The sequence below is a fragment of the Duganella sp. S19_KUP01_CR8 genome, assembly GCF_036688705.1.
Classification (GTDB): domain Bacteria; phylum Pseudomonadota; class Gammaproteobacteria; order Burkholderiales; family Burkholderiaceae_D; genus Rugamonas.
This window is the reverse complement of record NZ_JAQQPR010000002.1, coordinates 286,827-402,169: the sequence shown is the minus strand read 5'-3', so window position 1 is coordinate 402,169 and position 115,343 is coordinate 286,827. Positions and strand designations below refer to the sequence as shown.

At 63.9% G+C, this 115,343-nt stretch carries 97 protein-coding genes (2 of these 97 cut by a window edge); 47 read left to right on the top strand and 50 right to left on the bottom strand.

From position 1 onward, the window contains the following. Positions 1 to 92, bottom strand: the beginning of a protein-coding gene (gcl, locus tag V6M89_RS03605; RefSeq protein WP_116989146.1) for a glyoxylate carboligase. It extends 1,684 nt beyond the left edge of the window; 92 of the gene's 1,776 nt are visible here — the first part of the coding sequence; the start codon lies at positions 90 to 92; its stop codon lies beyond the left edge, outside the window. A gap of 129 nt (positions 93 to 221) precedes the next feature. Here gcl and V6M89_RS03600 point away from each other — a divergent pair, with 129 nt between their 5' ends. Continuing rightward, positions 222 to 1,130, top strand: coding sequence for a LysR family transcriptional regulator (locus V6M89_RS03600; protein WP_332851869.1), 909 nt, complete (start codon positions 222 to 224; stop codon positions 1,128 to 1,130). On the opposite strand, the gene V6M89_RS03595 is transcribed toward V6M89_RS03600, so the two are convergent. After that, the gene (locus tag V6M89_RS03595) at positions 1,120 to 1,746 is read right to left on the bottom strand and encodes a PEP-CTERM sorting domain-containing protein (protein ID WP_332851868.1); all 627 of its coding nucleotides are present in this window, start codon (positions 1,744 to 1,746) and stop codon (positions 1,120 to 1,122) included. The genes V6M89_RS03600 and V6M89_RS03595 overlap by 11 nt on opposite strands. An 11-nt stretch (positions 1,747 to 1,757) precedes the next feature. Further along, the gene (locus tag V6M89_RS03590) at positions 1,758 to 2,147 is read right to left on the bottom strand and encodes a hypothetical protein (RefSeq protein WP_332851867.1); all 390 of its coding nucleotides are present in this window, start codon (positions 2,145 to 2,147) and stop codon (positions 1,758 to 1,760) included. A 126-nt stretch (positions 2,148 to 2,273) separates the two neighbouring features. Here V6M89_RS03590 and V6M89_RS03585 point away from each other — a divergent pair, with 126 nt between their 5' ends. After that, positions 2,274 to 3,014 (top strand): DUF481 domain-containing protein, encoded by a 741-nt coding sequence (locus V6M89_RS03585; protein ID WP_332851866.1) that lies wholly within the window; start codon positions 2,274 to 2,276, stop codon positions 3,012 to 3,014. 5 nt (positions 3,015 to 3,019) lie between these two features. Here the strand turns inward: V6M89_RS03585 and V6M89_RS03580 are convergent, their stop codons facing one another. From V6M89_RS03580 to V6M89_RS03570, 3 genes are read right to left on the bottom strand one after another with little or no spacing between them, the layout of a single operon-like run. Continuing rightward, positions 3,020 to 3,778 carry a LytR/AlgR family response regulator transcription factor gene (locus tag V6M89_RS03580; protein ID WP_332851865.1) on the bottom strand — a complete coding sequence of 253 codons (759 nt, stop codon included), beginning with the start codon at positions 3,776 to 3,778 and terminating at the stop codon, positions 3,020 to 3,022. Continuing rightward, on the bottom strand, positions 3,775 to 4,809 hold the full coding sequence (locus V6M89_RS03575; protein WP_332851864.1) for a sensor histidine kinase: 1,035 nt from the start codon (positions 4,807 to 4,809) through the stop codon (positions 3,775 to 3,777). Before V6M89_RS03575 ends, V6M89_RS03580 begins: the two co-directional genes overlap by 4 nt. Further along, complete coding sequence (locus V6M89_RS03570) at positions 4,806 to 5,378, bottom strand: transcriptional regulator (RefSeq protein ID WP_332851863.1); 573 nt, start codon at positions 5,376 to 5,378, stop codon at positions 4,806 to 4,808. The genes V6M89_RS03575 and V6M89_RS03570 overlap by 4 nt, the downstream gene beginning before the upstream one ends. A gap of 269 nt (positions 5,379 to 5,647) precedes the next feature. Between V6M89_RS03570 and purT the strand changes: the two genes are divergently transcribed. Further along, positions 5,648 to 6,859: a formate-dependent phosphoribosylglycinamide formyltransferase gene (purT, locus tag V6M89_RS03565; RefSeq protein ID WP_332851862.1), complete on the top strand. Its 1,212-nt coding sequence runs from the start codon at positions 5,648 to 5,650 to the stop codon at positions 6,857 to 6,859. Between the two features lie 15 nt (positions 6,860 to 6,874). Here the strand turns inward: purT and V6M89_RS03560 are convergent, their stop codons facing one another. The 5 genes from V6M89_RS03560 to V6M89_RS03540 all read right to left on the bottom strand — a co-directional run bounded on the left by V6M89_RS03560 (position 6,875) and on the right by V6M89_RS03540 (position 13,590). Further along, positions 6,875 to 7,627, bottom strand: a complete 753-nt coding sequence (locus V6M89_RS03560; RefSeq protein WP_332851902.1) for a LytR/AlgR family response regulator transcription factor — start codon at positions 7,625 to 7,627, stop codon at positions 6,875 to 6,877. A 20-nt stretch (positions 7,628 to 7,647) separates the two neighbouring features. Then, entirely contained in the window at positions 7,648 to 8,841 is a 1,194-nt protein-coding gene (locus V6M89_RS03555) for a sensor histidine kinase (protein ID WP_332851861.1), read from the bottom strand. Between the two features lie 17 nt (positions 8,842 to 8,858). Further along, positions 8,859 to 10,358: a carotenoid oxygenase family protein gene (locus tag V6M89_RS03550; protein ID WP_332851860.1), complete on the bottom strand. Its 1,500-nt coding sequence runs from the start codon at positions 10,356 to 10,358 to the stop codon at positions 8,859 to 8,861. A 14-nt stretch (positions 10,359 to 10,372) separates the two neighbouring features. After that, positions 10,373 to 10,798, bottom strand: coding sequence for a DUF2141 domain-containing protein (locus V6M89_RS03545; protein ID WP_332851859.1), 426 nt, complete (start codon positions 10,796 to 10,798; stop codon positions 10,373 to 10,375). Positions 10,799 to 10,920: 122 nt separating this feature from the next. After that, positions 10,921 to 13,590, bottom strand: coding sequence for an ATP-binding protein (locus V6M89_RS03540; protein WP_332851858.1), 2,670 nt, complete (start codon positions 13,588 to 13,590; stop codon positions 10,921 to 10,923). Positions 13,591 to 13,733: 143 nt separating this feature from the next. On the opposite strand from V6M89_RS03540, the gene V6M89_RS03535 reads away from it, so the two are divergent. The 4 genes from V6M89_RS03535 (at position 13,734) to V6M89_RS03520 (ending at position 19,770) form a co-directional block, all read left to right on the top strand. Further along, positions 13,734 to 17,336: a CHASE domain-containing protein gene (locus V6M89_RS03535; protein WP_332851857.1), complete on the top strand. Its 3,603-nt coding sequence runs from the start codon at positions 13,734 to 13,736 to the stop codon at positions 17,334 to 17,336. 94 nt (positions 17,337 to 17,430) lie between these two features. After that, positions 17,431 to 17,871: a carboxymuconolactone decarboxylase family protein gene (locus V6M89_RS03530; RefSeq protein WP_332851856.1), complete on the top strand. Its 441-nt coding sequence runs from the start codon at positions 17,431 to 17,433 to the stop codon at positions 17,869 to 17,871. Between the two features lie 352 nt (positions 17,872 to 18,223). Further along, positions 18,224 to 19,348 carry a hypothetical protein gene (locus V6M89_RS03525; protein ID WP_332851855.1) on the top strand — a complete coding sequence of 375 codons (1,125 nt, stop codon included), beginning with the start codon at positions 18,224 to 18,226 and terminating at the stop codon, positions 19,346 to 19,348. Between the two features lie 11 nt (positions 19,349 to 19,359). Continuing rightward, positions 19,360 to 19,770, top strand: a complete 411-nt coding sequence (locus V6M89_RS03520) for a hypothetical protein (RefSeq protein ID WP_332851854.1) — start codon at positions 19,360 to 19,362, stop codon at positions 19,768 to 19,770. Between the two features lie 47 nt (positions 19,771 to 19,817). On the opposite strand, the gene V6M89_RS03515 is transcribed toward V6M89_RS03520, so the two are convergent. Together V6M89_RS03515 and V6M89_RS03510 are read right to left on the bottom strand one after the other, a co-directional pair. Beyond that, the gene (locus V6M89_RS03515; protein WP_332851853.1) at positions 19,818 to 20,720 is read right to left on the bottom strand and encodes a carbohydrate kinase family protein; all 903 of its coding nucleotides are present in this window, start codon (positions 20,718 to 20,720) and stop codon (positions 19,818 to 19,820) included. Between the two features lie 117 nt (positions 20,721 to 20,837). Beyond that, entirely contained in the window at positions 20,838 to 21,581 is a 744-nt protein-coding gene (locus V6M89_RS03510; RefSeq protein WP_332851852.1) for an SDR family oxidoreductase, read from the bottom strand. A gap of 118 nt (positions 21,582 to 21,699) precedes the next feature. Here V6M89_RS03510 and V6M89_RS03505 point away from each other — a divergent pair, with 118 nt between their 5' ends. Continuing rightward, a complete protein-coding gene (locus V6M89_RS03505; protein ID WP_332851851.1) occupies positions 21,700 to 22,599 on the top strand; it encodes a LysR family transcriptional regulator in 900 nt (299 codons plus the stop codon). Here V6M89_RS03505 and V6M89_RS03500 read toward each other — a convergent pair. Further along, on the bottom strand, positions 22,596 to 23,978 hold the full coding sequence (locus V6M89_RS03500; RefSeq protein WP_332851850.1) for an MATE family efflux transporter: 1,383 nt from the start codon (positions 23,976 to 23,978) through the stop codon (positions 22,596 to 22,598). The two genes, V6M89_RS03505 and V6M89_RS03500, sit on opposite strands and share 4 nt — an antisense overlap. 146 nt (positions 23,979 to 24,124) lie before the next feature. Between V6M89_RS03500 and V6M89_RS03495 the strand changes: the two genes are divergently transcribed. The 4 genes from V6M89_RS03495 (at position 24,125) to V6M89_RS03480 (ending at position 32,611) form a co-directional block, all read left to right on the top strand. Then, a complete protein-coding gene (locus tag V6M89_RS03495) occupies positions 24,125 to 25,051 on the top strand; it encodes an ABC transporter substrate-binding protein (protein WP_332851849.1) in 927 nt (308 codons plus the stop codon). 115 nt (positions 25,052 to 25,166) lie between these two features. Next, the gene (locus V6M89_RS03490; RefSeq protein WP_332851848.1) at positions 25,167 to 26,303 is read left to right on the top strand and encodes an ABC transporter substrate-binding protein; all 1,137 of its coding nucleotides are present in this window, start codon (positions 25,167 to 25,169) and stop codon (positions 26,301 to 26,303) included. After that, positions 26,303 to 30,430 carry an EAL domain-containing protein gene (locus V6M89_RS03485; RefSeq protein WP_332851847.1) on the top strand — a complete coding sequence of 1,376 codons (4,128 nt, stop codon included), beginning with the start codon at positions 26,303 to 26,305 and terminating at the stop codon, positions 30,428 to 30,430. The genes V6M89_RS03490 and V6M89_RS03485 overlap by 1 nt, the downstream gene beginning before the upstream one ends. A gap of 69 nt (positions 30,431 to 30,499) precedes the next feature. Further along, complete coding sequence (locus V6M89_RS03480) at positions 30,500 to 32,611, top strand: TonB-dependent receptor plug domain-containing protein (RefSeq protein ID WP_332851901.1); 2,112 nt, start codon at positions 30,500 to 30,502, stop codon at positions 32,609 to 32,611. Positions 32,612 to 32,629: 18 nt separating this feature from the next. Here the strand turns inward: V6M89_RS03480 and V6M89_RS03475 are convergent, their stop codons facing one another. Both V6M89_RS03475 and V6M89_RS03470 read right to left on the bottom strand, forming a co-directional pair. Further along, positions 32,630 to 33,493, bottom strand: a complete 864-nt coding sequence (locus V6M89_RS03475) for a type 1 glutamine amidotransferase domain-containing protein (protein WP_332851846.1) — start codon at positions 33,491 to 33,493, stop codon at positions 32,630 to 32,632. Positions 33,494 to 33,629: 136 nt separating this feature from the next. Beyond that, positions 33,630 to 35,273, bottom strand: coding sequence for a methyl-accepting chemotaxis protein (locus V6M89_RS03470; protein WP_332851845.1), 1,644 nt, complete (start codon positions 35,271 to 35,273; stop codon positions 33,630 to 33,632). A gap of 187 nt (positions 35,274 to 35,460) precedes the next feature. On the opposite strand from V6M89_RS03470, the gene V6M89_RS03465 reads away from it, so the two are divergent. The 5 genes from V6M89_RS03465 (at position 35,461) to V6M89_RS03445 (ending at position 38,805) form a co-directional block, all read left to right on the top strand. Then, entirely contained in the window at positions 35,461 to 35,718 is a 258-nt protein-coding gene (locus V6M89_RS03465; RefSeq protein WP_332851844.1) for a hypothetical protein, read from the top strand. 113 nt (positions 35,719 to 35,831) lie between these two features. Continuing rightward, positions 35,832 to 37,046 carry a SpoIIE family protein phosphatase gene (locus V6M89_RS03460; RefSeq protein ID WP_332851843.1) on the top strand — a complete coding sequence of 405 codons (1,215 nt, stop codon included), beginning with the start codon at positions 35,832 to 35,834 and terminating at the stop codon, positions 37,044 to 37,046. Between the two features lie 11 nt (positions 37,047 to 37,057). Then, the gene (locus tag V6M89_RS03455; protein WP_332851842.1) at positions 37,058 to 37,615 is read left to right on the top strand and encodes a SiaB family protein kinase; all 558 of its coding nucleotides are present in this window, start codon (positions 37,058 to 37,060) and stop codon (positions 37,613 to 37,615) included. Positions 37,616 to 37,633: 18 nt separating this feature from the next. Then, a complete protein-coding gene (locus V6M89_RS03450; RefSeq protein WP_332851841.1) occupies positions 37,634 to 38,020 on the top strand; it encodes a DUF1987 domain-containing protein in 387 nt (128 codons plus the stop codon). Further along, positions 38,020 to 38,805 carry a GGDEF domain-containing protein gene (locus V6M89_RS03445; RefSeq protein ID WP_332851840.1) on the top strand — a complete coding sequence of 262 codons (786 nt, stop codon included), beginning with the start codon at positions 38,020 to 38,022 and terminating at the stop codon, positions 38,803 to 38,805. The genes V6M89_RS03450 and V6M89_RS03445 overlap by 1 nt, the downstream gene beginning before the upstream one ends. Here the strand turns inward: V6M89_RS03445 and yjjJ are convergent. Together yjjJ and V6M89_RS03435 are read right to left on the bottom strand one after the other, a co-directional pair. After that, positions 38,762 to 40,135 carry a type II toxin-antitoxin system HipA family toxin YjjJ gene (gene yjjJ, locus V6M89_RS03440; protein ID WP_332851839.1) on the bottom strand — a complete coding sequence of 458 codons (1,374 nt, stop codon included), beginning with the start codon at positions 40,133 to 40,135 and terminating at the stop codon, positions 38,762 to 38,764. The two genes, V6M89_RS03445 and yjjJ, sit on opposite strands and share 44 nt — an antisense overlap. A 115-nt stretch (positions 40,136 to 40,250) precedes the next feature. Then, a complete protein-coding gene (locus V6M89_RS03435) occupies positions 40,251 to 41,219 on the bottom strand; it encodes a 2-hydroxyacid dehydrogenase (protein ID WP_332851838.1) in 969 nt (322 codons plus the stop codon). A gap of 113 nt (positions 41,220 to 41,332) precedes the next feature. Here V6M89_RS03435 and V6M89_RS03430 point away from each other — a divergent pair, with 113 nt between their 5' ends. Continuing rightward, positions 41,333 to 46,360: a hybrid sensor histidine kinase/response regulator gene (locus tag V6M89_RS03430; protein ID WP_332851837.1), complete on the top strand. Its 5,028-nt coding sequence runs from the start codon at positions 41,333 to 41,335 to the stop codon at positions 46,358 to 46,360. A gap of 118 nt (positions 46,361 to 46,478) precedes the next feature. After that, positions 46,479 to 46,733 (top strand): NHLP-related RiPP peptide, encoded by a 255-nt coding sequence (locus V6M89_RS03425; protein ID WP_116989104.1) that lies wholly within the window; start codon positions 46,479 to 46,481, stop codon positions 46,731 to 46,733. Positions 46,734 to 46,751: 18 nt separating this feature from the next. Here the strand turns inward: V6M89_RS03425 and V6M89_RS03420 are convergent, their stop codons facing one another. The 9 genes from V6M89_RS03420 to cyoA form a co-directional block, all read right to left on the bottom strand. Continuing rightward, entirely contained in the window at positions 46,752 to 47,891 is a 1,140-nt protein-coding gene (locus V6M89_RS03420; RefSeq protein ID WP_332851836.1) for a putative peptide maturation dehydrogenase, read from the bottom strand. Between the two features lie 19 nt (positions 47,892 to 47,910). Then, the gene (locus V6M89_RS03415; protein ID WP_332851835.1) at positions 47,911 to 48,501 is read right to left on the bottom strand and encodes a 2'-5' RNA ligase family protein; all 591 of its coding nucleotides are present in this window, start codon (positions 48,499 to 48,501) and stop codon (positions 47,911 to 47,913) included. A 108-nt stretch (positions 48,502 to 48,609) separates the two neighbouring features. Continuing rightward, positions 48,610 to 49,152, bottom strand: a complete 543-nt coding sequence (locus tag V6M89_RS03410; RefSeq protein ID WP_332851834.1) for a response regulator transcription factor — start codon at positions 49,150 to 49,152, stop codon at positions 48,610 to 48,612. Further along, positions 49,142 to 50,518: an ATP-binding protein gene (locus V6M89_RS03405; RefSeq protein WP_332851833.1), complete on the bottom strand. Its 1,377-nt coding sequence runs from the start codon at positions 50,516 to 50,518 to the stop codon at positions 49,142 to 49,144. Before V6M89_RS03405 ends, V6M89_RS03410 begins: the two co-directional genes overlap by 11 nt. Next, complete coding sequence (locus V6M89_RS03400; RefSeq protein WP_332851832.1) at positions 50,519 to 51,292, bottom strand: SURF1 family protein; 774 nt, start codon at positions 51,290 to 51,292, stop codon at positions 50,519 to 50,521. Continuing rightward, on the bottom strand, positions 51,289 to 51,690 hold the full coding sequence (gene cyoD / locus V6M89_RS03395) for a cytochrome o ubiquinol oxidase subunit IV (RefSeq protein ID WP_332851831.1): 402 nt from the start codon (positions 51,688 to 51,690) through the stop codon (positions 51,289 to 51,291). The genes V6M89_RS03400 and cyoD overlap by 4 nt, the downstream gene beginning before the upstream one ends. Beyond that, complete coding sequence (cyoC, locus tag V6M89_RS03390; RefSeq protein ID WP_332851830.1) at positions 51,687 to 52,316, bottom strand: cytochrome o ubiquinol oxidase subunit III; 630 nt, start codon at positions 52,314 to 52,316, stop codon at positions 51,687 to 51,689. Before cyoC ends, cyoD begins: the two co-directional genes overlap by 4 nt. Then, positions 52,309 to 54,309 carry a cytochrome o ubiquinol oxidase subunit I gene (gene cyoB, locus V6M89_RS03385; protein WP_332851829.1) on the bottom strand — a complete coding sequence of 667 codons (2,001 nt, stop codon included), beginning with the start codon at positions 54,307 to 54,309 and terminating at the stop codon, positions 52,309 to 52,311. Before cyoB ends, cyoC begins: the two co-directional genes overlap by 8 nt. A gap of 2 nt (positions 54,310 to 54,311) precedes the next feature. Further along, positions 54,312 to 55,310 (bottom strand): ubiquinol oxidase subunit II, encoded by a 999-nt coding sequence (gene cyoA, locus V6M89_RS03380; protein ID WP_332851828.1) that lies wholly within the window; start codon positions 55,308 to 55,310, stop codon positions 54,312 to 54,314. A gap of 134 nt (positions 55,311 to 55,444) precedes the next feature. On the opposite strand from cyoA, the gene V6M89_RS03375 reads away from it, so the two are divergent. Continuing rightward, positions 55,445 to 56,797: an MFS transporter gene (locus V6M89_RS03375; RefSeq protein WP_332851827.1), complete on the top strand. Its 1,353-nt coding sequence runs from the start codon at positions 55,445 to 55,447 to the stop codon at positions 56,795 to 56,797. Between the two features lie 151 nt (positions 56,798 to 56,948). Next, positions 56,949 to 57,947, top strand: a complete 999-nt coding sequence (locus V6M89_RS03370) for a 2-dehydropantoate 2-reductase (protein WP_332851826.1) — start codon at positions 56,949 to 56,951, stop codon at positions 57,945 to 57,947. Between the two features lie 74 nt (positions 57,948 to 58,021). Here V6M89_RS03370 and V6M89_RS03365 read toward each other — a convergent pair whose 3' ends face one another. Beyond that, positions 58,022 to 58,216, bottom strand: coding sequence for a hypothetical protein (locus V6M89_RS03365; RefSeq protein ID WP_229224808.1), 195 nt, complete (start codon positions 58,214 to 58,216; stop codon positions 58,022 to 58,024). Positions 58,217 to 58,530: 314 nt separating this feature from the next. Here V6M89_RS03365 and V6M89_RS03360 point away from each other — a divergent pair, with 314 nt between their 5' ends. Together V6M89_RS03360 and V6M89_RS03355 are read left to right on the top strand one after the other, a co-directional pair. Continuing rightward, positions 58,531 to 60,081 carry a fatty acyl-CoA reductase gene (locus tag V6M89_RS03360; RefSeq protein WP_332851825.1) on the top strand — a complete coding sequence of 517 codons (1,551 nt, stop codon included), beginning with the start codon at positions 58,531 to 58,533 and terminating at the stop codon, positions 60,079 to 60,081. A gap of 46 nt (positions 60,082 to 60,127) precedes the next feature. Next, positions 60,128 to 61,504 carry a wax ester/triacylglycerol synthase family O-acyltransferase gene (locus tag V6M89_RS03355; protein ID WP_332851824.1) on the top strand — a complete coding sequence of 459 codons (1,377 nt, stop codon included), beginning with the start codon at positions 60,128 to 60,130 and terminating at the stop codon, positions 61,502 to 61,504. Between the two features lie 445 nt (positions 61,505 to 61,949). Here the strand turns inward: V6M89_RS03355 and V6M89_RS03350 are convergent, their stop codons facing one another. The 3 genes from V6M89_RS03350 to V6M89_RS03340 form a co-directional block, all read right to left on the bottom strand. Then, a complete protein-coding gene (locus V6M89_RS03350; RefSeq protein WP_332851823.1) occupies positions 61,950 to 62,603 on the bottom strand; it encodes a hypothetical protein in 654 nt (217 codons plus the stop codon). Between the two features lie 77 nt (positions 62,604 to 62,680). After that, complete coding sequence (locus tag V6M89_RS03345) at positions 62,681 to 63,013, bottom strand: low molecular weight protein tyrosine phosphatase family protein (protein ID WP_332851822.1); 333 nt, start codon at positions 63,011 to 63,013, stop codon at positions 62,681 to 62,683. Between the two features lie 81 nt (positions 63,014 to 63,094). After that, on the bottom strand, positions 63,095 to 63,997 hold the full coding sequence (locus tag V6M89_RS03340) for an energy transducer TonB (RefSeq protein ID WP_332851821.1): 903 nt from the start codon (positions 63,995 to 63,997) through the stop codon (positions 63,095 to 63,097). A 165-nt stretch (positions 63,998 to 64,162) separates the two neighbouring features. On the opposite strand from V6M89_RS03340, the gene V6M89_RS03335 reads away from it, so the two are divergent. The 6 genes from V6M89_RS03335 to V6M89_RS03310 are packed head-to-tail and all read left to right on the top strand — an operon-like array spanning position 64,163 to position 68,470. Beyond that, positions 64,163 to 65,761, top strand: coding sequence for an inorganic phosphate transporter (locus V6M89_RS03335; protein ID WP_332851820.1), 1,599 nt, complete (start codon positions 64,163 to 64,165; stop codon positions 65,759 to 65,761). A 14-nt stretch (positions 65,762 to 65,775) separates the two neighbouring features. Further along, complete coding sequence (ppk2, locus tag V6M89_RS03330) at positions 65,776 to 66,696, top strand: polyphosphate kinase 2 (RefSeq protein WP_199538412.1); 921 nt, start codon at positions 65,776 to 65,778, stop codon at positions 66,694 to 66,696. Positions 66,697 to 66,746: 50 nt separating this feature from the next. Further along, positions 66,747 to 67,118 (top strand): VOC family protein, encoded by a 372-nt coding sequence (locus V6M89_RS03325; protein WP_332851819.1) that lies wholly within the window; start codon positions 66,747 to 66,749, stop codon positions 67,116 to 67,118. A 7-nt stretch (positions 67,119 to 67,125) separates the two neighbouring features. After that, the gene (locus tag V6M89_RS03320; protein WP_332851818.1) at positions 67,126 to 67,752 is read left to right on the top strand and encodes a VOC family protein; all 627 of its coding nucleotides are present in this window, start codon (positions 67,126 to 67,128) and stop codon (positions 67,750 to 67,752) included. Further along, on the top strand, positions 67,749 to 68,120 hold the full coding sequence (locus V6M89_RS03315; protein WP_332851817.1) for a glyoxalase superfamily protein: 372 nt from the start codon (positions 67,749 to 67,751) through the stop codon (positions 68,118 to 68,120). Before V6M89_RS03320 ends, V6M89_RS03315 begins: the two co-directional genes overlap by 4 nt. Next, a complete protein-coding gene (locus V6M89_RS03310) occupies positions 68,120 to 68,470 on the top strand; it encodes a DUF3147 family protein (RefSeq protein WP_332851816.1) in 351 nt (116 codons plus the stop codon). The genes V6M89_RS03315 and V6M89_RS03310 overlap by 1 nt, the downstream gene beginning before the upstream one ends. A gap of 3 nt (positions 68,471 to 68,473) precedes the next feature. Here the strand turns inward: V6M89_RS03310 and V6M89_RS03305 are convergent, their stop codons facing one another. The 7 genes from V6M89_RS03305 to V6M89_RS03275 all read right to left on the bottom strand — a co-directional run bounded on the left by V6M89_RS03305 (position 68,474) and on the right by V6M89_RS03275 (position 79,103). After that, positions 68,474 to 69,538 carry a porin gene (locus V6M89_RS03305; protein WP_332851815.1) on the bottom strand — a complete coding sequence of 355 codons (1,065 nt, stop codon included), beginning with the start codon at positions 69,536 to 69,538 and terminating at the stop codon, positions 68,474 to 68,476. 16 nt (positions 69,539 to 69,554) lie between these two features. Beyond that, positions 69,555 to 70,850: an MFS transporter gene (locus V6M89_RS03300; RefSeq protein ID WP_332851814.1), complete on the bottom strand. Its 1,296-nt coding sequence runs from the start codon at positions 70,848 to 70,850 to the stop codon at positions 69,555 to 69,557. 42 nt (positions 70,851 to 70,892) lie between these two features. After that, on the bottom strand, positions 70,893 to 71,366 hold the full coding sequence (locus V6M89_RS03295; RefSeq protein WP_332851813.1) for a gluconokinase: 474 nt from the start codon (positions 71,364 to 71,366) through the stop codon (positions 70,893 to 70,895). Positions 71,367 to 71,582: 216 nt separating this feature from the next. Then, positions 71,583 to 73,916, bottom strand: a complete 2,334-nt coding sequence (locus V6M89_RS03290; RefSeq protein WP_332851812.1) for a GH92 family glycosyl hydrolase — start codon at positions 73,914 to 73,916, stop codon at positions 71,583 to 71,585. Positions 73,917 to 74,026: 110 nt separating this feature from the next. Then, positions 74,027 to 75,229: a cyanophycinase gene (locus V6M89_RS03285; protein WP_332851811.1), complete on the bottom strand. Its 1,203-nt coding sequence runs from the start codon at positions 75,227 to 75,229 to the stop codon at positions 74,027 to 74,029. A 56-nt stretch (positions 75,230 to 75,285) separates the two neighbouring features. Further along, positions 75,286 to 78,069, bottom strand: a complete 2,784-nt coding sequence (locus tag V6M89_RS03280; protein ID WP_332851810.1) for a TonB-dependent receptor — start codon at positions 78,067 to 78,069, stop codon at positions 75,286 to 75,288. Between the two features lie 29 nt (positions 78,070 to 78,098). Beyond that, positions 78,099 to 79,103, bottom strand: a complete 1,005-nt coding sequence (locus tag V6M89_RS03275; protein WP_332851809.1) for a MurR/RpiR family transcriptional regulator — start codon at positions 79,101 to 79,103, stop codon at positions 78,099 to 78,101. 209 nt (positions 79,104 to 79,312) lie between these two features. Here V6M89_RS03275 and V6M89_RS03270 point away from each other — a divergent pair, with 209 nt between their 5' ends. The 9 genes from V6M89_RS03270 to V6M89_RS03230 all read left to right on the top strand — a co-directional run bounded on the left by V6M89_RS03270 (position 79,313) and on the right by V6M89_RS03230 (position 88,880). Beyond that, a complete protein-coding gene (locus tag V6M89_RS03270; protein WP_332851808.1) occupies positions 79,313 to 80,431 on the top strand; it encodes a succinylglutamate desuccinylase/aspartoacylase family protein in 1,119 nt (372 codons plus the stop codon). 2 nt (positions 80,432 to 80,433) lie between these two features. Next, positions 80,434 to 81,825 (top strand): YfcC family protein, encoded by a 1,392-nt coding sequence (locus tag V6M89_RS03265; protein ID WP_332851807.1) that lies wholly within the window; start codon positions 80,434 to 80,436, stop codon positions 81,823 to 81,825. Positions 81,826 to 81,872: 47 nt separating this feature from the next. Then, entirely contained in the window at positions 81,873 to 82,205 is a 333-nt protein-coding gene (locus tag V6M89_RS03260; RefSeq protein WP_332851806.1) for a FlxA-like family protein, read from the top strand. A 63-nt stretch (positions 82,206 to 82,268) separates the two neighbouring features. After that, positions 82,269 to 84,335 carry a response regulator gene (locus V6M89_RS03255; protein WP_332851805.1) on the top strand — a complete coding sequence of 689 codons (2,067 nt, stop codon included), beginning with the start codon at positions 82,269 to 82,271 and terminating at the stop codon, positions 84,333 to 84,335. Between the two features lie 54 nt (positions 84,336 to 84,389). Continuing rightward, entirely contained in the window at positions 84,390 to 84,851 is a 462-nt protein-coding gene (locus V6M89_RS03250; protein WP_332851804.1) for a hypothetical protein, read from the top strand. Then, entirely contained in the window at positions 84,848 to 85,741 is an 894-nt protein-coding gene (locus V6M89_RS03245) for a tetratricopeptide repeat protein (RefSeq protein ID WP_332851803.1), read from the top strand. The genes V6M89_RS03250 and V6M89_RS03245 overlap by 4 nt, the downstream gene beginning before the upstream one ends. A 6-nt stretch (positions 85,742 to 85,747) precedes the next feature. Beyond that, complete coding sequence (locus V6M89_RS03240) at positions 85,748 to 86,974, top strand: ATP-binding protein (RefSeq protein ID WP_332851802.1); 1,227 nt, start codon at positions 85,748 to 85,750, stop codon at positions 86,972 to 86,974. Positions 86,975 to 87,010: 36 nt separating this feature from the next. Beyond that, positions 87,011 to 87,451 (top strand): RidA family protein, encoded by a 441-nt coding sequence (locus tag V6M89_RS03235; RefSeq protein WP_332851801.1) that lies wholly within the window; start codon positions 87,011 to 87,013, stop codon positions 87,449 to 87,451. A 73-nt stretch (positions 87,452 to 87,524) separates the two neighbouring features. Beyond that, the gene (locus tag V6M89_RS03230; RefSeq protein WP_332851800.1) at positions 87,525 to 88,880 is read left to right on the top strand and encodes an amino acid permease; all 1,356 of its coding nucleotides are present in this window, start codon (positions 87,525 to 87,527) and stop codon (positions 88,878 to 88,880) included. Between the two features lie 30 nt (positions 88,881 to 88,910). Here V6M89_RS03230 and V6M89_RS03225 read toward each other — a convergent pair whose 3' ends face one another. Next, positions 88,911 to 90,188, bottom strand: a complete 1,278-nt coding sequence (locus tag V6M89_RS03225) for an aminotransferase class V-fold PLP-dependent enzyme (protein WP_332851798.1) — start codon at positions 90,186 to 90,188, stop codon at positions 88,911 to 88,913. Between the two features lie 72 nt (positions 90,189 to 90,260). On the opposite strand from V6M89_RS03225, the gene V6M89_RS03220 reads away from it, so the two are divergent. Beyond that, positions 90,261 to 91,457 carry a hypothetical protein gene (locus tag V6M89_RS03220; protein ID WP_332851797.1) on the top strand — a complete coding sequence of 399 codons (1,197 nt, stop codon included), beginning with the start codon at positions 90,261 to 90,263 and terminating at the stop codon, positions 91,455 to 91,457. Then, a complete protein-coding gene (locus V6M89_RS03215) occupies positions 91,454 to 92,764 on the top strand; it encodes an amino acid deaminase (RefSeq protein ID WP_332851796.1) in 1,311 nt (436 codons plus the stop codon). Before V6M89_RS03220 ends, V6M89_RS03215 begins: the two co-directional genes overlap by 4 nt. Here V6M89_RS03215 and V6M89_RS03210 read toward each other — a convergent pair. Further along, a complete protein-coding gene (locus tag V6M89_RS03210) occupies positions 92,761 to 93,576 on the bottom strand; it encodes an AraC family transcriptional regulator (protein WP_332851795.1) in 816 nt (271 codons plus the stop codon). The two genes, V6M89_RS03215 and V6M89_RS03210, sit on opposite strands and share 4 nt — an antisense overlap. Positions 93,577 to 93,623: 47 nt before the next feature. Here V6M89_RS03210 and V6M89_RS03205 point away from each other — a divergent pair, with 47 nt between their 5' ends. Further along, on the top strand, positions 93,624 to 94,061 hold the full coding sequence (locus tag V6M89_RS03205) for a gamma-glutamylcyclotransferase family protein (protein WP_332851794.1): 438 nt from the start codon (positions 93,624 to 93,626) through the stop codon (positions 94,059 to 94,061). On the opposite strand, the gene V6M89_RS03200 is transcribed toward V6M89_RS03205, so the two are convergent. The 3 genes from V6M89_RS03200 to V6M89_RS03190 form a co-directional block, all read right to left on the bottom strand. Next, positions 94,056 to 97,109, bottom strand: coding sequence for a response regulator (locus V6M89_RS03200; RefSeq protein WP_332851793.1), 3,054 nt, complete (start codon positions 97,107 to 97,109; stop codon positions 94,056 to 94,058). The two genes, V6M89_RS03205 and V6M89_RS03200, sit on opposite strands and share 6 nt — an antisense overlap. Positions 97,110 to 97,186: 77 nt before the next feature. Beyond that, a complete protein-coding gene (locus V6M89_RS03195; RefSeq protein ID WP_332851792.1) occupies positions 97,187 to 98,326 on the bottom strand; it encodes a glycerate kinase in 1,140 nt (379 codons plus the stop codon). A 12-nt stretch (positions 98,327 to 98,338) separates the two neighbouring features. Further along, positions 98,339 to 99,661 carry an MFS transporter gene (locus V6M89_RS03190; RefSeq protein ID WP_332851791.1) on the bottom strand — a complete coding sequence of 441 codons (1,323 nt, stop codon included), beginning with the start codon at positions 99,659 to 99,661 and terminating at the stop codon, positions 98,339 to 98,341. 200 nt (positions 99,662 to 99,861) lie between these two features. Here V6M89_RS03190 and V6M89_RS03185 point away from each other — a divergent pair, with 200 nt between their 5' ends. The 4 genes from V6M89_RS03185 to V6M89_RS03170 all read left to right on the top strand — a co-directional run bounded on the left by V6M89_RS03185 (position 99,862) and on the right by V6M89_RS03170 (position 105,109). After that, positions 99,862 to 101,010 carry a sugar diacid recognition domain-containing protein gene (locus V6M89_RS03185; RefSeq protein ID WP_332851790.1) on the top strand — a complete coding sequence of 383 codons (1,149 nt, stop codon included), beginning with the start codon at positions 99,862 to 99,864 and terminating at the stop codon, positions 101,008 to 101,010. Between the two features lie 105 nt (positions 101,011 to 101,115). After that, complete coding sequence (locus V6M89_RS03180) at positions 101,116 to 102,504, top strand: amino acid permease (RefSeq protein WP_116989065.1); 1,389 nt, start codon at positions 101,116 to 101,118, stop codon at positions 102,502 to 102,504. A gap of 138 nt (positions 102,505 to 102,642) precedes the next feature. Further along, positions 102,643 to 103,944, top strand: a complete 1,302-nt coding sequence (locus V6M89_RS03175) for a cation:proton antiporter (RefSeq protein WP_332851789.1) — start codon at positions 102,643 to 102,645, stop codon at positions 103,942 to 103,944. 40 nt (positions 103,945 to 103,984) lie between these two features. After that, entirely contained in the window at positions 103,985 to 105,109 is a 1,125-nt protein-coding gene (locus tag V6M89_RS03170) for a GNAT family N-acetyltransferase (RefSeq protein WP_332851788.1), read from the top strand. 37 nt (positions 105,110 to 105,146) lie between these two features. Here V6M89_RS03170 and V6M89_RS03165 read toward each other — a convergent pair whose 3' ends face one another. From V6M89_RS03165 to V6M89_RS03135, 7 genes are all read right to left on the bottom strand, one after another. Further along, positions 105,147 to 107,228, bottom strand: a complete 2,082-nt coding sequence (locus tag V6M89_RS03165) for a T6SS phospholipase effector Tle1-like catalytic domain-containing protein (RefSeq protein WP_332851787.1) — start codon at positions 107,226 to 107,228, stop codon at positions 105,147 to 105,149. Next, positions 107,225 to 108,022, bottom strand: coding sequence for a DUF3304 domain-containing protein (locus V6M89_RS03160; RefSeq protein WP_332851786.1), 798 nt, complete (start codon positions 108,020 to 108,022; stop codon positions 107,225 to 107,227). Before V6M89_RS03160 ends, V6M89_RS03165 begins: the two co-directional genes overlap by 4 nt. Positions 108,023 to 108,087: 65 nt before the next feature. Then, the gene (locus tag V6M89_RS03155; RefSeq protein WP_332851785.1) at positions 108,088 to 108,327 is read right to left on the bottom strand and encodes a hypothetical protein; all 240 of its coding nucleotides are present in this window, start codon (positions 108,325 to 108,327) and stop codon (positions 108,088 to 108,090) included. Positions 108,328 to 108,349: 22 nt separating this feature from the next. Beyond that, a complete protein-coding gene (locus tag V6M89_RS03150; protein WP_332851784.1) occupies positions 108,350 to 108,832 on the bottom strand; it encodes a DUF3304 domain-containing protein in 483 nt (160 codons plus the stop codon). A gap of 13 nt (positions 108,833 to 108,845) precedes the next feature. After that, positions 108,846 to 109,673, bottom strand: a complete 828-nt coding sequence (locus tag V6M89_RS03145; RefSeq protein WP_332851783.1) for a DUF4123 domain-containing protein — start codon at positions 109,671 to 109,673, stop codon at positions 108,846 to 108,848. Between the two features lie 3 nt (positions 109,674 to 109,676). Continuing rightward, positions 109,677 to 112,544, bottom strand: a complete 2,868-nt coding sequence (locus V6M89_RS03140; protein WP_332851782.1) for a type VI secretion system Vgr family protein — start codon at positions 112,542 to 112,544, stop codon at positions 109,677 to 109,679. Next, on the bottom strand, positions 112,541 to 113,269 hold the full coding sequence (locus V6M89_RS03135; RefSeq protein WP_332851781.1) for a hypothetical protein: 729 nt from the start codon (positions 113,267 to 113,269) through the stop codon (positions 112,541 to 112,543). Before V6M89_RS03135 ends, V6M89_RS03140 begins: the two co-directional genes overlap by 4 nt. A gap of 338 nt (positions 113,270 to 113,607) precedes the next feature. Here V6M89_RS03135 and V6M89_RS03130 point away from each other — a divergent pair, with 338 nt between their 5' ends. Both V6M89_RS03130 and V6M89_RS03125 read left to right on the top strand, forming a co-directional pair. Further along, positions 113,608 to 114,447, top strand: coding sequence for a M15 family metallopeptidase (locus tag V6M89_RS03130; protein ID WP_332851780.1), 840 nt, complete (start codon positions 113,608 to 113,610; stop codon positions 114,445 to 114,447). 37 nt (positions 114,448 to 114,484) lie between these two features. After that, positions 114,485 to 115,343, top strand: the 5' portion of a protein-coding gene (locus tag V6M89_RS03125) for a hypothetical protein (RefSeq protein ID WP_332851779.1). It continues 524 nt past the right edge of the window; only the first 859 of its 1,383 coding nucleotides appear in the window; its start codon is at positions 114,485 to 114,487; the stop codon falls past the right edge of the window.

The window sequence follows — 115,343 nt, the reverse complement described above, 5'->3', positions numbered from 1 at the left end:
TTGATTGCGGCGCCCGGAACTCCGAACACCTGATTCACGCCCTCTTTTTCCAAAACGATTGCTGCTGCCTGCGCTGCTGTCATCCGTGCCATGATTGTCCCCTGAGGTTAAGTACTGAATTGATGGGATCATCGTAGCGGGAAAGATCGGCCGTGATAAGAAGACAAACTCTCGCTTTATTCGATACTCAAAATACGGAATAAGTGTGGAATAATCTGCATATGGATAAATTGACGCAAATCGAGGCCTTCGTCGACGTGGCCGAAAAGGGCAGCCTGGTGCGCGCGGCGATGGGCCAGCACATCACGCCCGTCATGCTGGGCAGGCGTATCGACGCATTGGAAAAGCGCCTGGGCGTGAAGCTGATGCACCGTACCACCCGCCACCTGACGCTGACCGAACAAGGCACGCTCTATCTGGACCATTGCCGCAAATTGCTCGCGGATCTGGGCCATGCGGACCGTATGGTGTCCGAGGGGCGGCACCGGGCCACTGGCCACCTGATCGTCTCGGCGCCGGCCGCATTCGGCCGCAAGCACGTGGCGCCCCATGCGGCGGGCTTTGTGCGCGCGCATCCGGACGTGCAGATATCGTTCAACCTGACCGACCGCGTGGTCGATCTGGTGCGGGATGGCTATGACGTCGGCATCCGCATCGGTGGCGTGATCGACCCGAGCTTCGTCGCCGTCAAGCTGGCCAGCAACCGGCGCGTGGTATGCGGCACGCCGGACTACTTCGAGCGTCACGGCATTCCGCGCACGCTGGACGATCTGTCGCAGCACAACTGCCTGGCCTTCAACCTGCAGGGCGGCCAGCAGCGCGGCTGGTACTTCCAGGATGGCGGCAAACAGGTGACGGTGCGGGCGGATGGGAATTTGAACTGCAACGACGGCGAACTGCTGCACCGCTGGGCTACCGAGGGCTTGGGCCTGGCGTGGCGCTCGTCGTGGGAGATCCAGTCGCAACTGGCGTCAGGAGAGCTGATTACGGTGCTGGACGATTACGCGCTGCCGCAGTACGACATCGTGGCCGTGTATCCGCAGCAGCGCCACCTGCCGGCCAAGGTACGGTTCTTCATCGACATGCTGAAGGAGATCTACGCCCGGCCGGACTATTGGCTTACGAGTTGAATTTCCTGCGGCCGGCGAATGCCAGCGTAGCCAGGCCCGCGAGCAGCATCAGGTAGCTGGCCGGCTCCGGCACCGCCGGTGGATCGCCAGCGCCGCCCGATCCATCATCGGCAACCCACGCCCCCATCGCCTGGAACTCGGCGATCGAATAGTGATTGTCGCCGCTTGCGGAGATGCGGAAGCCCCGCGCCACTACCGGCGCCACCAAAGGACCGCCATACAGGTTTTGTCCCGGAGGATTGCGGTCGGTTTCGACGGTGGTCAACGATTGCCAGACGCGGTCACGGTCGAGGAACTCGATGCGATAGTCGTCATTGTTATCGGCCTCCAGCACTAGCCGGTTGACCAGCGCCGCGCGCGCCAGCGTGATGACCACGCCGCTCTGCCCACCGGACCAATACACCGAATCGAAATTCCACTGCTGGCCGATCGGATTGAATGCACCGTCCGTCACGCTGTCGAGCCGCGCCATGCCGCCGCCCCACGCGGCGCCAGCGGAGTCGCCCATGCCGTCGCCGTATGAGGTGACATCGGCGAGATAGGCTACGTTGTCATCGGCGCTGGCCGCGCAGGAGAACATCACTGAAACCAGAACTGCTAAGGTTAAAATCTTCATGCCGGCTCCCGTTAGCGCAGCGAGACCAGACGCTGACGGCGCATCTCGTCGTCCATCTGCATGGTTTGATATGCTGCCTGCAGCGTTCCGGCGTCCATTCCTATGCTCTTGCGCACCAAAGGACGCGGCAGATCTGCCCAGCGGCTGCGCGGCAGCGGCGCTGCCGGCAAAGCCGCTGGCGCACTGACCGCCGCAGGCACGACACCGCCGCTATTGATCGCGACGCCCACCGCACCGTCATCGCTGGCCTCCGGCCGGCTCTCCTGCGGACAATCGGCATCGGTCAACAGCACCTTGCCTTCCGGGGAAACGCAGCGATTAACGGCGGCGCTGGCGCAAACCGTTCCGGCGACTAGTCCAACACATAACAACAACTGTGACACTCTGAGTGCGGCGTTCATGATCGATATCCCTTTGTAAAGTATATTGATACTCTCGCAAGCTTAGTTTTTTTTCTGTACGGCCTCGCACGTACCAGTCGCGCTCGTTTGAATGCGTTGTTTTTCGAGCCAAGGTAAAATATCGCCATGAAAGCGATCTTCCTTATCCCCACACTGACACTGGTCCACGGCCTTGCGGCTGCGGATACCGCCCCTGTACATGGCTGGAACAACTCCGCCGAACTGGGCGCGATCTCCACTTCCGGTAACACGGTCGGTACTTCGGTGACCGGCAAGCTGGATGCCAAGCAGGAGCTGCCCGACTGGAGCAACGAGTACATCCTGGCCGGCTACTTCAAGGACGAGCAAGTCACGCAAGCCGACGGCGAAAAAGTGCGCGAGCGTTCCGCCCAGCGTTATTCATTCTCCGCCAAGGCCGCATACAAGCTGCTTCAGGATCACGACAAGCTGTTTGCGCTGGCGACCCACGTCAACGATAAATTCGGCGCCTACACGCGCTACTCCACCGTGGGCGTCGGCTACGGCACCGAGACTTATAAAACGCCGGACCACAGCCTGGACGTGGAAATAGGCCCTGGCTATTTCAACGGCACCCGTTCGACCGGTGAATCGGAGAGCGGCATGACCGTGCGTGGCGCGGCCAACCTGAAATGGAAATTGAGCGACAGCGCCCTGTTCACCCAGAACCTGAGCGTGGAACGCGGCACGTCGAACATCCACTCGCTGGCAGAGACGGCGCTGCGCACAAAGATCAACAGCACCATGCAGATGAAGGCCGCGTTCAGCGTCCGCAACGACACCAATGTGCCGGAAGATAAAAAGAACACCGATACCCAAACGTCGGTGACGCTGGTCTATTCGTTCTGATAGCGCTACATGCCCTTGAACCGGTGCTGGAAGCGCTGGCTCACGGGCAGCTTGTCCTTGTGATCGCGCAGGCTTAGCCACAAGGCGCCGTCGGCATCGCGACTGACGGCGGCGATCCGCTTGACCGCCACCACATAGCCCCGGTGTATCTGCCAGAATCCCGCGTCTTCCAGTTCGGAGGCCAGTTCCTTCAGCGGCGTGCGGATGTGGGCTTCGGCCTGCTGCGGCGTTACCACCCGCGTGTATTTGAACTCCGCACAGAAGTAAATCACTTCGCTCAAGTCGATGAAATGTATCGAGTTGCCGACGGTCGCCTGCAACCATGACGGCGCGGCCGGCTTGGGCGACAGCTGCTGCATCAGCCTTGCCAGGTCCGGCGGCGGCGTGCCAAGACGGGCACGCACCCGCTCGATGGCCCGTACCAGGCGTACGGGATCGGTGGGCTTGAGCACATAGTCGATCGCGCCTTCGTCAAAAGCTGCCAGCGCATGCTCCTGGTAAGCGGTGACAAACACCACGTGCGTGCGCACTCCGAAGGTGCGCGCCACTTCCAGTCCGCTCAGCCCCGGCATGCGGATGTCGAGAAAAGCGACGTCCGGTTCCATCGCGCGCGCCAGGCGCAGTGCTTCGTAGCCATCGCCCGCCTCGGCCACCAGTTCGGCCTCGGGCCACAACGCGGCCAGCGATTGGCGTAATTCCGCGCGCAGCAAAGGCTCGTCGTCCGCGATCAGTATGCGCGGGCGATGGTGTGACATCGACATCATGCGGCTCCCAACGGTAAGGTGATTTCTGCTTCGGTCCAGCCGTCCGCCGCCACTTGCAGCCGGAATCCGGCCGCGCCGCCATGCAAGGCCGCCAGCCGCTCGCGCAGGTTGCGCAGTCCGACACCGCTACCCAGCACGGATTTTCCGGGACCGGCGCCGTTGTCGCGCACCGCCACCACCAGCGCGCCTTCGCGACGGCGCACCAGCATGCGCACGGTGACATTGCCGGGATGCGGCTCGACGCCATGCTGCACGGCGTTTTCCACCAGCGGCATCAGCATCAACGGCGGCAGTTCCACCGCGCCCAGTTCGGCTGGACAGTCGATCTCGAATTGCAGGCGCTCGCCGAAGCGTATCCCCATCAGCGCCAGATAGTGCCCCGCCAGTTCGCATTCGCGGCCGAGGCTGGACATCGGGCTGCGCAAATCCGGCAAGGCGGTGTGCAGATAGCCGATCAGGTGATCGAGCATCGCCACCGCGCGTTCGGGATCGTGGCGCGCCAGATAGCGCGTATTGGCCAGCGTGTTGTACAGGAAGTGCGGCTCGATCTGCGCCTGCAAGGCCTTCAGGTCGGCGGACAGCGCGGCCTGCGTCAGCTGCGCCATCTGCAAATCACGCGACTGCTGCTGCGCGATCCACAGGCGCGGCGCCAGCAGCAGCAAAGCCAACGCCGCCACGGAGAGCTGCACCAGCAGATCATTGTGCGTGATGACGCCAACGGCGCCCAGGCCTGCGTGATACAGCAATCCGGTCAACCAGCTCGACAAGCCTATGGACAGCAGCAGGGCCGGCCACAAGAAACGCCAGTCGCGCAGCCAGCCGGCGCGGCCCAGCAAAGCCAGCATGCCTGCACCGCTGGACGCCGTCGGCAGCAGCATGGCGCCGAACAGCGCGAGCAAGGTATAGGCCCGCAGCAGCAGGCAAACCAGCGCGAAGCCGGCCACCAGCGCGGCGCTCAACGCCTGTTGAGGGGCGGTGCTGGCCGCCGCCGCTTTCATCGCCTGGTAGCCGTCGCCGGCGACGGCATTCATAAGGTCGGCGACTCCGGCAGCTTGCTGCGGTGCTGAGCGTCAACCGGCACGTCTTTGCCCACCACTTCGAACGACAACTCGTCTATCCAGACCTGTCCGGTGCCGGCGTTGATCACGCCGAAATTGATGGACGTCGCTTCCTCCGGCACATCCAGCGTAACGCTGCGGGTCTGCCAGTCCGAGGTGCCGGTGATCGGCTTGTCCTGGCTGTTGTAGAAGGCCAGGGTGCTGCCGCGCGCCTGGCCATCGACCCGCATCCAAAGCCCGGCCCAGTTGCTCACATCGCGCGACTTGACGCGCGCCTGGAAGCGCACCCGCTGGCCCAGGTAACGCTGCGATGACACCGCCTGGGCCAGCGTGGCCCAGCTCTTGTCCTCGCCCTGCGCATAGCGCAAGAACTTGGAGCCCTTGCCGCTCGTGGTTTCAACGCTGTCTATCCCTACCTGGTAGGACGACGGCGTCGCTCCGGTCACAAACCATGGCGCCGGCAGCTTGCCGGTCGATTCAGCGGCGACCACCCACAGCGAAGTGGCGGCGAGTGCGGCGGCAATTACGTGCATTGGTTTCATCTTTTCTCCTTAGTCATGTCCATGACGAGATGTCATGGTCACACTGTGCCTCACGCCTCGGCGGCGCGGGCGGCCATGCGACCGGCGCGGCCTGTGGCGGATAAACGCGGCCGGCCTGCGATAAGCGCCGCGATTAATCCGATGCCAAGGTTGCGCTTATTATAACGCCGCTACCGCTGTCCAAAATAGCCGGGTTTTGCTATAGTCGGCCCGCGCGGCGCTGCGGCTGCGCACCATCTACCGTTTCCCCTTTATTCCCGGACGATCACATGAACACTCCCCGCATTTTCGGCACTCCCCTGTCTCCCACCGCCACCAAAGTCATGCTGCTCGGCTCCGGTGAACTCGGCAAGGAAGTCATCATCGCCTTGCAGCGCCTGGGCGTGGAAGTGATCGCCGTCGACCGTTATCCGAATGCGCCGGGCCACCAGGTCGCGCATCGCGCCCACGTCATCAACATGGCCGACGGCGCCGCGCTGGCCGCGCTGATCGAACAGGAAAAGCCTGACCTGATCGTGCCGGAGATCGAAGCCATCGCCACCGACACCCTGGCCGCGCTGGAAAAAGCCGGCAAGATCACCTGCATCCCGACCGCGCGCGCCGCCCAACTGACCATGAACCGCGAAGGCATCCGCTGCCTGGCCGCCGAAACCCTGGGCCTGGCGACGTCGCCATACCGCTTCGCCAGCAGCCTGGCGGAACTGGAGGCAGCCACCGCCGCCATCGGCTTCCCGTGCGTGATCAAGCCGGTCATGTCGTCATCGGGCAAAGGCCAGTCCAAGATCGACAGCGCCGCCGAAGTCAAAGCCGCATGGGACTACGCCGCCGCCGGCAGCCGCGTGGACTCGGGCCGCGTCATCGTCGAAGGCTTCATCGACTTCGACTACGAAATCACGCTGCTGACGGTGCGCTCAATCGGAGCCGACGGCCAGGTCGTGACCCAGTTCTGCGATCCGATCGGCCACGTACAGGTGCAAGGCGACTACGTCGAATCCTGGCAGCCGTGCCGCATGAATCCACTGGCGCTGGCGCGCTCCCGCGACATCGCCGAAAAAGTCACCGGCGACCTTGGTGGCCTGGGCCTGTTCGGCGTCGAGCTGTTCGTCAAGGAAGACATGGTCTGGTTCTCGGAAGTGAGTCCGCGCCCGCACGACACCGGCATGGTGACCATGGCGACCCAGGTGCAAAGCGAATTCGAACTGCACGCCAAGGCCATCCTCGGCCTGCCGGTCAATGTGGCGTTGAAGGCGCCTGGCGCGTCGGCCGTCATCTACGGCCAGCATGAGGCGGCGGGCATCGCCTTCGAAGGCGTGGCCGAGGCGCTACGTGTGCCGGGCACCGACATCCGCCTGTTCGGCAAGCCGGAATCGTTCGCGCGCCGCCGCATGGGCGTGGCGCTGGCCGTCGCCGACGATGTGGAAACCGCTCGCCTGCGCGCCAAGGAAGCGGCGGCCAAGGTCAAGCCGGTACTGGGTAAGTAAGTCCCTGCGCCGTGGCTACATCTGCCGGAACAGGTCGACGTAGTTACGGCTGACCACCAGCTGCTCGTCGCGCCCCTTCAGCTGCACCATCAGGCGGCCGCGAAAATCCTGGCGGGTGCCGGCCACGTGGCGCGCGGCGACGATCACGCTGCGGTGTATCTGCCAGAACTGCTGCTCGTCCAGCTGCTCGCGCAGCTTGCTGATCGGTGTGCGTATCAGGCTCTCGCCGTCGGCCAGGAACACGCTGGTGTATTTGTCGTTGCTCTGGAAGTAGATCACCTCGTCGATGGCGATCAGGCGTGTGTGTTCGCCTTGCGAGGCGCGTATCCATTGCAAGGTCGGCGCCGGTGCTGCGGCGACCGGCGCGGCGCCTCCCAGCTGCTGCAACAGCGCTTGCAGCGTCGCCGCCGTGACGCCCGCCGCTGCCGGAGCGCTTGAGCGCAACGCCGCCTTCAGCTTGTTCACCGTCTTATCCAGCCGCTCCAGGCTGGCGGGCTTCAACAGATAATCGACCGCCGAATGTTCGAACGCCTCCACCGCATACTGGTCGAAGGCCGTGACGAACACAATGTGCGGCGGCTTGGCGCCGGCCACCAGCCGCGCGGCCACGTCCAGCCCCGTCATGCCGGGCATGCGGATGTCGAGGAACACCACGTCCGGCGCTTCCTCGTCGATCAGGCGCAGCGCTTCGAGGCCGTTGGCGGCCTTGGCCACCACCTTCAATTCCGGCCACGCCGTCTTCAGCTGGCCTTCCAGGTAGTCACGCAGATGTTCTTCATCATCTGCAATCAGGGCACGGAGTGTATCGATGTCGGACTCGCATTTAAAGGCAGCATGAGGCGTACCGTCATGCCACAGGGTTGATTTTCCAATAATTCTACCTTAGCCGCGCCACCGTACATACTACGCAGGCGTTCGCGCAGATTGCTCAGCCCTACCCCACCGCCCGGCTTGGCCGACATGGTGCTGCCCAGGCCAACTCCGGTGTCGCTGATTTGCAGGTATAGATGCTCGCCTTCCACGCGCGCGCTGACGACAATCTCGCCGCCCTCCACCTTCGGCTCCAGGCCGTGCGAGATCGCATTCTCCACCACCGGTTGCAGCAGCATCGGCGCGATGGCGAACTGGCGCAAGGCATCGGGCACTTCGATACGATAGCGCAGCCGCTCCCCCATGCGCACCGCCAGCACATCCAGGTAGGCCGCGATCAACCTGGTCTCGGAGCCCAGCGTGGCTTCCTCACTGCGGCTGGCCGCCAGGCTGGCGCGCAGGTAGTCGATGAAGCGTTCCAGCATGTGCTGGGCCTTGGCCGGCTGCGGGACTATCAGGCTTACCACGTTGGCCAGGGTGTTGTACAGGAAGTGGGGTTCGATCTGCGCCTGCAATGCGCGCAGCCGGGCTTCCGCCAGCAGGCGTGCGGTGGAGGCGATCAACTCCTGTTGCCGCGCCTTTTCCATCGCCTGCGCCACCCGCCGCTCGGCGCTGCTGCTTACCACGTACATCAGCACTGCGACCGCCACGGCGACCAACAGCGACTGGTTCAGCGCACTGCGGTTGTCCATCACCTGCGCGACGCCTTGGCCGTTCAACAGCGCGGTCCCCAACCCGAGGCCGAGCAGCACGCTGGTCCCCACCAGCACGATGTTAAACACCAGTCGCGGCAAGCCTTGCGCGCGGCGCGGCCAGCCGCCGCTGACGGCGTTGGCCAGCAGGTGGCCGAAGTGGATCAGGAAGCCGATCAGGTTCGAAATCAGCAGCATCGGCAGCCAATGCCCCACCACCAGGCGCTCGCTCCCCGAATACAGCACATCGACCGCCGTCAGGACCGTACCCAACCCGCAGTTCCAGATCAGGGTGTACAGCAGGTTGCGCCGCGTCGACGCCGGCCGGCGCCGGAAAAACGGCATCATGTCCAACGGATGCGCCAACCGCGCGGGGTTGGCGCCCGAGAGCGCCGTGGCTTGCTTGCTGCTGTGGTTCATCGTCGTATCCAAAATATTCAGGCCGGCAGAAAGTTACCATGAAAGCATAGCGGAGACACATAAGACAGCCGCGCCATCGCGCGCGGACCGGCCTTGACGTTGTGCGCATCAAACACCGTCAGCACGGTCTGGCGCCGGCGTGTGTCTTGTGCCACGCCCACCAGGTAGCCGTCGGTCTCGGAACGGGCGCCGCGTCGCGGCACCAGCACATGCTCTTCCACTTGCCAGCCGGCGTCGAAGCGGTAGCTGTCCGCCTTGCCGCTGTCGATGTCGATCAGGTTGACGGTGTTGAGCAGATAGTCCGTGCTGCCGGGCGCCACGCCCAGCACCGCCAGCTTGCGGTGGCGCGCCGACACCACCTGCGGCGCCACCCTGGGGAATTCGCTGGCGCCGAACAGCCGCGCCTCGCGCGCCTCGCCTTTGGCGTAGTCCAGCGTGATCTGCACCGTGCTGGAGCCTTCATGGAAAGGCCGCATCTCACCGTGCATGACCAAGCCAAGTTCGGGCAGCATGTCGCCCTCGTGCATGATCGCATCGAGCCGCGTGCAGGCGCCGTCTTCGAACGCGTTCCCGAGATGGAACACCGAACGCGCCGGCAGTTCGAACACCTGGCGCAGCTGCAGCGTGTCCTTGGCGATGACGACCACGCGCAGCGGCCGGGAATCTCCAGCCCAGTGCAGGCTCTCGCCCAGGCTGACCTCCGGGCCGGGCCGCATATCGTACGGCGGCACCAGGAAGATCAGGTGACGGGCGCTGACGACGAAATCGTGCACCATGTTCAGCTGCGGCACGTCGATCATGCCGGTGCGCGCCACTTCCCCCGCCGCGTTCAGGCGGTAGATCATCAACTTGTCCGCGCCGGGCATGTTCCCGAAGTTCCACAGGCCGCCCTCCGGATCGAGCTTGGGATGGGCGGAAAACGGCATCGCCTTCAGGTCCGGCCGCCAGGTCTTGATGCCACGCGTTTCCAGCGTTTGCGGATCGACTTCGACGGCGGAGCCGCCCTCCCACAGCGCGTACACGCGGCCGGCCAGCGGCAGCAGGTTGGTGTTGGCCGCATTCATCGTATCGTTGTTCTTGGCCGACTTGCGGCTGACAAAAGTACCGAAGGCCGGATACAGGAACTGGCCCGCCGCCGCCTCCTCGGTGAACTTCTGGGTGGCGACGAAACGGCCGCGATGACTGACCTTGCCACCGCCGATCTGCCAGCGCTGCGCGTAGCCGTCGCCGTCGAACCAGTGGTGATAGCGCTCGCCGCCCAACTCAAAGCGGCCTGGTCCGTTGCGGTAGAAGACGCCTTGCAGGTCGTCCGGTATGCGGCCGTGGACCGCTGCGTCGCCGGACAGCTCGCCGCTGGCGCCGGCAAACGGCGCCAGCCTGGCGTTGTGCTCCAGCGCCTGGTGGAAGCGGCGGTAGGTGTCGCTGTCGGCCAGCGCGGCGCCGGAACTCAGGCCCAGTGCGGCCAGGCTGATACTGCGGGACAGGAACTGACGGCGCTCGTTCAAGGTGTGGCTCATGTCATCCTCCCCGATCAGCGCACGTTGACACTGGTCGCAGCGCCGGCGGCAGGCAGCGCAAAGCGCGCGGCCGCATAGTCCGGGGGGCCGAATTTGCCCATGGCGTTGTTGCTGAAGGCGTAGTCCTCGGTCGGTATGCCGATCAGGTTGCTGTCCATTTTGCCGTTGGCGTTCGCATCGTGGTACAGCGAAAAAGCGTAGTCGCCGGCCGGCAGGTCCTTGAACTCGATCTGCGTGGCGCCCTTCACGGCCGGCGCGGCCGCCGTGCGGAACGGCTTGCCCAGGTAGGTCTCGGCGGAGTTGTACAGGGCGACCATGATCTGGCCGTCGGCGCTGGAGACGCCGGTCACGGCGATCTTCAGGTCGGCGGCGGCGGCGGGCGACAGCGCCAGGATGGACATGATGGACAGGACGGCGGCGGCAAGGCGGGTGGATCGCATGATGAACTCCGTTGAGTGAAAGTGACTCCACTCTAGCGAGCGGACCGCAGGCACGGAGATCGTTGCGACGAAATGCGCAAGCCCGGTGCGAAATGCAGCCGGCCGGCGCGAAATGCGCGGCGTCAGGGGCGACGCCCGGCCGGAATATGACGCGAAATGATGTCCAACATCTGCTCGACGTCGACCGGTTTGGCGATGAAATCGTTCATGCCGGCGGCGATGCAGCGTTCCTGCTCCGATTGCATCACGCCGGCCGTCATCGCCAGGATGGGCAGGTCCAGCTTGAGCTCACGGCGTATCACGCCGGTCGCGGCGAAGCCGTCCATCACCGGCATCTGCACGTCCATCAGCACGATGTCGTAATCGTCAGGATGGTCGCGCAGCCGGTCCACCGCCAGTTGGCCGTTCTCCGCCACGTCCACGCTGGCGCCGGCGTATTCCAGCATGCCGCGCGCCACCACCTGGTTGAGCGGATGGTCTTCCACCAGCAGCAGGCGCACGCCGCGCAGGCGCTGCTCCGCCGTATCGTCGTGGGCCAGATCATCGTCGACCGGCTGCGGCGCCGCCGGAAGCTCGGCCTTGGGCATCAGGAACGGCAAGGTGACGACAAACTCGCTACCCTCGCCCGGTGTGCTGCTGACGGCGATGGCGCCGCCCATCAACTCGGCCAGGCGGCGGCAGATCGCCAGTCCCAGCCCGGTGCCGCCGAAGCGGCGCGTGGTCGAGGCGTCGGCCTGGTTGAAGGCTTCGAACAGGCGGCTCTGCTGCTCCTGGTCCATGCCGATGCCGGTGTCGCGCACCACGAAGCGCAGGCCGACGGCGTCGCCGGCATATCCCGCCATGCCGTTGGCCGAGCGCTCCACCCGCAGCAGCACTTGTCCGCGTTCGGTGAACTTGATGGCGTTGCCGACCAGGTTGATCAGGATCTGCTGCAGGCGCATGGCGTCGCCCACCAGCGCTTGCGGCACCGCGGCATCGGTGGCGATATCGAAGCGGATGCCGCTGGCGGCCACCGTGGTCGTCATCACCGAATTGACCGCCGCCAGCACCTCGTCCAGCTGGAAGGTCGACGGCGCCAGCTCCATGCGGCCGGCCTCGATCTTGGAGAAGTCCAGCACATCGTTCAGGATCCCCAGCAGCACATTGCCGGACGACCGTATCATGTCCACGTACTCCTTTTGTGGCGCGCTCAACTCCGTATTCCCCAGCAAATACGCCACGCCCAGCACCGCATTCATCGGCGTGCGGATCTCGTGGCTCATATTGGCCACGAACTCGCTCTTGGCGCGGCTGGCGGCGGCGGCGCGCTGCTCGCCGGCGGCCTGGATCAGCTCCGCGTTCTTGCGGTCGGTGATATCCATCGCCATCAGATAGGTGCCCACCACCATGCCGTCGGCGGCCACGTCCGGCACCAGGTCCACCATGAAGTGCTGCGTCAGGCCGTGCTGTTCGAACGCCCGTTCGAAGTGCAGGCGGCGCCCCAGCAGCGCCTGATCCAGGTCGCCCAGCCAGCTGTCGGAGGCGGCGCCGAAAATGTCGGACACGGTCTGCCCCAGCATCTGCTGCGGATCGAGGCCGAACTGGGTGCGATAGTGCTCGTTGGTGAACAGGTAGCGCCGTTCGCGGTCCAGGTAGGCGATCAGCAGCGGCAGGTTGTCGGCCAGGATGCGCGCCCGCTTCTCGCTTTCGTAGGTGCGCAACTGGGCCGCCTCGCGCTCGGCCATCAGGCGGTAGAAGGCGCCGCTCAATTCGCCGATTTCGTCCTTGCGGTCCAGTTGCAGCACCTGGATGCCGGCCCGGCTGTTCTTGATCTCGGCGATGTTGCGGCGCAGCCGCTGCAAGGGCCGCAGCAGCCGCGCGATGCCCAGCCAGGACAGCAGGCCGGCCAGGCAGGCGAACACCGTCGCCGCGCCGGCCGCCTCGTAGCGCATCTCCCGCAACGGCGCCAGCGCCTCGTCGCTGGGGAAGCGCGCGGCGACGATCCAGCGCGCGTGCTGCAGGCGGCGGTAGGAATAGATGCCCTTGACGTGGTCCTTGTTCTCGGCCTCGGTCCAGCCCTGGAAGCCGTTGAGCGCCATCTCGGTGGCGCGGTTGGTGCCGGGGCGCTCGTTAATATGGTGCAGCAGCCGCGCCTTGTTCGGATGGCTGAGCAGGACGCCCCCGGCGGTCATGATGAAGGTGAAACCGGTACTGCCCGGCTTGAGCGCGCTGAGCGACTCGAACGGCGCGTAGTGCAGCAGGTTGATGCCGCCGGCCAGCACCAGCGCCACGCGGCCGTCGCTGTCGAACACCGGCGCCGTGATCAGCACCGTCGGCGCGCCGGCCAGCTTGCTGGCGAACGGCGCCGACACCAGGCCACGACCGCGCGCCAGCGTCAGGTCGAACCATTCCTGGCCGGCGGCGCGGAAAGGCTGCGCCGGCATGTCCTCGGCCACCGCGCCGGTCAGCAGGCCGTCGCCGTCGTAGATTTCCAGGAAAGAGAACTGGCTGCGGGCGGTCGGCCGCGCCTTCAGATAGGCGCGCAGCGCAGCCGGATCGCGCAGCGTGGCCGCCGGCAGCGATTCGGCCAGCGCCGTCAGCATGGCCTTCTTGCCGGCCAGGTGCTCGTCGATGTGGGCGGCGGCGCCGGACAGCAAGGCATACTGCTGGCTGCCGATGACTTCCTTCATATCGCGCTCGGCCAGCACCAGCGCCACCACCGTCACAGTGACGGTCGCTCCCAGCACCAACAGCATGACCAGGCCGCTGAGCCGGAACCGCAGGGTGGACGGCAGATACTGTTTCAACGCCATGGGCAGCGTACTCACTAGAAAGATGATATCAAAGTATTACATGTTGTAGGCCGGTTTGGCTACGGCTGCACGGCATAAACCCAACAAATATGCCGCAGTTTCGGGGTATAGTGATTGCCACCGAGACAACCCAGCTATCTGCCATGCGCGCAGGCTCCAAACAGCTCAACCCGGCCACACCCCCGTCAGGCCCCGCGCCGCTCGCGCTGGTGCTGCTGACGGCCTGCTACTACCTGGTCGCCAACACCAGCCTGTTGCTGGCCTTCGCCCACAGCAACGCCACCCCGGTCTGGCCGCCGTCCGGCATCGCCTTTGGCGCGATCCTGTTGCTGGGCTACCGCGCCTGGCCGGCCATCCTGCTGGGCGCACTGGCCGCCAACCTGGCCACCTTCACCACCAACGGCCTGCCCTTCAACACCGGCCTGGTGACGGCGTCGCTGCTAATCGCCGTCGGCAATACCCTCGAAGCCTTGGCCGGCGCCTGGCTGATGCGCCGCCATACCGACGTCGCGCGGCCGCTCAGCCAACTGCAGGACGTCTACAAATTCGCCACCATCGCGCTGCTGGTGTGCCTGATCAGCGCCGGCGTCGGCAGCGCCACGCTGGTGCTGGGCGGCCTGGTGCCGGCCGCCGCCTGGAACACGGTGGCGCTGACCTGGTGGGTCGGCGACGTCGCCGGCGTGCTACTGGTGGCGCCGGCCATCCTGGCCTGGCGCCGGCCGCGCTGGCGCCGGGCGGTCGCGCTGGAGGCCGCGCTGTCGCTGCTGCTGTTGGCGGTGCTGATGGCCTGGATCTTCGGCCGCCACTACACCGCCAACGACGATCCCGGCTGGCTGCCATATGTCTTCATGCTGTGCGTGGCCTGGGCTTCCTATCGCTTCGGGCTGCGCGGCGCCAGCCTGGCCTGCCTGGCCACCGCCGGCGGCGCGGTGCTGTGCACAGTGCGGGGACTGGGGCCGTTCGCGGTCGGCACGCTCAACGACGCCTTGATTTCGCTCGACAGCTTTGTGGTCCTGTGCAGCCTGGTCGGCATGGTGCTGTGCGCCGACGCCAGCGAGCGCCGACGCATGAGCGGCGCGGTTCGCTGGCACAGCGCGGCGCAATGGGCCACGCTGCTGATCTGCGTCGGCCTGACCGTGATCGTCTGGCACCTGGTGGCGCTCAGCACCGAGCGCCGCGCGCGGGAACAGTTCGACACCGAATGCACCGACATCGCCGAACGCATCGCCAGCCGCATGGCGTTGTACGAATCGGGCCTGCGCGGCGCCCGCGCGCTGTTCAGCGCCGAGCCGGAACCCAGCCGCGCGCAGTGGCGCAATTTCACCGAGGCGCTGGATCTGGCCCACAGCCTGCCCGGCGTGATGGGGCTGGGTTATGCCGCCCAAGTGCCGGCCGGCCAGCGCGACGCGCTCGAAGCGCAGGTGCGCAGCCAGGGCCACCCCGATTTCCGCATCTGGGCCAGGCCAGGCAGCGCGCTGGGGCCGATGTCCAGCGTGGTGCTCTACCTCGAACCGTTCCAGGGCCAGAACCTGCGCGCCTTCGGCTACGACCTGATGTCCGAACCGATCCGCCAGGCCGCCCTGCTGGAGGCGGCACGCAGCGGCCAACCGGCGCTGTCGGGCAAGGTGACGCTGGTGCAGAATGGCGCTGAAACGGCGCGGCCGGGATTCCTGATGTTTTTCCCGATCTACCGCCAACTGGCCGCCGGCGCCGTGCCGTCGCCCGCGCAGCGCATGGCGGCGCTGCAAGGCTACTCGTATAGCCCGATCCGCGCCGACGAGATGATGGCCGGCCTGCTCGGTCCCTCCGAGCGCGTGGTGCAGCTGGAAGTCTTCGACGGCGGCGAAGCCGATCCCGCCGCCCTGTTGTACGCCAGCGGCAGCCGCACCGACAACGACCAGTTGCAATATCCGAGTCCCTATTTGCGCACCGCGCCGCTGGTGCAGATGCGGCATCGCTGGACGCTGCGCTTTACCTCGCTGCCGGCGTTCGAGAACTCCATCGACCGCCAGAAATCCCACATCGTGCTGCTGGCCGGCGTGATCATCAGCCTGCTGTTCTTCGGCGTGGTGCGGGCGCTGACCGCGCGCCAGGCCTACGCCGCCGCGCTGGCCGAGGAAAAGACCGCGGCGCTGCGCGAATCGGAAAGCTCGCTGATCGTCGCGCGCGATCTGGCCGAAGCGGCCAGCCGCGCCAAGTCCGAGTTCGTCGCCAATATGAGCCACGAGATCCGCACCCCGCTCAACGCGGTGCTGGGCATGACGCACCTGCTGAACAACACCTCGCTCTCGCCCGACCAGCAGAAGTACCTGGAGATGATACGGTCGTCCGGCAACTCGCTGCTCAGCATCCTCAACGACGTGCTGGACTTCTCCAAGATCGAAGCGGGCCGCATGGAGCTGGCGCCGGCGCCGTTCCAGCTGAGCGCCGTGCTGGAAGCCATCGCCACCATCATGACCGTCAACTCCGGCGAAAAAGACCTGGAGCTGGCGATCGGCGTGGAAGCGGCCGTGCCGCAGGCGCTGCTCGGCGACGGCCACCGCTTGCAGCAGATCCTGATCAACCTGGTCGGCAACGCCATCAAGTTCACCGAGAAAGGCTCGGTCTCGGTGCTGGTGGAGCGAACCGGCGACGGCATGGCCGGCGTCGTCACGCTGCGCTTCACGGTGCGCGACAGCGGCATCGGCATACCGCCCGACCAGCTGGCGCTGTTGTTCGCGCCGTTCTCGCAGGCCGACGCCTCCATGACCCGGCGCTTCGGCGGCACCGGCTTGGGGCTGGCCATCTCGCGCCGCATCGCCGCGCTGATGGGCGGCGCGATCGAAGTCCAGAGCATCGCCGGCGCCGGCAGCGCCTTCATCCTGACGGTGCCGCTGCAAGCCGCCGGCGCCGCCGTCGATATAGCGCCTGCGGGCGCGCCGCTGCCGGCCCAGCACCTGCTGCTGGTGGACGACGACGCGGTCAGCGCCGACTACCTGGGCCGCACCATCCGCGCGCGTGGCTGGAGCAGCGACAGCGCCGGCTCCGGCGAACAGGCGCTGGCGCTGTTGCGCCGCGCCGCAGGCCGCTACGACGCCATCCTGGTCGATTGGGACATGCCCGGCATGAACGGCCTCGATACCATGCAGGCGATCCGCCAGGCCTTGCAGCAGGACTGCCCCGCCATCATCCTGGTGGTCAGCGCCTTCGGCCAGGGCAAGCTGCTGCACACCCGGGGCGCGGAGGCGGCCAACGCCGTGCTGCTCAAGCCCGTCACCATGGCGCGCCTGAACGAGATCCTGCAGCAGGCGCAGGCCGGCACGCCGGCCGCCGCCAGCGCCGAAAACGGCGCCCAGTCCGGCCTGCGCATCGATGGTGTGCGCATCCTGCTGGTGGAAGACAATCCGATCAACCAGCTGGTGGCGCAGAGTATGCTGTCCTACGCCGGCGCCAGCATCGACGCGGTGGACAACGGCCGCGCCGCGCTCGACCGCTTGCGTAGCGACGCCCATCGCTACGACCTGGTGCTGATGGACGTGCAGATGCCGGAGATGGACGGCTTCGAAGCGACCACCCGCATCCGCACCGAACTCAAACTGGAGCTGCCGGTGCTGGCCATGACGGCCGGCGTGATGCTGTCCGAGCGCGAGCAGTGCATCGCCTCCGGCATGAACGATTTCATCGCCAAGCCTATCGACGTCGAACAGATGCTGCGCGCAATCATGCGCAACCTCCCCGCCGCCCAGCGCGCCGCCGCCGGCCGTTAATGGACTAGCGTGTTTAGTCCATATTGGCCTCCCGCAGGCCATGATTGGCCTCCTAGAATGGACGCACTTACCAACCACTCAGAAGGACCCCATCATGAACGCACGTACCGATTTCTACACCGCCTCGCCGGACGCGATGAAAGCCATGATCGCGCTGGAAGTCGCGGTCAACAAACTGGGCCTGGAGGCGCCGCTGCTGGAGCTGGTGAAACTGCGCGCCTCGCAGATCAACGGCTGCGCCTTCTGCATCGACATGCACACCACCGACGCCCGCAAGGCCGGCGAAACCGACCGCCGCATGCACGGCGTGGCGGCCTGGCGCGAGACGCCATTCTTCACCGAACGCGAACAGGCCGCGCTGGCGTGGACCGAGGCGCTGACCCAGCTCTCCATCACCCACGCGCCGGACGCCGACTACGAGCGGCTGCAATCCCAGTTCACGCCCAAGGAACAAGTGGACCTGACTTTGGCGATCAATACCATCAACTCATGGAACCGCCTGGGCGTCGGTTTCCGCAAAATACCGGCGCTGTAACGCGGCGGCGGCCGGCGTCAATTGTGTCTTGCATGTTCAGGACAACAGGCGCCGCCGGCAGCTTCAAAACCGCGCCACATCAAGCACATCCTTTAAACAAGCTTGCCGTTTGCATCATGTGATACCGCTTCCATTATGCAATTCGTTGCCCGCGAACAACGAAATTGTGACATTTTGCCATAAAAACACCCACCTTTCCCCTCCCCCGGTCCACACTAAATAAGGCGCACAACATCACAACGACAGTCGCCACCAACCTACGGAGGGGTACACGATGAAACAACCCAAGCTTGCATTGACAACTTTAGCAGTCCTGAGTGCCCTGGCAGCCACTGCCCATGCGCAAGAAGGCATGCCGATCACCGTCAGCGGATTCGGCACCGGCGCCCTGACCATGACCAATTCCGACCAGGCAGAATTCAACCGCGTCAACCAGGCTTCCGGCGTCGGCAAGGATGCCCGCCCCGGCGTCGATTCCAACCTGGGCATCCAGGTCACCGCCAAGTGGAGCGACGCCATCTCCTTCACCGCCCAGGGCCTGGTGCGCAAGAACGGCAACAACGATCAATTCGGCGCCGAGCTGGCATGGGCCTTCGCCAAGTTCAAGGTCAACGACGACTTCTCGCTGCGCCTTGGCCGCATCGGCCTGCCGGTGTACATGATCTCCGACGTGCGCAACGTCGGCTACGCCAACACCATGCTGCGCCCGCCGAATGAAGTCTACCGCCAGGTCACCGTCGACAATGCGGACGGCGGCGACGTCACCTACCAGCACAGCTTCGGCGACACCACCGTGACCGCGCAGGCGGCGATCGGCCGCGCCAAGGTGCGCGCGCCCGGCAATTACTACGTCGAATTCAAGCCGGTGATCTCGACCCAGCTGGTGGTCGAGAACGGCCCGTTCACCTACCGCCTGGGCCGTTCGCAGGCCACCTTCGGCATCTACGACAACCCCAGCCTGACCGGCCTGGTGGGCACGCTGAACAAGGTCGGCCTGACCTCGGTGGCCAATGAAGTCAAGCTCACCGACATCAAGGGCACCTTCACCTCGGCCGGTATTGCCATGGACTACAACAACATCATCGGCCAGGCCGAATACGCCAAGCGCAAGACCGAATCGCGCCTGGTGCCGGACACCAGCAGCTGGTACATCATGGCGGGCTACCGCTACGGCAAGTTCGTGCCCTTCATCGTGCACGGCGACGTCAAGCAGGACAGCATCCGCGACTTCTCCGGCATGCCGACCACCGGCCCGTTGGCCGCGCTGACCGCCGGCACCAACGCCGCCATCAAGTCCGGCCTGCAATCGACCACCGGCATCGGCCTGCGCTGGGACTTCTACAAATCGGCCGCGTTCAAGGTGCAGATGGACCGCATCAAAACGCGCGACGGCGCCGGCTACTTCCTCAATCCCAAACCGGGCTTTGCGGGCAGCACCGTCAACGTGTACGCCGCCGCCATCGATTTCGTCTTCTAAGGAGAATCCATATGAAAACGATCATCGGAAAAGTAGTGCTGGCGGCCGGCGCCTGGCTGGCCATCGCCCCTGCGTTCGCGGCGGAAATCGTTGTCATCGTCAGCCCGAAGAATCCGGCCACCCGCATGTTCAGCGAGCAGGCGGCCCAGTTCTTCCTCGGCAAATCGACGCTGTTCACGCCGATCGAGCACACCGACGGCCCGCTGCGCAACGAGTTCTATAAAAAAGTGCTGGACAAGGACGCCACCCAGGTCAAGGCCATCTGGTCCAAGCTGGTGTTCACCGGTAAGGCCAGCGCGCCGAAGGAGCTGGGTTCCAGCGCCGAGGTGAAGAAGGCCGTGGCTGCCGATCCGCAGGCCATCGGCTACATCGAGAAGTCGCAGGTCGACGACACCGTCAAGGTGATCCTCACGGTGCAATAAGCAGGCATCAAGGGCCCGAAAATTGGACACCAACTTTCGGGTTTTTTTTATAGATAGCGCGCCAGCTCGTCGAGCGACAGGCTGAGTTCCGCCGTACCCGGCACGCTGCAGGCATAGGCGCCGGAGATGGCGCCCAGGCGCATGCAGTCCTCAATCTCCATGCCTCGGAATTTCCCGTGCAAGAAGGCGCTGACGAAGGCGTCCCCCGCGCCATTGCTGTCGAGCACGGCCAGGTCCAGCTTTGCACAAGGCACATGCAGCACATCGGCATCGCCGCGCCGCAGCAGGTAACTGCCCTGCGCCCCCGCCATCGCCACCACTACGGTCGCCCGTCCCGCATCAAGTATCTCCCGCATCACCTGCTCATGCCGGCCGCGCAAGGCCGCCGTGCTGAGAAAGACCAGGTCGGAGCGCCGCGCGAAATCGTGATAGTAGGGATTGCTGCCATCCCAGTCGTGCAGGTCGGTCGATACCGGCAAGCCGCAGGCGGCGGCGTCGTCGTACCAATGGCGCGCCCACGGCATGATGGTCAGGTGCAGATGCTGGGCGCGTTCCATGTGCGGCAGGTAGAAGTCGCGCTCCATGCGCAGGTCGTCGGGATGGCGGCCGTCGTACAGCGACAGGCGGCGTCCATCCGGCGATACCAGATTGACGCTGCGCCGGGTACCGCTTGGGTGTACGACGCCATGGAATTCCAGGCCGCGCTCGCGGTAGCGCGCATGGACCAGTTCCGCTTGCGCATCGGCGCCGATAAAATCCAGCAGTACGGCACGATGTCCCAACGCCTGCAAGCCCAGCGCCACGCCATTGCCGGTGTGGGCGACGTAATCGTGCACGGCGGGCACGTGGATAGAGTCGGCCTCGGCCAGAGGCAGCGACGGCACCATCACAATCGTGTCGATGCCGACGCCGCCAGCGACCAGTACGCGCACGTCAGAAAGCTGTTGCATTACACACTCCCGGAAGGTTGAGAATGTAGCAAAATAACAGTCAATACTTATGCAGTCAACAACATCACTCCTTGATTCAGGAATTTATGTAGTCAAATTACACAATGAAAGTCCTCATCAGATCTGGGCGATTCCACCATCGACAAACAGCTCGATGCCGTTGACGAAACTACTGTCGGAGGAAGCCAGGAACAGTACGCCCTTGGCGATTTCCGCTGCCCCGCCCAGTCGCCCCATCGGCACCAGGCTGGCCAGGTGGCTATGCAAGCCTGCCACGTGCTCGGCCGGCACAAGTCCGGACAGGCCGGGCGTGCCCACCGGGCCGGGACTGATAACGTTGACGCGGATGCCGCGCGGCTTCAGGTCCAGCAGCCAGGAGCGCGCGAAGTTGCGCACCGCCGCCTTGCTGGCGCTGTAGACGCTGAAGTTCTCCGTGCCCTGCACCGTCGTCGTCGAGCCGGACAGGATCACCGACGCGCCATCCGTCAACAGCGGCAAGGCCTTCTGCACCGTGAACACCGTGCCGCGCACATTGGTGCCGAAGATGCGGTCGAAGTGTTCTTCGGTAATCGCGCCCAGCGGCTGCATGTCGCCGCCGCCGGCGTTGGCGAACAGGATGTCCAAGTGGCCGGAACGGCGGCCGATTTCCGCATACACGCGGTCAAGGTCTTCCAGCCGCGCGCTGTCGGCCCGCACGCCGACGGCGCCGTGGCCGATGGCTTCGACCGCCGCATCGAGTTCCGGCTGGCGGCGGCCCGTGATGTAGACCGTCGCGCCCTGCTGTGCAAACTCCTGCGCCGTTGCCAGGCCGATGCCCGTGGTGCCGCCGGTGATAAGTGCTGTTTTGCCTGCCAGTTTCATGATGTGCTCCAGAAGTTGTGTTGAGAGCACACACTTTAAGCCCGCATCATTATTCGATAAAGTAGCTACAAACAAATTCTTTATTCACCTGTGTGTATAATCGAAAACAGGAGGAATCATGGATCAGCTACTGGCAATGCGCACCTTCGCCCGCGTGGTCGAAGCGGGCACCTTTACCAAGGCGGCGGACTCGCTGCAAATGCCCAAGGCGACGGTGACCAAGCTGGTGCAGTCGCTCGAGACGCACCTCGGCGTCAAGCTGCTGCAACGGACCACGCGCCACGTCGCCGTCACGGCGGACGGCGCCCAGTACTACGAGAAGGCCACGCGGCTGCTCAAGGACCTGGGTGATATCGACAGCAGCTTCGGCGCCGCGCAGGCCACGCCGCGCGGGCATCTGCGGGTGGACACCGGTTCCTCGGTGGCGAGCCGCATCCTGGTGCCGGCGTTGCCGGAGTTCCTGGCGCGCTATCCCGGCATCCAGCTGGACCTGGGCGTCAGCGACCGCCATGTGGACCTGATCAGCGACAACGTCGATTGCGTGATCCGCGGCGGCGCCATCACCGACCTGTCGCTGGTGGCGCGCCAGATCGGCAAGGCCGCATGGGTCACCTGCGCCGCGCCGGCCTACCTGGAGCAGCACGGCACACCCAGGCATCCGTCCGAACTGGAGCACAATCACCGGGTGGTCAATTACCTGTCGGCCCGCACCGGCCGGGCGACGCCGGTCGCCTTCGCGCGCACCGCGCAGAAGCTCGAGATACGACCGCGCCACGCCATCGGCATCAACGAGAGCAACGCCCACTTCGCGGCGGCGCTGGCAGGACTGGGCGTGATCCAGACCTTCGACTACATCGCCCGCGACCACATCGCCAGCGGCGCGCTGGTGCCGATCCTGAAAAGCTGGCAGCCGCCGCCTTACCCGTTCCATGTGGTCTATCCACCCAACCGCCACCTGAGCAACCGGCTGCGCGTGTTCATCGACTGGATCGCGGCGCGCTTCGGCGAATCCGTCTAGCCTTCGACCACGATCAACGGCCGCAAACGTTTGCGCGACGCCCGCGCGTGCGGCACCCAGGCGTGGGTCTGCCAGCGGCGCCACATGATCAGGCCGCGTATCCATTCGTCGGCGGCGTAGGCGATCCACACGCCGGGCAAGCCCCAGCCCAGCACCACGCCCAGCAGCCAGCTGCCGCCGGCCAGCACCAACAGCATCGACAAGGCGCCCGCCATCACCGGAAAGCGCGCGTCGCCGGCCGCGCGCAGCGCGTTGATCACCACCAGGTTGAAGGTCCGGCCCGGTTCCAGCAGCACGGTGATCCACAGCAGCGTGGCGCCGGCCGCGATGATCTCCTGGTCCTGCGTGAACCAGCCCAGCAGCCAGCGGCCCAGCAGCGCGGCGCAGGCGGCGATCAGGATGCACACCACCAGTCCGCGCGCCAACGAACGCCGCACCACGCCGTGCGCCTCGCGCAGCCGTCCGGCGCCGATCAGGTAGCCGACCACGATCTCCACCGCCAGGCCGGTGGCGATGCTGAACATCATCACCCCGCCCATCAGTTGCAACACGTAGGCTTGCGTGGCCAGCGACTTGGCGCCCAGTTCGGCCGCCGTCGCCACGCTGACCATGAAGGCCAGCCGCCAGCCGATGTTCTCGGCCGCGCCGGGCAGGCCGATATGCAGCACCGCGCCCAGTTCGCGCCGCGGCAAGCGCCACCAGTCGTCGCGCGCCACGCGGATGCCCAGGTGCACGCGCCACATCAGCAAATGCAGCGCCAGGCCGATGGCGCGGCTGATCGCCAGCGCATACGCGTAGCCGGGCAGGCCCAGCGCCGGAATCGGTCCCCAGCCGTGCATCATCGGTATCGCCAGCGCCAGATGGCTGACGTGCATGATCACCAGCACCACCAGCGTGTCGCGGGTGCGCAGGTGGGCCCGCATCACGCTGGCCATCGAGGCGTTCCACGCATCGAGCAGCATGGCCGGCGCCAGCGCCTGCAGCAATGGCGCCGCCAGCGGCAGCACTTCGGCCGGGGCGTTCAGCAGATGCAGCAGGCGGTGCGCGCCCAGCAAGGCCAACAGGCCGGTGACGGCGCCCAGCCAGGTGCTGGCGCCCACCACCGCGCAGGCGACCCGGTTGGCGGCCTCGCGCTGGCCGCCGCCCAGGTTCTGCGTGACCACCACGCTGACCCCGGCGCCGATGATGCGGAATAGAATGAACAGGGTGGCCGACACCTGGCTGGCGATGGCGAAAGCGCCGCCCGCCTCGTCCGAAATGCGCGACGCCAGCCCGGTGCCGATGACGCTGGAAGCGATCGCCAGCCCCAGCTCGACGAGCAAAGGCCAGGCAAGATTGAACATGGGCGGGGTACGGATCGGGGTTTTGGCGGCGGACATCTTGAGATGGAAAATAAGTGTTGCGAATTAATCTTAGTTTACATCAACTGGAAGCGCTCTCACTGACGCCATTGAAATAATCTATGGATGTAAAATCGTTAGCAAAGGATACACTTCCGCTGACTCAACACGCTACGACTATCATTGTGCGATTAACCATCAACGTCGTTGCCTTTTTAACCACCCTACTGCTGAGCCTACTCGGCGGGCCGGCCAACGCCCAGACGTTGACGGTGCTGTATCCCGACATCGGCGAGCCCTACCGCACCGTATTCGCCGAAATCCTCCAGGGCGTCGAAGACCAGAGCAAGGCCAAGCCGCGCGCGATCGCGCTGGGCGCCGGCACCGACCTGGGCGAACTGCGCAACACGCTCAAGAACGGCAAGGTGGTGATCGCCCTCGGCCGCCAGGGCTTGAAGGCGGCCGCCATGCTCGATCCGGCACAGGGCGTGGTGGTCGGCGGCGTCGGCAGCGCGCCGGACGCCGAGCGCCTCAACGGCATCAGCCTGGCGCCCGACCCGGCCCTGCTGTTCGGCATGCTCAAGACCCTGCTGCCCGGCATCCGCCGCGTGATCGTGGTCTACAACCCGGCCAGCAACGAGGCGCAGATCCGGCTGGCGCGCGAAGCGGCCCGGGGGCTGGGACTGGAACTGGTGGCGCTGGAAGCGAGCGACCTGGCCGGCGCCGCGCGCGCCTACGAAGCCCAGTTCGCCGCGGCCGACGGCCACCGCGACGCGCTGTGGCTGCCGCAGGACGCCACCACCGTCGAGGAAACCACCATCCTGCCGCTGGTATTGAAAGAATCATGGAGCCGCAACCTACCGGTGTTTTCCAGCAGCGTGCTGCATGTGAAGAAAGGCGTGCTGTTCGGCATGTACCCGAACAATGTGCAGCTGGGCCGCGACCTGGCCGCGCTGGCCCTGGCCATGCAGAACGGCGACATGCCGAAACGCGGCGTGACGCCGTTGCGGGCGGTGCGCAGCGCGCTCAACTCGCGCACCGCCAGCCACATCGGCCTGAATCTTGTCTCCAGCCAACAACGGAGCTTCGACGCGGTCTTCCCCGAGCCCTAGCGTTGGGGTCGCCAGCGGCGATTTTATTTCCGAATTGCAAAGTCTCGGCTTATACTATGAAAGCATCTTAACGGCGCCGTTCCTGGCGCCAGGGTAGTGATGCAGCAAAGATAGTATGATGAAAAACACAATATTTAAACTGCGGCGTCTGCGACGCGCCGGCGCCCTGCTGCTCGCCAGCGTCACCGGTGCGACGCACGCCGCCGGCGGCGTGCTGCCATCGAGCATCGCGCTGGTCAGCGCCAGCGCCGCCCATGGCGGCATGCTGATCGCTCCGGTCGAGCCGCTGCTGCCGCCACCGCAGGCGCCGTTGCGCGCCGACGTCCGCCCCGTCACCCTGGCCCAGCTGGAAGACCAGCTGCGCCGCCCCGAATTGCAGGCCTCGATCGGCAAGGGCAGCATCGCCGTGGTCTATCCGAATGTCGAGGAGCCGTTCCGCTCGGCCTTCATCGCCATGATCCAGGGCATCGAAGAGCGCACCAAGCTCAAGGTGCGCAGCTATCCGGTCGATCCGAAAATCGATACCGCCGAACTGAACGCCACGCTCAAGCGCAACGGCACCAAGGTGGTGATCGCGCTGGGCCGCCAGGGCTTGAACGCCACCGCCGGACTGGACCGTGAGATCGCCGTGCTGGCCGGTGGCGTGCTGCTGCTGTCGGACGCCGAAAACGTCATGGGCATCAGCATGACGCCCGATCCGGCCATGCTGTTCTCGCGCCTGCGCGTGCTGCTGCCCGATCTCAAGCGCGTGATCGTGGTCTACAACCCGCAGAAATCCGAATGGCTGGTCAAGCTGGCGCGCGAGGCCGCCAGGGCGCAAGGCCTGGAGCTGCAAGCCCACGTGGCCGGCGACATGGCCCGCGCCGCCCAGCTGTACACCCAGCTGATCGGCGCCGCCGACAACCGCCACGACGCCGTCTGGCTGCCGCACGACAGCACCACCGTCGAGGAAAGCACCATCCTGCCGCTGGTGCTGCGCGAATCGTGGAACAGCGGCGTGCCGCTGTTCTCCAGCAACGTGCTGCATGTGAAAAAAGGCGCGCTGTTCGCCATGGTGCCCGACAACGTCGAGCTGGGCCGCACGTTGGCGGCCTCGGCGTTGGGCGTGATCGCCGGCGATGTGCGCCGCCGTCCGCTGGTGCCGCTGCGCGAGCTGCAGACCGCCATCAATTTACGTACCGCCAGTCATATCGGCCTCAACCTGGGCGCATTGCAACAGCGCAGTTTCGACTTTGTCTACCCGCAGCCCTGATGATCTCCATAGTCCGTAACTTTCTCCGTCGTACCGGTTTCCAGCGCCAACTGACGGTCATCGTCTCGGCCGCCATCCTCGGCCTGGCCGTGTTTTCGGCGCTCATGAATTCGTGGGAAGCCAATGCCCGCATGCGCGACTATTTCATCGGCCAGGGCCAGCGCGTGGCCGACAACCTGGCGCGCCAGAGCACGCTGGCGCTGCTGTTCCACTCGGCCGAGAACGCCCGCGAAGTGGTCAACTCCACGCTGTCCTTCCCGGACGTGGCGGCGCTGCAGATCATGGACGCCAAGCGCAAGGTCTTGCTGTCCAAGGTGGTGGCCGGCGCCACGCTGGACGTCGCCAACCTGAACAAGGTGGTCCCGGCGCACGCCGGCCTGGTCGGCGAAACCGCCGACGGCTGGCTGTTCGCCGCGCCGGTGTACGGCGGCCAGAGCGAAGCCTCGCCGTTCGAATTGCAGGAACACCAGCAGCAGCTGCTGGGCTACGTCCACGTGCAGATCGCCAAGAACACGCTCAAGCAGCTGACCTGGTCGCTGTTGCTGGGCAACCTGGCGCTGACGTTGTCGTTCGCCGTGGTGCTGCTGGTGCTGGGCCGCCTGCTGACGCGCCACATGATCGACCCGCTCAACGCGCTGTCGACCTTGATGCGCCGCGCCGAGTCGGGCGAATCGGGCATGCGCGCCGCGCCCGCCGGGCCGCGCGACCTGATCGAGATGGCGCACGCCTTCAACCAGATGATGAACGTGCTGGAGCAGCGCGAGGCCGAGCTGAAGGAATCGCGCGACGCCGCCGTCAACATGGCGCAGATGAAGGCGCAGTTCGCCGCCACCGTCAGCCACGAGGTGCGCACACCGCTCAACGGCGTGGTCGGCATGCTCGACATGCTGAAGGAAACCCGCCTCACGCCGCGCCAGCAGGAATTCGTCGACGTCGCCTGGAACTCGTCGCGCACGCTGATCGCGCTGATCAACAACATCCTCGACTTCTCCAAGATGGAAGCGGGCAAGCTCAAGCTGGAAGAGACCGAGTTCTGCCTCGGCACCCTGCTGTCCGAGGTGCTGGAACTGGTGGCCCGTCCGGCGCAGCAAAAAGCCGTGGCCCTGAACTGGACCATCGCGCCCGACGTGCCGGCGCGCATCGCCGGCGATTCGCTGCGGCTGCGCCAGATCCTCATCAACCTGATCGGCAACGCTGTCAAGTTCACCGACCAGGGCGAAGTGATGGTCGGCGTGGCGCTGGCGCCCGGCGCCGAATTCGGCCTGCGCTTCGAAGTGCGCGACACCGGCATCGGCATGAGCGAGGAGGTTCGCCGCCACCTGTTCGAAGCCTATGTGCAGCCGGACCCGAGCACCACGCGCCGCTACGGCGGCACCGGCCTCGGCCTGGCCATCTGCAAGCAGCTGGTCGAACTGCTGGGCGGCCGCATCGGCGTCGACAGCGTGACCGGCACCGGCACCACCTTCCACTTCACGATACGCTGCCGTCCGGCGCCGCAGCAGGTGGCGGGTCCGCCGTTGCCGATGCGCCCGCCGGTCGGCGTGCCGACGCCGGCCTCTGCTCCGCTGCCTACGCTGAGCCCGGTCGCTATGCCGGAGCGCCAGTTCCGCGTGCTGGTGGCCGAAGACAACCGCACCAACCAGATGGTCGCCGCCGGCATGCTGGCGATGAACGGCTGCGTCTGCGAATTCGCGGCCGACGGCGTCGAAGCGGTGCGCGCCGCCCAGCGCGAGCGCTTCGACCTGATCCTGATGGATTGCAGCATGCCGGAAATGGACGGCTACGAAGCCACCGCCCACATCCGCCTGGCCGAGCTGGCCATGGGCCGGCGCACGCCGCTGGTGGCGATGACCGCCAACACCCAGGTCGGCGACGCCGAAAAATGCCTGGCAGCCGGCATGGACGATTACCTGGCCAAGCCGATCACGCTGGTGGAACTGCGCCAGAAGCTGGAAAAATGGCTGCCACACGGCGGCCCGCTGAGCACCCCTGCCCACCAGGCCGCGCCGGCCGCCGCGCCCGAGACACGCACATACGGCGGCCCCTGCCCGGTCGACCAGGCCGTGTTCGACAAGCTGCGCGAAGTGCTGGGCGACACCCTGCCGCACGCCGTCACGCCCTACCTGGAAGACACGCCGGCCTGCCTGGACGAACTGGAACAGGCGGTACTGGCCGGCGACATGGCCACCGCCCGCATCCGCGCCCACGCGCTCAAGGGCTCGTCCGGCAACTTCGGCGCCGAGACGCTGGCCCAGCTGGCCCAGCAAGCCGAGCACTACGCGGCCGAGCAGCAGCCGGAACAGATCGCACCGTTGCTGGCGCCCTTGCGCGCCCACTACGAAGCGCTGGCCGCCTTCCTGCACACCGAGATCAGCGACGCCACCCCGCTGGCCCCGCTGCCCGGCGACGACCGTCCGCAAGTGCTGGTGGTCGACGACGACCGCAGCACCCGCAGCACCCTGCGCCACACCTTGCAGCGCGACGGCTTCCACGTCGAGGAAGCGGCCAACGGCGCCGAGGCGCTGGCGATGCTGGCGCGCTTCCAGCCCGACGTGATCCTGATGGACGCCATGATGCCGGTGATGGACGGCTTCACCGCCTGCGCCCGCATGCAGGAACTGCCCAACGCCGGCGCCGTGCCGGTGCTGATGATCACCGCGCTGCAGGACAATTCGTCGGTCGAGCGCGCCTTCGCCGCCGGCGCCAGCGACTACATTCCCAAGCCCATCCACTACGCCGTGCTGTCGCAGCGGGTGCGCCGCATCATCGAGGCCAACCGCGCCGAGAAGCGCATCCGCCACCTGGCCTACAACGACGTGCTGACCAACCTGCCCAACCGCACCCTGTTCTTCGAACTGCTTGCCGCCAGCATCGACCAGGCGCGCCAGGCCGGCGACAGCCAGCAGGTGGCCGTGCTGTTCATGGACCTGGATCGCTTCAAGTACGTCAACGACAACCTCGGCCATGACGTCGGCGACCGCCTGCTGCAGGCGGTCGCCCAGCGCGTGCGCCACACCGTGCGCGCCGACGACGCCGTGGCCCGCCTGGGCGGCGACGAATTCACCGTCGTGCTCAACGAGCTCGACAGCCCGGCCGCCGCCGCCACCGCCGCCCACAACATCGTGCGCGTGCTGTCGGCGCCGTTCCCGATCGACGGCCACGACATCTTCGTCACCGCCAGCGTCGGCATCGCCATGTATCCGCACGACGGCGCCGACGTCGCCACCCTGGTCAAGCATGCCGACAGCGCCATGTACCGCGCCAAGCGCACCAACACCGGCTTCCAGTTCTACGAAGCGTCGATGGAGCATTCGATCTCCGAGCACGTGCGGCTGGAGAGCGACCTGCGCCGCGCCATGGAACAGCAGCACCAGCTGGAAGTGTTCTACCAGCCGCAGGCCTGCCTGGACAGCGGCAAGATCATCGGCATGGAAGCGCTGGTGCGCTGGCGCCATCCGACGCGCGGCATGATACCGCCGGTGGACTTCATCCCGCTGGCCGAGGAAACCGGCCTCATCAATCCATTGGGCGACTGGGTGCTGCGCACCGCCTGCGCCCAGCTGCAGCAATTCATCTGCGCCGGCCTGCCGCCGATGCGGGTGGCGGTCAACCTGTCGGTGCGCCAGCTGCTGCAAAAGGATTTCGCCGCCTCGGTCGAAGCCGTGCTGGCCGACACCGGCCTGCCGCCGCAGCTGCTGGAACTGGAGATCACCGAGAGTACGCTGATGGAAAACGCCCAGGACACGCTGGCCGCGCTGCACCGCCTGCACTCGCTGGGCGTGCGCCTGTCGATCGACGACTTCGGCACCGGCTATTCCTCGTTGTCCTACCTGAAGCGCTTCCCGGTCGACATCATCAAGATCGACCGCTCCTTCGTGCGCGACGTGCCGCAGGACGCCGACGACGCCGCCATCATCAGCGCCATCATCGCGCTGGCCCACAGCCTGCGCCTGGAAGTGGTGGCCGAGGGCGTGGAAACCGAGGCCCAGCTGGCATTCCTCAAGGGCCGCGAGTGCGACATGATGCAGGGCTTCTACCTCAGCCCCGCGGTGCCGGCCGACCAATTCGCCGAACTGGTACGACGACATATAGACACGGCTACAACAGTTACTGCAAGGATCTGCTGATATTTACCCCGGCTCAACAACGGGCAAGCTAGAATCAAAAAAAACGTAACAGGAGATAGCATTTTGAAAGTGTTGAGCGCCCACCGGCTGTACCTGACCGCGGCACTCACCCTACCGCTGGTTGCAGCGCACGGCATGGCCCAGGCCGATCCCGTGACGGAAGAAGACGAACTGGCACTGGTCTACGGCTCCAGCGACAGCGTCAGCATCGCCACCGGCAACTTGCAAACGCTGCGGCGCGCGCCGGCCGTGGCCACCGTGATCACGGCGGCCGACATCGCCGCCATGGGCGCCACCGACCTGGACCAGGTGCTGGAAAGCGTGCCCGGCGTGCACGTCAACCGCACACCCAACAGCAACTCGCCGCTGTATGTGGTGCGCGGCATCGTCAGCGCCTACACGCCGCAAATCCTGATACTGCAAAACGGCGTGCCCATCACCACCGCCTACGTCGGCAACAAGGGCAACATCTGGGCCGGCTATCCACTCGAACACATCGCCCGCATCGAGATCATCCGCGGTCCGGGTTCGGCGCTGTATGGTTCCGACGCATTCTCCGGCGTCATCAACCTGATCACCAAGGGCCCCGGCGAAGTGCCGGGCACCGAGCTCGGCGCCCGCACCGGCTCCTACAAAAGCCGCGACGCCTGGCTGCAGCACGGCGGCAAGCTCGGCCCGGTCGAAGTGGCCGCCTATGTGCGCGCCGGCCAGAGCGACGGCAACGACCGCACCCTCGACGCCGACGCCCAGAGCCGCAACGACACGCTGTTCAAGACCCACGCCAGCCTGGCGCCCGGCCCGCTCAACAACCAGTACAAGGCCATCGACGGCAACCTCGACCTGATCTACGGCCAGTGGCGCGCGCGCCTGGGCTACAAGAAACGCTACGACATGGGCACCGGCGCCGGCATCGCCTCGGCGCTGGATCCGGTGGGCCGCCAGCAAAGCGAACGCATCACCAGCAACCTGGCCTGGGCCGATCCGCAGGTCACGCGCGACTGGGGCCTGGGCGCCAGCCTCAGCACGCAGCAATATTCGCAGGAAGTGAACACCTGGTACCAGTTGCTGCCGCCCGGCGCGACCTTCCCTACCGGCACCTTCACCAATGGCATGATCGGCGTGCCGGAGACCTGGGAGCGCACCTACCGCCTGTCCGGCTATGCCGATTACAGCGGCTTCAGCAATCACCACATACGCATCGGCGTCGGCCACGACGACATCGACCTGTACCGTGTCCATGAATGGCGCAACTTCAACTACGCGGCCAATGGCACGCCGATTCCGCTGCCGGCGGTGATCGACACCACCAACACCACGCCCTTCCTGCGTCCGCAACGGCGCAAGATCGATTACCTGTACCTGCAGGACGAATGGAACTTGGCCAAGGACTGGAACCTGACCGCCGGCGTGCGCCACGACCATTACTCGGACTTCGGCGGCACCACCAATCCGCGCCTGGCGCTGGTGTGGGACGCCAGCTTCGACCTGACCGCCAAGCTGCTGCACGGCCGCGCCTTCCGCGCCCCGGCTTTCGTGGAAAGCTACGGCATCACCAATCCGGTCGCGCTGGGTAATCCGAACCTGAAGCCGGAGCGCAACGCCACCACCGAGATGGCCTTCAACTGGCAGGCCCGCACCGACGCCACCGTCAACCTGACCTTCTATCGCTACGATATGAAGAACATCATCCGCGTCGTGCCCAATTCGGTGCCCGGCACCGGCGGCACCTACGCCAACACCGGCGACCAGAAAGGCCACGGCATCGAGCTGGAATCGAACTGGAGCGTGACACGCGACCTGCGCCTGGCGGGCAACTACGCGTGGCAGCGTTCCATCGACCAGACCACGCACACCGACGCCGGCTATGCGCCGCGCCATCACGCCTTCGGCCGTGGCGACTGGACCTTCGCCAGCGGCTACCAGGCCGGCGCGCAACTGAACTGGGTGGCGGGCCGCATGCGCGCCTTCGGCGACGCCCGCCCGGCGATCTCCGACTACACCACCGTCGACCTGACGCTGGCGACCCGCGCCGGCCGCAACCAGTGGAACTTCGCGCTGGCGGTGCGCAACGCCTTCAACACCGACGTGCGCGAGCCGAGCCCGGCGCCTGGCCTGAGCCTGCCGCACGACCTGCCGATGGCGCCGCGCACCATCTCGCTGCAGGCGTCGTACAAGATGTAAGCCACGCTTCCGCTGCCGCTACGCCAGCATCTCGGCGTAGCGGCGCGCGAAGGTGTGCACGTCCCCCGGCCAGCGCGCCGACAGATAATTCCCATCCTGCACCACCCAGGCTGCGCGGTCGTCGCCCGCGCGGTCGCGCACCAGGCCGCCCGTCTTGCGCAGGTAGTCCGGCGTGCCCGGCGGAACGTCGACGAAATCGGCGTCCGCCGCCAGCGCGCGCTTTACCTCCTGCTCGACACTCCAATAGCCGGCGGGTTCGCCTTTGCTTTCGCCGTAGGTGCGGTAGTAGCCGGGGTCCCAGAAGCGCGCCAGGAAGCGCGTCAGGTCCCAGGCGCTGCGTTCCAGCTTCCACGTCAGCGCCGTGGTCTTGCGGCCGTACAGCACCGAACGCTGGGTGCGCGGCGAGATCGAACGGGCGGCCAGCAGCACGCCGTGGCAGACCGCCGCCACTGGCTTGCCGCTATCGAAGAACTCCGCCACCAGGGTTTGCAGGACCTTGTCTTCCAGGTAGGGCCGCATGCCCTTGGCGTGGCCGCCCGGCAGCAACAGCGCGTCGTACTGTGGCGCGTTCAAATCCTGGAAGCGTTTGGGTTGCAGGAACGCCGGATCAAACTCCAGCGCGGCGTAGGCTTGGCGGCCATGATGATCGGCACGCAGCATCAGGCCGAACAGCCGCAGCTTGCGCAAGCCCGGCAGCCAGCCCCACGGGTCCAGGCCTTCGCCGCTGAGCATCATCGGATCGGCGTGGCCGCGCCTGCCGTCCACGGTGGCGAACTCGATCTGGTGGCCGGCGTCGCGCAGGATGCGCCAGCTCAGCGCGACCTCGGTCGGGTCGAAGTCGTGTAGCGGAATCGGAATCAGGATGCGGCGGGAATTAGTCATAGCTCGAATATCTGCGAATTCGTCATTCCCGCGCAAGCGGGAATCCATGCAGAGTATCCTGCCCGGCGAAGTATGGATTCCCGCTTGCGCGGGAACGACGGGGGCGCCGTACGTACATTCTACAGGCCGGCCGGCTTTACGCGGCCTTACGCATGATATGCGCACCCGGCGCCGGCAACGCCGTGCGCGGCGCGACGGCCGGGAATGGACGCACGCTGCTCTTGCTCCAGCCATCGGCATCGATCTTGAACGAGCCCACCAACTGCGCCAGTTCGCGCGCCTGGTCCTGCATGGCGTCGGCGGCGGCCGCAGCCTCTTCCACCAGCGCGGCGTTCTGCTGCGTGACATCGTCCATGTCGCTAATGGCGCCGGTGACCTGCTCGATGCCGTGCTCCTGCTCGGCGCTGGCGGCGCTGATGGCCGACATGATGCCGGTCACCTTCTCCACGCTCAGCACGATTTCCTCCATCGTGGCGCCGGCCGCCTGAGCCAGTTCGCTGCCGCTGGCGATGCGCTCGGCGGACTCGTTGATCAACAGCTTGATCTCCTTGGCCGCGCTGGCCGAACGCTGCGCCAGGTTGCGCACCTCGGACGCCACCACGGCGAAACCGCGCCCCTGTTCACCGGCGCGCGCCGCTTCCACCGCCGCGTTCAGCGCCAGGATATTGGTCTGGAAGGCGATGCTGTCGATCACGCTGGTGATGTCGACGATCTTGTGCGCGTAGGCGTTAATGCTGGCCATGGTCTGCACTACCTCGGACACCACCTTGCCGCCCTTGCCCGCCACCGCCGACGCCGATTCCGCCAGACGATTGGCCTGGCGCGCATTGCCGCTGTTCTGCTTGACCGCCGAAGTCAGCTCCACCATCGCCGACGCCGTCTCCTGCAGCGCGCCGGCCTGGTGCTCGGTGCGGCGCGACAAATCCATATTGCCCTTGGCGATCTCGCGCGAAGCGGCGTCGATCGCCACCGCGCCGTCGCGCACGCGGCCGACGGTATCGGCCAGGCGGCCGGTCATGTGGCTGAGCGCATCGAACAACTGGCCGATCTCGTCGCTGCGGCCATGCTCGATGGCGACATGCAGCTCGCCGGCGGCCACCTGCTCGGCCAGCGCCACCGCCTGCGTCAGCGGACGCACGATGCTGCGGGTCAGCGCCAGCGCCAGTCCCGCGCCCAGCACCAGCGACACCAGGCCCAGCCCGGCCAGCATCGCGCGGCTGCCCTCGAACTGGCTGGCCGACTCTTCGGCCAGCGCTTTCGCCTGCTGCGTCTGATACGCCAGCAGCTTGCCCAGCGCGCCGGTGTAGGCCTGGAACACGGTCGCCATCTTGTTGTCCAGCAGATCGCCCACTTCCTGGGTGCGGCCGCTGTCCTTCAACTTGAACAGCTCGGCGCGCAGCACCAGGTAGGCGGCCTTCTTGCCGGCCACGGCGCGCAGCAATTCCGTTTCCGCGCCCTGCGCCGGCATCGCCGCGAGTTTGGCTTCCAGCACTGTGGCCTGCTTGTCGCCGGCGGTCAACTGGGCCTGGAAGATGTCGCCCACCTCCAGGCTGTCGCTGCGGGCGATGGAGGTGGCGCGCAGGCCATTCAGTTCGGTCATGCCCAGCAGCTCGGAGGTCAGCTGCTGCCGGGCCAGTTTCTGGTTGACCAGGTTGGAGGCGGTGTCATTGGCGGTCTGCAAGCGCCACAGCGCCACGCCGGACATGCAGGCCATCAGGAACAACAGCGCGGCGAACGAGGCCATCACACGGACAGCGGTTTTGAGTTGGGGGATTTTCATGACGTTTCGGTAAGAGAAGTGCGGTTCGCACAAGATGAGTGTGAATATACGCGCCGAATATGACCGGGATATTACCTCATGGCAACTTATCCATATATGTTTATTCGGAAACAATACATATTTTTCAAGAGCAATGTTTTGGCGAAAACGTATATACTGCTTTGACCACTTGCCTCCTCTGAAAATCGTGAGCAAACACCCCGCCGCCGAAGCCGAACTGCTGCAATCTGAACAAGACGCCCTGCTCGCGCTGAGCAAGTTGTTGCGCATCTGGTACAGCGAGGCCGGCCTGCACGGCATGCTGCGCTCGCTGGACGCGACGCTGGTGCAGTGCAACGCCATCCGCGACGAGTTCGCCACCGAGGGCGGGGACCAGCGCCTCGACGCCGAACGGGGCGCCATCAGCCAGCACCTGAGTTTCATGCTGTCGCTATGCGCAGACTGATAACATACTTTTCTTTTGGTTAAGATGTAATCGGCTCGTAACAATTTCCCATTAGCATTACCGGCACTGTAGTCAACCAAAGGTTACTGGCCGTGGAGTTCAATGCCTCTCGTTTGCACCTGCCCCGTTTTCGCCTGTCCGTCGCCGCCGACCTGTGCGTAGAGACGGTCTCGGTGCTGTCCGACACCAGCAATTTCGGCGTGCTGGAATTGTTCACCGAGCGCCGCGATCTGATGAGTTTGCCGGTGCTGGAAAGCGACCGCCCTATCGGCCTCATCAGCCGCAACATCTTCATGTCGCAGATGTCCAAGCCCTTCTACCATGAGCTGTACGGCAAGAAGAGCTGCATCGCCTTCATGGACAAGGAACCGCTGATCGTCGATGCCGCCATGAGCATCGAGGAACTGACCTTCCGCGCCGTCGAATCGGGCGAGAAGGCGCTGGCCGACGGCTTCATCGTCACCCGCGACGGCGGTCTGGCCGGCGTCGGCTTCGGCCTGCAGCTGATGAACGTGGTGGCCAATATGCAGGCCGAGAAGAACCGCCAGATCATGCACAGCATCGACTACGCCAGCGTGATCCAGCGCTCGCTGCTGCGCCCCTCCGACCTGGCGCTGGCCGACACGCTGGGCGACGCCCACCTGGAATGGCAGCCGCGCGATGTGGTCGGCGGCGACTTCTATCACTTCGCGCGCTATCCGGACGGCTGGTTCGCCGCCATCGCCGACTGCACCGGCCACGGCGTGCCGGGCGCCTTCATGACCTTGATCTCCTCGTCGACGTTGGCGCAGGCCTTGCAACAACTGGGCCCGCGCGATCCGGCCGCGCTGATCGCCGAAGTCAATCGCGGCGTCAAGAGCATGCTGGGCCAGGTCGACCAACGCCACAGCCAGCACGGCGCGCCGGCCTCCAACGACGGCATGGACGCCGCCTTCCTGTGGTTCGACCACGCCAGCCGCCAGCTGCATTTCGCCGGCGCCAAGCTGCCGCTGTTCCAGCTCGACCCGGACCAGCAGGCGGTGCAGACGGTGGACGGCGAGCGCATGGGCGTGGGCTACGTCGACACGCCGCTGGACTACGCCTGGACCAACAAGATCATCACCATCCCGGAGCGCAGCCTGCTGTTCCTGACCACGGACGGCCTGATCGACCAGATCGGCGGCCCCAAGGAAATCGCCTACGGCAAGCGCCGCATGCGCGACGTGATGCTGGCCCAGCGCGGCGCCGGCGCGCACGACGTCAGCGACGCCATGCTGGCCGACTACCAGGCCTGGCAAGGCGAACAACCGCGCCGCGACGACCTGACCTTTTTCTGTTTCCGCCCATAGGAGCGCCGATTTTGCTGTACGAAGAATTCAACGATTTCTGGGACGTGGCCCGCAAGCGCCACATCATCTTTTTCTACGTGGGCTATTTCTCGCAGCACGTGGTGGCCGCCATTTCCGAGACCATCAAGGCGCGGCTGGACACGGCCGGCGCGGCCGGGCCGACGCGCCGCCGCATCTTCTCGTCCTTCGTCGAAATGTCGCAGAACATCATGCACTACTCGTCGGACACGCTGACGCCGCACGAACAAAGCGATAACCAGATGCGGCGCGGCTCGTTCTGCATCGGCATGAAGGACGACAGCTTCTTCCTGCTGTGCGCCAATCCGGTCGACAACGCCAACGTCGAGCGCATCCGCAACCGCCTTGAGCCGCTGCACACGATGACGATGGAAGAGATCAAGTCCGCCTACAAGAAGGCGCTGCGCGACGAAACGCCGGCAGACAGCAAGGGCGCCGGCCTGGGCTTCCTGACCATGGCGCGCGACGCCAGCGAGCCGCTGGAATTCGAGTTCGTGCAGGAAGCGCACCACCCGGACACCACGGTGTTCTGCATCAAAGCGATCATTTAAATAAGTACTGGAACAAATATGGAACCCCTCTTCATCAGCGCCTCGCCCACCTCGCCGGAAATCGACTTCCGCTTCGACCAGGACACCCTGTCGATCAAGGGCGAGTCCTATCCTGAAAACGCGGCAGCCTTCTACGGCCCGCTGATCGCGCGCGTGCAGGCTTACCTGGACGGCTGCGTCGACGCCAGCATCACCGTCAACGTCTCGCTGGCCTACTTCAACAGCTCCAGCACCAAGATGCTGTTCTCCTTCTTCGACGCGCTGAACAAGGCCGCCATCGCCGGCAACCAGGTGCGCCTGAACTGGTACCACGACGAGGACGACGACACCATCCTCGAATTCGGCCAGGAACTGCAGGACGATTTCGACGCGCTGGATTTCCAAGACCACCCAGTGAGCAACTAATGATGACCATCCCTGGCCGCCAGGAAGCCGACCTGTTTGCGCTGGAAAGCGCGGCGCTGGCCAACGCCAGGGCGGCCCACGCCGATCCGCGCGCCGACGCCCGCGCGGCGCTGGCCGAAATGATCGTCCACTACGAGCGGTTGATGCGCGAGAGCCGGCGCCTGATCCGCCGCAGCGACCGCGCGGAGCTGGACATGAACCAGATGAACCGCCAGCTGCACGAACTGGCGCAGCAGCTGGAATACCGCGCCACCCACGATCCGCTGACCGGCGCGCTCAATCGCGCCGCCGTCATCGAGCAGGCCTCCGGTTGCCTGGAGCGCGGCGACATGGCCTTGATCGTGCTCGATATCGACCACTTCAAATGGGTCAACGACGATTTCGGCCATCCGGCCGGCGACGCCGTGATCCAGACCGTGGTGCGCTGCCTGCAGGCGCTGCTCGGGCCGATGGTGGCGATCGGCCGCGTCGGCGGCGAGGAATTCTCGGTGGTGTGGCCGACCAGCGCCATCGAGGAAGCCATGCGGGTGGCCGCCAGCATCTGCGACGCCATCGCCGACCAGGTGTTCGCCGCGCCGATCGACCGCCAGGTCACGGCCAGCGTGGGCGTCAGCTGGAACCGCGCCGGCACCAGCTTCGAAACCGCCTACAGCCACGCCGACGAAGCGCTGTACGCCGCCAAGCGCGCCGGCCGCAATTGCGTCAAGCTGCACACGCAACTGCCGCCGCCGCACGCCACCTCTACGCCACCAGCGCCTGAAGACGTATCAGCTCCTTGCCATTGAATTTGCAGATAGCGCGGAATGCCGCGCCGATGCGCCGGTCGCCAGCGGCGGCACGCCAGAACTCGATGGCGGCGGCCGCTGCCGCCAACCAGTCCGCGCGCTCCTGCGGCAGCGGCAAGCCAGGTTTGAACTCACGAAACGGCAACTCAACGCCTCGCACCGGCGCGTACAGCATCGGCAACATATCGTAGGCCGGCGCCAGCGTGAGCGGCGCTTGTCCTGCCGCTCCTGGGATGAAGGCCAGATTACCCTCGTGCATATCGGTGTTGCCGATCAAGCGGCCGAAGTGCCACAAGCGGTTGATGCACGCTCGGGTATCGTCGTTGATGTATCGCTCGATGGCGAGGCGCTCACCCACCTTGGTCCAGGCCTCGGCCGCCATGCCGAACAGCGCGGCGTCCAGCGCGGCCCAGGTGCAGACCGGCGAACGTCCGAATTCCCCATGGCGGTCAAAGCGCACGACTTCCAGAAAAGTACGTTGTTCATGACGGAGGATACTGCTGCGTGCCGCTGGCAGCGCAAGATGGCGGGCCAGCGTTTCGAGCGCCAGATGTTCGCATATCAGCAGATCCGCCCAACGCTGCGCGCCCGGCGAGCTGTCGTTGCCGGAGAATTTGACGATGACATGCGTCTTGCCCTCGCTGCGCTCGCGGCACGCGGTAAATTTGGGGAACTCGCCGCCGGCGGAAGAGCCGGCAACGCCTGCTTCCATCGCCATGGCCGCCTGCTTGCCATAGGCCGCACCCAACCCTTTATCCCCGATCACAGCATAGCCGCGTTGCATCGTCTCGAGGTGGCGACGATATGCTACCTCTCCCAGGATATAGTTTCCGGCGCTATCGCCCCCCATTGTGGACAGCGCATGCAGTACATCGTCTTCCTGCCATCTTCGCGGGTCTGCCCCGGTTTGCAGCAGATCGGCGTAGCGGTGCGCAAACTGCCGTCCGAGGAAACCCTGTGGCCGCATATCATCCAGCGGATAGGGCAAACCCGGAAACCAGCCGTCGCGCATCTCCTGCGCCAATGGCCATTCGAACGGCTGCTCATAGCGCATCGCGCAGCCGGCTGGATAAATGGGGTCGAGGGTCGCAATCTGCTTTCCGCGCCCTTGGCGGTCGATGCGATACAACGCGATGGGCGAGCTGTTGCCGCGTAACGGGCGGCGGGCGGCATAACTGGTGCGCCGGGCAGCGCCACGGACGACGACCTGGTCGCCCAGCTCTTTCACCATCCGCATCATGGTGGCGCGGCTCAGCGTCGGTCGTGCTTTCTGTAGGCGCAGCAGCAAGTCGGCGCCGGAAATGACCCGGGCCAATCGAATGATCTGCAAGATATCGCTCGAAGATGCCATAGAATTGAAACGTTTATTGAAACGATTCTTTCTAAATAACTATAGCATATTCAAGCAGTTACATTCAGAGCCGGGTTATTTTTGAAACGATTTATCAAGGTACTGGCGTCAGCAGCGGCCGACCGCCGAAGTGGGCCAGCAGGTTGTCGAGCACCAGTTGGCCCATCGCGTGGCGGGTCTCCACGGTCAGGCTGCCCACGTGCGGCGTCAGCACCACGTTCTCCAGTTCGCGCAGCTCGGCCGGCACATGCGGCTCGTTGTCGAACACGTCCAGCGCCGCCATACCCAAAGTGCCGTCGCGCAGCGCGGCGACCAGCGCCTCCTGGTCCACCAGCGATCCGCGCGCGATGTTGACCAGCGTGCCCTCCGACCCCAGCGCCGCCAACACCGCCGCGTCCACCGCATGCCGCGTGGCCGCGCCGCCTGGTGCGCACACCACCAGATAGTCGCTGACCCGCGCCAGCTCCAGCAGCGAGGCGCAGCGCTTGACCGCCACGCCATCCACCGGGCGCGGTTGATAGTAGCGCGTGCGCATCCCGAACGCCGCCGCCCGCGCCGCCACCGCCTGGCCGATGCGGCCGAAACCGAACACCCCGCACACCTTGCCCCGCAGCGCGCGGGTCGGCGCCAGCGGCATCCCGCGTTCCCAGGCGCCGCTGCGCACATGCCGATCCAGCGCCGGCAGCCGGCGCGCCGCCGACAGCAACAGCGTCAATGCCAGATCCGCCACATCCTCGGTCAGCACACCCGGAGTATTGGTGACAAAAATGCCACGCGCGCGGGTCGCATCCAGCGCCACCGCGTCGACGCCGATGCCGTTCACCGCGACGATCTCCAGCCACGGCAACTGCTCCAGCAGCGCCGGCCCGATGCCGATCGCCCCTGTCGTCAGCACGCCGCGTATGCGCCCCGCCACACCCGCAAGCCATTCCGGCTGCGCCTCGCAGGGCTGGCGCCACAAGTGATGGCAATGAAACGCGTGCTCCAGCTGCGCCATCACGGCCGCCGACGGACTCGCCGCCAGCACCAGTATTTCCGGTTTTATATTGGTTTCATGGTCCATGTGGTCATTGTAGCGACTGTACACAAGGTGGCGCAGGATTCCCTAGCCTTTGCATGGACTTTCTCCCGGCATTTCCGTATGCTGGAAGCTACCTTCCAGGAGCGCGCCCCGATTTGAACGTCCACGCCCTCACCCCGCTCGCCTGTCTGGCCGCCCGCCGCTGGCTGTGCGCGGCGCTGGCCGCCTGCATGATGCTGTGCGGCGCCGCCGTCGCTGGCCCTGAGCGCTGGGACCAACTGGCCACACCCCTGTTCGACCACCTCGGCCTGGAACAAGGCTTGCCCCATCCGGTCGGCATGGCGCTGGCGCAGGATGGCGACGGCTATATCTGGGTCGGCACCCAGGCCGGCCTGGCGCGCTGGGACGGCTATCATATGCGTAGCTTCCATCACGACAGCGCAACCCTGATGTCGCTGCCCGGCGACTTTATCCAGGCGCTGCACGTCGATGTGCGTGGCCGCCTGTGGGTGGGCACCGCCGCCGCCGGCCTCACCATGTTCGACCAGCGCCGCGAACAATTCACCCGCCCCATCGAAGAACTGAGCAAAGGCCAGATCAACGCCATCGCCAGCGACGCCAGGGGCAATCTGTGGATCGGCACCTCGGCGGGATTGAAGTACTACGACACCGTCGAGCGCACGCTGCGCCGCTACACCCATGAAGAACATCCCGGCCTGCCGGACAACCAGATCCGCTCCCTGCTGATGGACCGCGCCGGCACGCTGTGGATAGGCAGCGGCACCGGCCTGTCCCGGCTCAAGGACGGCGGCGCCATCACCCAGGTCGCCGTCAACGGCGAGGGCCGCGGCGGCTGGAGCGACACCGTGCTGTCGCTGGGCGAGAACAGCCTCGGACAGATCGCCTTCGGCACGCTCAAGAGCGGCGTCGGCCTGGTCGACGCGGGGGCGGACCAGGGCCGCATCCTCAGCATCCCGGGAGTCAAGGAAATGCAGGGCAATATGGTGCTGGCGGTGATCGAGACCACGCCCGGCACCTGGTGGGCCAGCACCTACGGCGGCGGCGTGGTGGAGTACCGCAACGGCAAGGGCCACCGCATCCTGCACCAGCCGGCGGTGGCGCTCAGCCTTTCGAACGACCGCACCGCCGCCCTGCTGCGCGACCGCAGCGGCATGATCTGGGTCACCACCGAACGCGGTGTCGACATGTTCGATCCGCACAACGAAAGCGTCGATTCGGTGTTCGGCGCCGAGGGCGCGCCGGAAGCGGCCGTCAGCTCCCTGATGACCGACAGCCAGCACCAGGTCTGGATCGCGCTGGCCGACCAGGGCATCGACATCGTGCAGCCGGACGGCGCGCGCCGCGCCGCGCTGCGCCCCGACCCGGCCCATCCCGACACCGCGCTGCCCAACCGCATGGTCTTGTCCATGACAGAAGCCGACACCGGCGACGCCTGGATCGGCACCCAACTGGGCCTCTACCGCACCCACGGCCAGGCGCGCAGCGTGCGCCGCGTGCCGCTGCCGCAGGCCAGTCCCTATCCGCGCATCGGCACCATCCTGCGCCACAAGGGCGAACTGTGGCTGGGCACCTTCGAGGGCCTGCTGCGCTACGATCCGTCGGCCGGCACCGTGCGCCGCTACGTGCAAGGCGCGGCCGATGCCGGCGGCCTGACCGACAATCGCATACACGCGGTGATCGCGGACGCCGACGGCGCACTGTGGGTCGGCACCCGCAATGGCCTGAACCGGCTGGACCCGGACAGCGGCAAGGTGGAACAGATCCACGCCGATCCCGGCCAGCCGAACGCCTTGTCGGAAGCCGTTATCAGCACGCTGGTGCTGGACACGCGCGGCCGCCTGTGGGTGGGCACCTACGGCGGCGGCATCTGCGTCATGACTGGACGGGATGCGCAAGGCGCGCCGCTGTTCGCGCGGGTCGGCACCATGGCGGGGCTGGCCACCGGCACCATCATGTCGCTGCAGTCCGACCCCGTGGGCCGGGTCTGGGCCGCCACCGCCGACAGCATCGCCGTGATCGACGCCGCCACCCTCAAGGCGCGCGCGCTGACCCGCGCCGACGGCCTGGCCTTCCGCACCTTCTTCATCGGCGCCAGCGCGGTCACGCCGGAGCGCGACCTGGTGTTCGGCGCCACGGCCGGCTTCGCGGTGGTCTATCCGGGCCGGCTGAACGACTGGGGCTACCGTCCGCCGCTGGTCATCAGCGCGGTGCGCGTGGACCAGCATGTGTTGACGCCGGACCGGCTGGCAGGCTCGCAGGGCCCGACGCTGACGCTCAAGCCGGAGAACCAGAACTTCGAAGTGGAGATGGCGGCGCTGGACTTTTCGGCGCCGCAGCGCAACCGCTACGCCTATCTGCTGGAAGGCTTCGACCAGCGTTGGGTGGAGGTCGACGCCAGCCGCCGCATCGCCAGCTACAACCGCCTGCCGCCCGGCGCCTACCGCCTGCGCATGCGCGGCAGCAACCGCGACGGCCAGTGGACCACCGATGAACTGCAGCTGCAGGTGGTGGTGCTGCCGGCCTGGCACCAGACCTGGTGGGCGTGGGGCGGATACTTCCTGGCCGCCTGCGCGCTGGCCTGGGCGCTGGTGCGCTGGCGCGTGCGGCAGCTGCACCACAAGGGCGAGACGCTGCAGGCGCTGGTCTACTCGCGCACCCAGCACCTGGAAAAACTCAACGCCATCGTCAAGTCGATCAACGAGCAGCTCGATTTCGACGCGCTGCTGCACACCATCCTGCATGAATCGACCGTCATCAAGGGCATCGACTCGGCGCTTGCGCTGGTGCGCGAAGCCGGCACCGAGACCCTGTCGCTGCGCGCGGCCTGGGGCCGCATCGACGCCGCCGCCGACAGCTACAACATCGACCTGCGCCAGGCCGAGCTGCGCTACGCGCCGGCCAGCTGCATGATCGCGCCGGACATCTTCGAAGTCCACCACCAGCACTCGTTGCCCGGCGACGTCTGCGCGCTGCTGGCGGTGCGGGTGGTGATCGACGGCCAGGTGGAGGGCTACCTGGTGTTCGAGAACTACCAGTACCAGGCCGCCTTCGCCGCCAGCGACCTCGATCTGCTCAAGGCCTTGAAGGAGCCGTTCGTGTCGGCCTACCAGAAGGCGCGCGCGCTGCGGCTGTTGGAACAGGCGCGCGCCAACGCCGAAGCGGCCACCCGCGCCAAGAGCGACTTCCTGGCCAATATCAGCCACGAGATCCGCACCCCGATGAACGCCATCCTGGGCTTCGCCGGCCTGGGCACGCACCTCGACCTGCCGCCGCAGCCGCTCGACTACTTCCGCAAGATCGGCCGCGCCGGCCAGAGCCTGCTGGAGATCATCAACGACGTGCTGGACTTCTCCAAGATCGAGTCGGGCAAGCTGGAACTGGAAGCCCTGCCCTTCGACCTGCCCGACACCCTGAGCCAGCTGGCCGACCTGTTTGCCTGGCGCGCCGCCGAGCGTGGGCTGGAGCTGGTGATCTGGGCCGCGCCGGACGTGCCCTCCAACCTGCTGGGCGACCCGCTGCGCCTGAGCCAGATCCTGGTCAACCTGGTCGGCAACGCGCTCAAGTTCACCGCGCGCGGCCACATCGAGCTGCGCGTGGAACGCGATCACGCGGCGGCGCTGCCGGCTGGCGGCGCGGCGGACAACTACATTGCGCTGCGCTTCGTGGTCGAAGACAGCGGCCTCGGTATCAGCAAGGAGCAGCAGGCGCGCCTGTTCCAGGCCTTCGCCCAGGCCGACGCCAGCACCACGCGCCTGTACGGCGGCACCGGACTGGGACTGGCGATCTCGCAGCAGCTGGTGCGCAAGATGGGCGGCGTGATACAGGTCGACAGCGAGCCTGGTGTCGGCAGCAGCTTCAGTTTCACGGTGGCGCTGCAACCGGCCGCCGACCAGACGCCGCGCCAGGCGCCGCTGCCGCCGTCGGTGCAGGGCAAGCGGGTGCTGGTGGTGGACGACAGCGAAGCGGTGCGCCACATGATGAAGGTCCAGCTGGCGAGCCTGGGCCTGAAGCCGCGCGCGGTGGCCTCGGGCGCTGCGGCGGTGGCGGCCTTGCAGCTGGAGGACTACGACATCCTGATGATGGACGCCGACATGCCCGACCTGGACGGCATCGAGACGCTGCACCTGATGGCCGAGGATGCGCAACTGGCGGCGGTGCCGGCGGTGCTGATGGTGACCGCCTACGCGCGCGAGCATAGTCGCCAGACCGCCGAGCAAAGCCGCCTGATGCCCTTCCTCGACAAGCCGGCCAATCCCTACCTGCTGCGCAGCGCGGTGCTGGCGGCGCTGGGCCTGGAGAGCGGCCAGCCGGCCGTCAAGCTGGCGGCGCCGCCGTCGGTGGCGGTGCAGCGCATCCGCGGCGCGCACGTGCTGGTGGTGGACGACAACAGCATCAACCAGCAGGTGGCCAGCGAGATCCTGCAACGGGCCGGCGTCAAGGTGGACCTGGCCGGCAGCGGCGAGGAAGCGGCGCGCATGACCGCCGCCGGCGACTACGACGCGGTGCTGATGGACATCCAGATGCCGGACATGGACGGCTACCAGGCCACCGCCCTGATCCGCGCCGACGAGGTGCACGGCAAGCTGCCGATCATCGCCATGACCGCGCACGCGGTGGCCGGCTACCGCGAACGCTGCCTGGCGATGGACATGAACGACTACGTCACCAAGCCGATCGACCCCGACACCTTGTACGCCGTGCTGGCCACCTGGGTCGAGCCGGACCTGAGCCGGGTGGAGCACGCCGAACCGGCGCCGGCCGTCCATCCGGACTACACCGCCTCCGCCAGCGCGCGGCGCGGCATCGACCTGGACGAGGCGATGGCGCGGCTGGGCGGCCACGGCTTGCTATCGCGGCTACTTGGACTATTTGCCAAGGATTTTGGTGCGACTTTGCAACAGATTCAAGATGCAATCCACCACGGCGAATTCCTGAAGGCGGCCGACCTGGTGCACAAGATACGCGGCGCCGCCGGTAATATCTCGGCAACAGAATTGTTTGAAACGGCCACCGCGCTGGAGGACCGGCTGCGCGACGATCCCTCTGCGCTGACGGATTTGCTGCAGGCTTTCGCACAGTCGTTCGCGGTCGTGATGGAGAGTGCGCATCAAGACATGCTTGAGCAAGATGCAAGAATGGCCGAGCTGGCCCAGACTACCTAGCAATATGCGAGTTGCACAGAGTTTGCGAAAGTTGCTTGAGGTAACGCTTGCTATGGCCTACGATGAACTTGCGTTTCGACACGCGAGGTTTCCACAAATCCACACGAAAGGTAATGACATGGCCACGCATTCTCCGCAAGATCTCGATCTGCTGCTGTCCAAATTGTCCGGCGACGACACGTTCCGCGCCAGCTTCCTGAACGATCCACAACTGGCACTGGGCACGCTGGGCATCAAGCTCGACGCCGACAAGATCCCCGCCTTGCGCAGCCTGCCGGCAAAGGACGTCTTCATCGCCAGCCGCCACGCCATCAAGGGCAAGCTGGAAAACGCCGCCGGTGCGATTCCGTTCTTCCTGTCGGGCCAACGCTAAGCCACGCCCCGTGATCGCTCACGGTTCGTAGCGCATCTCCACCGTATCCTGTGCGCCGGACGCCTGTCCGCAACCGCATACAGCGATCACCATGTCCTTCAAGGGGTCGAGCCCAAATACCCGCTCGATGTCGATCTCGTTCACCGCCGCCGTCACAAAGGCCGGCATTCCCGCTTCCGTCGCCAGCAGATAGAACGTCTGCGACAGATGGCCCGCGTCCAGCAGCAACGCGCGGTAAGCCTTGGCGTGATTGCGGTACTTCCAGAAATTGCGCTCCACCCGCGCCGCCAGCACCACCATCATCGGCGCATCGACAAACCAATCCTGATCGGCCACCATGCGCATCGCCAGTTCCGCCGTCTGCGTGGTATCCATCGCCGCCAGCGGCTCCAGCGCGTGACGTACCGGATGATAGTGGTACAGGCCGGGCGCAACGCCTTCGATGCGCTGCGCCAGCACATACGCCTCAACAGGGTGCAGGCCGCCGGCCGATGGGCTGAGCTTTTTCAGCACGAAGGCGCCTGGCGCCATTTCGCGTTCGCCCTGCGAGCCAAAGGCGCGCTGCAACAGCCGCGCGACGGTGGCCACGGGCAGCACCGCGGCGGGATCGAAATTGCGGCCGGTGTAGCGCTGGAACAGCGTGTCGTCGAGCCGCGCGCGGTCGGGATGGGGCAGCGCGATGGCCTCGCCGTCGGCGCAGCGCTCGATGGCCGGACCGGGCGGCGTGCCGTACGAGACCACCAGCTCTTCAAAGCTGGGGAACTGCATGCCCTTGTCGACCCGCATGTCGCCCCAGCGGCTGAAGACATGCGCGGCGGCCGACAGCGGCCGCCAGTTCTGCGAGCGCAGCACTTCGTCGCGTTCGCGGAAGCGGGGATCGTCGCCGATCAGCAAGCCGCACTCCAGCAGGCGGGCGATGACGGCGGCGCCGTATTTTTCTTCGTTGGTGTCGCGCTCCTGCCATAGCGTCAGGCCGATGCCGCCCAGCGCCGCCATCTCTTCCAGGGTGACTTCCACTTCCTCGCCCAGATGCGGCGCCAGCGCCATCCAGCGTATCGTCGCGCCGAGCGCGCCGTCGCCGGCGAACAGCGCCGTCCAGTCGATATCCAGGTCCTCGCGGGGTTCCAGGAACAATACGGCGCAGCGTCTGATCAGCATATGGGACTCACCTTGAAAGTTAGCCTTGCAAGCTCCAGCGGCCTAGTGCGGTGTAGGGCAGGTTCTGGCCGATGTGGCTGTGGACCAGCACCAGCTCGCGCACCGTCCACTCGACGGGAGTGACGGCTTGCGGCGGCGCCGTCACATCATCGTACAGCAGTGTGACGTGCGGCGTATAGCCCGGCGGATTGCCGGGCATGCCCGCCTTGAGCAAGGCCGTCGCGAGACTTTTATACAGGGAGCCAAGGCCGGTCACGCCGTCGCCGCCGGTCAGCACGAACGGCCGGTTGCGGGCGCGGTTGACGAAGGTCTGGGCGACGTCGAAGCTGACCGCGAAGGGCGCCGTTGCCGCAGCCACAGATGCGGCGGCCTGCCCTGCCCGCGCCACCAGGCTGTCCGGCATGCCGGGAAAATCGCCCAGGTTGCACAGCGTGGCATGCAGGCGCGTATCGGCGATGGCCCGGCCGCGCATGGCGTGCGTGGCTTTCAGCTCGGCGGTCAGTGCATGGATGCGCGCGATGGCGCCGGCGTCCGGCAGGACCGCGAAGAAGATCCGGTCCGTCAGCTGAGGTTCGGGTTCGAAACCCGGAAGTAAGGTCTGTTGTGTCATGTCTCGCAGTGTAACGCACGGGGGTCAAGTCTGACATTCGGACACGAGCTCTTCTCTATGGCCCGCTACGGCTCAGCTTGTGTCCGAATGTCAGACTTGACCCCGTTGTTATTTGACGCGCTGCTTCTCCAGCTTGCGCGCCAGCGTGCGGCGGTGCATGCCCAGGCGCCGGGCCGCTTCCGAGATGTTGAAGTCGGTCTCGGCCAGTACGGTGTGGATGTGCTCCCACTCCAGCGTCTTGACCGACGTGGCGCGGTTGGTCAGTTCCAGCTCCGCCGCGCCGGCCACGTGCTCGAACGCCGCTTCGATGTCGTCGGTGTTGGACGGCTTGGCCAGATACTGGCAGGCGCCTAGTTTTATCGCTTCCACCGCCGTGTTGATGCTGGCGAAGCCGGTCAGCACCACGATCAACATTTCCGCGTCGTGCTGGTGCAGCATCTGCACGCAGGCCAGGCCGGAGGAATTGCCCTTCAGCTTCAAGTCCACCACCGCGTACCCCGGTGAATTGTCGACCAGCAGCGCGCTGGCTTCGTCCACGTTTTCGGCCAGCAGCACCTTGTAGCCGCGCCGTTCGAACGAGCGACTCAAGGTACGGGCGAAGGCGGCGTCGTCCTCGACCAGCAACAGCACGCGTTCTTCTTCAGTAGTCATATTGATTCGCTTCCGGTTTGATTTCGATTTCCGACAGTGGCAGCGTCAGGCGCACCAGCGCCCCGCCCTGCGGCCAGTTCGACGCCGTCACCGCGCCACCCAGGGTGCGCGCGACGTTCACCACCAGGAACAGACCCAGGCCACCGCCCGGCCGTCCCTTGCTGGAATTGTAGGGTTTGCCCAACTGCGCCAGTATCTCCGGCGCGAAGCCCGGCCCCGCGTCCATCACCTGCAACACCAATTGGCCGTCTTCAACGCTGGCCTCCATGCGCAGCCATTGCGGCGACGCTTCCAGCGCGTTGTCGAGCACATTGCAGATCATCTGTTTCAATGTCGAATCGGACACCACCGGATGATCCGGCGCGATGCGGTTGTCGAATTCAAACGCCACCACCGGCCGCCCGACCCGCCATTCCGCCACCAGCTCCGCCAGGAAGGTGTTGATGGTGGTGGCCGCCGACGATTCGCCGCGCGTCTCGCCGGCCGACAGCAAGATCCCGCTGACGATGGATTTGCAGCGCTTGAGCTGGGTCTGCATCTCGACTATTTCCTCCAGCAGCACGGCGTTGGCCTTGAACTCGGGCATGTGCTTCCAGTCGCCCAGGATCACCGCCAGCGTCGCCAGCGGCGTGCCCAGCTCGTGCGCCGCGCCCGACGCCAACAGGCCCATGCGAATGATATGGTCTTCTTCCGCCGCGCGCTGGCGCAGGTCGGCCAGCTTGGACGCCGTCACCCGCACATTGCGCATGATGCGCGTGATGAAGATGACCAGCAGCGCCGCATCCAGCACGAAGCAGATCAGCATGCCCTGCACATACAGGCTGAAGATGCCGCGCCCGTGGTCCAGTGGCAACGATAACGGTTCGGAGAACAAGGCCAGCCCCGCGATGCAGGTGCCGGTGACGCCGACGATGGTCCAGGTCGACCATGCCTCCAGCAGCACCGCGCCCAGAATCACATGCAGCAGGTACAGGAACACAAACGGATTGGTGGCGCCGCCGCTCAGGTAAAGCTGCGCCGTCAGGCTGGCGATGTCCACCGTCAGCGCCAGCAGCAGCTCGCTGTTGGACACCACCTGGTTTTCCTGCCAGCGCAAGGTGCTGGCGATGTTGAAGGCGATCAGGCACGCCAGCACGTTCAACATGGCCGGCAGCGGCAGGCGCACGTCGAACACCACGGTGGTGGCGAAGATGGTGGTGATCTGGCCCACCACCGCGATCCAGCGCAGCTGTATCAGCTGCTGCATGTTCTTGTGGCCGGCCGCGTGGGTGATGGTGTTGGCCGAAGCGTTCACCGCCGCCAGCGGCTCGATGACCGGCGCATTTGGCCGGCCCCTGTCGTACGGATTGTTGTTGTTCCTTGCCATTTACGCTTTAGTCTGTGATTTGCGCCCGTCGCGGACGACCCATACGGCGCCGCCGACTATCATCAGCGCCAGCGCGTACCAGGTGACAGCATAAACCAAATGGTTGTTGACGAAGGAAACCACGGTCAGGCCGCCGAGCGGTTCGCCCTCCACCGCCGCCGCATTGGCGTCGGCATCGACGAAATACGGCGCCACGGCCGGCAGTCCGCGCGCGTGGGCGATGGCTTGCACGTCGCGGGTGTACCAGTAGTTGCGGGCCGGTTCATTCTGGCGCAGACGGCCGGCAACTTCGCCTAGCCGCAGCAGCCCGCTGACCGTCACCGCCTCGCCGCCTGCGGCGCAGGCATCGGCCTTGGCGGCCGGCGGCGCGGCCTGCGGCGACCAGCCGCCGGAACCGGCGCGGATGAAGCCGCGGTTGACCATGACGATGGCGCCGTCGTCCGTGCACAGCGGCGACAGCACCCAGTAACCGATGCCACGGTCCAGCGAGGCCAGCACCTGCGTGTCCGAGCCCTTCAGGTAGTGGCCGCTGAGGCGCACGCGGCGATAGTCGTCCGCCTCGGCATTCAGCTGCGGCCACTGGGCCACGCCGGGCGCGTCCACCGGCGCCGCGTGCACGCGCTGCTCGACGCGTTCGATCAGCGCCAGCTTCCATTGCAGGCGGAATACTTGCCACGTCCCCAAAGCAAAAAACCCTGCAAACATCAACCCGGCCGCAATGGCCAGGCTGATGCGCAGGGCGCGGGAACGTGGGCGCGATGCCCCTTCCATCATTGCATGTCGCGCATGTTGTGCACGTCCGTACCCATGGACGGCATCATGTTGACGTTCATGTGGTACATGACCCAGATCGAACCGGCCAGTACGATGACCAGCAGCACCAGCGTGAACATGGTCGCCAGCAGCGACCAGCCGCCTTCGATCTTGCCGTTCATGTGCAGGAAGTACACCATGTGCACCACTACCTGAACCGCCGCGAAGGCCAGGATCACCGCAGCGGTGGTGCTGGACTTGTCGAAGGCCTTGGTCATGACCAGGTAGAACGGAATCGCGGTCAGGATCACCGACAGCACGAAGCCGATCGCGTAATCCTTCAGGCTGCCGTGGGCGCCGGCTTCATGGCCGTGGCCGTGGTCGTCGTGACCGTGGTGGTCGTGATTGTGTGCGCTCATGGCAGGACTCCCATCAGGTAGACAAAGGTAAATACACCGATCCAGATCACGTCCAGGAAGTGCCAGAACATCGACAGGCACATCAGGCGACGGTTGTTTTCCGGCGTCAGGCCGTGCTTGGCCAGCTGGAAGATCAGCGTGACCAGCCAGATCGAACCGAACGTCACGTGCAAGCCGTGGGTGCCGACCAGCGCGAAGAACGAGGTCAGGAACGCGCTGCGCTGCGGACCGGCGCCTTCGTGGATCAGGTGAACGAATTCATCCAGTTCCAGGTACAGGAAGGCCAGGCCGAACAGGCCGGTGATGGCCAGCCAGACGATGGTGGCCTTCAGGTTCTTGCGCTGCGACGCGATCATCGCGAAGCCGTAGGTGATCGACGACATCAACAGGAAGCCGGTGTTGATCGCCACGGTCGGCAGGTCGAACAGCTCGGCGCCGGTCGGGCCGCCCGCGTAGTTGCGGCCCAGTACGGCGTAGGCCGCGAACAGGCCGGCGAACAGCAGGCAGTCGCTCATCAGGTAGAGCCAGAAGCCCAGCAGCGTGCCGTTCTCCGGGTGGTGTTCGCGCACGTAGTAGCGTGCGCTTGGGTCGGCGCTCACGGCGCCGTTAGCGATAGTTTCAGACATGGGCTTCCAGCAAACGAGTATGCGCTTCTTCGGTGCGGATGACTTCTTCCGCAGGGATGTAGTAATCGCGCTTGTAGTTAAAGGTGTGCGTGATGATCGCGACCATCATGGCGATGAACGACAGGCCGGCCGGGATCCACATCTGCCAGATCATGCAGAAGCCCAGCGCGAACGACAGCGCCGAGATGATGAAGCCGGCAGCGGTGTTCTTCGGCATGTGAATCGAAACAAAACCCTTGGTCGGACGCTGGTAGTGATTGGCCTTCATGTCGGCCCAGCTGTCGCTCTCATGCACGACTGGCGTGAAGGCGAAGTTGTAGTCCGGCGGTGGCGACGAGGTCGCCCACTCCAGCGTACGGCCGCCCCATGGGTCGCCGGTCACGTCGCGCAGCGCGTCGCGGTTCTTCCAGCTGACATAGAACTGCACCAGCATCGCGCCGATACCGGCGGCGATGATCAGCGCGCCGATGGCGGCGATCACGAACCATTTTTGCAGCGAAGGATCTTCGAAGTGGTTCATGCGGCGGGTCACGCCCATGAAGCCCATCACGTACAGCGGCGTGAAGGCAACCCAGAAGCCCACCAGCCAGCACCAGAACGATACCTTGCCCCAGAATTCGTCGAGCTTGAAGCCGAAGGCCTTAGGGAACCAGTAGTTCAGGCCGGCGAAGCAGCCGAACACCACGCCGCCGATGATGACGTTGTGGAAGTGGGCGATCAGGAACAGCGAGTTGTGCAGCACGAAGTCGGCAGGTGGAACGGCCAGCATCACGCCGGTCATGCCGCCGATGGTGAAGGTCAGCATGAAGCCGACGGTCCACAGCATAGGCACGTCGAAACGCACGCGGCCTTTGTACATGGTGAACAGCCAGTTGAAGATCTTGGCGCCGGTCGGGATCGAGATGATCATGGTCGTGATGCCGAAGAACGAGTTCACCGACGCGCCCGAACCCATCGTGAAGAAGTGGTGCAGCCATACCAGGTAGGACAGGATGGTGATCACGACGGTGGCGTACACCATCGAGGTGTAGCCGAACAGTTTCTTGGCCGAGAAGGTCGAGACGATTTCCGAGAACACGCCGAACACCGGCAGCACCAGGATGTAGACCTCAGGGTGGCCCCAGATCCAGATCAGGTTGACGTACAACATCGGGTTGCCGCCGAGGTCGTTGGTGAAGAAGTTGGTGCCGACCATGCGGTCCAGCGACAGCATCGCCAGGGTGATGGTCAGGATCGGGAAGGTCGCGACGATCAGGGCGTTGGTGCACAGCGCGGTCCAGGTGAAGACCGGCATTTTCATCATGTTCATGCCTGGCGCGCGCATCTTGACGATGGTGGCGATCAGGTTGACGCCCGACAGCGTGGTCCCTACCCCGGCCACCTGCAGCGACCAGATGTAGTAGTCGACCCCGACGTCAGGCGACGCGGCGATGCCCGACAGCGGCGGGAAGGCCAGCCAGCCGGTGCGGCCGAATTCGCCGACGAACAGCGAGACCATGGTCAGCATGGCGCCGAAGGTGGTCATCCAGAACGAGAAGTTGTTCAGGAACGGGAACGACACGTCGCGCGCGCCGATTTGCAGCGGCACCACGTAGTTCATCAGGCCGGTAACCAGCGGCATCGCCACGAAGAAGATCATGATCGTGCCGTGGGCCGTGAAGATCTGGTCGTAGTGGTGCGGCGGCAGCATGCCGGCGTTGTCGCCGAAGGCGATCGCTTGTTGGGCGCGCATCATCAGCGCGTCGGCGAAGCCGCGCAGCATCATGATAATCGCCAGCACCATGTACATGATGCCGATTTTCTTGTGGTCGATGGAGGTGATCCAGTCGCGCCACAACGGGCCCCACAGGCGGAATTTGAACATCGCGGCCAGGAAGGCCAGGCCGCCGATCGCCACCATGGCGAAGGTGCCGATCAGGATGGGCTCGTGGTATGGAATTGCTTCCAGCGACAGCCGCCCAAAGATCAGTTTGGTCAGGTTGAGATCAGACATGGTCATTCTTTACGGAGTGGTTGGGCCGTGGCGGTGGCGACTTTAGGCTCGCACACATCTTTCGGCAGTTCTTTCGCGGCGGCGGCAGCCTGCATGCGCATGGCGTCCTGCTCCATCTGCGCGTTCATGCAGGTCGAGCCCTCGGCCACGCAACGGTTCAGCACCAGGTCGTACAGGCCTTTGTCGACGCTGCCGAAGTGCATGATCGGATGCTTGATGGTCGGCTTGTCCAGGTCCAGGTAGCCGGCGCGGGTCAGCGCGTTGCCGCCCTTGCGGGTTTTCTCGACCCAGGCGTCGAAGTCGGCCTGGCTGACGCCGTGGTACTTGAACTTCATGTCCGAGAAACCGGCGCCGCTGTAATTCGACGAGAAGCCGTCATACACGCCCACCTTGTTCATCACCGCGTTCAGCTGGGTCTCCATGCTGGGCATGGTGTAGACCATGCCGGCCAGCGCAGGGATGTAGAACGCGTTCATCACGGACGATGCGGTCATGTGGAAACGTACCGGCACGTCGATCGGGGTCACCAGCTCGTTGACGGTGGCGATGCCTTGTTCCGGGTAGATGAACATCCACTTCCAGTCCATCGCCACGACCTGCACTTCCAGCGGCTTGACGCCGACGGCCACCGGACGGTTTTCGTCGATGCGGCTCAGTGGGCGGTACGGGTCCAGCAAGTGGGTGTAGATCCAGGTGATCAGGCCCAGCACGATGACGATCAGCAGCGGTGCGCCCCAGATCAGCAGTTCGAGCTTGGTCGAGTGATCCCAGTTCGGTTTGTATTCAGCGGAAGTGTTCGACTTCCTGTAGCGCCAGGCGAACAGGCAAATCAAAAACATGACGGGTACGATAATCAACAGCATCAGCAGCGTTGACACAACGACAAGGTGTGCCTGCTGGGCTGCGATATCACCGGACGGGTTCAACACGACCGTGTTGCAGCCTGCTAGCCACAACAGCGGTGCGAGGAACAGTCCACGACGCGCGAGAGGAGGAATCATGAGGTAATCTACGTTACAGTATGTGGATGATGTGTTACTGTACCAATCACGGAATGTTCTTGCCATTGGACACTTTGTCCTAGGAGCCGGGACATATACGTGATAAAAATATCAACGTAAAAGAGACAGAGATTATGGCCACTACGACTACACCAAACGGCGTGCATGTTGGCGCCCAAGAACCATCTCAGGCCGGTAATGATGCACGCAACATCAATGCACGGGACGACGATCACATCTCACCCGGCGAAATAGCGGTCGGCGTCGTCATCGGGCGCGCTTCCGAGTATTTCGATTTCTTTGTCTACGCGATTGCTTCCGTACTCGTGTTCCCTTCGCTGCTGTTCCCGTTCGACGGGCGGCTGGAAGGCACTTTGTACGCGTTCACCATCTTCTCTTTTGCCTTTATTGCAAGGCCTATCGGTACCGTGATTTCAATGGCCGTTCAGCGCCGCTACGGGCGTGAGGCCAAGCTGACCGGGGCGCTGCTGCTGCTGGGCTCCACCACCGCCGGCATTGCTTTCCTGCCATCATACGCCGACAACGGCTTTTACTCCATCCTCATCCTGTCGGTGTTGCGCATCGGCCAAGGCCTGGCCTTGGGCGGCTCGTGGGACGGTTTGCCGTCGCTGCTGGCGCTCAACGCTCCTGAAAACAAGCGCGGCTGGTACGCCATGCTGGGGCAACTCGGCGCGCCGGTCGGCTTCTTCATCGCCGCCGGCCTGTTCTGGTACCTGATCGGCAACCTGAGCGACCTGGACTTCATGGACTGGGGCTGGCGCTATCCGTTCTACGTGGCCTTCGCCATCAACGTGGTGGCGCTGTTCGCCCGCCTGCGCCTGACCTCCACCAGCGAGTACGCCAAGCTGCTGGAAGAGCGCGAACTGCAGCCGACCAGCGTGATCGAAATGGCCAGCTCGCAGGGCCGCAACCTGATCATCGGCGCCCTCGCCGCGCTGGCCAGCTACGCGCTGTTCCACCTGGTGACGGTGTTCCCGCTGTCGTGGATCACGATTTACTCGCCGCGCTCGGTGACCGGCTTCCTCGGCACGCAGATGGTGGGCGTGGTGCTGATGGCGGTGGGCGTGGTGGCGTCCGGCGTGATCGCCGACCGCATCGGCCGCCGCCGCACGCTGGGCTCGCTGGCCATATTGATCGCGGTGTTCAGCGGCTTCGTGCCGATGCTGCTCAACGGCGGCGAAGGCGCGCAGGACACCTTCATCATGCTGGGCTTTGCCTTGCTGGGCCTGTCGTACGGCCAGGCAGCCGGCGCGGTGACGGCCAACTTCCCGGCGCAATACCGCTACACCGGCGCGGCCTTCACGTCCGACCTGGCGTGGCTGGTGGGTGCGGGCTTCGCACCGCTGGTGGCGCTGGGCGTGTCGTCGCAGTTCGGGCTGGCGTATGTGGGCTTGTACCTGCTGTCGGGCGCAGTCTGCTCGCTGGCGGCGCTGAGCCTGAACCGCGCGCTCGACATCCGCAACTAATTAGTCGCATCAGAAGCGCCCCCCCCCCGAAGCGAGGCGGGGTCTGACCCCGTACGGGGTCAGACCCCTGTGGCGCTTTGCGGGTCAGGCGCCGCACACGACGCATATACTTCTGCTAAGCTTTCATTCTTTACCCCACCCGGAGTATCGAATGAAGGTATGCATAGTAGGCGCCGGCGCCATCGGCGGCTTTATCGGCGCCCGCCTGGCTGCGGCGCGATCCTGTGACCTGAGCGCGTACGCGCGCGGCGACACCCTCGCCGCGCTGCGCCAACACGGCTGGCGCCTGCAACAGGGCGACACGCTGATCCAGGCCCCCGCCGCCCACGCCAGCGACAACGCGTCCGAACTGGGGCTGCAAGATGTGGTGATCATCGCCGTCAAGGGCCAGGCCCTGGCCGCCGTGGCCCGGCAGATCGCGCCCCTGATCGGACCTGAAACCATCATCCTCCCCGCAATGAACGGCGTGCCCTGGTGGTTTGGACAGGGCGTGGCCGCCATCGGCGACGAGCCGCTGGCCAGCGTCGATCCCGGCGGCCTGGTCGCGGCAGCGCTGCCCTACCGCCAGGTGCTGGGCTGCGTGGTGCACGCCAGCACCTCCACGCCGTCGCCAGGCCTGGTCAGCCACAAGATGGGCAATGGCCTGATCATCGGCGAACCGGCCGGCGGCGACTCCGAGCGCGCGCAGAAGCTGGGCGCACTGCTGCGCCTGGGCGGCTTCGACGTCAAGGTATCGGCCGATATCCGCTACGACATTTGGTATAAATTATGGGGAAATATGACCCTGAATCCCGTGTCCGCCATCACCGGCGCCACGGCGGACCGCATCCTGGACGACCTGCTGGTGGCCGAATTCTGCCGCGCCGCCATGCGCGAGGCGGCCATCATCGGTGAGCGCATCAACTGCCGCATCACCGAAACACCCGAGCAACGCCACCTGGTCACACGCAAACTGGGCGCCTTCAAAAGCTCCATGCTGCAGGATGCCGAGGCCGGCCGCATGCTGGAGCTGGACGCGCTGGTGGCCGCCGTGCGCGAGATCGGCCAGCGCTTGCAGCTGGCCACCCCGCACATCGACGCCCTGCTCGGCCTGACGCGGCTGTTCGGCCGCGTCCACGGCCTGTACCCGGCCCCGGTCATTCCCGCGTAGGCGGGAATCCATAGATCGTCCCCGGAGCCGGCTCAGCATGGGTTCCCGCCTTCGCGGGAACGACGATGCTATGCCTAGCGCTCGTCGCGGTTACCCCGCTCATCGCGGCTGCCCGACTGGCGCTGGGCTGGATCGCTGTTTTCCTTGTTTTTCGTATCGCGGCTGGTATCCACGCTTTGCTGCTGGCTGCCGCCGCGAGTACCGCTCTGCTGCGAGCCCGGCGTACCGGATTGTTTGCTGGTGTCCTGTGGCTTTTGATTCTGCGTCATGATCGTCTCCTGGAAAGTTTATGGATGCCGGCCTTGCCGGTGATGCATCCTGATCCAGGCAGACGCGACGCGGTATAGGCGCACCGCCCATGGCCGTGTAAGACCAGGCTGAGTTCCCAAGGAACATAGAGAGCGTTGCGCAAATGCCTCAATGTTGCAAATGGGGCCATATCCGTTTCCCTCGTACTCACACCTCATGACTCGCGCAGCCATGCGTTTGGCTTCCAAAGCCACTGCAAAATCGCCAGTCACTCCCCGGTTTCGCTCTAAGATCGGCTCATTGCAGTAATGACACCGTTTCTGAGAAGCCCCCTATGAAACCAGCATTGAACGTACACGCAGCACTGTCCGGTAAGCGCGTACTGATTACCGGCAGTACCGGTTTTCTCGCCAAGGTAGTGCTGGAAAAGCTCATCCGCAGCGTGCCGGACATAGGCCGCATCGTGCTGGTGATCCGCGGCGGCCGTGGCAAGAAGAACGGCGACGCCCGCACCCGCTTCGAGCGCGACATCGCCACCTCCTCCGTCTTCGACCGCCTGCGCGCCGAACGCCCTGGCTTCCTGGCCGAGTTCTTCGCCGAGCGCATCGAGTGCGTGACCGGCGAAGTGACCGAGCCGTGCTTCGGCCTGGCGCTGGCCGAATTCAACGCGCTGGCCCGCCGCATCGACCTGGTGATCAACGCCGCCGCCAGCGTCAACTTCCGCGAAGCGCTGGACGAGGCGCTGGCCATCAACGCCCTGAGCGTGCAGAATGTCGCCGAACTGGCGCGCGCCAGCAACGCGCCGCTGGTGCAGGTGTCCACCTGCTACGTCAACGGCTACAACCGTGGCGCCATGCTGGAGCAGAATGTCACGCCGGCGCGCGCCGCCATCCCGCGCCACGCCGACGGCCATTATGATTTATACGGTTTACTCAAACACCTGCAACACCGCGTCGCCGCCATCAAGGCCGAAACCACCGACGCCGAGCAGCTGACGCGCCGCCTGACGGAGCTGGGCATCGCCGAAGCCAACTACCACGGCTGGAACGACACCTACACCTTCACCAAGTGGATGGGCGAGCAGATGGCGATGCAGGCCATGCGCGGCAAGACGCTGACCATCGTGCGCCCGTCCATCATCGAGAGCACCCTGCAGGAACCGGTGCCCGGCTGGCTGGAAGGCGTGAAGGTGGCGGACGCCATCATCCTGGCCTACGCGCGCGGCAAGACCAGCTTCTTCCCGGCCAAGCCGAACGAGATCGTCGACATCGTGCCGGCCGACCTGGTCGCCAACAGCATCATCCTGGCCGGCGCCGAGGCGCTGGCCGATCCGGGCGCAACGCGCATCTACCAGGCTTGCACCGGCTCCGCCAACCCGATCTCGGTCGGCCGCGTGATCGAACTATTCCAGACAGAATCGCAGCGCAACTGGCGCAACTACGAGCGGCTGTTCTACAACGAGCCCAAACACGGCTTCCGCGTCGTCAGCCGTCCGGTCTTCCTGTTGATGCTGCGGGCCATGAGCCTGGGCGCGAAAGCGTGGAGCGGCGTGCGCCGCCTGCTGGGCGCGGGCGAATCGCCCAAGCTCGAAGCACTGCGTACCACGCAGCTGCTGGCGTTGACGTTCTCGTTCTACACCGCGCCGCGCTACGTGTTCCATAACAAATCGCTGCTGGCGCTGGCCCAGCGCTTCGGAAGCGAGGACCGGGCGCGCTACACGGTCGACCCGACCATCATCGACTGGCCGGACTACCTGTGCCGCATCCACATGACGGGCTTGAACCGTTATGCGCTGCGGCCGCGTTCACCCAAATCGTTGGAGGCGGCGGCGGCAGCGGCGCCGGTTCCAGAGCAGGAAACTGAAGCACGACCAGTAAAAATATAAACGGACGTCGACCAAGATTCGACGCCGTACCAGGAGACAGCATCACATGAGCAAACCAACCGCAGCACCGGCGGCATTGACGCGTCGCGACTATGCATGGCATCGCATGGACACCGACAAGAACCTAATGGTCATCAACAGCATCCTGCTGTTCGAGGGTGCGGTCGACATGGAGCGGCTGATTTCCACCATCGGCCTGCGCCTGCCGAACTACCCGCGCTTCACGCAGAAGGTGGTGCAGCGGCGCGGCCGTCCGCACTGGGTGGAGGATGACCAGTTCAACATCGCCCAGCACATCAAGCTGGAACAGATGTCGCAGGAAGTCAGCCGCGAAGAACTGCAAGGCCACATGACCCGCATCGCCCACCTGCCGCTGGAACGCGACCGGCCGATGTGGCATATGACGGTGCTGGACCGCGTCAACGGCGGGCATGCCATCGTGTTCCGCGTCCACCACTGCATCACCGACGGCCTGGGCTTGGTGCACGTGCTCAATCACCTGACCGACGACAACGGCGTACATGGCCGCACGCCCTCGCCGGTCGGCCACCCGCACCGCGCCACCGTGGCGCAAAACGCCGTGTGCTCGGCGGTGGTGCGCGGCGTATCGTGGCTGAAGATCGCCTTCCACGTGGCGCGCCTGTCGGTGCTGTGGCCCGACGCGCCCAGCCAGTTCAAGGCGCCGATGACCGGCGCCAAGCAGTTGGTATGGCTGCCGCCGCTGGAGATGGACCGCGTGCGCGCCATGTCCAAGCGCATGGGCGTGACCTTGAACGATGTGTGGGTGGCGGCCGTCTCCGGCGCGCTGCGCAACTACCTCGGCGAGCGCGGACAACGTCCCGATGGCCGCGCGCTGCGCGCCGCCGTCACCTTCAACCTGCGCGAGAAGGCCAATGCCTTCCAGCTGGGGAACGAGTTTGGACTGGTGGCGGTGGAACTGCCGACCAATGTGGACGATCCCTGCGTGCGCCTGCGCCAGTCCAGCGACCGCATGACCGCCATCAAACGCTCGCACCAGCCGCGCGCCACGATGGCCTTCCTGTCGATCGCCGGCTGCCTGCCGACCGCCTTGCAGCACTTCGCGCTGAACCTGTTCACGTCCAAGGGCTCGGTGGTGCTGACCAATATCGAAGGCCCCGGCAGCCGCCGCTACCTGGCCGGCTCGCGAATGACGGACCTGATCTGCTGGGTGCCGCAAGCGGGCAAACTGGGCGTGGGCCTGGCCTTCATCTCGTATGCGGGCCAGATCCAGCTGGCCCTGTTCGTCGACACCGACCTGGTGCCCGACCCGGACCGCCTGATGACGCTGACCTACGATGCCTTCGAGGAGCTGGAGCTGGCCACCCGTGCAGTGCCGGGTGAGGTGCCGCAGGAGACCGCTGACAACGGATTGACAGGGGCGCCGCTAGCCCCAGCTCGCTAGATCATTGAATTCATGGGTTGTCGAAGCCGGTGCCGGAAAAGGAGCGTTCAATGATGCGCCTCATTTCCGATACCGGCAGCATTCCGTACCTCACTATAACTCCTCATAGGAAATTAATTTGATTTGTAAAACGAGTACCGCAAATGCGCACGCGATAAAGATTGGACCAGGTAAGCCAGCTACAAATTTTTGATAGCGATTCAAGAATATTGAGATAAACAAAAAGGCAGGGAATACGTAATTTGTTGCCTGCCTCTTGATTCTGAGTTTGGTTGCGCATACAGGGCATTTGATAATTCTTCGACCAAAAGAGCTCAAGTGATCAAGAAGAGTAATCGAGTTATTTTTACAATGCGGACATTTATACATAATTCCTCCATCCAAGCCGATCGTCCTGGTGGCACGCCGCGCAGCTTCGGGGTCCGTTGAAATAACCAGGTCTGCCTCATTGCTTGCACTTGACTCCAATGACTTCGTTGAACTGGTTCGCTGGCCACGATGCAGCTCTCCAAAGGTAGGTTCCAGGTCCAATGAATCGCATTTCCCACTCGCGAAATTCATCTGGGATGCCCACGAGTTCAGACCCGTACTTGATGATGAGCACATTCGTTGTCGAGCGGACTACACTGGCCGAGTACTGTGTCACCTCATCCCCTGCGCCGACCTTCCACTTCCGGTCGTTCTTGAACGTGAGCGTTTTCCCATCCGAGGAGAGTTCGAGGCGCTGATGCAGGTTATCGGGCCTGCAGCCGAACTGATAGTTGGTGCTCTCGGCCCATACGCCGTCGAGCATAGACCGATCGAACGCCTGCGCATTCGCAGCACCGGAAAACAGGGCAAGGCAGATCATGCCTAGCAAGATAATGGCCTTGATTCCCAGCTCAGCCCACGGCGATTTCATATCCCCGTTCGGATTGCTCCAACCACCTGCTAGATCATCATCAATGGTAACCAGATGTCCCACGAAGGCCAAAGCCGCGAAACCGATGACGGTATAAATGTAAGGCACATTCCAGATCGCCGAGAGAGTGACCGCGGTCAAGCACACAACGATCAGAAGGATAACGTACGGCTTAAGTTCGACAGGATTCACAGCCATTTCCCCTCTTGATTCGGGCGCAGACTTTGTGCGTAGTTTTTTTCGCGCCGTGGATAAATACGCTGGCCAACATCAGACTAAGATGACGAACGCAAAAATCTCCCAGCTTTCACTTCCAAGAGTTTGATGAGTTCTGGCTGCATGTACTCATAATCATCAGGAATATCAAGACAGATAACACGTTTCCCATTCAAATATGAACGAAATTTGGAGGAGAGCCGATTCCGATGGGCTTTTTCCATAACAAAAATGATGTTAGCCCAAGCTATCTGCTCGGACGAAAGTGGCACGGTCGCGTCATTTCCCAAGCCAGCCGAGTCGGTTTCGACATCCGGCCAACTGGAAAAAATCTGTTCTGCCGTCGGACTTCTCAGACGGTTCTGACTGCAGATGAATAATGCTCGCTTCAATCGTTTTCATCCTAAAAAATACGCTCATCAAAAATTAACAGCAGCAGTCGTAACGATGCCAGCGGGGCTCCTACCCTCGCCCTAGTCGAAGCGAATGCGTAACGGATAGAGCATCGCACAAGGCTTGCCGCCGCAGACGGCTGGCTTGAACTTCGCTTTAACGAACTGTGCAGCTGCAAATTGCGTCGCGTTCTCATCGGGCGACTTCAACACCGTGGCATTAACGAATTTCCCATGTTCGTCAATCAGTACATCCATTTCCAGGTCTCCAGACCTCCCCGTAACGCTTCTTGCAATCGTCTCGATGATCGCAGCTGGCCCGCCTTCAGGATAGGGCGGCTCATCCGTTGAGCCCAGGAACACGTAGTTGTGCTTGACCTTCAGTTGTTGCGCGAGTGTGAGTTGGGAATATGAGCGATTAAACGGAACATTGAGACCGGAAGCAAGTGCGTCCGGCAGTCTTGATCCAACGTGCGCGTCACCATTCAGTGTAAATTTGGTTTCCGTACGGTCGGCAAATTCAGCTTGCTCTTGCGGAATCCCGTGCACAAACTGCCGCTGCTGCTTGGTTCCATTTGGATAGGTCACAACACCCATGCCATGCGGCTCATCGTCGTCCCATAGGCCCTCATAACTACCGCCTAGTTCGGTCATTTTGCCAAATCCCTGACGTTTATCGTCATTAAATACGCCCTCATAAATACTGCCGGTTTTTACGAGCACACCCTGACCTTGCCTGCCCCCCTTGACCATGGAGCCTTCGTAGGTGGAGATTAGGATGTCACGGTAAAACCAGCGCAGCGTGCCAGTGCCTTCCGCGTAGCCATCCTTGCACCCGCCGGACCAGCGCACATATTCATTTGAAACGGGATTTTGCTTGAGCACCCGGCAATCCTCCGGGCCGGCATATTTCGGCGCCGACGCGGCCCAGCCGGATTGCGACAACATGAAAAACGAGCAGACAGCCAGGAATTTGATTCGCATTGTTACCTAAATTCGAATTTGTTGAATTGAAGAACTATACAGCGACACCCAGTAAAAAATACTCACGCATTATCACTTCTGACAATATTGCTATAAATGTCGTCACACCTCCGTCATATTCGACAAGTACATTCAGCTACCACCTTGATACTGGAGCTGAATGGCATGAATACGGTCGTCCAACCCGCGCGCATCAGTCCCGCCGATAGCAAGAACACCCCCATCACTGCCCTGATCTTCGTCGTGCTGCTGGTCGCAGGCCTGCTGTTCAGCGCCTACAGCCTGCGCTCGGACGTCACCGAAGCCGGGCCGGTCGCCACCAGCTGGCTGCCCTACATGCTGCTCGGCCTGGCCCTGCTGATCGCGCTCGGCTTCGAATTCGTCAACGGCTTCCACGACACCGCCAACGCCGTCGCCACCGTCATCTACACCAATTCCATGCCGGCCAACGCCGCCGTGGTCTGGTCCGGCTGCTTCAACTTCCTCGGCGTGCTGACCTCCAGCGGCGCGGTCGCCTTCGGCATCATCTCGCTGCTGCCGGTCGAACTGATACTGCAAGTGGGTTCCAGCTCCGGCTTCGCCATGGTGTTCGCGCTGCTGATCGCCGCCATCGTCTGGAACCTGGGCACCTGGGCGCTCGGCCTGCCCGCGTCGTCGTCGCATACGATGATCGGTTCCATCCTCGGCGTCGGCATCGCCAACGCGATGATGCATGGCCGCGACGGCACCAGTGGCGTCGATTGGGCGCAAGCGTCCAAGGTCGGCTACTCGCTGCTGCTGTCGCCGATGGTCGGTTTCGGCTGCGCCGCCTTGCTGTTGCTGGCGTTGCGCGCTTTCGTCAAGAGCCGCGAACTGTACGAAGCCCCCATCGGCAATACCCCGCCGCCCTGGTACATCCGCGGCCTGCTGATCCTCACCTGCACCGGCGTCTCCTTCGCCCACGGCTCCAACGACGGCCAGAAAGGCATGGGCCTGATCATGCTGATCCTGGTCGGCACCGTGCCGATGGCCTATGCGCTAAACCGCGCGCTGCCGGTCGACCAGGTGACCCAGTTCGTCGCCGTCGCCCAGGTCACGCAGCAATCGCTACAAAAATACATCCCACCCGCTGTACCGGAGGTCGCCGAACCGCGTCCGGTGCTGTCGGCCTACATCCGCACCAAGGAGTTGACGCCCACGGTGGTGCCGGCGCTGGCCACACTGATCGGCGACGTCGGCCAGGCGGTCAAGCAGCATGGTTCGCTGGCCAAGGTGCCGGCGGAAACCGTTGGTAACGTCCGCAACGACATGTACCTGGCGGCGGAAACGATGCGTGTGATGGACAAGACCAAGGCCCTGCCCTTCGATCCCGACACCGCCGCCAACCTGAAAGCCTTCAAGCAGCAGCTCGACGACGCCACCAAGTTCATTCCGCTGTGGGTCAAGGTGGCGGTGGCGATCGCTCTTGGCCTGGGCACCATGGTGGGCTGGAAGCGCATCGTCGTCACCGTCGGCGAGAAGATCGGCAAATCCCACCTGACTTACGCGCAGGGCGCGTCCGCCGAACTGGTGGCGATGCTGACCATCGGCGCGGCCGACATGTACGGCATGCCGGTATCGACCACGCACGTGCTATCGTCCGGCGTGGCCGGCACGATGGCGGCCAACCGCTCCGGCCTGCAATGGTCCACCGTCCGCAACCTGGCCATGGCCTGGGTGCTGACGCTGCCGGCCGCGATCCTGTTATCGGGTTCGCTGTTCTGGCTGTTCTCTCATATTTTCTGAACCAAGGATTTACCATGCGATTGAATGAAACCGATTTGATGGAACGCGTGCAGCGCGAACTGACCGACAGCTATGACGAAGAGCTGGAGATGGAACTGGAAGACCGCGAGATCGATCCCGTCACCCGCGAAGTGATGGTGAGCGAACGTAGCGAAGAAGCCAAGGAAGCCCGCCGCCAGTACTTCCGCGAGCTGTTCCGCCTGCAGGCGGAGCTGGTCAAGCTGCAGGATTGGGTGGTCCACACCGGCCACAAGGTCGTGATCCTGTTCGAAGGCCGCGACGCCGCCGGCAAAGGCGGCGTTATAAAACGCATCGTGCAGCGTCTGAACCCGCGCGTGTGCCGCGTGGCCGCGCTGCCGGCGCCGAACAACCGCGAACGCACGCAGTGGTACTTCCAGCGTTACGCCTCGCACCTGCCGGCCGCCGGCGAGATCGTGCTGTTCGACCGCAGCTGGTACAACCGCGCCGGCGTCGAACGCGTGATGGGCTTCTGCACCGACGACCAGTACGAAGAGTTCTTCCAGACCGTGCCGGAGTTCGAGCGCATGCTGGCGCGTTCCGGCATCCAGTTGATCAAGTACTGGTTCTCGATTTCGGACGAGGAGCAGAACGCTCGCTTCCTGGGCCGCATCCACGATCCGCTCAAGCAGTGGAAACTGAGCCCGATGGACCTGGAATCGCGCCGCCGCTGGGAGGAATACACCAAGGCCAAGGAGATCATGCTGGAACGCACCCACATCCCGGAAGCGCCGTGGTGGGTGGTGCAAGGCGTGGACAAGAAGAAGGCGCGCCTGAACTGCATCCATCATCTGCTGCAGCAGATGCCGTATGTGGAAGTCGAGCATCCGGCGATCCAGCTGCCGGAACGCGAGTACCACGACGACTACGTGCGCCGCCCGGTGCCGCTCGAAATCATCGTGCCGGAAGTGTACTGAGTGGCCCCTGTGTGCTAGAGTTGACCGATCGTCCATATGAGGAGATCGACATGCAACTCGGCGCATTTTCCATCAGCCTGGCGGTCAAGGACTTGGCCGCCTCGCGGGCTTTTTATGAAAAACTGGGCTTCAAGGAGTTCGGCGGCAACGCCGCACAGAACTGGCTGATCCTGAAGAACGGCGACCATATCATCGGCCTGTTCCAGGGCATGTTCGAGAAGAATATGCTGACCTTCAATCCGGGCTGGGACCAGAACGCCAAGGCGCTGGACGGCTTCACCGACGTGCGCGAGATCCAGCGCCAGCTGAAGGCGCTGGGCGTCGGCCTGGACAGCGAAGCCGACGAGAGCACCACCGGCCCCGCCAGCATCATCCTCACCGACCCGGACGGCAATCCCGTCTTGATCGACCAGCACCTGTAGCATCAGTGTGAGCCGCATCGATCACATCACCGTCACCGCGCCCACGCTGGCCGCCGGCGCGGCCTTCGTTTTCAACACACTCGGCGCAACGCCGCAGCCCGGCGGCGAGCATCCGCGCATGGGCACGCACAACCTGCTGCTGCGACTGGGCGACGCGCTGTTCCTGGAAGTCATCGCACCGAATCCCGAAGCGCCTGCGCCCGGACGACCGCGCTGGTTCGCGCTCGACGACCTGGCGACGGATGCCCAGCCGGCGCTACGCACCTGGGTGCTGAGCGCAGGCGACATCCACTCGACGGCCGCTGCCAGCACCGAGGATCTGGGCCTGGTGGAGCCGATGTCGCGCGGGCAGCGCAACTGGCTCATCACCATACCGGCCGACGGCTCCATCGCGCTTGATGGTGTGGCGCCGGCATTGATCAAATGGGATGACCATCCACACCCGGCCGCCGGCCTGACCGACCAAGGCCTGTCGCTGGCAAAACTGGAGATTTGCCATCCCGATCCGCAGCGGGTCTCCGCCCTGCTGACTTCCCTCGCGCTGTCGGATGTGGTTGAATACCGGCCTGGCGACCAGCCGCGCCTGGTTGCGCACATCAACACGCCGCAAGGCATGAAAGAACTTTCCATATGAACCTGAGCCACGTCACCCCTATCCTGCGCAGCTGCAATGAAGCGCAAACGCGCGAGTTCTATGTCGACTTCCTCGGCTTCAAGATCGACTGGGAACACCGCTTCGAACCAGGTTTCCCGCTGTACTTGCAAGTCTCCAAAGGCGACTGCATCCTGCACCTGACCGAGCATTTCGGCGACTGCAATCCCGGCGGCGCGATCCGCATCGCCACCGATGGGCTGGACGAATTCCATACCGAGCTGATCGCCAAGCAGTTCAAGTTCGCCCGCCCCGGTGTCGAAGACAAGCCATGGGGTACCCGCGAGATGTCGATCCAGGATCCATCCGGCAACCGCCTGACGTTTGTCGCGACAGAGGGCGATAAGTAATGGCCTGGCTCATCATCAAGTATCTGTTGACGTCCGCCGTCGTGGTCGGCGTCTCCGAATTCGCCAAGCGTAGCGACCGGATCGGCGGCCTGATCGCCGCGCTGCCGCTGGTCACGCTGCTTGCGCTGATCTGGCTGTATGTTGAAAAACAACCCGAGCAGAAAATCGCCAATCACGCGTGGTACACCTTCTGGTATGTGGTGCCTACGCTGCCGATGTTCCTCGCGTTTCCCGCGCTGCTGCCAAGGATCGGCTTCTGGCCGACCCTGCTGGCCTGCATCGTCATCACGATTGTCTGCTTCGGGCTGTTTGCGCTGCTGGTGCGTCGATTCGGCATCGACCTGCTGTAACGCCTAGAAGCGGTGACGCAATCCGACGGTGAGCTGGCGGTTGCCGATGCCCGGTTCCTCGCTGTTGCCTTCCGTGTAGCCGCCGCCGTTGTGGTTGAGTATCACCGCATACGAGGTGTAGATGTCGGTGCGGCGCGAGAACGCGTACATATAGGCCAGCGCGTATTGCTGCGCATCCTGGTTGCGTACCGTGCGGTCGTTCTTGCGGATGTAAGTCGCAACAACGGTGCTGACGCCAAACGGCGCCGACACGCCAAGCAGCATGTCCGTACTGTCCGTGGACGCAACCGGCGCCGGGCCCGCGAAATTAATCACCGAACTATTGAGCGGTGCGCTGTTCAGCCCTTGGTCGACGCCATAGCCGAACCACGCCTTGGCCGGACCGAAATCGTAATTTGCGCCCAGCAGCGTATTGCGCGCCGTGCTGGTGTTTTTCAGCGTCGCCGTGTCGTTGTTCTTGTTGTGGTAGGCCAGGCGCACATTCAGCGGTCCATTGCTGTAGCCGAATGAGCCGCCCAGCGCGCGGTTGGCGCTCTGGTCGCCCGCCACTTCGCCTGCCACGTACATGGCGTCCGCGCTGAAGCCCTTGATGGTCGGCGTACGGTACAACACCGAGTTACCGGCCCGGAAACCGGTCGAAGCCATCAGATTGTTCGAGCGTGCCACGCCGTTACGCAATGGATCGACGATCGTGTTAAGCGTCGTGAACAACGGCGTATCCTGCAAGCCGATGGAAACGGCGCCGTACTTGCTGCCCAGGCCGACGATGCTGGTGCGTCCGAACAGCGTGTTGTTCTGGGTGGAGCTACCGTTGTCGGCGTGAATGCCGCCTTCGATCACAAAGAAGGCCGTCGCGCCGCCGCCCAGGTCCTCGCTGCCACGGAAGCCCCATCGGCTTTGGGTCGCCATGCCGCTGGTGGCGCGGGTCGAGGTGCCGGCGATGCCGCCGCGGTCCTGGGAAATACCCATGTCCATCACACCATAGAAAGTCACATTGGTTTGCGCGAAAGCGGTGCCGTTGCAAGTGCTAAGGACGAGCGCACCCAGCGCATATATGCTTTTTTTCATTTTTGTCTCCGGGGATTTAAGAACGTACGGGGTCGGGAATCGCTTCGATCTTGCCGAGTACGAAGACAAAGGAGACTATGCCAATCACCAAAATCACACCGGCAACCATGAAGGCATTGGTGAAGGAATTGGTGGCGCCGACGATCATGCCGGTGACGATAGGTGCAGCCGCGCCCATCAGGTTGTTAGCAAAGTTCATGATGCCGCCGATGGTGCCGGCGCCGCCCTTGGGAGCGATCAGCGATGGCAGGGACCAGCCCACCGGCGCAGCAGAAGCCAGGCCGCCCAGCGCGATCGAGATCCAGAAAATTGCCCAGACCGGATCGGTGGTCTGCGTGGCGCCGAACACGGCCAGGCCCAGCACCATGCCGCATACCAGCACGCCTTTGCGCACCAGCGATTCGTCCTTGCCGCGCGAGATCAGGTGATCGATCAGCCAGCCACCCACAAACAGGTCGGCCACCGTCGCCACCAGCCAGGGGATCGCAGCAAAGCCCGCCGACTTCAGAATACTCATGTGCATGGTCTGCACCAGGTAGCCAGGCAACCAGGTCAGGAACAGGTAGAACGAGTAGCCATACGCCGCGAAGCCGATGGTCAGGCCCCAGATCTTGGATTTGGTCAGCAGATAACCCAGCATGTTCAGCGCGCCGGCATCGGACGGACCTTCGGGCGCAGCGCCGCCTTCCTGGATGTAGCGCAGCTCTTCCTTGCTCAGCTTGGGATCGGCGCTAGGGTCGCGGTACAGCACATAGAACGCGATGAAGTAGCTGAAGCTGAGCACAGCGGTCAGACCGAAACCCCAACGCCAGCCGAAGGTAACGATGGTCAGCGCCAGCAGCGGCACGCCGATCACGTTGGAGAACTTGGCGGCGGCGTCGAAGATTGCCGTGGCCATGCCGCGTTCATTGCGCGGGAACCAGTAGCCGGTGGCCTTGGCGCTGACCGGGAACGCTGGCGCCTCGGCGATGCCCAGCAGGATGCGGGCGGCGAAGATGCCGGCGAAGCCGCTGGAAAACGCGGTGATGGTCGCGGCCACGCCCCACAGGAACGCACCCCAACGGCCGACGCGGGTAGGACCGAAGCGGTCCATCACCATGCCGACCGGAATCTGCAACAGCGAGTAGGACCAGGCGAAGGCGCTGAACAGCAGGCCCAGTTCGACCGGGGTCAGGTTGAACAGCTCCTTGATCTGCGGCGCGGCGACGGACAAGCCGATACGGTCGATGTAGTTGATCAATACACCCATGCCGAGCAGCGCGCCTATGCCCCAGCGTCGTTTTGGAATCTTGGTGGTCGTTGTTGTTTTCATGGTATCTCCAGATGAGTTATGGATTGCCCGCTATTGCTGCGGCTATGGGTACTGCAAAATAAGACTGACCAGCTGCTGTGGCGGCAAGGTCAGGTCCAGGCGCAGGCCGGCTTCGTCGGCCTGCAATGGTTCAAGGTCGCGCAACTGGCTGTCGAGCAGGCTGGGCGGCATGTAATGGCCTGTGCGTGCTTGCATCCGGCCTTCGATGACGGCGCGTTCGCCGCTCAGGTGGGCAAAGCGCAAGTCCGGGTCGGCCTGGCGCAGCAGATCACGGTAACGGCGTTTGAGCGAGGAGCACGACAACACCAGCCCGTCGCCACGCTGCGCCGCCTCACGGATTTTGCCTTGCAGCGTCAACAGCCAGCCGGCGCGGTCGTCGTCGTTGAGCGGAATGCCGGCCGACATTTTGGCGACGTTTTCCGCCGGATGAAAACTATCGCCCTCAAGAAACGGCAGGCCTAGTTCAGCGGCCAGGCGCGAACCGATTTCGCTCTTGCCGCAGCCACTGACACCCATGACAACCCACCGACTCACTGCACTACTGTTCATACTTGCCTCTTCGTTGTTAGCGCTAACATGTCGTGTAGTTTAGCGATTCATGAGGCGTTGTAAAGAATATTCCATGCTGCGGCGCAGCAAGTGTGGCGCCGAGTGCACGCTGAGATGATAGCGCTATCAATCAAGGCTAAAAGAAACGGCAAGTGCAATCTGCACTTGCCGGGCTAAAACAACTCAATACGCTGTCTGCGTGTAGGGACGAGCTGTACTGCCCTTGCCCCATTCGACATTCGGCTTGCTGGCCATGGTGAATACCAGCTCGCCACCCGCCGTGATCTGGTCATGGCGCAGGAAGGTTTGCGCCAGCGGCTTGCCGTTCAGCGTAACGCCGGCGACGTACACGTTCTCCGCGCTCAGGCCCACGCTGCGGATGGTGAAGACCTTCCCGTTCGGCAGCTTCATCACCGCCTTGTCCAGGAACGGACGGCCGATCACGTACTCGTTGCTGCCGGGCGCCACCGGATAGAATCCCAGCGCCGTAAAGGCCAGCCAGGCCGACATCTGACCCAGATCGTCGTTGCCCGACAGGCCAGCCGGCGTCGTGTTGTACTGCGACGCCACCACCTGCGTCAAACGCTTCTGCGTCTTCCACGGCGCGCCGGCGTAGTTGTACAGGTAGGCCACGTGGTGCGAAGGCTCGTTGCCGTGCGCGTAGTGGCCGATCAGGCCGGAGATATCCTCCATGTGGGCATACACCTTCTCGTCCACCTTGGCGTCGAACATCATGTCTATCTTGTTCTGCAAGCCGGCATCGCCGCCCAGCATCTTGATCAGGCCCGCGTTATCGTGCGGCATATACCAGGAATACTGCCACGCGCTGCCTTCGGTGTAGTCGCTGCCGAAGTTGGACAGCACCGGATCGAACGGCTCGCGGAAGCTGCCGTCGGACTTCTTCGCGCGCAGGAAGCCAGTCTTGGTGTCGAAGGAATTGCGGTAGTTCTGCGCCCGCTTGTAGTAACGCGCGGCGATATCCTTCTTGCCCATCTTCTCCGCCATGCGGGCGATGGTCCAATCGTCGAAGGCGTATTCCACCGTCTTCGACGCCGCCTCCGGTTCCAGGTCGATCGGCACATAGCCCAGCTTCATGTAGTGCTGAAGGCCGCCGTATGGGCCATATTCCGCGCTGCTGGTCATCGCCTTCAAGGCCTCTTCGGCGTCGAAGCCCTTCAGGCCCTTCATGTAGGCGTCGGCGATCACCGGCACGGCGTGATAGCCGATCATGCACCAGGTCTCGAGTCCGTGGAACTGCCACACCGGCAGGATGCCATACGGGCTGGCCTTCTGCGATTCGATCAGCGAGCGCACGAAGTCCACATTGCGCTGCTCCGGCTGGATCAGCGTCAGCAAGGGATGCAGTGCGCGATAGGTATCCCACAGCGAGAAGGTGGAGTGGTAGCGGAAGCCCTGCGCCTGGTGCACCTCGTTGTCCGGTCCACGGTAGCGGCCATCGCGGTCCATGAACAGGCTCGGAGCCAGCATGCTGTGATACAGCGCCGTGTAGACCATCTTGCGCATGTCGGGCGCGGCTTCGATCGCCACCGCGCCCAGCGCCTCGTTCCAGGCGGCGGAAGCCTTGGCGCGTTCGGCGTCGAAATCCCAGCCCGGCATCTCGCCCAGGTTGGCGATCGCGCCCTCCTCGCTGACGGCGGAAATCGCCACCTTCACTTCCAGCTGGCCGTCGGCCGGCACGCCGAAGTCCAGCGCGCCGACCAGCGCCTTGCCCTCGACCATGGCCTTGTCGCCAGGACCGCTGCCCGGACCGGCGAAGCCCTTGTACTCGACGTCCGCCTCCATATTGCGCAAGGCGCGCGATGTCAGTGGATGCGAGAACGCGATGGCGAAGTACAGCTGGCGGCCGGCGGCCCAGCCGCGCGTCTCGCGCATGCCGGTGATGAGGGTGTTGTCGCGCACGCGCAGGCGGGACCACAGGTTCTTGGCCTTGTAGTCGTAGATGCTGCTGCGCAGGTCCAGTATCACCTTGGCCTCCGCGCCCTTGGCGTAACGGTAGCGATGCAGGCCCACGCGCTCGCTGGCGGTCAGTTCTACATCGACCTCGTTGTCCATCAGCCTGACGGCGTAGTAGCCGGGTTCCGCATGTTCATCCTGGTGCTTGAAGCGTGAGCGGTAGCCGCTGAAGGGGCGCTCCGGGTAGCCCGGTTCCAGTTTGGTCTCGCCGCTGTATGGCATCAGCAGCAGGTCGCCCAGGTCGGAATGGCCGGTGCCGGAGAAATGGGTATGCGAGAAGCCCAGTATGCTGTCGTCCTCGTAGCGGTAGCCGGCGGCCCAGGGATAGCTTTGGCGGAACGGCCGCACCTGCGTATCGGGACTCAGCTGGATCATGCCGAACGGCCGCGCCGCACCGGGGAAGGTGTGGCCGTCGCCGCCGGTGCCGATGAACACATCGACGGCGGCGGCAGGGCTGGAGGGCTCCGCGGCAATGGCAGGAAGGACAGGAAGGACCAGCGCCAGCGCGATCGCGCCGGCAGATATCAGTTTGGTGGCGTGCATTCGGCTTCCAGAGGTAGGGGCGATCCAACTTTATAACGCTGGACGCCGCACCGGTCAACCGCATGGCTTCATGCAAGCCACTTGTTTAGCGAAACCGCTAAACAAACGCCCTATTTGTACCAGGGCCGTGTTATTTGCAGCGGCCGCACATCGAGCCGCAGGTTCAGGATCGAATAGCTCTCCGAGCTTGCGGACGCGTAGCCGACGCTGTCCACCAGGCGGCTGAACTTGAACTCGAAGCCCAGGTCCTGGCGCGGCTGGCCCGGCGCGGCGGTGGCGATGCCGATCGCCTCGGCCTGCGAATTGTCGATCAGCTTTTCCATCATCACCAGCACGGCGTTGTGGCCGAGGATATCGGCGGAATACACCGGCTCCCTCATGGCCGGCTTTTGCGGATCCACCTTGCCTTCCACCTTGTCGGCCGACGGCGTGAACTGGCGGGTCCGAAGGTTGTAGCGGTCGCCGCGATCCAGATAGCTGATGCGTACATTCGAGATATTGAACTCCTTGCCGCCCTCGCTGGTCGCCTGCGACAGGTCGAGCAGCAGCGCGCCCTGGTAACCCAGCACCTCGACCTCACGCGCCGCATTGATCACCATCGCGGTATTCTCGTCGATGCCCAGGCCCAGCTTGTATCCCTTCTTCAGCATGGCCGGCAGCATGCGGGCGAAGCGGCCGCGCGCCAGCAGATGCTGGTCGACAAAGACGTCGCTGCCGACAAAGCCCAGTCCCGGCGCCAGTTCGCGGCCGTCGTTGACGCCCTGCGCGAGCGTGCCGAACACGGTCTTGGCGTTGTAGTACATGGTGCTGCTCATGATCGCCGCGCCGGCGCTGCTGCCGGCGATGACGCCGCCGCGCCGGTAGACATCCCAGATCGCTTCCAGCACCGCGCTGCGGCTGCCATCCGGACGAACCAGCGCCTGCGTGATCAGCGCCTGGTCGCCGCCGGTGAAGTAGACGCCGCCGGCCGCGCGGATCGCTGCGGCCAGGGCTGCGTCGTCGGCGTCGCGGCGATAGTCGCGATCCTTCAGGTTGACCGACACCGGCACCACAAACGCGGACGCGCCATAACGATTCAGATAGCCGGCCAGGTTGGCGCCGGAACGCTCGGGGTTGGCGGCGGCGCTGGGCAGCACCGCGATCCGCGCACCCGCGCCGCCCGCCAGCTGCACCACGCGCTGCCAGACCACGGCGTTATCCGCCCGCAGCGCACCACCGACGATGACCAGCGAGCCTTGCGGCGCAACGTCCGCCGCGACTACCTGCGTGCACCACATGACGGCAGCCGCCAGCAAACCAAGAAAACGAACCATACGATATTCCCAATTGACACCGGCGGCGTCGGAACGGCGCCGCCGGTAAAGCTAGATTACTTGAAAGCGTAATTTACACTGACAAACGCGCTTCTTCCACGTGGATCGGTGTAGGTGGGATCATACCCGGCCAGGAAGTAGTATGCCTGATTGGAGTACGGCGGCGCCGTATCGGCCAGGTTAAGAATCCCCGCCCGCACTTTGAACTGCTTGCTCACGGTCCAACTACCGGTCAGGTCCCACAGGGAGTACGGCTTCACGCGGCGCGACGGCAGCACCGTATCGCTGACTGGATCGTAGGTGGTGTTCTGATCCACGTAACCGGAAGAGAACTGATTCGCCAGCGTCAGGCCGAACGGGCCGCGATCCCACCCAAAGCTGATCCTGTGGCGCCACTTCTGTATCACCTGATCGTTCAGGAACGACCCCAGGTTGCTGCGCAGCGGTTCCAGCGGACCAAACTGGCGCTCATACTGCAGGACCAGCGTGCCGGTCATATTGACGCTGAAGCGGCCCGCGGCACCGGCCGCACTCTTGTAGTCGATCCCCAGATCCAGGCCGGAGGTATTCAACTTCCCCTGGTTTTCCTTTTGCAGAACGATGTTGGTGATATAGCCGTCGGCGTCCCGCTGGATGTACTTCCCTTCGTATTTGGCGGCATTGTCGACGATGATTTGTTCGCCCAGCGTGCTGATAACGTCGCTCTTGCGGATGTCCCAGTAGTCCAGCGTGAGATTGAGCTCGCGGCTTGCCTCGAACGCCACGCCGAGCGAGAACTGGCGCGACTTCTCGGGCTTCAGATTCGGATTGGAGCGGCGTTCGACCGGATACTGGTCGGTACAGCCGTCGATGCTGTCCAGGCCCGTTTTCACGCACACCGGATCGGTCAGGAAGCTCGACGCGCTGCCATAGGTGGTGGGCCGCTTCAAGTCCGACAGCGAGGGCGCGCGGAAGCCGGTGCCGGCCGAGCCGCGCAGCACCAGCTGCTTCACCGGCGCCCAACGCACGCCCAGCTTGGGATTGGTGGTGGAGCCGACTTCGCTGTAATGGTCGTAGCGCAGCGCCGCCTGCAGTTCCAGTTGTTTGGTCAACGGCGCATTAATCTCGCCATAAACCGAGTACACGGTGCGGCTGTCGTCGGTGGCCTTCAGATCGGTGGTCGAGCCGGCAGCCAGACCGGAATCGCGGTCGCCGGCGATGTTATTCGACAGCAGCAGCGCCGACGGCGTGAACGTGGTGTTTTCGCGGCGGCCTTCGGCGCCGATCGCCAGTCCCAGGTCGCCGCCTTCCAGGCTGGCCAAGGTGGTCGAGACCTTGCCATCCACCTGCGTCGACGTGCCCCTCGATTTGCGCGCCTCGTCGTTGACCTTGATGCTGTTGACCAGATCACGCCCCGCCTGCGACGAAGGGCCGAACGGGTTAATGGCGCCTGAACGCACGCCGGCGTCGAATTTATCGTACAGCACATAACCGTCGACGTACTTGTCGACCGCCTTGTTCTCCGCGCGCGACAAGCCCGCGTCGTAGTCCCACCCGGCCACCGTGCCCGCCGCGCCCAGCACAATGCGCTGCGCGTCGCTGGTCACCTGATTGCTGCGGTTGCCCGCCTCGGTCATCCGATAGCGGATACCGCTGAAGGTCGCCGGCAAGCCCGGCGCGCTCAACGCCGCCCGGTACAGGGATGGCAGCAGGCTGACCGGCAGGCTGCGGATGCGCTGCGGATTCGGGCTCAAGACATAATCGGATTTCGCCTCGGACTGCACCAATTCCAGGAACACCTGATGGTCGGGATGCACCTGGAACGTGGCGCGGCCGATGAAGCCGATCTTGCTCGCTTCCGGATAGATCTCGGTATCTTCCATGTAGTCGTAGCTGCAGCCCAGCGCTCCTCCCGGTCCCTTGGGCGCATACACCGTTGCCGGCGGCGCGCAATTGGGCGCGCTGGGGTTGATGCGGGTGGCTGTGGCGCCCTTCGGCAGCACGCCGGCGGCGATCAGCGCATTGCGCTGCGCGCCATTGATGTCGATATTGGCCGGATAGGTGTTGCTGGACATGAGGGCCGGCAGATTGGCGGCCAGCGGGCGGTTCTTGATGAAGTCGCGCTGGCTGGAGCGCAACGAATCGAGCTGCTGCACGTCCAGCACGCCGAATACATTAAAGCGGTCGGTGGTCAGGTCGCCATGGCCGGCGCTGATGCTGGCGGTGCGCTTGCCGGCGCCGCCCTGCTGCGTGCCGGCCATCGAGCCATTCAGCTCAACCCCGGTATAGTCCTTGCGGGTGATGAAGTTGATCACGCCACCGATCGCATCGGTTCCATAGATCGCCGAAGCGCCGTCCTTGAGCACCTCCACCCGCTGAATCGCGCCCGCCGGAATATTGTTCAAGTCGACGCCGGCGTTGTCGCCGGGCGAAGCGAAGTTGGCGAGGCGGCGCCCGTTGAGCAGCACCAGCGTGGACGACACGCCGATCCCACGCAGATTGGCGCCATTGAATCCGCGCTGTCCCGACGTGCCGTCGGTGATGCTGGCGCCGTCCGACAGCGGCGCGGTATTGGCGCTGATATTCTTCAGCAGTTCGGCGGCGGTGGTGACGCCGCTCTTGTCAATATCTTCGCGACGAATGACCTGCACCGGCAGCGCGGTTTCCGCGTCGATGCGTTTGATGGAAGAACCGGTAATCTCCACGCGCTGTATTTTCTGGCCCAGGTCCGAGGACTGGGCGTGCGCGACCTGGCCCGGCAGGCCGATGGCCGCCGTCATGCCGAGCGCCAGCCGGATCGCTCCCGCCAGCTTGTTATACCGTTGCGCCTGCGGCGCCGTTCCTATCTGATGCAGACTCATTCCCAACTCCCTGTTGAAGTTTGATGCGGTTATGTGGCTCCGCTTTTCGCGGTGCGCTTCTTCACCTTTGTAGTACCGGCGCGGCCGGCGTTCCTGGTGTTCTTGCTGCTCGCGGGGCCATACAGGTAGGCGGATATCGCCTCCGTCAAGCGCGCGGCCTTTTCTACGTTGTCCTTGTTCGAAACCATCAGCGATACCGCCAGCGCCTCGATCACCGCAACCGCCGCCGTCGAGCTGCTCGGCAGCACGGCATGGCCGCTGTTGGCGTACAGCACATGTTCCGAAACTTCCACCAGCGGCGACGCCGGCGCATCGGTAATCGCGATCACGCAGGCTTTGTGATCGCGCGCATACTGCGCCAGGCGGATCACGTCCAGCGCATAGCGCGGGAAGGAGATCACCACCAGCACATCGTTGGCACCGATGTTGGCCAGGTGGCCGGCAGCCACCTCGGTGCCGCCCTGTCCCGCAGCCTCCACCACATGCGCGCAAAACGGCTGCAGATGCAGCGACAGCAGGCCGGCCAGGTAAGACGACAGGCCGAAGCCCAGCACATACACGGTGCGCGCCCGGCTAAGCTTTTGCACCGCCTGCACCATCTCCGACTGCGACTGCGCATTGCGCGTGGCGGTGATGTTGGCCAGCGCGTACTCCATGCTCTGATCACCCGGCCATGCGGAGCCTTCGCGGTTCTCTATCGTGTGTCGCAGCTTGTCGACCGGCTGCATCTCCGAATGCAACGTCTCGGCCACGGCGCTGCGCATCGCGGCGTAGTTGGCGAAACCGATATCGCGCGCAAAACGGCTGATGGTGGCCGTCGACACCTGGCATCCCTCCGCCATCTCATCGATCTTCAGCGCAGTCACCCGCATCGGATTGCGCAGCACGAAGTCGGCGATGCTGCGGTTCGAGGTCGAGCCTTCGGCCAACACCCCGGACAGCGTGTGGCCAATCGACGACTGGGCGAAAGCGACATCCGCCGACGAACTGCGCGCTGCCATCACGGTTTTGTTTGCTGATTTACTGTTAGTCATACAGCTCTCCTTTTCCGAAAGACCGTAAGCATACTTACATTTTCGAAAAATTTGGAATCCTATTTTCAGGCAACTGTAGCAACGGGGAAAACAAAACTCAACCAATTTTTGAAAACTGGCTTACATTTATTTACTTTGTGAAAATTACGATACATAATCGACCGCAATCCAACAACCTGCCCCACGCCGGGCATCCCATCGCCATGAGAATGCAAACACACGCCCTATCGGCGCAGCACAGCAGTGCCGCCTTCGAGCTTCACAGCTTCCACTTCGGTCCCGCCGGATGTAAGCGGGCTTACATCCAGGCCTCGCTGCACGCGGACGAAGTGCCGGGAATGCTGGTGGCGCAACACCTGCGGAACCGACTGAAGGCCCTGGAGAGCGCCGGCAAACTGCGCGGCGAGGTGGTGCTGGTCCCCGCCGCCAACCCGATCGGCTTGTCGCAAGCCATCCACGGCATGCCGTTCGGCCGCTTCGACCTGGCGACCGGCGCCAACTTCAACCGCGCCTATCGCCACGTGGCGGAAGAATTGAAGCTCTCGCTGGAGGGGCGGCTGGGCCAGGACGCGGAAGCGAATATCCGCGTCATTCGCCGGCACGCCGCAGCCGCCCTCGCCGCCTGGCACCCCGCCACCGACAGCGAGAGCCTGAAGAAAACCCTGCTGCAATTGGCAATTGAAGCCGACATCGTGCTCGATCTGCATTGCGACAACGAGGCTGTCATGCATGTCTACGCGGGCACGCCGCTGGCCGCCGCCATCGCTCCGCTGGCGGCGCTGATCGGCTCCCAGGCCACGCTGCTGGCCATGGCCGCCGGCGGCGAGCCGTTCGACGAGGCATGCAGCCGGCTGTGGTGGGATCTGGCGGCCCACTTCGGCGAACGCTATCCGATCCCCCCCGCCTGCCTGGCAGCGACCATCGAGCTGCGCGGCGAGATGGACGTTTGCCACCAGCTGGCGCAAGGCGACGCGGAGGCCTTGCTGCGCTTCCTGGCCCTGAACGGCATCATCGACTGCCCGGACCTGACGGCGGCGCCGCTGCCGCAGGCGCTGTGCGCGCCGTCGCCGCTGGAAGCAGTGGAGCCCTTGCTGGCGCCGCATGCGGGCATCCTGGTCTACCGCCAGCCGCTGGGCGCGCGCGTCGAAGCGGGCGCCGTGCTCGCGGAACTGATCGACCCGGTCACTGGCGAAACCACCGAATTGCGCTGCCAGGTCGCCGGTATATTTTTCGGCCGCAGCGCGCACCGCCACGTCCTGCGCGGCATGAATGTCGGCAAAGTCGCCGGCCGCACGGCGTTCCGCGCCGGATCTTTACTGAGCCTGTGACCATGAAACTCAAACTACCGCACACCTTCGTGCTGCTGTTCGCGATCCTGGTGCTGATCGCCGCCGCCACCTGGCTGGTGCCCGGGGGCCAGTACAACACTCACGCCGTCGACGGCCGGCAGCTGGTCGACCCATCCAGTTTCCATGTGGTGGCCGGCCATCCCCAAGGCCTGGTGCAGTTGCTGATGGCGCCGATCAAGGGTTTCACCGAAGCGGCGCTAATCATCGGCTTCGTCCTGATCGTCGGCGGCGCCTTCGCCGTGCTCCAGAAGACCGCGGCGATCGACGCCCTGATCGGCACCATCGCCCGGGCACATGCCGATTCACCGCTGGTCAGGGCGATGCTGATACCCATGTTCGTGACGCTGTTTTCGCTGGGCGGCGCGACCTTCGGCATGAACGAGGAGGCGATCCCTTTCATCCTGATCTTCGTACCGTTGGCGCTTGCGCTGGGCTACGATTCGATCGTCGGCGTCGCCATTCCCTTCCTCGGTTCGCAAGTCGGCTTTGCGGCGGCTTTTCTGAATCCCTTCAATGTCGGCATTGCGCAGGGCATCGCCGGCGTGCCGCTGTTCTCCGGCATGGCCTATCGCCTGCTGGTATGGGCCGTCGCCACCGCCGTCACGATCGGCTTCCTGATGTGGTACGCGGCCAGGATCAAGGCAACGCCGGCAAGCAGCCCGACCTACCGCCTCGACCTGCAAAAACGCGTTGAACTGACGCCGCAGACCGCGACCGAACAAGTGCTGGACATGTCAGGCACCCACAAGGCAGTGTTGTGGATCTTCGCCGCCACGTTGGCGGCGATGGTGCTGGGCGTGGTGCGCTACGGCTGGTTCATCGAAGAGATCGCGGCGCTGTTCCTGGCGATGGCCATCGTGGTCGGACTGACGGGGCGCCTGACTTCAGACCAGTTGACCGAGGCCTTCATCCACGGCGCCCGCGACCTGGTGGGCACGGCGCTGGTGATCGCGCTGGCGCGCGGCGCCATGGTGCTGGCGCGGGACGCCCATATCATCGACACCATGCTGCACGCGCTGATGCCGCTGGTGTCGTCCAGCAGTCCGGTGTTCGCCGCGCAGAAGATGTTTGTCATGCAGAGCGTGATTAATTTCTTCATCCACTCCGGCAGCGGCCAGGCCGCGCTGACCATGCCCATCATGGCGCCGCTGGCCGACCTGGTGGGCATCTCGCGCCAGACCGCGGTGCTGGCCTACCAGTTCGGCGAGTTCACCACGCCGATGATACCGACGTCGGGCATCACGGTCGGCGTGCTGGCACTGGCCAGGATTCCGTGGCTTACCTGGGCCAGGTGGATGATACCCTTGCAACTCGCGTACGCGGCGCTGGCGTTGCTGCTGCTAATACCTCCCTGCCTGAATGGCTGGCAGTAGGCGCTGAATTGGACTACCATGGTAAAAAATCAACACGGAAAGAGATCATGGTATCGAGCATTTCATCGGGCAGCGCGCACCGCACGGAATTAAGCACCAGCGCGCAGGACCAAATCAGCACTATCCTCAAGAGCATCAAGACGTTGCGCAAGAAAGTGGCCCTGCTCCAGAAGCAGTTGATGAACGCCCCCGATCCGGCGACGCGCCTGCAACTGGCCAAGGAAATCGAAGACCTGCAGCGCACCATCCAACTGCTGGAGCGGCAGATCGCCCAGATCGAAGAAGCGGAACAGCGCCGCGCCAAGGTCAGGCAGGAGGCCAGGCACGCCATGGCGGCGGAGAGCGCCGCCGCTGATCAGCACGGCAAGCCTAAGATTTGACCTGACAACCGTGGTGAGATGGGTTAAAGTTTTCTCTTGATCCCGCTCATGGATGATCGACCTATGGAATCGACGATTCAAAGTGAAGAGTTCATCAGGTTGAATTTCCCCAGGCTGGCGGCTGCACTGGAATACATGCCGGTTGGCGTCACCATTGTTGACTGCGACTTGACCATCAGGTTCTGGAATCCCGCCTTTTGTCAATTGCAGGGGTTTCCGGTTGAGGTGATGCATCCCGGCGTCACCATGGCCGAAGTGTTCCGCTACATCGCGTTGCGCGGCGACTACGGGCCAGGCGATATCGACACCATGGTGGCCAGCCGGGTGGAACTCTGCTTGAAGTTCCAGCCCCACAATTTCACGCGCGCCAGGGTGGATGGCGTCGTACTGAACATCATAGGCCGCCCCATCTATGGCATCGACGGTGCGATCAGCGGTTTCGTCACTATCTATCACGATGTGACCTCTGAAAAGCACTACGAGGAACAGCTCGAGGCCAAGAACAAGGAACTGCAGCAGGCCAAGCAGCTGGCCGAGGCGGCGAGCACAGCCAAGGGGCAGTTCCTGTCCAATATGAGTCACGAAATCCGCACGCCGCTGAACTGCGTGATCGGCATGGCCCATTTGGCGTTGAAGACCGAGCTCGACCCGCGCCAGCGCGACTATCTGGAAAAAATCCGCTTCGCCGGCGAGCACCTGCTGGGCATCATCGACGACATCCTCGACATTTCCAAGATCGAGGCCGGCAAGCTGGAGATCCAGCACATCGATTTTTCACTGGACCAGGTGGTGCAAACGTTGACCACGGTGGTGGCGCCGAAGGCGGCCACCCGCAACCTGGAACTGGTGTTCGACCTCGATCCGACCTTGCCGCCGGTGCTGGTGGGCGATCCGCTGCGGCTGGGCCAGGTGCTGATCAACTACGCCAACAACGCCATCAAGTTCAGCGAGCAAGGCCGGATAGAGATCCGCGTGCGCAAGATGGTCGGCGACGCCAACGATTGCCTGGTGCGTTTCGAAGTGAGCGACCAGGGCATCGGCCTGTCCAATACGGAAATGGCGAAATTATTTGTCTCCTTCCAGCAGGCCGACACGTCGACCACGCGGGAATACGGCGGCACCGGCCTCGGCCTGGCGATCTGCAAGGAGCTGGCCCAGTTGATGGGCGGCGATGTCGGCGTCCTCAGTCAGCCCGGGGTCGGCAGCACGTTCTGGTTCACGGCCCACCTCGGCGTGTCGTACCAGACCGTGCCCGCGCTGATCAACCAGATCGGCGACGCCGCCGGCGAGCTGCTGGCCAGCGCCCGCACGTCGGCCATGATGGCGGCGTTGAAGGCGGCCCGCATACTGCTGGTCGAGGACAATATCTTCAACCAGCAAATTGCGCAGGAAATGCTGGAGGAAGCCGGCGTCACCGTCAGCCTCGCCAGCAATGGCGCCGACGCGCTGGAACTGCTGCGCAAGTCCGACTTCGACTGCGTTTTGATGGACTTGCAGATGCCGCTCATGGATGGGCTGGAAGCGACCCGCCACATCCGCACCGACCCGCAACTGACCCATATCCCGGTGCTGGCGATGACGGCCACCGCCACCACCGAAGCCAGGATGCGCTGCATCGACGCCGGCATGAACGATTTCATTTCGAAGCCTTTCCAGCCGGCGCTGATGTACCAGACCGTCGCCAATTGGCTGCCTGCGCGAGTGACGCCGGCGGAGCTGCGGCGGCCGCAGCTGCCGGAGCCGGCACTCAAATCCTCCTTCGAGGGCGACTCGGCCGTGATCGACTTGTCGGTGCTGGCGGAGCTGCTTGGCGACGATCCGCGCAAGGTGCGAAAATTCGCCTTTAAATTCCTGCTCTCTTCGCAGGAGGGTATCCGCGACCTGGAGGCTGCGCTGGCGCAGGGCGAGGTGCAGAGGGTGCGCGAACTGGGCCACCGCATCAAATCGGCGGCGCGTAGTGTCGGCGCTTGCCGCATGGCCGATCTGTGCGAGGATCTGGAGCACCTCGCGCGAACGGAGGCCGCCAGCGAGGTGGCGGCCGCCCTCGCCATCGTGACGCAATTGAAAGAGTTGTTGCAACAAGTGACGCAGCAAGTCATGCAGAACACCACCTGTTCCACTGAAGATTGAGCCACTGCCCTGGAAATTTTGGTAATATGGGCGGTTGCTTTTTACATCACTTTCATGCGCGAACACCTGCTTACTCCCTCGTTGTCCGCCTCAGGGCCCCCAGTCTCACTGTATTCGATCCGATCGAGTTTCTTCGTCGCGTTTCTTGGTGGTCCAGCCGCACTCATACTGTACTCGACGCTTAATTCGTGGCGGCTGCGCCGTACGCTGGATATTCCAGCCTACCTGGCCGCCATCGTCCTGCTCATGCTGCTGATCTATGGCTCTCGCGACGACGTCAGCTACTTCGCGTGGTTACGCCAGGAGCTGGGCGGCGATACCGGAAAATTCCTGTCGCGCACCCTTGCGCTGGGACTGTGCGGGGTGTTTTACCTGCTGCATAAAAAACAGCATCGATCGGCCTCACTGTTCAACAGCACAGCACCATCGCCGTGGATACCGGCCATCGTCTGCATGGTGCTCGGCTATGGCGCCACGATGGGACTCGCCGCCGTTTTGCTCGAGGTGCATCCATGAGCGACCAGACCTTGTTGTCGCCGCGCGATTATGTCGTCCAACTGAATGGGTTGACAGAGCGCCGGCGCTATCAGCAGGCGCGCGCCCTGCTGTCGGAAGCGCTTCAACAATATCCGCAGGACAATCAACTGCTGTTCGTCTCGGCCCACATTGACTACCTGACCGACGACAAGGAGTCCGCGCGGCAGACGCTGCACACGATCCTGGCCCAGGACCCGCTGAACTACGCGGCCCGTTCGCTGATGATCAACGTGCACGAAGACAGCGAAGAGCTGGAACAGGCCGAGCTCCTCATCATTGAGCTACTCCGGGAATATCCGGAAGACGCATTCCAGTATGCGCGCTATGCGATGCTGATGTATCGCACGCTTCACATCGACAAGGCCAAGGAGCTGGCGCGCGAAGCGTTGCGCCTGGAGCCGGAAGACGAGCTCGCGCTGACCGCCTGCCTGATCGGCGACATCATCGACGGCCGCCGCGGCGCCGAAGCGGCCAGCCTGGCCAATCTGATGCGCGGCCATCCCGATAGCCAGACCACGGCGCGCATGCTGGTCAGCTATCTGGTCAGCCGGGGGCGCTACCGCGCAGCCAAGCGCATCGCCATCGAGCTATTGCAGCTTTATCCGCATTCCCAGGAGATCCTGGAGCTGGTGGTAAAGCTTGATGCCCTCAGCCACTGGAGCATGCTGCCCTTATGGCCATTGAATCGCTGGGGCTGGGGTGCGTCGGCAGCGTTCTACTTCATCACTTTGCTGGCCATGAACCTGATCCGCAAGGACGCCCCCACGATTGCGGGCGTCGCCACCTGGACTATTCTCGGATATTGCGCCTACTCCTGGGTCTATCCTCCTCTACTAACGCGCTGGCTGAAACGCCGCGCAGGACTGTAAAACAGCATGGCACTGAAACGCGAAGAACTCGAATCCGCCCTCGTCACCGATCCTTTCAACCTCGGTCACCGTCTCGCCTACGCCCATCTGCTGCTGAACGAGGAAGACGCGCAAGCGGCGCTGACCCAGTTCGAGCTTGCGGAGCGCCAGCGCGTCGACGCCGACACCTTGAGCGGCAAGGCACAAGCACTGCTGGCGCTCAAGCGCGAGAGCGAGGCCTTGGGCGCCTATGTGGCGGCGCGCCAGCATACCGGCTTTGAACCGATCGAAGCGCTGGAGCAGCTGGCACAACGCGCGCAACCGGCGTCGGCCCCGGCGCTGTCGCTGGTACGGCCGGCGCAGAACGTCGCCGCGCTGCGCCCGCAATCCCCGCAACAGGTGCGGTTTGCCGACGTCGGCGGCATGGAAGACCTGAAGAAGACGTTGCGCCTGCACATCATCGAGCCTTTCCTGCGTCCCGGCCTGTTTGCCAAGTTTAAGAAGAGCGGTGGTGGCGGCATCCTGCTGTACGGACCACCCGGTTGCGGCAAGACCATGATCGCACGCGCCATCGCCAGCGAATGCAACGCGTCGTTCGTTTCGGTCGGCATCAGCGAAGTACTGAACATGTGGATGGGCGAAAGCGAGCGCAATCTGGCGCAGCTGTTCGAAAAGGCCCGCGCCCAGAAACCTTGTGTACTGTTTTTCGACGAACTGGATGCACTGGCCTTTTCGCGCTCCAAGGCACAGAGTGAGCATAGCCGCACCATCGTCAACGAGTTCCTGTCGCAGCTGGACGGCTTCGAACGCGACAACCGCGATGTGCTATTCCTGGCCGCGACCAATATGCCGTGGGATGTCGACCAGGCGATGAAACGCACCGGCCGCTTTGCCCGACAGCTGTTCGTGCCACCGCCGGACGAGGAAGCGCGCAAGCACATCATCGACCTCAAGCTGCGCGACATTCCGGTCGAAGGCATCGACGTGGCGGCGCTGGTGGCGGCGACCCCGCACTATTCGGGCGCCGACATCGATGGCCTGATCGATCTCGCCAAGGAAAGCACGCTGCACGATATCCTGGCCGGCAATCCGGAACGGCCTATCGGCCCGGCGGACATGGCGTATGCGCTCGACCTGATGCAGCCATCGACGGTTGAATGGCTGAAGACCGCCCGGAATCTGGTACGCTACTCCGGCAGCGACGACAGCTATCGCGATGTGGAAAAATACCTGAAGAAGACCAAGTTTCTTTAGCCTGAGCCGCCGACGCGGGCCATATGGGAGTTCGTCATGACACGTACGCACCTGAACAAACTGGCCTTGACACTGGCCCTCACAGCTTCCGGCGCAGCCTTCGCCATCGACTTCTACAACAAGGGCAACGAGCCGGGGCGACCGTTCTCGCTGGCGGTGCGCGCCGGGGACTATGTGTTCGTGTCCGGCCAACTGGGCACCGGTCCCGGTGGCCTGGTCAAAGGCTTCGACGCGCAGGCCCGCCAGGCCATGGACAATATCGCCACCATCCTCAAAGGCTACAACCTCGGCATGAACGACGTGGTCAAGTGCACCATCATGATCGCCGACATGGCCAAGTGGGACGACTTCAACAAGGTCTACGTCACCTACTTCAAGCCCGAACGCCTGCCGGCCCGCAGTGCATTCGGCGCCAATGCGCTGGCCTTGGGCGGCGAAGTCGAGGTGGAATGCATGGCTTACGCACCGCGCCGATGAGCGCGATTTTTGTGTTCCACCGGGCTGCTTTTGCTTTAGAATCGTCCTCTTTGCTTACCACTCAGGGGATCAGATGGCAGATGGGAAGAATGAACTCAAACGTGGCCTGAAGAGCCGGCACATCCAGCTGATTGCGCTGGGTGGCGCCATCGGCACTGGCCTGTTCCTCGGCATCGCGCAGACCATCCAGATGGCCGGGCCTTCCGTGCTGCTTGGCTACGGCGTGGCCGGGCTGATCGCCTTCTTCATCATGCGCCAGCTTGGCGAAATGGTGGTCGACGAACCGGTCGCCGGCTCGTTCAGCTACTTCGCCGATAAATACTGCGGCCATCTGGCCGGCTTCATGTCGGGCTGGAACTACTGGGTCCTGTACGTGTTGGTCAGCATGGCCGAGCTGTCGGCGGTCGGCATCTACGTGCAGTACTGGTGGCCGGCGATACCGACCTGGATGTCCGCGCTGGCCTTCTTCGTCATCATCAACGCCATCAGCCTGTCCAACGTCAAGGCATTCGGCGAGATGGAATTCTGGTTCGCCATCATCAAGGTGGTCGCCATCGTCGGCATGATCGTGTTCGGCGCCTGGCTGCTGATCTCCGGCGACGCCGGCCCCGAAGCCACCGTGGCCAACCTGTGGCAGCACGGCGGCTTCTTCCCCAACGGCCTGGGCGGATTGGTGATGGCAATGGCCGTCATCATGTTCTCCTTCGGCGGCCTGGAACTGATTGGCATCACCGCCGCCGAGGCGGACGATCCGTCGCGCACCATCCCCAAGGCCACCAACCAGGCCATCTACCGCATCCTGATTTTCTACATCGGCGCGCTGGGCATCCTGCTGTCGCTCTACCCTTGGCAGAAAGTGGTCACCGGCGGCAGCCCGTTCGTGCTGATCTTCCACGCGTTGAACAGCGACCTGGTGGCGCACGTACTGAACGCCGTAGTCCTGACGGCGGCGCTGTCAGTGTATAACAGCTGCGTCTACTCCAACACCCGCATGTTGTACGGCCTGGCCAAACAAGGCAACGCGCCCCAGCTGCTGTTGAAGGTGAACCAGCGCGGCGTGCCATTGGCTGCGCTGGGCGTCTCGGCGCTGGCGACCGGTATCTGCGTGGTCGTCAACTACTTCATGCCTGGCAAAGCCTTCGGTTTCCTGATGGGTCTCGTCGTGTCGGCGCTGATCATCAACTGGGCCATGATCAGCTGGATCCACCTGCGCTTCCGCGCGCAGAAAAAGGCCGAAGGCAAGGCCACGGCATTCGCCAGCCTGGGCTACCCGTTGACCAACTATCTGTGCCTGGCCTTCCTGGCCGGTATCCTGGTGGTGATGTACATGACACCGGACCTGCAATTGTCGGTCTACCTGATTCCGGTGTGGCTGGCGGTACTAGGCACTGGTTACCTGGTGCGCCAGAAAAAGGCCGTCGTCGCCTGAGGCGGCCAACCCGGCAACGCTCGCACAGGATTACGTCTGCGCGAGCGTTGCGATAGCTTGGACCAGCCGGTCCAGCTGGCGCGGCTGGGTGAACAGCGCCGGCGTCACCCGCACGCAACTGCCGCCCAGCGGACCGTTGCGCGACACCGTGAAAATCCCGTGTTCGTCCATCAGCCGTTTGGCCAGGCGCTGGTTGTCTTCCTTGCTGGTCTTGCCGGCGAAGCGGAACGAGGTACTGGCACCGTACATGGCGGGATCGTCCGGCGTCAGTATCTGCAGGCCTTTGACGTTCCGCACCCGCTCTACCCAGTAATTGCGCAGGTACTTGAGCCGGGCGGACTTGTTGGCCACGCCGATCTGCTCATGAAAGCGGAATGCCGCCGGCACCGTCATGATATTGGCCGTGTTGACGGTGCCCGAATGGACGCGCGAGCGTATGTCCGTGGCCGCATAATCCTGGTCCGACATATGTACGCCAATATCCGCCAGCCGCGCCTTGCGGATGTACATAAAGCCCACACCCAGCGGCGCACCCAACCACTTGTGCAGATTGAAGCCGATGAAGTCCGCCTTCAGGTCGGCCACCATGAAGTCGGTCTGGCCCCATGACTGGGCGGCGTCGGCGATGACTTCGATGCCGCGCTGGCGCGCCATCTGCACCAGTTCCGCCACCGGCAAGGTCAGGCCGGTGCGATGGCTGATGTGGGTCAGCAGCAGCAAACGGGTGCGCGGATGCCGCTGCATCGCCTGCGCGTAGGCGTCCAGGATGGCCTGGCGGCTGGGCGGCTCGGGGATGCGCACCACGGCCACGTCGGCGCCGCGACGCAAGGCCAGCTCGTTCATCGCGTATTGGGTCGCGTCGTAATCCAGGTCGGCATACATGATCGTGTCGCCGGCCTTGACCTGCTTGTAGTTGACGATCAGGTTTTGCAGCGATTCCGTGGCGCCGCGCGTGATGGCGATCTCCGACACATCGGCGCCGACGGCCGCTGCGATCTGCGCCCGTATCGCCTCGATGCCCGGGCCGTCAAATTGCTGGCGCAGGAAGCGCGAACTGTGCGCGTTCAGATAATCGATATTGCGCTTGTACTCTTCCGCCACCGGACGCGCCATCATGCCGAAGTAACCCTGCTCCAGATTGATGAAGTCCGGCGCCGGATCGTACTGCGCGGCGACCTTGGCCCAGTAGGCTTCATTCTCCGGCCGCGCCTCGGCGATAGGAGGCAGCTCGGCCATCGCCGCCGGCGAAATGAGCGATCCGCCGGCAACCCCGGCTGCAACATGAAAGAAACTGCGGCGTGTGAGCATGCATACTCCTGTCGGCGATTTGGTGTGTCCAATATAGCACCGAGCGGCGAAGCATAGGCTAGAATGGCGCGCATGAATTCACCCAACCATACCTCGCTGTATTGTTATCCGTGGGACATCGCGGATGTGGACCGCTTTGTAGACCAGGCGCGCAGCCTGGGCATGAACGGCGCGACGCTCGCCGTCAGCTACCATGCCGGAAAATTCCTGCGTCCGCATGCCGCCAGCGGGCCGCGCGTCATCTTCCCCGAGGACGGCGTGGTCTATTTTGAACCTGACCTGGCGCGCTACGGCGAACTCAAACCGCAAGCCCATTCCGAGCCGGCGCTGCGCGCGGTGCTGCCCCAACTGGTTGCAAACGGTGGCGTCGCGGTGCACGCATGGACTGTACTGCTGCACAACAGCCGCCTTGGCGCCGCACACCCCCAGTACACCGCGCGCAACGCCTACGGCGACGGCTACCTGTACAGCCTTTGCCCGATGCAGCAGCCGGTGTTCGACTATGCGGTGGCGCTCAGCGCCGACGTGGCCGCGCGCGGCGTCGCCAGCGTGGTGATCGAAACGCCGGGTTGGCTGCCCTACGCCCACGGCTACCATCATGAATTCGCCCAGGTTCGCAGCAACCTCTGGCTCGACTCCATGCTCGGCCTGTGCTTCTGCGACGCCTGCATGGCCGCCGGCAAAGCCGCCGACATCGACATGGACGGCCTGCGCACCCGCATCCGCCGCGACATCGACAATTATCTCGACGCCCCCGTCGATGCCACGCCCACCCAAGCCGCGGCATGGCTGGCCGCCGACCTGCTGGCAGATAACGACCTGGCCGCGCTGAACCGCTTGCGGCAGCGTCGCGTCACGCAACTGGTCGGCGCCATTCGCGCCGCCATGCCGCCACAGGTGCAGTTGTCCGTGGTGGCGACCGTGCAGCGGCCCACCGCCCAGAGCTGGCTGGAGGGCACCGACCTGCGCGCGCTGTCCGGCGTGGCAGACTGGCTGGAGATACCGTTCTACGAGGCTGACGCCGCAGCGGTCAGCAGCGATGCGTGGGACTGCATCCGCCGCATCGGCGCCCCGGACCGCATCCGCGCCATCCTGCGTCCCGGCCCACCAGACCTGGCCGACGGCGCGCAACTGCCGCAAGCCCTGCAAGGCTTGTGGGAACTGGGCATCCGTCATTTCGGATTCTACAACTACGGCATGCTGCGCCGCGACCGCCTTCAGGCGTTGGGCGCCACGTTACACACTTTCGACCGCAGGAGCCACACTTGAATCGCACCGCCACCATGATGAAACTGGAAGATCAACTGCTGCACCCCGGCGTGAAAGGCCTGCCGATCACGCAGCCGCTGCGCCAGGGCGACATCGGCGCCCGCCAGTGGAACGTGCTGCGCGCCGACACCAGCTTCCCGGTCGCGCTGCTGAAGACCTCCGCACTGGAGCACAACCTGCAATGGATGCGCCGCTTCTGCGAGCAGTACGGCGTGCAGCTGGCGCCGCACGGCAAGACCACCATGAGCCCCCAATTGTTCAACGCCCAACTGGCCAACGGCGCCTGGGGCATGACGTTGGCGACGGCGGCGCAGGTGCAGGTCGCCTACCGCTACGGCGTGCGCCGCGTGCTGCTGGCGAACCAGCTGGTGGCGCCGGCCGACATCAAGGCCGTGCTGACGCTGATGCAGCGCGATCCGTCATTCGAGTTCTACGCGCTGGTCGATTCCAGCGCCGGCGTTGCGCGCCTGTCGCAGGCGGCGCAACAGCAACGCATGGAAAGGCCGCTGCCGCTGCTGGTGGAATTGGGCCTGGCCGGCAAACGGGCCGGCTGCCGCAGCATGGACGAGGCCTTGGCACTGGCGCGCGAAGTCGCCGCCGCGCCAGGACTGGAACTGGCCGGCATCGAAGGCTATGAAGGCCTGCTGGTCGGTCCGGACCGCGACCGGGACCACGAAGCGGTCCGCCAGTTCGTCACCCAGCTGTCCGACCTGCTGCGCCAGGCCGACGCCGAGCAGCTGTTCAAGCGCGGCGAGATCCTGCTGTCGGCCGGCGGTTCGGCCTATTTCGATTTTGTCGCCAGCGGCTTCGCGCAGGTGAAGAATTTGTCCCGTCCCGTGCTGCCGGTGCTGCGCAGCGGCTGCTACCTGACCAATGACCACGGCTTCTATCACGGCCTGATCGAGCAGCTGAACGCGCGCGAAGGCCTGGCGCCTGGACAGGGTCTGCGGCCGGCGCTGGAGGTCTGGAGCATGGTGCTGTCGCGGCCCGAGCCCACGCTGGCCATCCTCGGCATGGGCAAGCGTGACGCCTCCTACGACATGGAGCTGCCGCGCGCGCTGGTATCGCACCGTCCCGGCGCCGACAAGCCCACGGCGCTGCCGGAAGGATGCCGCATCGAGAAGATGAACGACCAGCACGCGTATCTGCGTTTGCCGGAGGATCATCCGATCAGCGGCGAGTTGGCGGTCGGCGACCTGATAGGCTGCGGCATCTCGCACCCCTGCACCACGTTCGACAAATGGCCGCTGCTGCTGACCGTGGACGACGACTACAAGGTGCGCGGCGCCGTCAATACCTTCTTCTAGTTCCGCCGCCCGGCGGGCATGCCGCCTTGGTCTTCGTTCCGGAACACATTCGGCGCGCAGCCTATCAGTTTTCGAAAGGCTGCGGTGTAGGCAGCCGGGGTGGCGAACTGCATGGCATGGGCCGTGGATTTTATGGAGCAGTTCGACGCCAGCATGTCAAGCGAGGCAATGATGCGGGCACGTTGTCGCCAGACCCGGAAACTCAGGCCGACATCGGCATTGAAATGGCGGCTGAATGTGCGTTCGGACATGGCGGCGTATGCTGCTATCTCTTGCGCGGTCCAATGCCAGTCATTGTTTGCCAGAAGCTTCGTCAATGCTCCATGCAGCCGCTGGTTCTTGGGCATGGGCAGATAGCTTGGCAGCAAGGATGTCTCACGCAAGGTGCACAACAAAAGGCGCGCCATCAAGCACAGCGCGTCCGGCGCATTCCGCAGATCGAACAGTCCTACGACCAGCTCCTTGAGTAGCGGCGATGCCACCACCGCGTGCACCTCCGACCTGCGCAGGAAGCCGTCGCATTCCGCGATCAGCTCGGGACGGAAATAGACAGTCCGCATCTCGACCGGCGACAGCATCTCGATCGTGTGCAGATGCCCGGCCGGAACCCACAACGCGCGTTGCGGCGGCACCGACCAGAGCATCGAGCCGGTCCGCACCAGCATCACACCAGATAGCGCAAATACCAATTGCCCGGTTTGATGTTTATGCTCCGGCAGGACGGAGCCAGGCTCATGCCGCTTTGCCAGCACGCGCCAGGATGCTTCATCATGTTGGCGCTTGGGCGATAGGGTTTGGCGGATCGATGTCATGTGGTCAATATATCATCTCGACATCGAACTTTGAACGGGAATAAAACATGTCTACCCTTGCACCTGCAGCGACCGCCAAACGGATTCCGGTATTTTTTTACGGCAGCTTCATCCGCCGGGACGTATTGGCACGCGGTGGTTTTCAACCCGAAACCATCGAAGTGGTAAGGCTTTCCGGATTCGACATCGCGTTTTGCCCGCATGCCTACATCAGCCGTTCCGATCAGCACTCGATCTACGGCATTCTGGTGCATGCGACGCATCAGGAACTCGAACGCCTGTACTCGATGAGCGGCGTCGGCGTCTTTCTGCCGGAAGCGGTATTGGTGGAATCGCGCCTCGGCGGCCTGCTGCCAGCCATGTGCTACATCCCGCCGTCGCGCGGCGATCAGCCTGCGGATGCCGAATATATTGGCCATCTGATTGCAGCGGCCCGCGAATACGGTTTTCCTGAATGGTATATCGAGCGCCTGCGCACTTTATAAAAGGTGCTTCGCGATGGTGGCGAACATCTGCTCCACGTCCACCGGCTTGCCGATGAAATCGTCCATGCCGGCGGCGATGCATTGTTCGCGCTCGGACTCCATCACGCCGGCCGTCATCGCGATCACCGGCAAGGTCAAGCCCAGTTCATCGCGGATCGCGCGGGTGGCGGTAAAGCCGTCCATCACCGGCATCTGCACATCCATCAGCACCAGGTCGCAGCGCAGATCGCCGCGCAGCAGTTCCAGCGCCTTCTCGCCGTGTTCCGCCAGGGTGACCGTGGCGCCGGCCAGCTCCAATATGCCTTTCGCCACCTGCTGGTTGATCGGATTGTCCTCCACCAGCAGCACCCGCACGCCGGCCAGCGCCATGGCGCCCGCCACGGCCGGAACGTCGGCCACATCTTCCTGGCGATGCGCCAGCGCGGTCTGCACCGCGTCATACAGGCTGGACGCCGTCACCGGCTTGGTCAGGAACACCGGCGCGCTGACGCCGGCCATGTCCTGTACCAGCCTGCTGCGGCCGTAGGCGTTGACCATGCAGATCACCGGCGTGCCGGATTCCTCCTGCACCGCGCGCATGGTGGCCGGGCCGTCCATGCCCGGCATCTGCCAGTCGACCAGCGCCGCATCGTAGACGCGGCCGGAGCGTATCAACGCCAGCGCTTCCTGCCCCGTGGCGACGACGTCGCAGCTCCAGTTCCAGGCGTGGATGGTCTTGCCGAGGAAGTCGCGGCTGGTCGAATTGTCGTCCACCACCAGCAGATGCCGGCGCCGGCCAGTCCTTGGCGCCTCGGCCGAATCGGCCTGTTTCATCGGCAGCGTAAAGGTGAACGCGCTACCCGTGCCGGCCGCGCTGCGTACCTCGATGGCGCCGCCCAGCAGTTCGATCAGCCCTTTGGAAATGGTCAGCCCCAGGCCGGTGCCGCCGTAGCGCCGCGTGGTGGACAGGTCGGCCTGCGTGAACGGCGTGAACAGCCGCGCCAACTGTTCATCGTTCATGCCGATGCCGGTATCGCGCACGGTGAAGCGCAGCAGCAGCGACGCGCCCTGGCCGCTGGCGCGCTCCACCAGCACCGAGACTTCGCCCTGTTCGGTGAACTTGATGGCATTGCCGGCCAGGTTGACCAGGATCTGCTGCAGGCGCAGCGCATCGCCGACCAGCGCGCGCGGCACGTCCGGCTCCACGCCCAGGCACAGTTCCAGGTTCTTCTCGCCGACGGTGACGCTCATGATGCTGGCCAGCGAATGCAGCACTTCCTCCAGCAGGAATCGCACCGGATGCACTTCGATCTTCCCGGCTTCCATCTTGGAGAAGTCGAGGATGTCGTTCAATATGCCGAGCAGGGACTGGCCCGAAGCCCGTATCATTTCCAGATAGCGGCCCTGCTCCGGCGACAGCCCGGTGGTATTGAGCAGGTGCGCCATGCCCAGCACCGCATTCATCGGCGTGCGCAGCTCATGGCTCATGTTCGCCACGAAGACATCCTTGGCGGCGCTGGCGATCTGCACCTGCTCCATCGCCAGCCGCAACTCCCTCTCGGCCCGCTTGCGCTCCGTGACGTCGCGCACGATGCCGACGAACAGCTGCTGGCCATCGATCAGCAGCGCGCGTATCGACAGCTCCAGCGCAAACGTGGCGCCGTCCTTGCGCAGGCCGAGCAGCTCGACGTTGTTCTTGCCCACCACGGCGGGGACGCCGCCCCCCAAGTAGCGCGCCATGCCTGCATGGTGCGCGCCGCGCATGGTGGCCGGCATCATGCGCATGATGTTGCTGCCTATCGCTTCCTCCGGCGTGTAGCCGAAAATGCCGCAAGCCGCATGGTTGAAGGTTTCGATGACGCCGGCGGCATTGATGGTGATGATGCCGTCGCCGACATTGTCCATCACGGTGCGGGTGCGCAGTTCCTTGTTGATCGCTTCGCGCTGCGCCGATTGCAGCTGCAAGGTACGCTCCTCGATCGCGCTCTCCAGGCGGTTGCGATACTGCTGGAGTTCCGACTCCACCGCCTGCATGGTGCGGACGGCGTCGTCGACTTCGCGGAATACCGGCTTCACGTCCTCCAGCCGCAGGTCGCCATCCTTGCCGAGGGCGCTGGCGGCGCGGGACAGCGCGCTGACCGAATAGTTGATGCGGCGGGCGAAATACCAGGCGACACCCAACCCTACGCCGAGCAGGCCGGCCACGATCACGATGATCCACCGGATCGAGGCCAGCATCTCCGACAGCACCGTACTGCGCGGCACGCCGATCGCCACCGCCCAACCGGACATCTTCGAACTGCTGTACATCGAATAGACCGGCGTGCCGTCCAACGTCACCGACTCAAACGTCGCCTCGCCACCGTCGGCCATCCTGGCCCGCAGCGAGGCCGATCCGGGCTTGCCCACATAGCGTTCCGCATCCTTCGATCGCGCCACAATCACGCCGTTCGAATCGAAGATGCCTGCCACGCGGTCGCCAGGCAGGTTCTGCTCCCGCAGCACCATGCCCAGGCGCTCCGGCACGAAGCCAACCGACAGGCAGTAGATTACTTTGCCGTCCCTGGTCACCGGCACATGCACGGCGACCAGCGGCCGCTTCAAGGCGCCGCCGATGAAGACGTCGGAGATCACCGTCTGGCCGGTGTCGAACACCTTGCGGATCCGCTCGCGGCTGGCGGGATCGGCGAGCGTCGGACCGAAAGGGCGCACGGTGTTCAGCAACTGGACCGAATCGCGGTCGCTCAGCACGAAATTAAAGCCGGGGAATTCAGGACGCAAAGCCTTGTTGGCCAAGGTGTAGAACGCCGCTAGGTCGCCATCGTCAAGGCTGGGCGCATTGGCCAGCGCCTTCGCCATGGTGATGCCGGTATTGAGGTCGCGGTCGACCGCCTGGATCAATGCGCGCGCCGTGACCAGCGCTCCTTGCTGGATCTGGGCCCGTTCCCGTTGATAGAAATGATTCGCCAGCAGCGCGATCCCGACCACGGCCGGCAAAGCGCAGGCCCACACCAGTGTGTAGATCTGCGTTCGAATCGATGGCAGGGGGCGATGGACGACTGGCTTCATTCTCGACGTCGGTGACTGGGACGAGAACGACTCTAGCACAGATGAGCGGCCCTTAGCGCCGCCAGTGCTACAGTCTGCTACAGCCTGGCGCCCAGGCTTAGCACGGCCGCGATATTGCGGGCGGCGCTGCGCACATTCTGCGCCGCCTCGGCCAGCGCCTGCTCGACCGTGCATGGCCGGCTGACCGCGGCGAACACCGCATGGATGCCATGCTGGTGCACCACGGCGGCGCCCGGCGCCAGGCAGCCGGCGATCGCGATCACCGGCTTGCCGTGCCGCTGCGCCACGCGGGCCACGCCGATCGGCGTCTTGCCGTGGATGGACTGGCTGTCGATGCGGCCTTCGCCGGTGATGACCAGGTCGGCGTCGGCCACGGCCGCGTCCAGGCCCACCGCCGCCGTGACGATCTCGCTACCGGGACGCAAGCTACCGCCCAGGAACACCAGCATCGCCGCGCCGATGCCGCCACCTGCGCCGGCGCCCGGCACGTCGGCCACCTGCCGGCCCAGCTCACGGGCGATGACGTCGGCGTAGTGGCGCAGGTTGGCGTCCAGCCGTTCGACCATCGCCGGGGTGGCGCCCTTTTGCGGGCCGAAGATATGGGAAGCGCCCTGCGGCCCCACCAGCGGATTGCTGACATCGCAGGCGATGTCGAACACGCAGTCCTTGATGCGGGCGTCCAGGCCGGACAGGTCGATGTGCTGCAAGCCGTCCAGCGCGCCGCCACCGGGCTGCAGGTCGCGGCCGGCCGCGTCCAGCAAGCGTCCGCCCAGCGCCTGCACCATGCCGGCGCCGCCGTCGTTGGTGGCGCTGCCGCCCACGCCCAGCACGAAGCGGCGGGCGCCGGCGTCGAGCGCGTCGCGGATCAACTGGCCGGTGCCGTAGCTGCTGGTGCGCAGCGGATCGCGTTGCGCCGTGGGCACCAGTTCCAGGCCGCTGGCGGCGGCCATTTCGATCACCGCCGTCGCGCCGTCGCCCATCAGGCCGTAGAACGCCGCCACCGGCTCGCCCAGCGGGCCGGACACTTGCAGCTCCACGCGACGGCCGCCGCTGGCATCGATCATCGCCTGCACCGTGCCTTCGCCGCCGTCGGCCACCGGCAGCTTGACGTATTCCGCGTCGGGGAAGAACTCGCGGAAGCCGGCCTCGATTTCGTTGGCGACCGCCATGGCGGTCAGGCTCTCTTTAAACGAATCGGGCGCTATGACTATTTTCATCGAAGAACTCTATCAACGGTTGACCAGTTTGGCGGGTACGCGCAGCACCAGTATCGCACCAAGCAGCAGCACGCTGGACAAAATATACAGCGCCGTATCGGTGCTCTGGGTGGCGTCCTTGATCCAGCCGACCAGGAAGGGGCTGACGAAGCCGGCGATCTGGCCCAGCGAGTTGATCAGCGCCAGGCCGCCGGCCGCCGCCGCGCTGCCCAGGAAGGCGGCAGGGAGGGACCAGAACATCGCCAGCGCCGCCAGCGCGCCCATGGTGGCCATGCTCAGGCCGACCATCACGACCAGCGCGTTGCTGGAGAAGTTAGCCGCCAGCATCAGGCCGGTGAGGCCCATCACCATCGGCAGCGACACGTGCAGGCGGCGTTCGCGGCGCTGGTCCGCCGAGCGGCCGGCCCACACCATGAACAAGGCGGCGCACAGGTAGGGAATCGCGCTCAGCCAGCCGACCGTGGACGAGCTCTGGTAGCCCAGCGACTTGATGATGGACGGCAGCCAGAAGTTGATCGCGTACACGCCCATCTGGATGCAGAAGTAGATCACGCCCAGCATCCACACGCTGCCATTGCGCAGCACGGCCGAGAAGGTCTGGCCGACGTCGCTGCTGGCCTGGCGCTGCTGTTCGTCGGCGACCAGCGCCGCTTGCATCGCGCCTTTTTCTTCGGCGGTCAGCCATTTGGCCTGGGTGATGCCGTCGTTCAGGTAGAAGTACACGGCCACGCCGAGGATCACGGTCGGCAAGCCCTGCAGCAGGAACAGCCACTGCCAGCCAGCCATGCCGCCCTGCCCGGCCGAAAAGTGCTGCAACATCCAGCCCGACAGCGGACCGCCGACCAGGCCGGAAATCGGTATCGCCGACATGAACAGCGCCATCACCTGGCCGCGCTTCTGCGCCGGGAACCAGTGTGTGAAGTACAGCACCATGCCGGGGAAGAAGCCGGCCTCGGCCACGCCCGTAAAGAAGCGCAGCACGTAGAACGAGGTGGGGTTGTGCACGAACAGCATGCAGGCCGACAAGGCGCCCCAGGCCACCATCATCGTCGCGATCCAGCGTCGGGCGCCGATCTTGTGGAGGATCAGGTTGCTCGGCACGCCGCTGAGCACGTAGCCGATGAAGAAGATGCCCGCACCCAATCCGTACACGGTATTGCTCAGATGGAGGGCGTCCAGCATCTCCAGCTTGGCGAAGCCGACGTTGACGCGGTCCAGGTAGTTGAAGAAGTAGCAGATGAAGATAAACGGTATCAGGTGCCAGCTGGCCTTCTTGTACGCGCCGTCCAGGACGGACGCCGCCGGCCACGGCGTGGCGGTGGTGGTGGTGTTCATGCTTGTCTCCTTGGTTTTTATAGGTAGTCTGTGCAGACGATTATCTGGAATCGACGCCGAAAAAACATCGGCCAAACGCACCATAATTCCGGCCCAGATCGGGCATTTGTTGGGCATCTGCACAATAAATGCGTTTGCAAGCACTGAATTTATGTGAATTCCTTGTTCTTTGGCACAATGTAGGACGAGGAGAAACGCCTATGTACATACTCAGCACCGAGCTGGCCCAGGACATCGTCAGCCGGACCATGAAGATCATCCCCTACAACGTCAACGTGATGGATGCCAACGGCACCATCCTGGCCAGCGGCAATCCGACCCGCATCGGCGAGCTGCACGCCGGCGCCATGCTGGCCCTGGCCAAGCGGCTGACGGTGGAGATCGACAGCGCCAGCGCCCGCAATATGCACGGCGCCCAGCCCGGCATCAACCTGCCGCTGACGGTCAACGGCCAGGTCTGCGGCGCGGTCGGCCTGAGCGGCGTGCCGGACCAGGTGCGCCAGTTCGGCGAACTGGTGCGGTTGACGGCGGAGATGATCCTCGAACAGGCCCACCTGGCCGGCGAGTTGCAACGCGATTCGCGCTACCGCGAAGCCTTCGTGCTCAGCCTGATCCGCTACGAAACGGCGCGCGAGGCCGACCTGGCCGCCTGGGCGCGGCGGCTGGGCGTCAATTTCGAGCGCAGCCATCTGGTGTTCCTGCTGGAACTGGACGACAAGGCCATGGGCACCGACCAGGCGCTCAGCGAACTCCAGCGCCTGCAACTGCGCATGCTGGCGCGACAGCCGTCGGCGCTGACGGCCTCCGCCGGCGCGCACCAGCTGGTGTTGCTGGACTTCTACGACGCCCCGCCCGCCGACGACGCCCATTGGCCGCAGCGCCAGCTGCAAGCGCTGGCCGCCATCCTGCACGAGGAATGCCAGCAGCCGCACGCGCTGACGATGGGCATCGCCCAGTCCGGCATGGCCGGGGTGGCGATTTCCTACCAGAGCGCGCAGACCGCCGCCCGCATCGGCCGCGCCCACCATCCGCGCCGCTCCCGCTTCAGCTACTACGAGCAAACCCTGCCGGTGCTGCTGTCGGGGCTGGGTTCGGGCTGGGAGGCGGCCCAGCTGCGCCTGCCCATCGCCCGGCTCAAGGCGCAGGATAAAAACAAGGAGTTACTGCAACGCACGCTCAATGTGTGGTTTGAACACGACGGTCACCCGGCCGCCACCGCCGAAGCCCTGCACGTGCACCGCAACACGCTGGATTACCGGCTACGCCGCATCGGCGAGATCACCGGCCTGGACCTTGGCAAACTGGAGGATCGTTTCCTGCTATATATCTCATCGTTATTAACAACATAACTCTCTCGGCAGAGCCAGAAACTTACTGTATTATTTGCCGTCGCCCGAGCGCCCACAAGGCACAGACTCGGGTACGGAGATAACCAAAATAAAACTGGAGCCATTTTGAGCCTTTTTCGCACTAAGAACCTGGACGATATGATCGCCAACAGCCGCAAACCCGGCGGCCTGGCGAAAGTACTCGGTCCCTTCGACCTCATTCTCATGGGCATCGGCGCCATTGTCGGCACCGGTATTTTCGTACTGACGGGCACCGGCGCGGTGACGGCCGGCCCAGCGCTGACCCTGTCCTTCGTGGTCGCCGCGATCGCCTGCGGCTTCGCCGCCCTCTGCTACGCCGAATTCGCCTCCACCGTGCCGGTGGCCGGCTCCATCTACACCTACACCTACGCCACCCTGGGCGAACTGGCCGCCTGGATGATAGGCTGGGACTTGCTGCTGGAATACGGCCTGGCCACTTCGGCCGTGTCGGTCGGCTGGTCCGGCTACTTCCAGTCGCTGATCGCCGGCTTCGGCATCAACCTGCCGGTCGAGCTCACGGCCGCGCCCGGCGCCTTGCCCGGCGTGCATACGCTGATCAACCTGCCGGCGCTGTGCATCATGCTGATCCTGACCGCCATGCTGAGCTGGGGCGTGCGTGAATCGGCCCGCCTGAACAACATCATGGTGGCCATCAAGATCGGCGTGGTGATACTGTTCATCGTCGTCGGCGCGCGTCACGTCGAGCCGGCCAACTGGAAACCGTTTTTACCGTTTGGCTACAACGGCATGCTGAGCGCCGCCGCGCTGGTGTTCTTCGCCTTCATCGGTTTCGATGCGGTGACCTCGGCCGCCGAAGAAGTCAAGCGCCCGTCGCGCGACCTGCCTATCGGCATCATCGGTTCGCTGGCCGTCTGCACCGTCCTGTATGTGATCGTTTCGGCCATCATGACCGGCATCGTGCCGTACAAGCAGTTCCTGGGCATCGACCATCCGGTGTCGCTGGCGTTGGAAGTGGCCGGTGAAAAATGGTTCGCCGGCTTCGTCAATCTGGGCGCCATTCTCGGCATGACCACCGTGATCCTGGTGATGGCCTACGGCCAGACCCGCATCATCTTCGCCATGTCGCGCGACGGCCTGCTACCTAAACGCCTGTCGACCGTGCACCCGCGCTTCCATACGCCGTTCTTCGCGACCTGGCTGGTCGGCATCGTGTTCGGCCTGATCGCCGCCGTGGTGCCGCTGAACGTGCTGACCGAGCTGATCAACATCGGCACGCTGGCCGCCTTCAGCCTGGTCTCGATCGCCGTGGTCATCCTGCGCAAGACGCGTCCCGACCTCAAGCGCGCGTTCCGTTGCCCTGGCGTGCCGGTGATTCCGGCGCTGGCCGTGATCTTCTGCGTCATGCTGATGACCTACCTGAGCTGGTTCACCTGGGTTGCCTTCGTGATCTGGCTGGTGATAGGCCTGGCCATCTACTTCGGCTATGCCCGCAAGCATTCCCTGCTGAAATAATTCCGCTGTTTGCCCGGCGAGGCCACCTGCCTCGCCGGCGCCCTTCCCGCCCCTGCCGCTACGCGCAGGGTGCTCTACCCCACAGACCTCAACACGAAACGCGCCTAGCATCTGACTCGTCACTGCGAAGGAAAGCGTGTGAACACTACTCAATGGTTCCTGCTCGTCGGCTGCCTGATGCTGGCGCGCGGACTTGCGGCCTCCACGGTCTCGAAGTCGCCCTTCACCTCCGCCATCGTCTACCTTGGCGTCGGCGTCTTGCTGGGGCCGACCTTTCTCAACATCTTCGGCTTCGATCCCAAGCTGCAATCGGCCTTGCTGGAAGTGCTGACCGAGACCGCGCTGCTGATCTCGCTGTTCTCCGCCGGCATCAAGATGCCGGTGCCGTTCAAGCGCAAGCGCTGGGACGCGCCGCTGCGGCTGGCCTGGCTGTCGATGTCGCTGACGGTGGGGCTGGTGGCGCTGTTCGGCTACTACGTGCTGCAGCTGCCGGCCGGCGCCGCCGTCCTGCTCGGAGGCATCCTGGCGCCCACCGATCCGGTGCTGGCCACCGACGTCCAGGTGCGCCACGCCGGCGACAAGGACCAACTGCGCTTCACCCTAACCTGCGAGGCTGGCATGAACGATGGCAGCGCCTTCCCCTTCGTCATGCTCGGCCTCGGCATGCTGGGCGTGGTCGATACCGGCGAACACTACCTGCGCTGGCTGCTGGTCGACGTGTTGTGGGCCACGGCGGGCGCGGTGCTGATCGGCGTGGCGGCCGGCGCGCTGGTGGCGCGGCTGAGCTGGCGTCTGCGCGGCTGCGATCCCAAGCACGAAATCATGGATGACCTGGTAGGGCTGGGCATGATCGCCGTGGTGTACGGCCTGGCGACTTTGTGCAAGGCGTCGGGCTTCCTGGCGGTGTTCTTCGCGGCGTTCGCCCTGCGGCAGACAGAACTGGTGCTGGCCGGTGCCCCCAAGGACCGCCACGGCCTGATGGAACCGGACACGGCAAAATCCGAAGCCGCCAAGACCAGCGAAACCCACGAAGCGCCACTCATCGTCAGCGCCGGTTCGCTGGTATTCAAGGAGCATCTGGAGCGCCTGTCCGAGCTGACGCTGGTGTTGCTGCTGGGCGGCATGTTGTCGCTGAAAAGCATGCAGTGGGATGCCTTGTGGATGGCCTTGTTCCTGTTCGTGATCGCGCGTCCGTTGAGTGTGTTCGCGGGTTTGATCGGCAGCGACACCAGCCTGCGCATGCGCGCCATGACCGGCTGGTTCGGCGTGCGCGGCATCGGCTCGATCTACTACCTGATGTTCGCCATCGAGGCGGGCCTGGCGCCGGAACTGGCGGCGCAGCTGACGCGCATCGCGCTGTTTGTCATCATGATGTCGATACTGGTGCACGGCTTCAGTGTCAAGCCCTTGATGGACACAATGTGGCGCCGACGCCGCTGATCGCATCGCTTCGACCTGCATCAAGAAGCGGTGGAGCCGGATGTGGGATCGTCTTGCGACCATGTCCAACGATACCTACCTCATTGAAGACGCCAGCGACCGCATCGGCGACAGCGCCCTCCTGCTGCGCTGGCGCGAGTTGCTGGCCGAGAGCGAAAGTCACGATCGCGTATATCAGAGTCCGGAGTTCTTCGACTATCTGCTCGGTACGGCCACACGCCATGCGCCGCCACGGCTGTTCACCGTGCTGGAGCGTGCCAGCCGAACCGTGGTCGGCGTGGTGCCCCTGGTACTGCGGCATCACAGTTTTGAATTCAGCGCAGGCCGCTGGCGCTTCGGTTCGTTGCCGGCATTCAGCGTGGCCCTGCTCGGTAGCGCGCCATTGATGTCCGCGCGGCCGGGCTTGCTGGATTTGCTGTTTGAATTCCTGCTGGAGCAGTTCCCCAAGTGTCACGCGATTTCGCTGACGTCGTTGCCGTCGGATAGCAAGCTATGGCGCAGCATCAGCGACGACGCCGGCAACGCACGTGGCTATCGCAAGCACTTGCTGAACAACTGGCGCGACTGCCATCAGATTCCCTTGCCAGCCAGCTTCGAAGCCTTCATGGCGCAGTTCGGTTCCAAGCGGCGCTACAACCTCAAGCGGCAACAACGACAGTTGCGCGACCACGGCGGCGGCCAGCTGGATTTGCATCGCATTGAACGGCCGGAGCAATTGGCGTCCATGCTGGAGGCGCTGGCCAGGCTGATCACGCCGGAACATCGCGCGCAGCTATGGACGGAGGAGGAAATGCAGGGACTGGCGCAACACGGCATGCTGCTGTGCTACCAAATCGATTGCGGCGGCCAGCCCTGTGCGTTGATACTCGGCTTGCGATCGAGCGACACGCTACACCTGTTCAACATCTTCCACGATAGCGCGCTCGACCATTTATCAGTGGGGACGACGATACTGCATATGGCGATTGAGGATCTGTGCGGCCACCGCTTCGTCTGCATCGATCTCGGCTACGGCACGCCCGGCCACAGCTACCAATCAAGCAATGTCACGGTGCAACGCGGGCATGTGCTGCTGATGCGGACAGGCGTTAGAAATCGCCTGGTCTGCGCAATGCATAGCGGCTTCGTTGCCGCCACCGCAGTGGCCCGCCGGCTTATTAAATAGCGGCCGGCGAAACGAATCAGCAAACACATCTGAACAGTTAAGCAGCCTTGGCTTCTGATTCCATACGACGCTCATTGTTGGAAATAAGGATGCCGTCAGCACCTGCATAAACTTTTCTAAAACGAAGGTAGCCACCACGTAGCGTCAGCAGCAAGAATTTTTTCGATTCACGTCCACTCGTCAACATGAGCGGCGTCTGTTTAGTTTGAGCGTACTCCTGAGCTGCCCGGCGCTGATCTGGCGTCAAGCCGTCGCTCTGGGACCCGCTTTGAGATTCGCCGTGACTACGGCCATTACTCGCGCGCGCACTCTCCCGCTGAGCAAGGGCGTTCAAGCGCTTTTGCTCCCACTGAATCAATTTCTTCTGCAAGTCAGGTTCATTGTCAGGATAGTCGTCACTCAATTTGAACCAGGCATGCGAGTCATGCACGTAATTGTCAAAGAAGTTCAATGCAGCCTCCGACAACGGCGGCGCAGTTTTCCACCAAGTCGCGATCTCCTCCCATTCGTGCTCGTAGTCATTTCCAAAACCCGGCTTTTGCTTTTGCGGCTTGAACCCTGGTCCTTTGGTCGCGAGCCATGCTTCAAAGTCCTTAATTTCGTCCTCAAATTCGAGATTCGCGCTATGCAGATCATTCTTGTCGAAATTTGTGGCGCGCTTGTAGCTTTCGGTCTTTTCCAGCGGTGTTGGGCTGTTCACGCGCCGCGCCAGATGCCACAAAATTTGGTTCTTCCCTTGTTCCCGCATGATGTCGGTCAACGTGCCGCTGGTTACCGTGCATGTAGCCAGATAGTCGTTCACCGCCTTGATCGTGGAAGGTGAAATTTTGAATTTATCTTTAACGTTGGGAGCAGCCAGGTCCAACTTTAATGGAACACCCGCCAGTCGTGCCTCGTGATACATGTAGAGCAACGGAACACGCGCAAGCATATCCGAACCGAGTTCGTCTTCACCGCGTCCTTGCTCCTTCGGACAGTAACCGGAACCCAAATCCGAGTGCACGCCAGGGAATACCATTTCCTCCGCGTTGGCCGGCGTGCTCTGTCCAATCGAAATTGAATCGACCGGAAAACTTCGGCGCACCTCATGCGCCGACACCAGATGCAGGCATCGCAAGCCGCCATGTATGCGTAAGCTGTCGTCGGCGTCAGCCCAGGCTCCGTGGCCGTCAAATCGCCCAAGAAGAGTACTGTCGCCCATTGTATTGGCGATTCCCACAGATGCGACGGTGTCAAACAATCCAAGGAAATCGAACTCCACTTCAAATCCACCCAGGCTTTGAGCATGGCCGCGGCCACTGAGGCGAGCATCTAGTTCGCACAAGCTCATTAACCAATTGGCAAAGGCACGCGCCTGCGCCGCACCACGTGAAAAACCAAACATGGAGATGTAGATCTTCTGAACGTGCGCCGGATCCTTCTTCTTCGGCTCGCACGTAGCCGGGTCTGGCCAATGAATCGAGACCTGTGAATGCAAGCGTTTCAGTAGCTCTTCAAACACCGCCTTGGTATCTTTGCCCTGATTCTCTGCGTCGCTATAGCTCTGCATGTGTCGGGACTGCATTTTCGTCCGCTGCCACTTCGTCAATTCGATACGCCCCATCTCCGATAGGGTCTCGTCCGGAGAGAGTAGCGGGGAACCATGGAAATAGACATGGACATTATTTATCGCTTGAATCAACGCCCACTTGATGCGGTCCTCCCCACGAGCACCGAACCCCGCGCCCGTCGTCAAATCCTTCCCCTTGCCGGTATCTTTCACAGCGTCGAACGGCGAACCTACGCCTGGCACATATACCCTGAAAAAATGCTTATAGTCGTCAGGCTTATACGTCCATTTCGAGTCATCTGGCAAAACGTTGGGAACACTTTGCCCAGGGAAGCAGTCATATAAGCGGGCGACATTGGATTGATTTTTTGCCGCCGCACCCAAGACATAGTTATTCTTGGTTCCGTCCAAGAAGAAGCCAAAAAACAAATTCGTTTGACATGGAAGTTTCAACGACTCCCGCTTCTCATTTTCTTTTATTAATTTTTGTTCTTCTACGTCGAAAAACTTCTTCAGGTCTGCTGCTTCGCTAAAATTATCCGAGATCACCGGACATAGACGGGCGCTCATGGGCGACGCTCCAGCACTTGTCGAACCTCTTCCTCGGAATTGCGTTTCATTTCCTCAAATCCTTGCCGAACAAATTCCACATACTTCACATCGTTAGGACCAGTAAATCCTGCCACTAATTTTGCGCGATACTTTTGATCGAGTTCCCACGATCTAGCAACAATTTTTTGAGGGGATATCTTCAACTCCGCCAGAGCCTCATTGGCGGTGTCAAGCCCATCTTGTGCCAGCTTCATATATTGCCCCCAACGCTGTCGTCTATACTCCAAAGACGGTACAGGCCATCCTTTGACGGCACCTGGCCATTTGGCATGATTAGGCTGAAAATTGCTAGAAACCACACTCAACGAGCCATCGGCGGCTCGAACCACCCATAACTCCCCTGTCTTGCCATCGACATATTCAGGCACTTCGACGATTTTGGTTTCAGCGATCTCAGGCCCTGCTTTATCGGGCGAAAGCCGGGCGCTGTGGACGGTTTGCACTTTGACCTGAATACCGGGACGCCATGTTCGAGGAAGGCTATAGCAGCACATAGTTCCACCTGCCTCGTATGGCCCGATACTCTCCCCGCCACCTTTATTCCGGCTGTCCAAAGGGTCTTCGACGACGTAAGAAAAGTCGTCGCCGCTATAGTTCACTCCGTGGATACTAACAGGCACGGTTCCGTTCCCGCACAGGCCGATCGCCGGCAGCACGAACAGACTTGTCGCCAGCAATCTTCTGGAAGCACGCAGCACGCGCTGAGTTGTCGACTTCATGTATTTCCCATTTCTATTCAACAGCAGCGACACTTTGTCGCCACTCGATCATTTTTTTAACCTTAGCTATCTCAATGTCAACGGACCTACGCGAGCGCTCATGGCCGACGCTCCTGCACCTGTCGAACCTTTTCCTCCGAATTGCGTTTCATCTTCTCAAATTTTTTCCGAACGAACTCAAGATAATTCACATCTTCAGGACTGCTAAATCCTTCCACCAACTTCGCATGATATTTTTGATCGACTCTCCACGAGTCGACAAGCAATTTTCCGGGAGATGTTTTCAACTCCTCCAGAGCTTCGTTCGCGGTATCAAGACCATCTTGTGCCAACTTCATATACTGCCCCCATCGCTGCCGTCTATACTCCAAAGACGGCACCAGGCCATTTGGCGTGATCGGGCCGAAAATCGCTAGAGACCACGCTCAACGAGCCATCGACGGCACGAACCACCCATAACTCGCCAGCCTTGCCATCGACATACTCCGGCACTTCGACGATCTTGGTTTCAGCGATATCTGGTCCTGCTTTATCGGGTGAAAGCCGGGCGCTGTGGACAGCTTGCACTTTGATCTGAATGCCGGGACGCCATGTCTGCGGAAGGCTATAGCAACACATAGTTCCACCAGTCTCGTACGGCCCGATACTCTCCCCACCACCTTTATTCGTGCTGTCCAGAAGATCTTCAACGACGTAAGAAAAGTCGTCGCCACTATAGTTCACTTCGTGGATACTGACGGGCACAGTCCCATTCCCGCACAGCCCAGTCGCCGGCAGCACAAACAGACCTGTCAACAGCAAGCTTCTGGAACCGCGCAGCACACGCTGAGTTATCAACTTCATGTCTTTCGCATTTCTACTCAACCGCGGCAACACTTTGTCGCCACTCGACTATTCTTTTAGCCATCACCATCTCATCCGGCAGCACGGAATGTAGCAGACACTCCTCACACCAATCGATCAGCAAATTCTCATCCAGCGTCTGCGCCTCTGCAACCCGCAACGCCAAAGAAATCGTAGCGTGCAAATGAGACGGTTTTTCATCAGGCAAATGCTGCCGGCGAGAGATACGCACCAGCATGGAATCCACCTCGTTATCGCTGACCATCATCCCGAACTGACCGTCATCAAGCTCAGGCCGATCCTGGACAACCGGACTATCCACCATCGGAACAGGCAGCTCCTTCCATCCCCCTTTGCGATCGATGTACGCCCATCGCGTTGCAGGTCCGGCCAGTTGTGCCCGTTGATCGGCGCGCAGGGCAGAGAAAATCCCCGGCAGCCGGCGCGTATCCGGAAATCGGAAATTAAACCTTTGCCCGTCCGAGTAGATCACACACCAGGCAGCCAACCGTTCCGTCAACTGCGTCAGTGTCTCCTCGGTCTCGATTGCGCTAACCATCGGCGAGCCACTGCATAGCCCCAATACTTTGTCGAGACCACCTACCGTTGCGTCGTACCGCACCAGAAACGGCGACACATCGCGCACCTTGTCAGAGCAAGCAGGCAAGGTCTCAAACAGCAACGTCATCTCCGTTGCAGGTGCCGCCTTTCGAACTTGACGATACAGTCCGGGGACAAACACACCATCGATCAAGAGGTAGACTTGCGTTTCGCCGCCAAGCCGGCTTGCGCGCTCATGCAAATCAGTTAGCCAGTTTTCTTGGTAAGTATCGATGAGCATATCTTATTCAACAACTGTAAAGGCAGATCCGGCGGCGAGTGACTTCTTCAAGCACTCGACGCAAATGCTGTTTGGCAGGCCGGGCATTGGATACGGCGTTTTCGCTGGTCCCGAAAAATTCTTGGTCCCCGCATGAATCATTATCTTGCCTGGACATTGCACGGTAATATTGCCACCGTCGATGGTAATGTTGGCGCCCCCCGCAGTCGACAGCGTAATGCTCTTGGCTGCAGCCCAATCCACAAAAGCATTCGCGCTGACGAGATTGACCTCATCCCGCGCCTGCACCTTCAGCACATCCGCTTGCGCCTGGATATCGATGGCATCCTTGGCGGCGATCATCTGCACGCCTATATTGTTTTCGCCCGCTTTGACCGCGCCACCCAGCACGCCGATGGCCTGCTTGGTTTGCACGCGCAACTGCCCGCCGCTGACGAACTGCGTATCGGCACCGCTCATCAATGCAAGCGTTTCTCCGTTGGACAGCTGCATCGCCTGACCTGCGGTCACGCTCAGACCGGCTTTGCCGCTGACGGCGATAATCGGCGAGCTAGCGTGCGGCAGTTGATCGTCGCCCGGCGCTGTCTTTTTCTCCGCGGCATCGGCCTTGGCCGCATCCAGGCTGGCATTGCCCACCATGCCCGATACCGCAGCCAGCATAGCCTTCAACGGCGCCGACTTTTCATCCAGCGCGCTCTCATCTGCTTTGGTCGCGCCGATGTGCGTGGCCAGCGCCACCGTCTCATGCGTCTTGGCCGCATCGCTGAACGTCTGGCCCAACTGCACCGCCTGCTTCAGCAGTGCGATACCGGCCGAGTTATCGCCCATCGGATCGCGCTCACTGGCGCTGTGACTGATCGCATAGCTCGACACCAGCAAGCCGCTAGCCGCGCGCACCGCGCCATACGCATCGGTGCGCAGCTCGGCGCCCTGCCCGCGCAGACTGCCGCGATAGTTGTCGGCGCTGTGGATCAGATGGCCCAACGTCAGCTCGCTGGCCGCATGCGTCGAGCGCAGCTGCACGCGCCCTTGCGCGTCGGTGTCGTCGAACAGCAGCTGGTTGTAACCGGACGCGCCAAACTCCTTACTGCGCACGCCCCACTGCGCCGCCGCGTTGCCGTGGCCGGCAGTATCGGCGGAAGCGCCGTGCCACAAGGGACTGTTGCCCGCCGCCAGATTGCCCTGCGCGGAAGGCGCATGATCGCTGGCCGGATTGAACAGCGCTGCCTGGCTGTCGCCGGCCGCTTGCCCCGCCGGTGTTGGAGCGACACCGCCCTCGCCCTGGCCGTTGTACAAGGCGCCGAGGATGATGGGACGGTCGATATCGTTCTCGATGAACTGCACCAGCACCTCCTGCCCCACGCGCGGCAGGAACTGGCTGCCCATGCCGCCGCCGGCCGAACGCTGGGCAACGCGCACCCAGCAGGTGGCGTCGCCGCTATCCTGCCAGTGATAGCGGATACGCACGCGGCCCAGCGCGTCGCAATGCAGCTCATCAGCGCCGGCAGGCTGGTCCAATCCATCAAAACCAACGACGATCGCGCTTTGCGCGCCCGATGCGGTTGGCTTGGGATGATTGCGGCCATCGCTGTCCGGCAGTTGCGGACGCCAGATCACGTCTGCCGCGACCGCTTCAAAACTGTTGGCATAGCCTGTCTTCCGCGCCTGGTCGATCACCAGCGCAAAGTCGGCATCGCGCTGCGGGGCCAACTCTTCCAGCAATTCCGGAATCGGGCCGAACAGTTCAGCCAAACCATGCTGGGCCGGCGACGGCAGGTTGTTGACGCCAACGCTGGTCACACGCAACACGGTGTAGGCTGGCACGGCAGCGCCCTCGGCCGAAGCCAGCGGCCCTTGCGTGACATTCACGCGCCGCCCTGCCGCCATGGTGCGCACCGTCGATCGGCCGCGCCACAACTGGCTGCGCGCTTCCCGTCCCTGCATTTGCAATTCGGCATAATGCTGCGCCAGCCCGCCGTCTGCATAGGCGTATTGGCCGGGAGCGTCGAAGCTCTCCAGCGCCGGCAATTTCTCGTACTGTTGCATGGCCGGCGCACTGGCGCTGACGGCTTTCTTGGCCTTGTAATCGTAGCTGAGCAAGCTGGTCAGCGTAGCCGACACGCTGCGTCGCGCCTGCAAGGCCTGGATGGTGTCTTGCTTCTCGCCGGCGCGCACGCCGTGGAAGCGGATACCGCCGCCGGCCTCGCTGCTGGCGTCCTCGGGCACCGCGCTGAGCTGGCTGCTGTCGGCGAACAGCACCAGGCACAGGCCGTCCTCGCTTTCCTCGAAGCGCCAAACCAGGCCCTCCTCGGTCAGCAGGCGCAGCACGAAGTCATAGTCCGATTCACGGTACTGGCAACAATAGCTGCGCGCCGGCACATCGGCCAGGAAGCTATCGACCTCTTCGCTCCAGCGCCATTGCGCCAGCGGCTGATAGCCTGCAAACACCGATTCGACGATCTCGATCACCGTCTGGTCCTGCCATACGCGGCTGTTGCGCACCTGGCTCAACCGCCACAACCATGGCGTCAAGCGCAAGCGGAAACGCGCCAGGCCGCCTTCGCTGCCCAGCATGGCTGCCTGCGTGATGTCGCCGCTGAAGGTGGTGCGGCTGCCGTCCACCAGGCTCACTTCGAGGCTGGCCGGTTTGCCCAGCAACGGCGCCAGTTCCACGTGGGCGTTGGTCGACAGCACGATGATGTCGCGCGCGCCGGTGCCTTGCACCACGTCGTCGGCGGAAAATGCTTCCACCAGCAAACCGCCGGCGCCCAGGTCCGCGTCGTCATCATCCAGCTTCAGCGCGTACAGCCGCGTGGCGCTGGAGAATTGCGCCAAGGCGGTAGTGATTTGTTCCAGTAAGGCGATACTCATGAGTTCGATGCGGTTTTTGCGCCGGGAGCAGCCTTGCACTCCGGCTCTTTCTTGGCGTCGGCCGCGCACAAACGCGCGCGACACTGTTCTTCGCCGGCGGCGTTGTACTGCTTGCAGGTCTTGAGCTGGTCGGCAGGCGTGCTGGTCTTCTTGACCGGCGGACGAGTCTGCAAATGCGCCATCAGCGCGGTGATCAGCGTTACGTCATTGTCCGGCTGCTTGCCCGCGGGCTTGTCCTTGTCCTTGGCCAGCGTGGTTTTCTGGGCCAGCTTGACGTTGTCGGATTTGCGCTCGGGCTTGTGCTCGGCCTTGCGTTCGGGCTTGTGCTCAGGCTTATGCTCGGGCTTGCGCTCAACCTTGGCCAACTGCGGCGCCTTCGCTTGCGGCCGTTCCAACGCCTGCATCAGTTCGTCGGGAGCGGCCTTGGGCTTGGCCGGGGCGGTCAGCATTTCCTTCAGCGACGGCAGCTTCTCGGACACCGGGGCGACGACCGGCGTCTCCTCCAATATCGCAGCGGTCGACACTTCGGACTCGGCCGAAGCAGCCGAAGCAGCAGCTACCGCCACCGGCTTGACCGGTGCAGCGACCACGGCGACCGGCACGCTGTCCTCGTCTGGCGTATTGCTCATCCAGGCCAGCGCGCCGCCCACCGCCGCCAGCATGCCGACACCCACCGTGCCCCAAACCATCAAACCGCCAGGACGCTTGCTTGGGCTGCGCGCCACGGCACTCGCCGCGGCAGCCGATTTGCTGTCCAACGTGCTCAGAATGCGCTGGCGTTCCGCCTCCGCTTGCTGTTCCGAGGAAAGAAGACTTGGCCTGCCCCCCTTTGAAGGGCGATCGTCTTGACGTTGCAAAATGTACTCCTTGTTAATTTCGCATTACTTTACGCGATTCAAGGAAAACGCGACGCATAGTACAAAGTCAACCGTGCGCACCCCGGATTTCCGTCGTTTCATAGGGCGATTTCAATCGTGCGCTGGATTGTCATAACTGTAAGATATACTCAAAGCAATGCTTTAAGGACACTATTGATGCAACTTTATGCTGGAGAGGAACTGTCGTGCTGATACTGGCAATCGCACTCTATTTCGTACTTGCCTGTTTGATCAGCTGGATGGTCCTGTTCCCGGCCGGACGCGAATTCGTGCTCAACGCGCTGGCCGGCGCCGGCCAGCGGCTGCAACAGCGCGTGGGCCAGATCGCCCAACGCCGCCAGCAGGACGCCAGCGCGCTCGGTCGCACCGGACGCGCTTCGGCCGGGGAAGTCGGTTCGTTCCTGCGCCAGCACTATGTGTTGTGCCTGGGCGGCGCGGCGCTGATCTGCGTGCCGCCGCTGCTGGCGCTGCTGATGAGCTCCAAAAGCACGCTGAGCGGCTTCGATACCTCGACCCGGGAGGTCAACACCCAGGTCGCCGATCTGCTGCAAGGCGAGCAACTGGTGCCGCCGCAAGCGCTGCCGCCGCTGGTGTTTGCCGCGGCCGAGGTGGCGCTGGAGCGGCCGATGCTGGTCTCCGCGAGCCGCGACTGGGCCTTGATGGACGCCGCCTATGCACAGCGCTTGCTGATGGCCTTCAAGATCATGAAGGAAAGGCACGGCTACGATATGGCGATCCTGGAAGGCTACCGCAGCCCGGAGCGCCAGAACAAGCTGGCCGCGATGGGACCGAACGTCACCAACGCGGCGGCGTTCCAGAGCTGGCACCAATACGGCCTGGCCGCCGACTGCGCGTTTCTGCGCGACGGCAAGCTGGTGATCTCGGAAAAAGATCCGTGGGCCATGCGCGGTTATCAGCTCTACGGCGAAGTGGCCGAGTCGCTGGGCCTGACCTGGGGCGGACGCTGGAAAATGATGGACTTCGGGCACACGGAACTGCGTATGCCCGGTGTGATGAAACGATAAGGTACGGGCAAACATGGCGGCATGGCTTAAAAATTTGATGATAGCGGTCCTGGCGTTCGGCGCCAGCTGGATAGGCGCCGTCTGGTACTGGCGCGCGAACAACCGCATGCCGGCCACCGACGATCTGGTGCTGTACCTGCTGGTACTGCCGCTGGCGTTGCTGGCCGTGTTCTGGCTGGGTCGAATGATCTATCGCGCCGTCAGCGCGCCCGCCGCCGGCGCCGCAGCAGGCGACGCCGCCGCGCAGGCCGAAGCACCGGCGCAACCGGCGCGCGGGCCATCGCTGTCGTTGGTGGCCGCCGCCGTGCGCGCGCCGCACGGCATGTCGCCCGCTGAGCTGAGCGCCACGCTGGCCGACGACAATCCGCGTCCCGCGCTGGACCCGGAACTCATCGACGCCTATGGCTACCCGATCATGAGCGCCCGCATCGGCGACCTCGATGCCGATGCGCTGCGCGCGGAAATGTCGGACTGGCTGGAGGCCAATGCCCTGGCCCCGCACTTCAACGACGAACAATGGCGCGCACTGAGCGCGGGCAGCGAAGTGGTGAACGAGTTGTCCGGCCACCTCGCCGGCCACACGCTGCTGGAGGCCCACGCAGGCCATATCGCGCAACGCGAGCCGTCGCCGCTGCCGATGCTGCAACTCCATCCTGTATGGCCGCCCGAATGGAAACCTGAGCAGCGCCAGGCCACCGTGCTGTGGTTCCGCCACCTGGCGATCCAGGCTGGATGGCCGGAAGACCGCATCACCCTCGCGCCCGAACGCGGCGCGGCCGACACCGAAGCAGGCACCGTGCTGGCACGGCTGCTGTCGAACGAGCCGCCGGCGTTGGCATTGGTCGTCGCCTGCGGCTCTCACATCGGCACAGACAGCGTCGAACGCATGGACAACG

What these genes read in the sequence shown, in the direction of transcription:
- V6M89_RS03165 (WP_332851787.1), bottom strand. Translation starts at nt 107,228, where the DNA reads ATGAGCGCCCGTCTATGTCCGGTGATCTCGGATAATTTTAGCGAAGCA.
- V6M89_RS03400 (WP_332851832.1), bottom strand. Translation starts at nt 51,292, where the DNA reads ATGATGGAAGGGGCATCGCGCCCACGTTCCCGCGCCCTGCGCATCAGC.
- V6M89_RS03200 (WP_332851793.1), bottom strand. Translation starts at nt 97,109, where the DNA reads ATGAAGCCAGTCGTCCATCGCCCCCTGCCATCGATTCGAACGCAGATC.
- V6M89_RS03205 (WP_332851794.1), top strand. Translation starts at nt 93,624, where the DNA reads ATGTCTACCCTTGCACCTGCAGCGACCGCCAAACGGATTCCGGTATTT.
- V6M89_RS03195 (WP_332851792.1), bottom strand. Translation starts at nt 98,326, where the DNA reads ATGAAAATAGTCATAGCGCCCGATTCGTTTAAAGAGAGCCTGACCGCC.
- purT (WP_332851862.1), top strand. Translation starts at nt 5,648, where the DNA reads ATGAACACTCCCCGCATTTTCGGCACTCCCCTGTCTCCCACCGCCACC.
- cyoD (WP_332851831.1), bottom strand. Translation starts at nt 51,690, where the DNA reads ATGAGCGCACACAATCACGACCACCACGGTCACGACGACCACGGCCAC.
- V6M89_RS03265 (WP_332851807.1), top strand. Translation starts at nt 80,434, where the DNA reads ATGAAACTCAAACTACCGCACACCTTCGTGCTGCTGTTCGCGATCCTG.
- V6M89_RS03275 (WP_332851809.1), bottom strand. Translation starts at nt 79,103, where the DNA reads ATGACTAACAGTAAATCAGCAAACAAAACCGTGATGGCAGCGCGCAGT.
- V6M89_RS03315 (WP_332851817.1), top strand. Translation starts at nt 67,749, where the DNA reads ATGAACCTGAGCCACGTCACCCCTATCCTGCGCAGCTGCAATGAAGCG.
- V6M89_RS03445 (WP_332851840.1), top strand. Translation starts at nt 38,020, where the DNA reads ATGATGACCATCCCTGGCCGCCAGGAAGCCGACCTGTTTGCGCTGGAA.
- V6M89_RS03340 (WP_332851821.1), bottom strand. Translation starts at nt 63,997, where the DNA reads ATGCGAATCAAATTCCTGGCTGTCTGCTCGTTTTTCATGTTGTCGCAA.
- V6M89_RS03375 (WP_332851827.1), top strand. Translation starts at nt 55,445, where the DNA reads ATGGCCACTACGACTACACCAAACGGCGTGCATGTTGGCGCCCAAGAA.
- cyoC (WP_332851830.1), bottom strand. Translation starts at nt 52,316, where the DNA reads ATGTCTGAAACTATCGCTAACGGCGCCGTGAGCGCCGACCCAAGCGCA.
- V6M89_RS03410 (WP_332851834.1), bottom strand. Translation starts at nt 49,152, where the DNA reads ATGACTACTGAAGAAGAACGCGTGCTGTTGCTGGTCGAGGACGACGCC.
- V6M89_RS03490 (WP_332851848.1), top strand. Translation starts at nt 25,167, where the DNA reads ATGATGAAAAACACAATATTTAAACTGCGGCGTCTGCGACGCGCCGGC.
- V6M89_RS03190 (WP_332851791.1), bottom strand. Translation starts at nt 99,661, where the DNA reads ATGAACACCACCACCACCGCCACGCCGTGGCCGGCGGCGTCCGTCCTG.
- V6M89_RS03245 (WP_332851803.1), top strand. Translation starts at nt 84,848, where the DNA reads ATGAGCGACCAGACCTTGTTGTCGCCGCGCGATTATGTCGTCCAACTG.
- V6M89_RS03525 (WP_332851855.1), top strand. Translation starts at nt 18,224, where the DNA reads ATGCCGATCACCGTCAGCGGATTCGGCACCGGCGCCCTGACCATGACC.
- V6M89_RS03510 (WP_332851852.1), bottom strand. Translation starts at nt 21,581, where the DNA reads ATGAAACTGGCAGGCAAAACAGCACTTATCACCGGCGGCACCACGGGC.
- V6M89_RS03545 (WP_332851859.1), bottom strand. Translation starts at nt 10,798, where the DNA reads ATGCGATCCACCCGCCTTGCCGCCGCCGTCCTGTCCATCATGTCCATC.
- cyoB (WP_332851829.1), bottom strand. Translation starts at nt 54,309, where the DNA reads ATGTCTGATCTCAACCTGACCAAACTGATCTTTGGGCGGCTGTCGCTG.
- V6M89_RS03435 (WP_332851838.1), bottom strand. Translation starts at nt 41,219, where the DNA reads ATGGACCATGAAACCAATATAAAACCGGAAATACTGGTGCTGGCGGCG.
- V6M89_RS03220 (WP_332851797.1), top strand. Translation starts at nt 90,261, where the DNA reads ATGAATTCACCCAACCATACCTCGCTGTATTGTTATCCGTGGGACATC.
- V6M89_RS03185 (WP_332851790.1), top strand. Translation starts at nt 99,862, where the DNA reads ATGTACATACTCAGCACCGAGCTGGCCCAGGACATCGTCAGCCGGACC.
- V6M89_RS03575 (WP_332851864.1), bottom strand. Translation starts at nt 4,809, where the DNA reads ATGAATGCCGTCGCCGGCGACGGCTACCAGGCGATGAAAGCGGCGGCG.
- V6M89_RS03595 (WP_332851868.1), bottom strand. Translation starts at nt 1,746, where the DNA reads ATGAAGATTTTAACCTTAGCAGTTCTGGTTTCAGTGATGTTCTCCTGC.
- cyoA (WP_332851828.1), bottom strand. Translation starts at nt 55,310, where the DNA reads ATGATTCCTCCTCTCGCGCGTCGTGGACTGTTCCTCGCACCGCTGTTG.
- V6M89_RS03155 (WP_332851785.1), bottom strand. Translation starts at nt 108,327, where the DNA reads ATGAAGTTGGCACAAGATGGTCTTGATACCGCGAACGAAGCTCTGGAG.
- V6M89_RS03310 (WP_332851816.1), top strand. Translation starts at nt 68,120, where the DNA reads ATGGCCTGGCTCATCATCAAGTATCTGTTGACGTCCGCCGTCGTGGTC.
- V6M89_RS03450 (WP_332851841.1), top strand. Translation starts at nt 37,634, where the DNA reads ATGGAACCCCTCTTCATCAGCGCCTCGCCCACCTCGCCGGAAATCGAC.
- V6M89_RS03260 (WP_332851806.1), top strand. Translation starts at nt 81,873, where the DNA reads ATGGTATCGAGCATTTCATCGGGCAGCGCGCACCGCACGGAATTAAGC.
- V6M89_RS03240 (WP_332851802.1), top strand. Translation starts at nt 85,748, where the DNA reads ATGGCACTGAAACGCGAAGAACTCGAATCCGCCCTCGTCACCGATCCT.
- V6M89_RS03210 (WP_332851795.1), bottom strand. Translation starts at nt 93,576, where the DNA reads ATGACATCGATCCGCCAAACCCTATCGCCCAAGCGCCAACATGATGAA.
- V6M89_RS03590 (WP_332851867.1), bottom strand. Translation starts at nt 2,147, where the DNA reads ATGAACGCCGCACTCAGAGTGTCACAGTTGTTGTTATGTGTTGGACTA.
- V6M89_RS03485 (WP_332851847.1), top strand. Translation starts at nt 26,303, where the DNA reads ATGATCTCCATAGTCCGTAACTTTCTCCGTCGTACCGGTTTCCAGCGC.
- V6M89_RS03470 (WP_332851845.1), bottom strand. Translation starts at nt 35,273, where the DNA reads ATGAAAATCCCCCAACTCAAAACCGCTGTCCGTGTGATGGCCTCGTTC.
- V6M89_RS03140 (WP_332851782.1), bottom strand. Translation starts at nt 112,544, where the DNA reads ATGAGTATCGCCTTACTGGAACAAATCACTACCGCCTTGGCGCAATTC.
- V6M89_RS03325 (WP_332851819.1), top strand. Translation starts at nt 66,747, where the DNA reads ATGCAACTCGGCGCATTTTCCATCAGCCTGGCGGTCAAGGACTTGGCC.
- V6M89_RS03500 (WP_332851850.1), bottom strand. Translation starts at nt 23,978, where the DNA reads ATGTCCGCCGCCAAAACCCCGATCCGTACCCCGCCCATGTTCAATCTT.
- V6M89_RS03295 (WP_332851813.1), bottom strand. Translation starts at nt 71,366, where the DNA reads ATGGGTGTCAGTGGCTGCGGCAAGAGCGAAATCGGTTCGCGCCTGGCC.
- V6M89_RS03285 (WP_332851811.1), bottom strand. Translation starts at nt 75,229, where the DNA reads ATGGTTCGTTTTCTTGGTTTGCTGGCGGCTGCCGTCATGTGGTGCACG.
- V6M89_RS03335 (WP_332851820.1), top strand. Translation starts at nt 64,163, where the DNA reads ATGAATACGGTCGTCCAACCCGCGCGCATCAGTCCCGCCGATAGCAAG.
- V6M89_RS03360 (WP_332851825.1), top strand. Translation starts at nt 58,531, where the DNA reads ATGAAACCAGCATTGAACGTACACGCAGCACTGTCCGGTAAGCGCGTA.
- V6M89_RS03580 (WP_332851865.1), bottom strand. Translation starts at nt 3,778, where the DNA reads ATGATGTCGATGTCACACCATCGCCCGCGCATACTGATCGCGGACGAC.
- V6M89_RS03225 (WP_332851798.1), bottom strand. Translation starts at nt 90,188, where the DNA reads ATGCTCACACGCCGCAGTTTCTTTCATGTTGCAGCCGGGGTTGCCGGC.
- V6M89_RS03150 (WP_332851784.1), bottom strand. Translation starts at nt 108,832, where the DNA reads ATGAAGTTGATAACTCAGCGTGTGCTGCGCGGTTCCAGAAGCTTGCTG.
- V6M89_RS03585 (WP_332851866.1), top strand. Translation starts at nt 2,274, where the DNA reads ATGAAAGCGATCTTCCTTATCCCCACACTGACACTGGTCCACGGCCTT.
- V6M89_RS03370 (WP_332851826.1), top strand. Translation starts at nt 56,949, where the DNA reads ATGAAGGTATGCATAGTAGGCGCCGGCGCCATCGGCGGCTTTATCGGC.
- V6M89_RS03365 (WP_229224808.1), bottom strand. Translation starts at nt 58,216, where the DNA reads ATGACGCAGAATCAAAAGCCACAGGACACCAGCAAACAATCCGGTACG.
- V6M89_RS03530 (WP_332851856.1), top strand. Translation starts at nt 17,431, where the DNA reads ATGAACGCACGTACCGATTTCTACACCGCCTCGCCGGACGCGATGAAA.
- V6M89_RS03250 (WP_332851804.1), top strand. Translation starts at nt 84,390, where the DNA reads ATGCGCGAACACCTGCTTACTCCCTCGTTGTCCGCCTCAGGGCCCCCA.
- V6M89_RS03475 (WP_332851846.1), bottom strand. Translation starts at nt 33,493, where the DNA reads ATGACTAATTCCCGCCGCATCCTGATTCCGATTCCGCTACACGACTTC.
- V6M89_RS03170 (WP_332851788.1), top strand. Translation starts at nt 103,985, where the DNA reads ATGTGGGATCGTCTTGCGACCATGTCCAACGATACCTACCTCATTGAA.
- V6M89_RS03235 (WP_332851801.1), top strand. Translation starts at nt 87,011, where the DNA reads ATGACACGTACGCACCTGAACAAACTGGCCTTGACACTGGCCCTCACA.
- V6M89_RS03505 (WP_332851851.1), top strand. Translation starts at nt 21,700, where the DNA reads ATGGATCAGCTACTGGCAATGCGCACCTTCGCCCGCGTGGTCGAAGCG.
- V6M89_RS03255 (WP_332851805.1), top strand. Translation starts at nt 82,269, where the DNA reads ATGGAATCGACGATTCAAAGTGAAGAGTTCATCAGGTTGAATTTCCCC.
- V6M89_RS03540 (WP_332851858.1), bottom strand. Translation starts at nt 13,590, where the DNA reads ATGGCGTTGAAACAGTATCTGCCGTCCACCCTGCGGTTCCGGCTCAGC.
- V6M89_RS03570 (WP_332851863.1), bottom strand. Translation starts at nt 5,378, where the DNA reads ATGAAACCAATGCACGTAATTGCCGCCGCACTCGCCGCCACTTCGCTG.
- V6M89_RS03145 (WP_332851783.1), bottom strand. Translation starts at nt 109,673, where the DNA reads ATGCTCATCGATACTTACCAAGAAAACTGGCTAACTGATTTGCATGAG.
- V6M89_RS03270 (WP_332851808.1), top strand. Translation starts at nt 79,313, where the DNA reads ATGCAAACACACGCCCTATCGGCGCAGCACAGCAGTGCCGCCTTCGAG.
- V6M89_RS03420 (WP_332851836.1), bottom strand. Translation starts at nt 47,891, where the DNA reads ATGCTGATCAGACGCTGCGCCGTATTGTTCCTGGAACCCCGCGAGGAC.
- V6M89_RS03535 (WP_332851857.1), top strand. Translation starts at nt 13,734, where the DNA reads ATGCGCGCAGGCTCCAAACAGCTCAACCCGGCCACACCCCCGTCAGGC.
- V6M89_RS03555 (WP_332851861.1), bottom strand. Translation starts at nt 8,841, where the DNA reads ATGAACCACAGCAGCAAGCAAGCCACGGCGCTCTCGGGCGCCAACCCC.
- V6M89_RS03300 (WP_332851814.1), bottom strand. Translation starts at nt 70,850, where the DNA reads ATGAAAACAACAACGACCACCAAGATTCCAAAACGACGCTGGGGCATA.
- V6M89_RS03290 (WP_332851812.1), bottom strand. Translation starts at nt 73,916, where the DNA reads ATGCACGCCACCAAACTGATATCTGCCGGCGCGATCGCGCTGGCGCTG.
- V6M89_RS03515 (WP_332851853.1), bottom strand. Translation starts at nt 20,720, where the DNA reads ATGCAACAGCTTTCTGACGTGCGCGTACTGGTCGCTGGCGGCGTCGGC.
- ppk2 (WP_199538412.1), top strand. Translation starts at nt 65,776, where the DNA reads ATGCGATTGAATGAAACCGATTTGATGGAACGCGTGCAGCGCGAACTG.
- V6M89_RS03305 (WP_332851815.1), bottom strand. Translation starts at nt 69,538, where the DNA reads ATGAAAAAAAGCATATATGCGCTGGGTGCGCTCGTCCTTAGCACTTGC.
- V6M89_RS03600 (WP_332851869.1), top strand. Translation starts at nt 222, where the DNA reads ATGGATAAATTGACGCAAATCGAGGCCTTCGTCGACGTGGCCGAAAAG.
- V6M89_RS03520 (WP_332851854.1), top strand. Translation starts at nt 19,360, where the DNA reads ATGAAAACGATCATCGGAAAAGTAGTGCTGGCGGCCGGCGCCTGGCTG.
- V6M89_RS03355 (WP_332851824.1), top strand. Translation starts at nt 60,128, where the DNA reads ATGAGCAAACCAACCGCAGCACCGGCGGCATTGACGCGTCGCGACTAT.
- V6M89_RS03550 (WP_332851860.1), bottom strand. Translation starts at nt 10,358, where the DNA reads ATGAGCCACACCTTGAACGAGCGCCGTCAGTTCCTGTCCCGCAGTATC.
- V6M89_RS03280 (WP_332851810.1), bottom strand. Translation starts at nt 78,069, where the DNA reads ATGAGTCTGCATCAGATAGGAACGGCGCCGCAGGCGCAACGGTATAAC.
- V6M89_RS03350 (WP_332851823.1), bottom strand. Translation starts at nt 62,603, where the DNA reads ATGGCTGTGAATCCTGTCGAACTTAAGCCGTACGTTATCCTTCTGATC.
- V6M89_RS03425 (WP_116989104.1), top strand. Translation starts at nt 46,479, where the DNA reads ATGGCCACGCATTCTCCGCAAGATCTCGATCTGCTGCTGTCCAAATTG.
- V6M89_RS03415 (WP_332851835.1), bottom strand. Translation starts at nt 48,501, where the DNA reads ATGACACAACAGACCTTACTTCCGGGTTTCGAACCCGAACCTCAGCTG.
- V6M89_RS03230 (WP_332851800.1), top strand. Translation starts at nt 87,525, where the DNA reads ATGGCAGATGGGAAGAATGAACTCAAACGTGGCCTGAAGAGCCGGCAC.
- V6M89_RS03405 (WP_332851833.1), bottom strand. Translation starts at nt 50,518, where the DNA reads ATGGCAAGGAACAACAACAATCCGTACGACAGGGGCCGGCCAAATGCG.